The following is a 111,117-nucleotide window of genomic DNA, read 5'->3' as shown; positions in this document are numbered from 1 at the left end:
GTAGTACTCGATACCGGCCGGTGTAATCCCGCTGCTCAAGTCCTGGAAGATCGGGCAGCGGCGGAAGTCCACGTCGAAGCGTTCACGGAAGCGCGCCTTGAAGCGCGTGACCGCGTCCTTTTGCAGCGGGAATTCCCGTGCGGGCAGCAGCTTGACCGAGTCGACCTTATCGATGGAGCGCTGGTTTTCCGGATCGAAGGTACGCAGTGTCTCGATTTCGTCATCGAACAGGTCGATGCGATAGGGCAACTTGCTGCCCATCGGGAACAGGTCGATCAGTGCACCGCGCACCGCGAACTCACCGTGTTCGTACACCGTGTCGACGCAGCGGTAGCCGCTGGCTTCCAGGCGCGTGCGCATTTGCTCGACGTCGAGCTTCTGGCCGATGTCCAGCACCAGGCTGCTGCCCAGCAGGAACTTGGTCGGTGCCAGGCGATGCAGGGCGGTGGTGATCGGCACCACCAGCACGCCGTGGGCCAGTTCCGGCAAGCGGTACAGGCTGGCGATGCGCTGGGAAATGATGTCCTGGTGCGGCGAGAACAGGTCGTAGGGCAGGGTTTCCCAATCGGGAAAATGCAGGACCGGCAAATCGGGGGCGAAGAAGCTCAGCTCCTGCTCCAGCCGTTCGGCACTTTGGCTGTCGGCGGTAAGCAGCAGGGTAAAGCGCTTGGCTGCGCTGGCAGCCTCGGCAATGGCCAGGCTCAGGGCGGCACCGGGCAGGTTGCCCCAGTGCTGTTTGCCTGCCGCAGCAGGGAGAAGCGGTAGACGCAGGACGGGCACGGAAGGTTGAGCTCCAAGCGTTGCGACAAAGTCGGTAATTGTAACGGTGCGAGGCGCCGTCTGTCAGTTGCTGACTGTGCCTAATACGGTTTGTAGGAAATGTAGTGGCTAAGACAAACAATGCCGCGTTTTGACTCAATATGTAGTGCCAAAATGTGCGAGGTTTTCGGAGAGTTACGGACAAGTCGTCCCGTTCGCCCAACTAGTGGCCTTCTGGAACCCGCGTATTTACTGGGCTGTAGCGGGGTGGCTTTTTTTCGCAAGCACTTTTTGTTGCCTGGGGCGCATTGCTCCGGGGACGGTCGGGCGGCATAATGTAGCCCCTTTTTTCTGCCCCTACATGTGGAAGGTTACCGTGACTCAGAAGCCCGACCAGTGTCTTGGTGAATGGATCGACCGTGAAGCGCTCGCAGAAGCGATGATTCCGCTTATCGGCCAGCTGTACCGCAATAACAATGTGGTGAGCTCGATCTATGGCCGCAGCCTGATCAACCAGTCTGTCATCGCGATTCTCAAAGCCCACCGCTTTGCGCGTCACCGTTCTGCCGACGACAGCGAACTCTCCGTCCACGAAACATTCCCGCTGCTCAAGGCCATGAGCGAGCTCAAGCTCGGCGCGGCTTCGGTAGACCTGGGCAAGCTGGCCTACAAATTCCGCAAGGAAGGTGCCGGCCGCAGCGCCGAGCAGTTCGTGCGTGAAGAAATGGCCGAAGTGGTTGGCCAGCAAAACGCCGCAGCCCGCAAAGGCACCGACGTCGTGCTGTACGGTTTCGGTCGTATCGGCCGCCTGCTGGCGCGCATCCTGATCGAAAAAACAGGTGGCGGCGACGGCCTGCGCCTGCGTGCCATCGTGGTGCGCAAAGGCGCCGAGAACGACCTGACCAAGCGTGCCAGCCTGCTGCGCCGCGACTCGGTACACGGTCCGTTCAACGGCACCATCGTCATTGACGAAGAAAACAACACCATCACCGCCAACGGTAACCTGATCCAGGTGATCTACGCGAAGAACCCGTCCGAGGTGGATTACACCCAGTACGGCATCAAGGACGCCCTGCTGGTGGACAACACCGGCGTATGGCGTGACGCCGAAGGCCTGGGCCAGCACTTGGCCTGCCCGGGTGTCGATCGCGTTGTCCTGACCGCTCCGGGCAAGGGCAAGCTGAAGAACATCGTGCACGGCATCAACCACGCCGAAATCACCGCTGACGACAAGATCGTGTCCGCCGCTTCCTGCACCACCAACGCCATCGTGCCGGTGCTGAAGGCTGTGAATGACAAGTTCGGCATCGTCAACGGCCACGTCGAGACCGTTCACTCGTACACCAACGACCAGAACCTGATCGACAACTTCCACAAGGGCGATCGCCGTGGTCGTAGCGCCGCGTTGAACATGGTGATCACCGAGACCGGTGCTGCCACTGCGGCTGCCAAGGCCCTGCCCGAGCTGGCCGGCAAGCTGACCGGTAACGCGATCCGCGTTCCAACGCCTAACGTGTCGATGGCCATTCTCAACCTGAACCTTGAGAAAGCCGCTACCCGTGAAGAGATGAACGAGTACCTGCGCTTCATGGCGTTGCACTCCGACCTGCACAAGCAGATCGACTACGTCAACTCGCAGGAAGTGGTGTCCACTGACTTCGTGGGTTCGCGCCACGCTGGTGTGGTGGACGCCGAGGCGACCATCACCCAGGACAACCGCGTTGTCCTGTACGTGTGGTACGACAACGAGTTCGGCTACAGCTGCCAGGTGGTGCGTGTGATGGAAGACATGGCCGGGGTCAACCCGCCTGCGTTTCCGCGCTAAGCCTTTGCGCTGAATGAGAAAGCCCCGACTGGTTCGGGGCTTTTTTGTGGCTGGGAGTTTTGTGCTGCCTGTTCGCACGTCTATCTTTGTGAACACAGTCAAATGTGGGAGGGGGCTTGCCCCCGATGAGGCCAGAACTGACACCCCGCTAATCCAGCAGTGCCTGCGACAACCCCTTGGGCGCCAACCAGATCCCCAGATAAGCCTTCGCCAATCCATCATCGGGGCTACTGAACGCCACCTCCCCATTGATCTCCAGATTCAACCCACGCCCAGGGCGAAAATCCAGCGCATACCGATCACCCTTCTTGATGTTGCGAAAGCGCGCATGCAACGCGTCCACCTCTGGCTTCAACCGGGCGCTGGCCTGTTGGCGCTCCAGCGTGGCGGTGGCGGCCTTGATCACATCACTGCGGTCAATGTCGCGAAAGTAGTACAGCTCGAGGCGCAGCGGCTTTTGCTGCTCCCAGGCGAGCCTGGCGGTCGTCTGCGGCGGGGCATACAGTGCGGCCGCGTAGACGTCCGCCCAGAGGTAGGTCAGCACGGCCTGTTGTTTCAAGGCCAGCTCATGGGAGACCGCTGGAAAGCCGGCCTGCCTGAGCCGATCGGCCTCATTGGCGTGCACCGGGATCGACAACATCAGTAATAAACACAGCGCAAAATGTCGCATGGTTGCCTGTCCTGATAGAGAGCCTGACAATGTAACCCCATTTTCCTTGCCCTGTAGTAAAGGCAAGACTGGCCTACGACGCGACCAAGGGTTAATGTGCGCGGCGTTGAGCCTTATATAGACTGTGCCCCGGTTCACACACTTGAGCCAAATTGTCCTTCATGACCGCTGAGCGCGGCATGATTTAGCCCGGCGTCCAACCGTACGCCTGGCCTGTTCTGAGGAGTACGCATGGCTGTCTACAACTACGACGTGGTGGTACTGGGTTCCGGCCCGGCTGGAGAAGGTGCGGCGATGAACGCCGCAAAAGCAGGGCGCAAGGTGGCGATGGTCGATAGCCGTCGCCAGGTCGGCGGTAACTGCACCCACCTGGGTACCATCCCGTCCAAGGCCTTGCGTCACTCGGTGCGCCAGATCATGCAATTCAACACCAACCCGATGTTCCGGGCCATTGGTGAGCCGCGCTGGTTCTCGTTCCCGGACGTGCTCAAGAGCGCCGAAAAAGTCATCTCCAAGCAGGTGGCCTCGCGTACCGGCTACTACGCCCGTAACCGCGTCGACCTGTTCTTCGGCACCGGCAGCTTCGCCGACGAGCAAACCATCGAGGTGGTGTGCCCCAACGGCGTGGTCGAGAAGCTGGTGGCCAAGCACATCATCATCGCCACCGGTTCGCGCCCGTATCGCCCGGCGGACATCGATTTCCACCACCCGCGTATCTACGATAGCGACACCATCCTGAGCCTGGGCCACACCCCGCGCAAACTGATCATCTACGGCGCCGGCGTGATCGGCTGTGAATACGCCTCGATCTTCAGCGGCCTGGGCGTACTGGTGGAGCTGGTGGACAACCGCGACCAGTTGCTGAGCTTCCTCGACTCGGAAATCTCCCAGGCGTTGAGCTACCACTTCAGCAACAACAACATCACCGTGCGCCACAACGAAGAGTACGAGCGGGTCGAAGGCCTGGACAACGGGGTGATCCTGCACCTCAAGTCCGGCAAGAAGATCAAGGCCGATGCCTTGCTGTGGTGCAACGGCCGTACTGGCAACACCGACAAGCTCGGCATGGAAAACATCGGGGTCAAGGTCAACGGCCGTGGCCAGATCGAAGTGGACGAGAACTACCGCACCTGCGTAGCCAACGTCTATGGCGCCGGTGACGTGATCGGCTGGCCGAGCCTGGCCAGTGCCGCCCACGACCAGGGTCGCTCGGCTGCTGGCAGCATCGTCGACAACGGCAGCTGGCGTTACGTGAACGACGTGCCGACCGGGATCTACACCATTCCCGAGATCAGCTCGATCGGCAAGAACGAGCACGAGCTGACCAAGGCCAAGGTGCCTTACGAAGTCGGCAAGGCGTTCTTCAAGAGCATGGCGCGTGCGCAGATCGCCGGCGAGCCTCAGGGCATGCTGAAGATCCTGTTCCACCGTGAAACCCTTGAGGTCCTGGGCGTGCATTGCTTCGGCTATCAGGCGTCGGAGATCGTGCACATCGGCCAGGCGATCATGAACCAGCCGGGTGAGCTCAATACCCTCAAGTATTTCGTCAACACCACGTTCAACTACCCGACCATGGCTGAAGCCTATCGGGTAGCGGCCTACGACGGCCTCAACCGGCTTTTTTGAGCGGCTCCGGCCGGTGGCCTGAGCCGGCCGGGGAGACCGATTTCAGTAATTCCCGAGGGTGGCAGTGGCCAAACCGGGAAAGTCTGTAATCAGGCTATCTACGCCGAAGTCGGCGAGCCTGCGCATCAGCGCGGGTTCGTTGACCGTCCACACGGACACGTGCAAACCCTGGCGCTGGGCTTTTTCCAGTCGCTCGGGGGTGCACAACGTCCAGTTCAACGCCAGGTATTCACAGCCGTAGTTCTGCGCGACCTTCAGCGGGTCGAGCCAGGCGTACTCGGCCACCAGTCCACGGGACAGGTCCGGGGTGAGTTCAACCGCTGCCTTGAGCACTTCCCGCGAACTTGAAGTCACGGTGACCTTGTCCATCAGGCCGAAGCGTACGGCCATCTCGCGAATCGCCAGCACGGTGGTTGCCGCGCGGGTGCGTGATGCGCTTTTGACTTCCAACTGCCAGTGATCGAAGTCGCACTGTTCGAACAGCTCTTCCAGGCGTGGGATCGGGCAAGGCTTGACCCAACCCGGGCCGCCCTTGCGCGCGTCCATCTTGACCAGGTCTGCCGCCGAATACTCGACGACTTTGCCGCGCCGGTCAGTGGTGCGTTTGAGCGTCGGGTCATGGATGACCATCAGTTCGCCGTCCATGGACAGGTGCAGGTCCAGTTCGCAGCGGCGCACGCCGTGCTTGAGGCACTCCTGAAAGCTGGTCAGGGTGTTTTCCGGTGCTTCGCCTTTGGCACCGCGGTGGCCGTAGATCAGGGTCACAGTTGCTCCTTTGCGCCAGGGTGTCTGGCGGGGTGAATGCGTAATCAGATGTCTTGGGCTTCGCTTTGCTCGCGCGCCAGGCGGCGTTCCTGGGCTTGTTTCTGCAGGATGTAGCGGGCCAGCAGTTGGCGCTGGGCATCGGTCATGGATTCGAACTCGGTGCCCACGTCAAAGCCGTCGCCTTTCGGGTCGCAATGGGTGACGCGCGCGCGCAGCAGCAAGCCGAGCGCCTGGGGCATCAGCACCAGCTTGATCGCCAGGTGCGTGTTGGGTGCCAGGGGGGTAGGGTGCTGGAAGTCGATGCCGCCTTCGGAAATGATCACCGGCTGCGGGGTGCCGACCTCATCGCGCAGGCTTTGCGCCATGATCTGGCTGAGTACATCCAGGCGTTTGTTCTGGACCTTGAGGAAGGCCGCGAGGGTGCGATCCTTGTCGCTGAGCTGACGCAGCAGGTGCTGGGCCTCGAATTCGCTGAGGTGCAGTTCGCTGAGCAGGTTGAACAGCGGCGAATCATCCAGCAACACTTCCTTGCTCGCCGCTTCGGGGGCAGACAGGCTTTTGATTTGGAGTGCGATCATGTCATCGATACGGTAGTATTCGCGACGCTCTTCTTCATCTAATGTCGACATGGCGAACCCCAAGTAGCGTTAATGGTCTGAGTGTAAAGCTGCTTACCAGACCCCGCCACCGGGACGTCTTCTTTTCCTCCGAACAAGCCCCGACATGTTCAGACCTCTCTTCGTATTTATCGGCACGCGTTATACCCGTGCAAAGCGTCGCAATCATTTTGTGTCGTTCATTTCCCTGACGTCGATGATCGGGCTCGCCTTGGGCGTGGTCGTGATGATCGTGGTGTTGTCGGTGATGAACGGTTTCGATCATGAGATGCGTACCCGCGTGCTGGGCATGGTGCCCCACGCGACCATCGAGGGCGATGCCCCCATCAGCGACTGGCAAGGCCTGGCCGACAAGGTCAAGCAGAACCCCAAGGTACTGGCGGTTGCGCCATTCACCCAGATGCAGGGGCTGCTGACCAACAACGGCAAGGTGCAGAAAATCCTGCTCAATGCCATCGATCCGGCCCAGGAACGCAACGTCTCGATCATCGACAAATTCATGCTGCAAGGCAAAATCGATGACCTGGCGCCCGGCGAGTTCGGCATCGTGATCGGCGACAAGGCCGCGGCCAAGCTCGGCGTGGGCCTTGGCGACAAGCTGACCTTCGTCGCACCGGAAGTCACCGTGACCCCGGCGGGCATGTTTCCACGCATGAAGCGCTTTACGGTGGTGGGCACGTTCCACGTCGGCGCCGGCGAGATCGACGGCTACCTCGGCCTGACCAACCTCACCGACCTGGCCCGCCTGCACCGCTGGCAGCCCGACCAGGTGCAGGGCCTGCGCCTCAAGTTTGCCGACCTGTTCGACGCCCCGCGCGCCGCGTGGGACATCGCCCAGCACCTGGGTGAAAGCCAGTACTACGCCCGCGACTGGACCCGTACCCACGGCAACCTGTACCAGGCCATCCGCATGGAAAAAGCCATGATCGGCCTGCTGTTGCTGCTGATCGTCGCCGTGGCCGCGTTCAACATCATCTCCACGCTGGTGATGGTGGTGAACGACAAGAAGGGTGATATCGCCATCCTGCGGACCTTGGGCGCCACGCCGGGGCAGATCATGGCGATCTTCATGGTGCAGGGCACCGTGATCGGCGTGGTCGGCACCTTGATCGGCACCGCCGTGGGGATTCTGGCTGCGTTGAACGTGAGTGCCGCCATTGCCGGCCTCGAGACCCTGATCGGGCACAAATTCCTCAACGCCGACGTTTACTTCATCGATTACTTGCCGTCCCAGGTTCAGGCCCAGGACGTGTTGATGGTGGGCGGCGCTGCGTTGGTCCTGAGTTTCCTTGCCACCCTGTATCCAGCCTGGCGCGCGGCACGTACCCAGCCAGCACAGGCCCTACGTTATGAGTGAATCGGGCATGAGTGAAAAAGCAATCTTGAGCTGCCGCAACCTGGGCAAATCCTACGAGGAAGGCCCGGAATCGGTGGTGGTGTTGTCCAACCTGCAACTGGAGCTGCATCCGGGCGAGCGCGTGGCGATTGTCGGCAGTTCCGGTTCTGGCAAGAGTACCTTGCTGAATCTGCTGGGCGGTCTGGATACGCCGTCCCAGGGCAGCGTCTGGCTGGCTGGCGAAGAACTGTCGGCGCTGGGTGAAAAGGCCCGTGGCCAGTTGCGCAACCGTTCCCTCGGCTTTGTGTACCAGTTCCACCACCTGCTGCCGGAATTCACCGCCCTGGAAAACGTGTGCATGCCGCTGCTGATCGGCAAGACCGCGATCCCGGAAGCCCGCCAGCGGGCCCAGGCCCTGCTGGAGCGCGTCGGCCTCGGCCATCGCCTGGAGCACAAACCGGCGGAACTGTCCGGCGGCGAGCGCCAGCGTGTGGCCATCGCTCGTGCCCTGGTGAACAACCCGGGGCTGGTGATGCTCGACGAGCCTACCGGCAACCTCGACTCCCACACCGCCCAAGGCATCAAGGACCTGATGCTGGAGCTGAGCACCCAGATGCGCACCGCGTTCCTGGTGGTGACCCATGACATGAGCATGGCCCGCCAGATGGACCGCGTGCTGCATTTGCAGGAAGGTCATCTGGTCGCCATCTGACCTGTTTCAAGCCCGGCGCTCCAGGTGTCGGGCTTTTTCATTTTTCCAACGGTGCCCGCGAATGTTCAGACCGTTATCGATTTTCATCGGCACGCGCTATACCCGCGCCAAGCGCCGCAACCGTTTTGTTTCGTTTATCTCGATGACCTCGATGATCGGCCTCGCCCTGGGCGTGCTGGCGATGATCGTGGTGCTGTCGGTGATGAACGGCTTTCAGCGCGAAATGAGCTCGCGCATCCTCGGCATGGTGCCCCACGCGACCATCGTCGGCGTGAACCCGATCGACGACTGGCAGCCGGTAGCCGCCGCCGCGATGAAGAATCCGCAAGTGACCGCCGCCGTACCTTTCACGCAAATGGACGGCATGTTCTCCTACAAAGGCGCGATGCAGCCGATCGAGATCAGCGGTGTCGACCCGGCCCAGGAAGGCAAGGTGTCGATCGTGGCCCAGCACATCGTGCGGGGCAAACTGGAAGATTTGAAACCCGGCGAGTTCGGCGTGGTGGTCGGTGAGATCACTGCCCGGCGTTTTCGCTTGAACGTGGGCGACAAGCTGACCCTGATCGTGCCGGAAATCAGCACGGCGCCGGGTGGCATCACGCCGCGCATGCAGCGCTTGAACGTGGTCGGCATCTTCAAGGTCGGCGCCGAGCTGGACGGCTCCATGGCCCTGATCCACATGGCCGACGCTGCAGAGATCCAGCACTGGCAGCCGAACCAGGTGCAGAGTGTGCGCCTGGCGGTGAAAGACCTGTATGCAGCGCCCAAGGTCTCGGCGGATATCGCCGCCAGCCTCGGCGCGGCCTACAAGGCTGACGACTGGACCCACACCCAGGGCAGCCTGTTCAGCGCGATGAAAATGGAAAAGACCATGATCGGCCTGTTGCTGCTGATGATCGTTGCCGTGGCCGCGTTCAACATCATCGCCACCCTGATCATGGTGGTGAACGACAAGGGCGCGGACATCGCGATCCTGCGGACCATCGGCGCTACGCCACGCCAGATCATGGCGATTTTCATGGTGCAGGGTACGGTGATCGGTATCGTTGGCACCTTGATCGGCGGCGTACTGGGCGTGATTGCGGCGTTGAACGTGAGTGAGCTGGTGGGCTGGGTCGAGCGGGTGACCGGGCAGCATATCTTCAGTTCGGATGTGTACTTTGTCAGCAACCTGCCGTCGGAGCTGCAAGGTGGGGATGTGCTGCTGATTTGCACGGCCGGGTTTGTGTTGAGCTTTTTGGCCACGCTCTATCCGGCGTATCGGGCGGCGAAGATCGAGCCGGCGCATGCCCTGAGATATTCGTGAGTCTCTAGACCGCTATCGGGGGCAAGCCCCCTCCCACAATTGACCGCATCAGTCCTGAACGGACTCGGTCACTTGTGGGAGGCCCCTGATAGGGCCGGTACGGCGTGCATCAATGTCCCTTGGGTAACTCAATCACAAACCTTGTCCAGTTAGCCTCGGACTCACAAAAAATCCTCCCCCCATGTGCTCGCACAATCGACTGGGTAATTGCCAACCCCAGCCCCGCATGCTCGCTGCTGCCCTCATGCCGCGCGGGATCCGCTCGATAGAAGCGGTCAAACAACTTCGGTAACAACTCCGGTGGGATGCCGTCACCGGTGTTCTCAACCGTCAACCTTACGCCTTCCGTCATCCGTACCCGCACTTCGCCGCCCGCTGGCGTGAACCGCAGCGCGTTATCCAGCAAGTTCGACAAGGCCCGACGCAACATGCCGCGATCACCCATCGTGTGGGCGGTGCCTTCGCGCACTAGGCGGACCTGTGCGTCCTCAGCCAGCAACGCAAAAAACTCCAGCAACGCATCCACTTCATCGGCCAGAGCAAGCGTCTCGCGCTTGGGCACCAGCAAGCCATGATCGGCTTTGGCCAGGTACAACATGTCGTTGACCAACTGCGCCATCCATTGCAGTTCTTCAAGGTTGCTGTGCAGTGCCTCCCGGTAGTCCTCCAGCGGGCGAGGTTGGGTGAGGATCACCTGAGTGTGGGTCAGCAGGTTCGACAGTGGCGTGCGCAATTCATGGGCGATATCGGCGGAAAACGCCGAGAGGCGCTGGAATGCATCGTCCAGGCGGCCGAGCATGGCGTTGAAGGCCTGGGCCAACTCCGCCAGTTCAGCCGGCATCTGTTCGTGGGGCAGGCGCTGGGTCAGGGAGTGGGCTGAGACGCCGGCGGCCACTTCGCCCATGCGCCGCAACGGTCGCAACCCGCTGCGCGCGGCCCACGCACCGAGGAGTGCGGTGGCCAGGGCCGAGAGGCCGACGGTCAGCCAGATCAGGCGCTGCATGCGTTGCAGGAAGTGTTGGTGATGGGTGATGTCGAGCATCAGGCTCAGCTGCGGCGAGTCTGGCCGACCCGCGCTCAACGGGGCGTTAAACACGCGGTACGCGGTACCGGCGTTTTGCAGGCTGTGCAGGCCGGGCGACTCCGGCAGAGCGATGCCGGGCGCGCCATCCAGCCAGCGCTGGCCGCCTGCGGTGATGCGCAGCGTCAGGTCAGGCTGGCGGCTGAGTTCGGCGCGCAGTTGCGCTTCGCGCTGGGCGAACAGTTGTGGCGTATCCACGCCTTGCAAGGTGCTGCGCAGCGCCATCAGTTGGCCGTCGAGTTGCTGCTGGTCCAGCTCAACGAAGTGCGCCTCGCTGGCGCGGTTGAACAGTACGCCGGCCAGCAGCGACACCACCGCGGTGCAGGCGGCGAACAGTAGCGCCAGGCGGCTGGTCAGGGACAGGCGCTGACTCAGCTGCATCGTTCCTCCAGCACGTAACCCATGCCGCGCACGGTGTGAATGAGTTTGTTGGGGAAAGGGTCGTCGACTTTCAGACGCAGCCGGCGGATCGCCACTTCGATGATGTTGGTGTCGCTGTCGAAGTTCATGTCCCAGACCTGGGAGGCGATCAGTGATTTGGGCAGCACTTCACCCTGACGGCGCAAAAATAGTTCCAGCAGGGAGAATTCCTTGGCGGTCAGGTCGATGCGCTGGCCGTCCCGTTCTACGCGGCGGCGGATCAGGTCCAGGCGCAGGTCGGCCAATTGCAGTGCGGTTTCCTGCGGCGTGCTGCTGCCACGGCGCAACAGGCTGCGCACTCGCGCCAGCAGTTCGGAAAAGGCGAACGGCTTGACCAGGTAGTCGTCGGCGCCCAGTTCCAGCCCGTGGACGCGGTCTTCCACCGCATCACGGGCCGTGAGGAACAGCACTGGAGTCTCGAGGCCAGCGCTGCGCACGGCCTGCAGGATCTGCCAGCCATCGCGGCCCGGCAGCATCACGTCGAGGATCAGCAGGTCGTAGTCGCCGGTCAGGGCCAGGTGCTGGCCGCTGGTGCCATCGGCCACCAGCTCGGTGGTAAAGCCCGCCTCGGCCAGGCCTTGGCGCAGGTACTGGCCGGTTTTCGGTTGGTCTTCGACGATCAGCAGTTTCATGGGGCGCTCGGGGTGATGTTGCGTAACGGGCTTTATACCGTGGGTTCAAGGGGGAGGGCGCAACCTGACAAAGTTGTAATCTAGCAGTCAGCTGGCTGGCAGCGGCGTCATCTTAGTGTGCTGTCAGAGCGAATTACAGATTTTTGGAGAGTGGAAATGGCATTGCGTACACCCCTGTTGTTGGCGGGCTGCCTGTTGGTGGCGAGCGTTGGTGCGATGGCGGACGCGACGCATGACTATGCCTTTGGTCACCCGGCGTCGGCGGACAAGGCCACCCGCACCGTGGAAGTAACGCTGCAGGACATTGCCTTTGCGCCGACATCGCTGGACGTCAAGGCCGGTGAGACCGTGCGCTTTGTGCTGGTCAACAAAGGCCGGTTGTTGCACGAATTCAACTTGGGCGATGCGGCGATGCACGCCGAGCACCAGAAGGAAATGCTGCAGATGCAGGCCAGCGGCATGCTCACCGCCACCGGCATGGGCAAGATGGACCACAGCGCCATGGGCCATGGCGCCATGAAACATGATGATCCCAACAGCGTGTTGGTCGAGCCCGGCAAGACGGCTGAATTGACCTGGACTTTCACCAAGACCACCGGCCTGGAGTTTGCCTGCAACCTGCCCGGGCATTACCAGGCAGGCATGGTCGGCACGCTGAACGTCGAGTAGGCAGCAAAGGCGGGGGCAAAGGCTGATAGAATGGCGGCGTTTATTTAGCCAGGTTTCCGCCATGCATCCCGCAGCCGAACATTCGCCGCTGGGCAAGTCCAGTGAATACATCTCCACCTACACCCCTTCGTTGCTGTTCCCGATTCCACGTGCCGCCAAGTGGGCCGAGCTGGGCCTGAGCGCCGAGACCCTGCCGTACAAGGGTGTGGACTTCTGGAACTGCTTCGAACTGTCGTGGTTGCTGCCCTCGGGCAAGCCGGTGGTGGCCATCGGTGAGTTCAGCATTCCGGCCGAGTCGCCGAACATCATCGAATCCAAGTCCTTCAAGCTGTATCTCAACTCGCTGAACCAGACCGCGTTTGCCGACACGTCGAGCCTGGAAGCGACCCTGCGCACCGACCTGAGTGCCGCTGCCGGCAAGCCTGTGGGCGTGCGCATCCGCAGTCTGGCCGACATCGAGGCCGAGGGCGTGATGGCGTTGCCGGGCGTGTGCATCGATGACGTGGATATCAGCGTCAGCAACTACGAGCATCCGCGCCCGGAGCTGTTGCGTTGCGACGACTCGCGCATCCTGGAAGAGAGCGTGCACAGCCACCTGCTCAAATCCAACTGCCCGGTGACCAGCCAGCCGGACTGGGGCAGCGTGGTGGTGGAGTACCGCGGGTCGGCGCTGGAACACGCGAGCCTGCTGGAATACATCGTGAGCTTCCGCCAGCATTCGGACTTTCATGAGCAGTGCGTGGAGCGCATCTTCCTCGACCTGCAGCGCTTGCTGAAACCGGAGAAATTGACGGTGTATGCACGGTATGTACGGCGTGGCGGGTTGGATATCAACCCGTATCGCAGTACTGAGGATATGGCGTTCCAGAACGTGCGCCTGGCCCGCCAATAGTCTTCATACAAACCAATGTGGGAGGGGGCAAGCCCCCTCCCACATTTTGATCTGCGCTTGGCTGACGGGCAGATCAGATCCCGATATTGCCCAGGGTGATCATGATATTGCGCAAGGTCCCGGAAATCACCGGGTGTTCGGCGTCAAACTCGATGGCCGCTTGATTCACATCGTCGGAAATACTGGGCGTCTGGGTGGCCGGTTCCAGTTCAAGTTGCAGTTCGAACTTGGCAATCAAGGCTTCCAGTGCTGAACGTTTTTCTTCCGACAGCGGCGGTTCCTGTTCCAACTGCCCGCGCAGGATCTCGACCTGTTCTTCCAGTTTTTTGCGATCAGGCATGACGTGTTTCCTTTTATCGATAGGCACTGGCATAGACCACGGCGCGCCGTGAAAGGTCTACGGGCTGACCTGTAGATTAATCCACCGGCGCCGACTGTGCATGATCTCGATCAGGGCTTCTCGCCCTTGAGCTGGCGCAGGCGGATATCGGCGAGGCAGGTACCGAGTTCGCCGAGATGGTCGATCACCGAGTGGACGCCCAGGCTGTACAGCGCCACCGTGGCCTTGGCGCGCTTGCGTTCGCGCTCTGGCCCGCTCAGTGCTTGCCATTGTTCGGGTGCCAGGCCGCACAACGAGCCGCATGAGGCCAGGCCGATGGTCCAGAGGCCGGCGTTGAGTCCCGATTGCAGCAGGCGCGGTTCCCCGCTGACCAGCACGCAGCCTTCCAGGCGCTCGATGTTCAGCTCCATCAAGGCTTGCCAGCACGCGTGGGGCGCCGGCCAGCGGATGGAGGAGGGCGATGCAGCCTTCAGCCAGCCCGGCAATACGGCGGCCAGTGGCGTAGTGACTGTGCTGGGGAGTTCTTCCAGCCAGGCGCAGGGCACGCCTTGTTCCTTGAGGCTGCGCAGGATGTTCAGGGCGCCTGGGGTGGCCAGGGCTTCCAAGGATGGCGAATCGGTGCGCGCCCGGGAACCAAAGTCCACCAGGCAGCCACTCAGGCCGAACAGAACGGCCGTCAGGGCGGGAGCGCTGGCGATGGAAAGCTCGGCGTGAGGCATGTCGACATCCCTGAAATAGCTGTGACGCTAGCGAGTCGGGATGACAAACCGATGACACACGGGTGGTGTTGCAGGAAATGTGTTCAAATTCTGCATGACGTTTCCTGGTGACTGCCTAATTGCCAACTTCCGTCATATACTGGCGGCCTTATTCAGGGCATAGCGCCCATGACAGACCATTCAAGGAGCTTAAAGCTATGCGCTGGAGCCAATATTTCGCTCAGTTTTCGGTGTGTGCCGCTGTGATGCTGGCGCCATTCGCCGCGCAGGCCGCGTCGGAAGACGATCCGTGGGAAAGCGTCAACCGCCCGATCTTCACGTTCAACGATACCGTTGATACCTATGCCCTCAAACCACTGGCCCAGGGCTATCAGTTCGTCACGCCGCAGTTCATGCAGGATGGCGTGCACAACTTCTTCCGCAACATCGGCGATGTCGGCAACCTGGCCAACAACGTGCTGCAGCTCAAGCCGCACGCGGCGGGCGTGGACACTGCACGTTTGCTGGTCAACACCACGTTTGGCGTACTCGGCCTGATCGATGTCGGCACCAAAATGGGGCTGCAACGCAGCGACGAAGACTTCGGTCAGACTCTCGGCTACTGGGGCGTGGGCAGCGGTCCCTACGTGATGCTGCCGCTGATGGGCCCGAGCACGCTGCGTGATGCGCCATCCAAATACGTCGACAGCTACACCCAGCCTTATCGCTACATGAACGACATCGGCTGGCGCAACAGCACCTTCGGCCTGAACATTGTCGATACCCGTGCCAGCCTGCTGGACAGCGAAAAGCTCATCACCGGTGACAAATACACCTTCATCCGCAATGCCTACCTGCAGAACCGTGAGTTCCGCGTCAAAGATGGCAAGGTCGTCGACGATTTCTAAGTCGTGACGTCTTGAAATGAAAAAGGCGACCCCAGCGGTCGCCTTTTTTGTGCCCGGATTTGCACGGTTTCAACCTCGCATTAAGTTGTGCTCATCAGTGTTCTTATAACTCCCAGTGATTTGCCTTATAAAGACGGCCGGCGACCATCGGCATGAGCTTGAAACCCCTGCCGGATGGGAGTACCGTCTGCGCCTTAGAAGGGCACCTCTGCTTTACAGTTGTGCGTAGGTCAAAAGCCTGCGTTTTGTAGGACAGAGAGGCTAGAAAGCGAATCCAGTAAGTGAGTACGGCCATTGCCGCACCGCCTACGCCAACCTAATTCTGGCGCCGTTTGCCCACATGCAAAAAACCAGTGCCACGCTGCTGATAATCGATGACGACGAAGTAGTGCGCGAGAGTCTCGCGGCCTATTTGGAAGACAGTGGCTTCAGCGTCCTGCAGGCCAGCAATGGCCAACAGGGTCTCCAGGTATTCGAGCGCGACCAGCCCGACCTTGTGATCTGCGACCTGCGCATGCCCCAGATGGGCGGCCTGGAGCTGATTCGCCAGGTGACCGAGCTCGCCCCGCAGACGCCGGTGATTGTCGTGTCCGGTGCCGGCGTGATGAACGATGCCGTCGAGGCCCTGCGCCTGGGCGCCGCCGACTACCTGATCAAACCCCTGGAAGACCTGGCGGTGCTGGAGCATTCGGTACGCCGTGCGCTGGATCGTGCGCACCTGTTGGTGGAAAACCAGCGCTATCGCGAAAAGCTCGAAACCGCCAACCGCGAACTCGAAGCCAGCCTCAATCTGCTCCAGGAAGACCAGAACGCCGGTCGCCAGGTGCAGATGAACATGCTGCCGGTCAGTCCCTGGACCATTGACGATTTCCAGTTCGCTCACCAGATCATCCCGTCGCTGTACCTGTCGGGTGATTTTGTCGACTATTTCCGTGTGGATGAGCGGCGTGTGGCGTTCTACCTGGCCGATGTCTCCGGCCACGGTGCCTCCTCGGCCTTTGTCACCGTGTTGTTGAAGTTCATGACGACGCGGCTGTTGTTTGAGTCCAAGCGCAATGGCACCTTGCCGGAGTTCACCCCCTCCGAGGTGCTGGGCCACATCAACCGGGGCCTGATCAGCTGCAAGCTGGGCAAGCACGTGACGATGGTCGGCGGCGTGATCGATGAAGAAACCGGTCTTTTGACCTACAGCATTGGCGGTCATTTGCCGATGCCTGTGTTGTATACCCCTGACAGTGTGCGTTACCTGGAAGGCCGTGGTTTGCCGGTGGGCTTGTTCAATGAAGCCACCTACGAAGACCACATCCTGGAACTGCCGCCGACGTTCAGCCTGACGCTGATGTCCGACGGCATCCTGGACCTGCTTCCAGAGCCTACACTCAAGGAGAAAGAAGCCGCCTTGCCCCAAAAGGTCAAGGCAGCGGGCGGCAGCCTGGATGGCCTGCGGCAAGTGTTTGGATTGGCCACGCTGGGGGAGATGCCGGATGATATCGCCCTATTGGTGTTGAGCAGGAATCTTTGATGAGTACCGGAAGAATCCAATTCGCCGAGCAGGACGGGACCTTTGTCCTGAAATTTGTCGGTGAAGTGCGCCTGACCTTGTGTTCGGCGCTGGATGCGACGATTGAGCGGATTTTCACAGCGCTGAACTTCTCGGCGATCGTGATCGATCTGACCGAAACCCGCAGCATCGACAGCACCACCCTTGGCCTGCTGGCCAAGTTGTCCATTCTGTCTCGGCAGAAGATTGGCCTGTTGCCGACCGTCGTCACCACCCACGAAGACATCACCCGGCTGTTGCAGTCCATGGGGTTCGACCAGGTGTTCAACATCGTTGACCGCCCGATCCCGTGCCCGGAATGCCTGACCGACCTGCCGTCCCAGGACCAGTCCGAGGAAGTGGTACGGGTCAAGGTGCTGGAAGCGCACAAGATCCTGATGGGGCTGAACGAATCCAACCGTGAAGCCTTCCACGACCTCGTCAACGCCCTCGAACGCCACTGACCTGCTGGGTTGAAATGCATTCCAGATGTGGGAGGGGGCTTGCCTCCTCCCACATTGAATTGAGATAGGCTTCAGATCGGCTGAGCATAAAAAAGGGCGGTACCCCCTAGGGTACCGCCCTTTTTGCCATCGCCCGCCTTACAGCTTGGCCGACAACAGCGCCTCCAGCTTCTCCTGGTCGCGAGCAAACTGACGAATGCCCTCGGCCAGCTTCTCCGTTGCCATCGCGTCCTCGTTGGACTCCCAGCGGAACTGCGCTTCAGTCAGATGCACACGGGCTTCACCGGCATGCCCCGGCGTCAGCTTGCGCTCCAGCTTGCCCGTGTCCGCCGCCAGCTTCTCCAGCAGGTCGGGGCTGATGGTCAGGCGGTCGCAACCGGCCAGCTCTTCGATCTGGCTGAGGTTGCGGAAGCTCGCACCCATCACCACGGTCTTGTAGCCATTGGCCTTGTAGTAGTTGTAGATGCGCGTCACCGACTGCACGCCAGGATCATCGGCGCCGGTGTAGTCGTTGCCGTTGGCCTTCTTGTACCAGTCGTAAATGCGGCCCACGAACGGCGAAATCAGGAACACGCCTGCCTCGGCACAGGCCACGGCCTGGGCGAAGGAGAACAGCAGGGTCAGGTTGGTCTGGATGCCTTCTTTTTCCAGCTTCTCCGCGGCGCGGATGCCTTCCCAGGTCGCGGCGATCTTGATCAGCACGCGGTCGCGGCCAACGCCGGCTTTTTCGTACAGGTCGATCAGACGGTGCGCACGCTTGAGTACGGCGTCAGTGTCGAACGACAGACGCGCATCCACCTCGGTGGAGATACGCCCCGGTACCACTTTCAGAATCTCTTGGCCCACGGCCACCGCAAAACGGTCGCTGGCCAGGCCCACATCGCCGTTGCAATCCTGTACGCACTCATCCAGCAGCTTGGCATAGCCTGGGATCGACGCGGCCTTGAGCAGCAGGGAAGGGTTGGTGGTGGCGTCTTGCGGCTTGAGCTTGGCGAGGGTAGAAAAATCGCCGGTATCGGCTACAACGGTGGTGAACTGCTTGAGTTGTTCCAGCTTGGAAGTCATGGGCGTGCTCTGTCCTATGGGTCTGATGACATTACCCGAGGGCCGACAGCCACTCAAGGGCGCAAATGCGTTCATCGGCCCGTCGTGGCCACAACAGGCAAACGACAGGCCTGACTGCTAAATAGGAGGGCAAAACGGCCATCAGGTTCAACCCGATCACAAATGCCCAGACTCAACCCGTGGCGAAGCAGCTTGCTCCCGCTGGGCTGTCTGGCAGCCCCAGAAACATCAAGGCGCTCACCGCCCCTCCAGCAGCGCCCCCGCCTGATCCAGCAGCGCCAGGGGATCGCTCGCCTTATGGATATCCACCGACAACAACTGCCGAAATTTCCGCGCCCCTGGAAACCCTGTTCCCAACCCCAGCACATGCCGGGTGATGTGATGCATCGTGCCGCCCCCGGCCAAATGCTCGGCAATGTAAGGTCGCAACTGCGCCAGCGCCTCCGCGCGGCTGATCACCGGCGCCTCGCTGCCAAACAGCTGCTGGTCTACCTGCGCCAACAGATACGGGTTGTGATAAGCCTCACGCCCCAGCATCACCCCGTCGAACGTCTGCAAATGTTCCTGGCACTGCTCCAGCGTCTTGATCCCGCCATTGAGAATAATCTCCAGCTCCGGAAAATCACGCTTCAACTGTGCCGCCACGTCGTAACGCAACGGCGGGATGTCACGGTTCTCCTTGGGCGACAGCCCCTCCAGGATCGCAATCCGCGCATGCACGGTAAAACTGGTGCAACCGGCGTCCTTCACGGTCCCGACGAAATCACACAATTCGGCATAACTGTCCCGCCCGTTGATCCCGATGCGATGCTTGACCGTCACCGGGATCGACACTGCATCGCGCATCGCCTTCACACAATCCGCCACCAGGGCAGGGTGCGCCATCAGGATCGCGCCGATCATGTTGTTCTGCACCCGATCACTCGGACAGCCGACGTTGACGTTCACCTCGTCATACCCCACGGCCTCGGCCATGCGGGCGCAGGCAGCCAGGTCGGCAGGCACGCTACCGCCCAGTTGAAGGGCCAACGGGTGCTCGGCCTCGTTGTGGCGCAGGAAACGCTCATGGTCGCCATGCAGGATCGCACCGGTGGTGACCATCTCGGTGTAGAGCAGGGTGTGCTTGGAGAGCAGGCGCAGGAAGTAGCGGCAGTGGCGGTCGGTCCAATCCATCATAGGTGCAACGCTAAAGCGCCGAGACAGTGCGGGGCTTGATTCTGCTGGGCTAAAGCTCTGTTTATCTAGCATTTTACTCAACGTGTTCTGGGCGAGTTTTAGGGCGTTTTCAGGCGTTTTTTAAGGCTCGGTGGTACGATGTACCACTTCAAAACTGACGCGTACCACTTTCGATATGGCGACTATCAGGGCAAGAAAACTGGCGGATGGGACTGTGAGCTACACGGCTCAAATCCGCATCAAACGCGACGGAGTGCAAGTCTACCAAGAGAGCCAGACCTTCGCCCGGAAACAGGCTGCCCTGGCGTGGACGCGCAAGCGCGAATCGGAGTTGGACGAACCTGGTGCGATCGAGCGGGCCAGCCGGAAGGGCGTCACCGTCAAAGACATGATCGATCAGTACCTGTTGGAAGTGGGAAAGGCCCGGCCGTTGGGCAAAACCAAGAAGGCCACGCTCGAAGCCATCGGCAAGATGGACATCGGCCAACTGAGCGATACCAACGTCACCACCCAATGCCTGGTCGACTTTGCGCTGTTTCGGATGAGCAGCGAGGGCGGCGGTGTCCAGCCGCAAACCGCCGGCAACGACCTGGCGCACCTCGGTGCCGTCCTAGCGATCGCCAAAGACGCATGGGGTTACCAGGTCGACCCGCTCGCCATGGGCGGCGCCCGCCGAGTATTGCGCAAACTGGGCTACAACCTGAAAAGCCGCGAGCGTGACCGCCGGCCGACGTTGGACGAGCTGGCGAAGGTGCTGACGCACTATCAGGCCATGCAGGTGCGGCGCCCGAGCGTCATCAATATGCTCAAGGTCGTGGGCTTTGCCCTGTTCTCCACCCGTCGGCTGGATGAAATTACCCGCATCCGGTGGGCCGACGTCGACGTGCCAGGCCAGCGGGTGCTGGTGCGCGACATGAAAAACCCCGGCCAGAAGATCGGCAACGACGTGTGGTGCTACCTACCGGACGAGGCGTGGCAGATCCTCCAGACCATGCCGAGGGCCGGCGAAGACATCTTCCCCTACAGCCCTGAATCCATCTCCACGTCCTGGGCGAAAGCCTGCAAGTTCTTGACCATCGCGGACCTGCACTTCCACGACCTTCGCCATGAAGGCGTCAGCCGCCTGTTTGAGATGGATTGGGACATCCCGCGAGTGGCGAGTGTGTCCGGCCACCGAGATTGGAATTCTATGCGGCGGTACACCCACCTGCGTGGCAAGGGTGACCGTTATGTGGGTTGGGAATGGCACGAAAAGATACTGAGGGCGCCCGTCCAACTGGGCGCCGCATCAGAGAAGTGGCTCAAACGGCGTGTTTTATCCCGTTGAGCTGGTTGTGTTCCTTCACAGCGGCGGCGCGCTGCAAGTCGAGGTAGGCAGCGAGGTCGGTGAGGTGGATGCCTTTGGCCGATTTCTGGCTCGGTTCCAGGCGTGTAATGGGCAACTTGATCTGACCGCTCATCACCTTGCGCTGGAACATGTCCGGCGTCAGGTGCGTGAAGTAATCTCGGCAAACCAGCTCCAGCGAGATAATCGCCTGGCCGTCGTATTGGGCCATGAGAATGAAGGCTGTGTTCATGGTGATCCCCTCACATCCGTAACGATTGATGAATGAAGGCCGGCAGCGCTTTGTGTTCTGCAGGCTTTGGTCCGTCGCCCTGGATCTCGCAAACAAACCGATGGCGTTTCCGATTGGGCGCAGTCAGCGCCTCAGTCAGACCTGGCAAGACTTCGACGCATTGCTCGTAGGCGTGAGGTCCGCTCCAGCTATCAGCCCTAATCACCTGGCAATCCGTACGGGTCGCATCCGCGCACAGGTAAAGCAAAAGAAATACGGTCATGGTGCGTTCCCTGCGCCGCAGTTCGGGCAGTCGTCGAAACGCTGACGTTCGCTGAGAAAACGCCCGCAGCCTTCGCAGTTAAGCCGGTCGCTGTAGGTGCGGTTGCGCGGGCGCTTGATCGTGGGCAGCTTGAGGCCGACTGAGCGCAGTGCCTGCCTGTGGTCGAGCAGCGCGGCCGGGACCACCGGCCGGGAGCGCTCGACGATGTATCCGCATGGCCAAAGCTCAAAGCCTTGGGCCAGGTAACCAGCGGCATCTGCCGCACCGGGGTGGATGGCGTTATGCAGGTTGGCGGTTGGGCCTTTGCCGCCGCGCCACACCAGATCATTGCCGTCCCACTCGCGTGCGTAGGCGACATATACGCGGCCGTCTTCGTTGCGGTAGGCCTCGGCCTCTGACTTGGTGAGGTACTGGCAGTCAACGCCGACCTCTGCCCGGGTGCGGACGTACTCCACTGGCCAGGGCAGGTCGGTTTCGCGGCATTCGTACTGCTTGACCGCGGGCTCGCGCTTGAATTGCTCAGCCTCGTTGAGGTTCGAGGTGTAGCCGCCACCCTCTCGCCAGAACATGGCTCGGCTGCCGACATTGCTGCGGCTGTCCTGCAAGAAGAAGAGGTCAGACATGATCATTGGCCTCCCATGAGCATGCGCGTCAGTGCATTGGGCTTGCCGTCCGGGGTCAGTTTGTTGAGCGGTTTTGTGATGCTACGACCGTTCGTTGCTCGCACGGTGGCAACGCTGCCATCGATCGCTTCTATGACGCCGGTACGAGCACTGAGCTGGTATTGCTGGCCACCACCGCTCATAGCGACGTAGCAGACCTTGTCGCCGACAGCCATCGGGGTTGTGGTAGCCTCTGCGGTGCCGCCTTGGGGTTGATTCACTTGCATGGTGCTTCTCCTTTGGGTGGTCGGTGTCGAGGGGTTGCAGCCCCTCGGCACCACCTTCTTACTGGCATTCGCCGGTTGGGTTTTGCTTCCGCACCAGGTGCAGCAGCAGGTTTTCAAATTCAACGACTTCATCCGTTGCCGACTGCCATTCCAGGACTGCCTGGATCTGTTCCCGGCTGCACTCAAGCACCAGAATTTCTTTGTCGCTTACCGCACGAACCTCCAGGATCGCGACCAGGCCGGCTGGGTCGTATGCTTCGGCGTGAACGATCTTCCCGGACTCGTTAAACCAGTCCTTCAGCTCTTTCAGGTGCCGAAGGCGGTTGGTTTCGCCCTGTTGGCCGTCGCCGGTGATGACTTGTACGTGCATGGTGCTTCTCCTTTGGGTGGTCGGTGTCGAGGGGTTGCAGCCCCATGTGTGGTTGTCAGGCTTCGTCGGCCATATCCTGCTCAATAATCGCGACGACTTCGGCACGGTCCCTCGCATAAGCGAACGGGAGTTCTCCCCCTGGTCGAGTCACGGGGTAGCGCGACTCAGGCAACCGGCACTCGGCGACGGTGTAACCGTTGTCGGTGATCCAGCAGTTCTGCTGCACTTGCCCGTCTCTGTTTCGTTTTACTGCCCATTTCATGGTCATTCCCTCACTGAGTCACCCCAGTAGCTACGTGCTCTTGAACACCCAGCAGCGCACGGTTAATGGTTTATTGAACAAGGCATTGCCGGCGCTTTGAGAGGCGCGGACCGCGCTGTACGTTGACTTGTTGGTTTCCAGCAGCTTTCTGCTGCGGCTCTCCGTCAGCAGGGAACGCAAGGTCTTGAGGTCGGCCAGGTTCTGGCGATGGATGCTGGCTAGCTCGGCGAACTCGTTGAGGTTGATGGCGATCAACTTGGGGTCGGTGCTGTGATTGACCTGCGGGCCATCGCCCAGGCTTTCGAGGTACTCGTAGACTTCCCAGAATTCGGCCACCAGCGGATGGTCGGCGCTGATCGCGGACTGGCGTTCCAAAGCCATGACCGTCAGGGCCTGGTGAGTTGTGATCCGTTGGTTTTCACTCAGCGGGCAAATCAGGCACAGGCAGTCCACCAGGGCCATGATCTGGCTGTGGTTCTTAATGATCCGTTCGACGCGGATTTCCTTGAGCTTGCGCAGATGTTGTTCGTGCACCAGAACCCGTTCGGCAAATTTCGCCATGATCTGGGCTTCGGCACGCACGGCCATCAGCAGGAAATGGCTGAGCTGCTCCACCGGGATCAGGTTGAGATTGTCTGCCGCTGCACGGCTTTCGGTGGTCACGTCCGGGCGTGCAAAGTGGGTTTTGATAATCCGGGTCAGGATCGCTTCAGAGGCGCTGACGTCGGCGTTTTGGCTGATGGCGATGGTCCCTCGAAACGGCGGTTCGTAGGTCTCGTTGCCGCTGGTTTTCATGCCCTTGGTGCCCAGGGTGCCGCCGCCGAAAAAGTCTTTCAGCTCGTCCCAGTCGAAGCCCTTGGCATGCGCTTTGTCCGGCTCATTACGGTCGCCCTCGATCAGCACTACCGGCATGTTGGACACTTGGCCCATAGCGCGCTGGCGGCCTGCTCGAGTTGATTTAGACGGGTCAAAGCCTTCGTATTCGCGACCCAGCAATTTCCACAGGAACATCAGCAGCGTGGTTTTACCGGCGCCGGCCTCGCCCGTTACTTCCAGAAATGGAAAGGATTTGTACTGCGCGCGGATCTGCTCGGCGAACAGCGAGCCAAACCAAAAGGCCAGAGCGACAATGCCTTTGGCGCCGAAGCACATCCAGAGCATTGGCAGCCAGTCACTGCGGTAATGCTTGGCATCACGCTGAATATGCATTGCGATCGACTTCTGCAGAGTCTTCAGGCGCAGCTTGCCGAACTCGAAAAAGTCTTCCTTGTTGACCTGGCTGACAACCCCATTACGCATGGCGAGGTCGCCGAACACGTAGGCGCCGTGTTCCTTGCTGTAGCCCACGTAGTCGATGGTCTCAACGGTTTTCAGGCCGTAGAGCTGGTCTTTCATGATCTTGTCGAGCTGCTGCCCGCTGCCGGTGAACACCGCCCCTGCGGCCATGCTCAGCAGGCGTTTTTTGAACTCGCTGGCGGCGGCAACCTGCCCACCGGTGAATGTGTTTTTAACGCTGCCACCGTCGTGCGGGAAGTCCACGCGGAAGTAGTACCAGGACTCGTCTGTCACTTCGTTGCGCTGAAAGTACAGGGCCTGTGGGTAGCAGTTGGCGATTTCGACCACGCCGCCGCACTGGCGTAGAGCCTTGTCTCGGCGCTGTTTGTCGTTGAGCAACTGGTCTTCCTGGCGTTCGGAAGTCTCCAGCGCCTGCATGGCTTTGTTAAATTTTTCAAAGTCCATTTTGAACCAGTAAAGCCGGCTCTCGAACCCGAAGAAAAATTCGTGGCGCTCAAAATGGTCGTACATGAGTACGCCTTTTTCTGAGGCGCTTTCAGCCAGGAGCAGGTCGCCGTGATAGCGCGCAGTGTTCAAATCCTTTTCGACCTGTGTAGCGCGCGGCTCATCGCCATCGACAAACTGCCAACGCTGGTGCAGGTCGTTCCAGTCGACCTTGCGGCTGTCAGGTTGGGGGATTTGTGCCGCCTCGCAGACGTAGCCCAGGGCACGTGCCTGACGCACCCAGCGCTTGGTGTACCGGTGAGCGCCTGGCTCGTTGTCCAGAGCCCAGATCAGCTTTGGCAGCTTGCCGCCACGTTGGCGGGCAAGTTCCTTCAGTGATTCTTCGGGATAGGCGCCGGATGACATTGCTGAAACCGCCGCTATGCCGTTGTGCACCAAGGCGATAGCGTCAAAGATGCCCTCAACAATCCACAGCTCCTTGACGTCCAGCAGCTCAACGCACGGCGGGCACCACCAAACGCCACGCGGGCTGTCGCCGGGTTTGAAACGGGCTTTCATCTTTCCGAAGCGGTGCGGACGGTCAATCAACCGCTCCCAGTAACCACCTTTATCAAGTGCGAATCGCACTGTGGCGCTGCCTTCGTTCAGCTCGTTGGAAAAGTACGAGTCCTGGGTGAACCAGCCCTGAATGACGTCGAAGCGGAAGCCCCGGGCAAACTCCAGATAAGCACGAGCGGTGGCGTTCGGGTGTTGCTCAGTGGCCGGGGCGCGGCTGCTCCAGTCGTTGAAAAGGTCCTCGTAGATCTCTTTGACGTGCCAGGTCTGGCCGCACTTGCCACGGCCGCAGCGGATGACCCATGGCGCGTCATGGAAAGCGTACAGCTCTTTTTTATTGCAGGCTGGGCATTTGCCTTCCCGCATGTATTGGCCGGCCTTGTGCTTGAAACCGTAATCGGATTTCAGGCGGTCCAGGATGTCGGCGCGCAACTCGTATTCCATTGTCATTGGGGCTTACTTCACTTCGCCGAGGCTATGTTTAAGGGCGCCTATCAGGCTTTTTCGTGCAGCCATCGCGGGGAAGGCCACCAGCAACGAGCCGTGCCGCAAACCTTCGGGGATCATGCGAAAACGGTCGTCATACCAATGCTCGTTGAACAGCACCGCGTACTGCGCACGCAGGTCTTTGAGCAGTGCCTCGGCCTGGGCGCGGGGCAGTTTTGCGGTGATGGCAATGTCGATTTCCATGGTCCACCTCGGATTGCGGGCAAAGCTCACCCAAACCCATTGGGAACGGGGCAGGGCGGGGGGTTAAAAGGGAGCGTTACTGAGGGTGTGGCTTGTGTACGGTACTGCGCTGATCGAGAAGTTTCTGTGGCAGAAACCGAGCCGACATTGGGAAGGTTTTGCCGGCGAGAACGTCAACCAAGAGGACACGGGTGCTGTCTGAACCACTGGCCCAGTCAATGCCAATCCAGCGGCGTTTCTTGATGACCTGCAGTTCAGTCCATGCGTTGTGTACGAGCTTGGGCGCCATGAACACGGGCACTTCCAATGCAAGGGTCAGGTGGCGAATGCAGCGATCGAACAACAGATCGGAATCCACCAGGTGTTCTGCCTCATGGCGTTGCAGGTAAGCGAAAGCAGCTTGTTGCATGCTGCTGCGGTAGTCATGAGTCTGTTGATCGAGGTTCATCACGCGCGCTCCATTTCCAGTTGGTCCAGCAGATCGGGTTGATCGTTGGCGGTTTTCATTGTCTGGCGGCGAGTGACCACGTCTGCGACTGGTAGCTGTACAGCCGGGTTTGGCATGCCGCTGGGGCTTAGTTCGTGGGTCATTTGAAACTCAGCACGCGCCACGAAGCCGCAAGCCTCGTTGGTGCATTGCAAGTAAGCGATACGTAGGAAAATGTGCTGGCCTTCGCTAGTGCGAATGCGCATGCGGCCGTGGCAATGGGGGCAGACCAGTTTGTAGGTACTCACTAGACAGCTCCCTGGCTGTAAAGCTGGATAGTCGCAAACACCTCGGCGTAACGGGCCGACATGTAAGTAAACAGGGCTGCGACGATTGCGTCGGCTTCACGCTTTTCAATGACCCCATCGTCCAGAGCCGCAGACATGATCTGATCGACCCGGCCGCGCTTGGCCGAGGCCTTGAGCGAGCGGCTATACAATTCCACGTTGTCCAGGTTCTCTGTGAGGCTCAGCGGTACGAACATGCCGCCGTACATTGAGGCAATGTAATCAGCCAGGAACGTTGTGCCGGCGACCTGTTCCAGACGGTGGATGTGTTCGTCGGTCAGCGGGCGACTGCCGGCGTTCTCGTAGGCCTGGTTGTCGAACTTCTTAAGCGGCATACCGAGGTCAGCCGCGGCATACAGCCGACCGCGAGGGTAGGCGCCAATGACGGCCATGACCACGCTCTTTCTGCTGTCTAGAACTGGGCGTTTCATCTTCTGGTTTCCCCTTGGAGCCAGAGGCCCTAGTTTGTAATCACGCCGTCTTTGATACCGAGCAGTACGGCGGCGCGGTGAGCTTCACCGCGCAAGCACTTTTTCTGTCCGTTCAAAACTGCGTAAACCGTCGAAGGGTTGAATTCATGTTCTTCAGCCCAGTCTTTGGCCGATATCCCGAGTCGTGCGAGACGGTCACGGGCCTCTTGGCATGCTTGCTCGATAGGGGATGCGTTCGGCATAGTCTCGTTTCGTGTGGTTTCGTGTGATGACGTGTGAAGTATTTCCCATGTTTGTGGGATCGTCAAGTATTGATGGAGACAAATGTGGGAATTGGTGACCGCCTCAAAGAGGAAAGGGAACGTTTGGGGTTCAGCCAGACTGAATTTTCAGCCGTTGCTGGGGCTTCCAAAAATAGTCAGTACAACTACGAAAAGGGCGATCGGAGCCCGGACGCAAACTACCTAGCTGCGATAGCGGACAAAGGCGTCGATATCCTTTATGTGGTGACTGGAGAGCGCAAACCACAGGCCGCCGATAGCATTCCCGCCGATGTGCTTGAGTTCATTGGGATGTATGAGCAAGTGACTGATGCTGACCGGCAGGTTTTGCTGCGCATGGTTTCAGCGTTCGCCAGTGTCGCGTCTGCTAGCGGGAAAAAGGTCGGCAACTGAATAGACGTTGAATTGGATTTGTCACGCCGACCAAGATGGTCGGCTTTTTCATGGAAGTTAAGGGAGTAGAACAATGGCGTTGAAGCCTTGTAAATCGTGTAAGCACACAGTCGACGCCACCGCAAAGGTCTGCCCAAGCTGCGGCGTAAAAAATCCCGGAGTGACAGTCGCACAGCAGGTGTTTGGGCTTCTGATCCTGCTGGTCATCATCGCTGGCGCTGTCACGATGTGTTCAGGTGGCAATAAGGAAAAAGTCGCTGACAAGACACCGCCTGCGGAGAAGCCTGCTCAAAGCTCCGTTTTGCCCTCCACTTACACCATCACCAAAGACGAGTTTCGCGAGGGACGGCCTCGCAAGGTCGAGGTCATGTTGCCCCGGCGCCTCAATGACACTGAGCTTGCTGACGTAGCAAAAGCCGTTCGCGCTGATACTAAATTCAAGGCTGACAAAAGCTTCATTGGGTTCCGCGTAGAAGGGCAATCTGACGGTGCTTACTGGGCCAACGCCAGTTTCGATCCTGACTATAGATCCTCGCTGATCGGCTTGAGCGCAAATGACTACCAAGCGTTGAAGGCTCTAGATTTGAAGGCCTACCCGAACAGAATCGGTAGTTGGATGCAGGACGGTGCGCTGGGGCATGTGATGGTGCTGTACAAGCAGAACGGCAAGTATCTGCTCGATTCTGTCTTTGCCAGCGGTGGGAAAAATACCGAGCACTATGTCGGCAAGAAACTGCCGGATGGTGGGCTGCGTCTTGACGATCCCGAAAGCGACTTCAACGAGCACTACGTTGTCGATGCCAGTGGCAACTTGCAAGGCTGGGGCGAGAACGGCATGTACATGACGCTGCCCCCATTCAAGCCCGCGCAGTGACGTAACAAAACACATAATTTTTTGATTGCTGTCCGATGACACAGCAAAACGTGATGGAAATTAGCTGTTCCCCGGGAGTCTTTAACGGCGTCATGTAGGCGCCGAGCCCCCGTTGCGTGTGAAAGGAGTATTCGCATGATGGAGAACAGCGGTGTATCGGAAAGCCAAGTGCCAGTTGTAGATTCGAACTGCCTTAGCGATCGGGAAATGATATTGCTAGCGATTTTTAGGCTTATCAGCTCCCAGCAGCAAAGGGATGTGTTGCGACTGTTGGAAGTTTTTATAGAGGTGAGAGGGTAATCAATAGGCCCCGGTCAAGCGCCGGGGCTTGTCAATAAGAACTGCACCTATGAAGCAGGGGGGATATATGGGCATTGAAGTGGATGTATGGGCTGGTGATTTCATGAATCGCAAGCCAAGCAGTGAATTTCTGACGAAGTATATGCTGGCAAATGATCATGTGAAGGTCTTAAACGTCAACTCCCCATGGGGGTCAGGGAAATCGTTTTTCTTGGAACGTTGGCAGGCTGAGCTTAGTAAAGACCATGTGTGTGTGTTGTTCAATGCTTGGGAGACGGATTATTCGGCTGAACCATTGCTAGCGTTAATTACCTGCATAGAGCAGCAGACGAAAGATGATCTTGATGTTACTTCAAGTGAGGCTGGTAGACGAGTCGTTGATCTTAGTGCCAATATCATAAAAAAAGCTGCGCCTTTAATAGCCAAGGGATTGATCAGGAAGTATGTGGGTGTTGATCTTGATGATCTATTTAGTGAAAAAGACAGCGACGGTGCAGTTGAAGCGGCGGGTGATTTGGTTTCATCGTTAATTGACGATCAATCTAAAACAATAATGCATGTTGAGGAGTTCAAGACTGCTCTCATTGAGCGGTTGGGGAGTGCAGCTGATAATCGGGGATTAAAAAAACCTGCATTTATATTTATAGATGAGCTTGATCGCTGCCGCCCCACTTATGCTATTGAGTTGCTAGAACGTATCAAGCATTTTTTTGAGCTCGAAGGATGTCGCTTTATTATTGCGTCCGACTCGAAGCAGCTGGCTCACTCTATTCGTGCAGTATATGGGCAGGGCTTTTCTTCTGAACAGTATTTGAATAGGTTCTTTGACGCTGAATTCTCGCTGAGTAATGGTGATGTTTTTGATTTGGTGCGCAACCATCTCCCAGTAATTGGTTCCGTCTCTGTAGGTATAAACATTACCGGTCAGGTCGTCGAAAATATGTTTGATAGAAAGCCAGTTGCGCATGCTCAAAAAAATACGATTGTTAGTGACCTTGAAGGGTTAACCGAGAATCAAATTATTATTGTAGGTCTTAGCAGGTATTTTAAGGTTGAGTTGCGTGAGTTGACAAATTATATTAAGCAGGTCAAAAGTGCTGCAGATACAATAGGTGGCGAGGTGCAGTTTTTTTGGTTGGCTTATTTGGTATTTTTCAAAGGTTCCAGAGCAGAGGAGTATTCTGATCTCTGGGTTGATGATAAGTGGAAAGCGGCTGTTACAAAGTTTGAGCGTGAGAAATCCAGTCTAGTTACGTTCTCGTTTACTCGGAAATTGTGTTCCCCCGCAGACATAGCGTTATTTTATTTGGAAATGCTCAATTCTAGTCGTGCTGATTTTCAGCGAATGAGTACTGATCTAGGTTCTTGGAAAAATGAAATATTCTACTCGGCAGGAAAAAATTTGGATCGTCTACGTACCTACAAAGATGTCGTTGAGTTAGCCCACCGCTTGAAGTGATGATTGTTGCCAGAAAGTAGCCTGGTATGAAGTCAGGCCGCTTTCAACTGACCCAGAGCCGTATTTAATTTTCCTGCATCTTCTTCCACTCTCGATCCACAGCTCGCTTGGCTGTCTTCTCACTGGCGTACAACCACCTCAACCGCCTCGCCTTCGCCTGATCCCCCGCCGTAATCGTCTTATCCTTCCCGGTTTTCTGGTCGCGGTAGTACGCGATGATCCCTGTGTAATCGCCTCGATTCTCTTCTGCCAGGTCTTCGACATTGTCCTCCGGCAGCTTGCTCTCCAGCTCCAGGCTCACCGTGTACCCGCCACTGTCAGTAAGGCTGTGCTGCACGTTGCCGCCATACCAAATGATCTCGTCGATCTCCGCCTTCACGCCCTGGAGCGTGTACGTCAGTTCGGGGATCAGATCTGGCCGGCCCATGGCAAGGGTGTAACTCAGCGTGGCGCTGCCACGTTGCAGGCGTCGGAATTCCGCCCGGGCAGCGCGCAGTGCGGATTGCTGGTCGCTGTAGGTGTGTCGCAGATCTTTGAGATTGTCGCCGCCGCCGGCGATTGCCTCCTGTTTCTTGGCGCTGTTCACGTCATAGTAATAGGCGCGCACACCGTCGTAGCTGTCGCGGTCGGCTTGCAGGTAGCGGTGCTGGTCGCCGTCGGTGCGGGTGAGGGTGATGTGGGGTAGGTCCATTCCACTGGCCGTCTTTCCGCCACCCGCCGGCAGGCACAGCAGGCAGCCGGCTTTAACGCTAGCCACCGCGTCGAACTCTTCGCCCAGGCGGCTGATCAAGTTTGCGTCGGACTCGTTCGCCTGGTCGAGCTGCAGGATGGGCAAGCCGTCGAGCGCGCCGGAAATGGTGGCGGTGAGCCCGTTGCCGATGGCGATATCGCCCAGGACGTCGCCGAGGGTGGTATTGCTCCAGCTGCGCTCGCGCTTGGTTTTCAGGCCCTTGCGCAGATCTGCCGATCGAGCGCGGATGCTGAGTACGTCCGGTGCGCCGCTGTGTTCGGTTTCGTCGACGGTGTAGGTGCCTTTGTCCACCAGGCCGGTGTCGCTCCAGCCAAGCCACAACCGGACAACCGCGCCCTTCGGCGGAATTGTCAGCAAGCCGTCATGGTCGCTGAGGGTGATGCTGAGTTGGTCGGCCTCGACGCCGCGGTTGTCGGTCAGCTCCAGGCTCATCAGCCGCGGGCTGATTATTTGGGCAATGTCCAGGCCGTCGACGGCGAGCCGGAAGGCCGGCACCGGATAGGACGCGTCCCGTACGTAGCGCTCTGCGGTGTTGCGCAGGTAACCAGTGACCTTGGCAATGATTGGCTCGATCACAGCAGGCCCCGCAGGATATTGACGCCGATGCTGGTACCGGCGCCGAGCAGGTCGATGCGGTCATCGTCCGTACGCTTCAGGCTCAGGGTGAACTCTATGCGCCGCGCCGTACCGTCGGGGAAAAATATGGTCCTGGTTTCGCTGAGGCTTTCGATCACCCACAGTCCGTAGATCCGCCCGGTGCCCTCGACCATGGGCCAGGCCTTGCCGGTGTTTGCCATCAGGCGTAGGGAGTCGAGGCTTAGGGCTGTGCCGGCCAGTTCGGGGAAGAGGATGCCGGGGAGGGTGATGGCGTCTTCGCCACGGCCAACGAATTGCCGCGCGGGCGCTGCACCAATGCGGTTGTTGCTGGCATGGCGCCAATCGGTTTGGCGTTGCAGCTCCTGGTATGCGGCGGTGTGGAGGCTGAACACGAACATGCCGAGGGCCATCATCATGGTGTTTATTCCAGGTCAGAGAGTTTGCTGCGCTGACGCGCCTTCTTTTCGTTTTCGATACGGGCCATCATCGCGCGCACGCTCTTTTCCAGGCTTTGCATGTCGGTGCCGGGCCCTGCGGTGATACTGATTTCGTAGGTGTCGTGGCTGTCGTAAACCGCTGCTGAGGGCGAGCTGCTGATGGGCGGTGCGGTGTCCACAGCAAAAGCTGGCATTGCAGTTGCGCCCAGAGCCAGCGTGCCCGCCGCTGTCATTTGCTTGCCAATGGTGGTCAGGGCGTCCAGCGGGCCTTTCTGTCCACCTTCGAGGCCCTGTGTCAGGCCGGCCATGGTGAATCCGCCCAGCTCTGCGAACACCCGCGATGGGCTGTGGATGCCTAGCTTTTCCTTGAACCAACCAATACTGGCTTCGCCGATCGAACCTATGGCGTCCTTGACGGCACCGAGCCCTGCCGTCAGCCCATTGATCAAGCCGTTGACGATCATGCCGCCGAACTCGGTGAAGCGGCTCGGCAGGTCAACACCCAAATAACTCAGCACACCGGCGAAGGCCTGGTACAGCAGCCCAAGCGGACTAAAGTTGACCAGGGTGGTGATTATGCCGGCTATTCCACCGCTGAACCCCGCCTTGATTTCGGTCCAGGCGTTGGCGAAGTAGTTCTTCACCGCGTCCCAGTTTTTGTAAATCAAGTACGCGCCGCCAGCCAGTGCCGCGACAACGGCAGCAATGACCAGGACAATCGGATTGGCGGAAAGGCCCCACAGCGCAATGCCGACTGCGCGCAGAGCGGTCACTAGCGGGCCGATCAGAATGCCGCCCAGCGTTCGCAGCACCGTGCCGAATACTTTGAAGATACCGATGATGCCCGGGAGTTTAATGCCGAACATGGCCAGGCCGAACCGCAGGAACAGGAACGGCCCCAGGATGCCGGCGAGCGTGAGGGCCAGCCCGCCGAATACCGCTGATAACAGCGCCACGCTGGCTACGATTTTCAGAAGCGTTGCAGTCAACGTCGGGTTGGCTTTGACCCATGCGTTGACCTTGTCCAGCACCCCGCCGACGGCGTCCATGACGTCGACCATGGTTGCCCGCACAGATTCACCTGCGCCGCTCTTGGTGTTGAACAACTTATTTTGCAGCACCTGCCAGCGGCCTTCTATCGCGTCTGCACGGATGTCCATTTCGCGCTGCATGGAGCCGTTACCGGCGGTGTCGTTGACCAGGTCGAGTTGACGTTTCAGCTCGTCCAGGTTGTTGACCAGCTTGCCCGCGTCTTTACCGAACTCTTTCCCGAAAATCCGCGTAGATACTTCTGTCTGCTGTTCAGGCGACAGTTTTTTGATGCGATCAAGAACACCCATCAGCGTGCCCATGGCGTCCTTGCTCATGCCGCTCTGGACGGCTTTTGAATCAAGTCCAACCATGGACATGCCTTCCTGAAACTTCTTGCCCTGCATGGTGGCGATGGACAGTTCGCGGACCATAGCCCTGGACGCGCTCGCCGCAACTTCGGGGGCTGAGCCAAGCGACAGAAAGGTACTGCCCAACGCTGCTGCCTTGCGGTAGTCGAGCTTGTCGGCCACATCGCTCATGCGGGTCAGGGTTTCGATGATGTCGCCACCCTTGGAGCGGGTGTTGTCGTCCAGGTAGTTGAGCGCATCACCCAGCGCCGAGATGTTCTTGATCGGCACCTTGTACAAGCCGGCGATCCGGCCCATGTCCTCGCCCACCTGCTCCGCCGGCAGGTCGAAGGCCACCGCAGCGGTGGCCGATACCTTCGCCATGGTCAGCAGGTTTTCCTTACCCTGGATACCGGCCCGGGCCTGTGCTTCGACCAGAGCGGCGAACTCGGTGGTTGCGATGGGCATTTCGTTACTGGCCGCTTTGATTGCGTCCGCAAACTCGTAGTAGGTGGCGGTGAGTTTGCCGTTGTCGTCCCGTGCGCCGTCGACCTGTTTGGCGACGCCCATCATGGCGCTTTCAAAGTCGACGTATTCCTTTACCACACCGATGATCGGGCGGCTGGCTGCATATGCCACACCCAGACTGGAACCGCCGGCCACCGCCGCGTTGCCCGCGAACTGCTTGCCCTTATCATATGCGCTACGGGTTTCGGCCATTCGCTTCTGGCGGGCGCTCAGCGCGGTGAGGCGTTTGGTTTGTTCGCTGATACTGGCGTTGGCAGCGCTCATCTGCTCCCGCAGCTGGCGTTCGTGGTTGCCCAGGTTCTTGGTACTGATGCCGGCGTCATAGAGCTTCGACCGAAGGCCTTGCAACTGCACGCTTTGCTGCTGGTGCTGCTGCTTGAGCTTTGTGGCCTCGCGCACCGCCGATTGAAATTCCCGTGTCATCGCCCTGGTCGGCGCGCCGGTAGCGGAAAACTGCTGGCTGAGAGATTTGACCTTTTCGCGAGCGGCGGTAAGCGCAGTACCAGTCTGTTCGGCAGCTGCGCGCTGAGCCCGCCAGGCACCGACGTCTTTCTGCTGGGTGTTGAGTTCCTTCAGGCGGTCGCGAGCGGCCTTGAGTGCACGGGCAGTTTCAAGGCTGCCATTGTTGATTTGCTTCAACGGGCGGGTAGCTTTGTCGATGGCATCAAGCACCACCTGTAGCCGCAGATCATTTGCCATCGGTGGAACTCCGCACCCTGGCACGCTCGCGCCAGTCCGTCAGTTCTTGCAGGCCCAACTGATCCATATCAGCCGGTGCCCAGTGAAAAACCACGGCCAGGTCAGCCATGGCCTCCTCTACGCAGCGAGGGATGCGTCCGTCTTCGTCGATTTCTGTAGCAAAAAACCGGTGATCTTCGTGCTGAGTGCAACCAGGTCGGCTGGATCCATGGACGTGACTTCAATGGTGGTGAGAGTCGGCGAACTGATGCGTGGCAACACCTTGATCAAAGCGTTGACGTCCATCTGTAGTAGCTCCGCCAGGCTCACGCCGCGCAGCTCACCGGAGTTGGGTTTGCGCAGGGTGATGCTGTCAATGCTGGTCGTGCCACGGCGGATCGGCGTGTCGAGGATGACGGTGTTGTCGTCGGCCAGCGGTTGTACGTCTGGTTTTTCGGTCGCTGCGGTTTTCATGGGAAAGCTCCTGTTGATGAAGGTATGCGGTTAACGATCAATGCCGGCGATCAAAGGCCGATGGCGCTGCGCTGTTTCTCCAGCATGTCGACGCCGCCGACCTTTTCGATGAAGTTCAGCAGGTCGATTTCGATGATGTCTTCGTTGTCGACGGTCAGCTTGTAGTAGGTGCAAGTGGTGGTGACGGAGTGCTCGGTGTCTTCACCTGGTGTGGCGTCACCCATTTCAATGGTTTCGTGACGGCCGCGAACGGTCACCTCTACGGCGCTGATTTCACCGGTGTCGTCCTGCTGGAAGGCACCGGCGAAACGCAGGGGAATACCCGCTGCGTTGACCGCGCCGAATTGCTTGAGCACGATCAGGTCCAGGCCGCCCAGCTTCCATTCCAGCTGGATGCCGTCGTCGGACATGCCCAGGTCAGCCTTGACCGGGCCATTCATGCCGGCGGCGCGCCAGGCCTCCATCTTGCGGCCCAAGGCGGGCAGGGTGACGGTCTTGACCTTGCCTGCGTAGCTGCCGCCATCGTTGAACAGGTTCATGTTTTTCAGTTTGTGAGGCATGGCCATGGCGGGGGTCTCCGGGGTTATGGCACGGGGTTAACTCCCCTCACGGGGAGGCCCGGTTTAAGCAGCGATTGCGGCGGCGAACTGCATCAGGTAACGGTCGGTGATTCGCTGACGCAACGTGAGGTCTTCCAGGGGCGGCACCGGGGTGTAGTCGTAGTCGAGGGTCAGCTTGCCGGCCTTGAGGGTGTCCTTATCGTTGATGTCTTCCGGGTACCAGCACTGTCCGCCGATCAGGTAACCCTGGGCAATCAGCTCGCGGAACTTGGCGTTGATCCCATTGATGATGTCTTTGACCAGGGACGCGTGCATGGGCTTGTCCATGGCCCACATGTGCGCCTCGGCCATCGTGTCGGCGATGATCTGCGCGGTACGGGTGTAGTTTTCGAACGCGAACAGCGGATCGTCGCTGCACGTGCGGCTGCCCCAGAAGCGGAAACCGCCCTCGTTGATCAGGGTGGTGACCTCGTTGCTGTTGAGGTAGTTGGCGTCGGTAGCCGGGTTTTGCAGGTCCCAGAACACATCGGCGCTGATGCCTGTCACGCCGTTGACCGCGACGTTGGAGAGTGTCTTGTGCCAGCCGGTTTCCTTGTCGATCTTGGCTCGCAGGCCCAGGGCTCGTGCCACCGCCGATGCGGTAACGGTCGCGCTGGTGACCGTGTCCCAGTTCTGGAACTCTGGCCAGATCACCATGACCTCACGGGCGCCGAAGTTTTCGCGGTAGGCGACCACCTCTTCCTTGGTTTTGCAGTCCCACGCGCTGACATAGGCGAAGCCGCGCAGGTCCTGGGCAATCGATACCAGGGCGGTGGCCACTGGCTGACTGTCGAGGCCTGGCACACCGAGAATGCGCGGCGTCATGCCCACACGGGCCTTGGCTGCGAGCAGGGCTTTCATGCCGGTGTATTTGCCGTCAGCGGTGGTGGTGCCGATCAGGGCGGTGGTGGTAGCAGCTGCGTCTGCGCCTTCCTTCACTCGCACCACGATGGTGTAGGGCTTGGTCTGGTCGGCGATGGCTTGCAGGCTCTTCGCCAGGGTGCCTTTCACGCCGGCTTTGGCGATGGCGGTTTGCACATTGGTCAGCAGGACAGGGGTGTCCAGCGGGAAAGCGAGCGGGTCCGCATCTTCAGCCGTACATACCAGGCCGATGACTGCGGTTGCGATGGTGCGAATAGGGCGGGTGCCGTCGTTGAGTTCGAGAACCCGCACGCCGTGGAGATAGTCTGAACCGGCCATGGGTGGTTGCCTGCGCTGTGATGGAATGACAGTGCACAGGCTGCCGCGCGCGCGCCGGATGGGCGAGCGGTGGCACTTGTAGGGGATGGGGTTACAGGTGGCAGATGGTCAGGCGGGATTGATCTTGTAGCGTTTGCCGCCACCTATCCGGACACCGGCCCAAAACAGCCAGGCTCGCCAGCGTGCAATTCCCTCGGCACGCAGGCCACGGTACAGCACCGCGTCGGCCTGTTTACGAGTGAGAGGGCCGGTGGTGTAGAGCCAGTCGTGCACGGTGGCGGCGTAGTTGCCGTAACCGGCGAGCAGTGCGTACAGCACGAACAGGAAAATGTTGTGCAGGAACCGGATGCTGGCGAAGTCGGTTCTGAAGCCGGCAGGGACAGTGATCAGTCCGTGGTCATCGTCCTGGAGCGACAGCTCCGCCAGCAGGGTGCGGTCCCACTTGCCGTCCTGCTCGGTCTTGAGGGTGTTCAGGAATTTGCTCACGCCGGCCACCACGCGTCGTCGGTGTAGTTTTCCGGGATCTCCGGCATATCCTTCAGTGTTCGACCCGCGTAGATCAGGTCCGATTTCCGCAGCGCGGCGGTTCGTCCGAACTCCACAACTGTCTGCGCGTCCATCGGTACCAGGGTGTTTTCAGCACAGATCCAGGCGAAGTCCTGGTCCGGGTTCGACCAGCGCAGGTTGCCGGGTTGAGCGCCGCCGACCACTGCCATGAATGCCATCTGGGCCGCGCCTGCAATGTTTTCCCGGTCAGTAGTTTTTGACTGATACAACACGTCGTCAAAGGTCACGCCAGCGTCAATTCGGCGATCTCGCTCGATATCAACCTGGGCTGCGCTGATGACCACCGGACGTTCAGGGGCTAAAACTAAGTAAGGCAATCCATTTTCGTCGTGTTCACGAATCGTCCCGGGAGCTGGGTTACCTATGGTTGCAAGGTAAAGTTCTTCAGTAATTGGAACAGCATCCCCCGGAATATCGGTGTGAGCTCCTACCAGGTAAGTTGTAAGCGTGGTTTTGCTGTATAGGCGTTTCATCTTAAATCCTCTCCAAGGCGCTTGATTCGATAGGTGCTGGGTTTCGACTAGACGCCGAGCGCCCACCAGCTCACCCCTGCCACAGTGAAACCCGATCCGGTGCCGACGTTCATACCTACAGTTATGGTGGAAAGGTTGGTGCGATGGGCTGTTGCACTCAGGTTGCCGGATCCGGTTACCGCGTTAGGTGACTGGGGAGTAGCAAATGCAGCAAAAAAGGTACTTGGGAACGCCATAGGCAAAGGAACGGCAACGATGGCGTCATCACCGACATTCGCCCACCCCCACTGAACGATCAGTCCACCCAGCCAAGTCGGGAACATGACGTATCCATTTGCCGCCAGAGAAATTGAGAAGCCAGTCCGCAACTTTTTCGGGGTCACGAATGTGGCATCGTCGGTCCCTGCGTTTACTTGGACTTGAGTGGCAACTCTGGCAATTCCAGAAATAAGTTCAGTAGCCTGGACGATCAGTGCTGCAAGAGCGGTCGAGAACTTTTTGGGAGTAATGAAGGCAGTGTCATCGCTACCACTGTTGGTCTGAGTTTGCGTTGCAACCTTGGCCCATCCAAATGATGTTTCGGTCGCTTGGGTAACACGCGCGACAATTGCTTGCCAAACCCGCAAGGCCGTCATCGGCTTGGTGTTGTCCTGGTCTGACTGTGCTTCAGCTTCCGCCTGTGTAGCGAGTTCAATGCCATAGCCCGCCAAATTGGTTGGGTTGGTCGCAGCAACGACGCGTCCGTATTTGTCGACAGTTACGCTTTTGAAAGTGCCGGCAGTGACGCCGGTGCGCCCTGCAACCATTTCAAATGTAAGTGCGGTTGTGCCCAGAACAATCGGTGCGTCTGTCACTAATTGCCAGACGCTGTCACCGCTGACCGTGCCTTTTTCTACACTGACCAGTAGACCGGGTGTCACCTCGCCGCTGGCATCAGCATCCTGCGCGCGCCTCCAAATCCCCGCCGCAGGCACAACGTAAATCCCGTTGTCTTTGGCCTGCGCCTGATCCTTCACCAGAACGCGGGCGCCAGCTGTCAGCAGTTCTCCGTCGATGGTCTGAATGCCGCTCAGGACGATGTTCGCCGTCGTAGCCACCAGTACGGAGTGCTTGAAGTCCAGCTTCGCCAGAGCGTCGATGACAGATGTATCAACGTATTCGCGAGTCGCTAAAACAACGCTCGGGTCAATCTTCAGTTCGATGTTGCTCGTGCTGCTGACGATTAGGTTGATTCGGATCACCTGCGTCCGACCGGAACCCTGGGCGAGTAGCGGCTTGTACGTCGGCGCACAGTTGGCGACCGCGACCATATCGCCATCGGTGTCGTAGAGCGCAAGCTCGCGTACCCACCAACCGCCGACACTTTCCGGGATTATCTGTTCGGCGATGATCACGCTGGCGTTTGCCGGATCGACTTTCACCTGATTCAGCGGCGCACGCCGCAGCTCGTTGATCAGCTTGGTTTGGGTGCGACTGGGGATAGGGTCGGTGCCATTGGCATCCCCCACAGCCATCTGCGCAAAGGTCCAGGCCGTTCCCAGGGCTGCGGCGTTCGCTTGCTTGGCTTCGCCAACAGCGGTGAGGATCGCGTAGAACTTGGTGTTTTGGTCGGTCATGGGTAGATGTCCATCGTGTCGATATGGTGTTCGCGGCCACTGAGGCGGTACACGCCGCTAACGTCGATATCGCTCTGGGTCGGTGGGTAAACGCTCAGTTCGTCGCCTTCGGACACACAGGCCCCGACGTACACCGTGCCGGTGCTTTCGAGGCTGATGGCAAGGCCGATCAGTGGGCGGGTGAGCGGCTTGGCGTCATCGATCAGCCAGGTCAGCTCCAGGTACATTTCTTCGGTGATGCCGGTGTCCAGCACGCCTACCTTCAATGCAAAGGTGCCGGGCACGCCTTCCGGTACGGTCTGCCACCACTCCACCACCTCGATCAGGTAGCCCAGGGGCTCAACCACACGGCGCAGGGCGCCGATCGTGCCTTTGTGCGCGTGGATGTAGCGGGATGACCGAATGGCGGCGCGCTTAGTGGCTTCGCTCCAGTTGCTGTCCCAGCGGTCGACGGAGAAGGCCCAGGCCAGGTAGGGCAGTGCCACCACCGGGCAGGTGTTCGGGTTGCAGAGCGTTCTCAGCGGGATCGGTACGCGCTGAATGTGCGCGAGGGCCTGAGCAGCCTGGCGCTCAAGTGACGTGGAGTTGTTCGGCAGTAGCTGCTGGGCGCCCATTATTCAACGCCCCGCGTGATGGCCACACCGGTGCAGTAGGGCGCCTGTTCTTTGGTGGCGACGATATCGACCCAGTCTTCCAGCTCAACTTTACGAACCCCCTCGACGAACAACGCAGCGTGCAGCGCTGATTCCGACACCTCCATTGCGAGGCGTCGACGTTGGTGGACGTATGCCAGCAGGCGCTGTTCGGCTGCCGCAAGGATTGGCTCTGACTCGGGGCCGCTGGTCAGCAGGTACAGCTTGGCTTTAACCGCGTAACGGATGATCTCCGCGCCCTGGACTGTGAGGCGGTCGGCAACGGGCCGGCGGTCATCGTCGCTCAGGTGTTTTTTGACGACGTTGACCAGGTCGCCAGACGCGCTGCCGTCGCCTAGCAGCGCCTGCACGGTAACAACCGCCACAGCCGGTGATGGGCTTTCGGCCGTGGCATCGGCAACACGGCCGTCAGCGCCTCGAGCGTGGAATATGTAGCTCTGGCGCGGGCCGGCGGTGCTCAAGCCCTCCCAGGCCATTTGCGCCCGTTCGCGCAAGCTGTCGTCGCTTTCCATAATCCGCGCGAGGGGCGGGACCGCCATGGGTTTGGCTTCCTGAACCACCAGGCGCTGTACGTTGAAATTGCCAGCCAGTTGATCCAGATCGGGGCCTTTGGCAAAGGCCAGCAGGTTCGCCATGGACGCCTCATTCACCCGCTGACGCCAGATGGTTTCGCGGTAGGCGTTCTCCTGCAGCAGCTTTGCCAGGGGTTCCGATTCCATGTCGAGGCGCGCTGCAATCTGCTCCTGTTCCTCGATCGGCCACAGGCTGATCATGTAGGCCTTGCGCTCGGCCAGGATCAATTCGAAGTCGATCTGCTCGACGATCTGCGGCGCCGGGAGCTGGCTGAGGTCAATCGCGGCAAAGGAATTCATACGCTTCCCCCCAGTTGCAGTGGCAGGCTCAGGCTAAAGGGTTCATTGGTGTCGACGACGGAGCCCTCCAGATCGAGCACGGACTGCCCTTGCAGGTTCGCGCCGAGGAACTGCACGCGACTGAGGCTGATACGGGTCTCCCAACGCATCAACGCCATGACTGTGCCAGCGTAAACGCGTAGGCGCGTGGCGTCGTTGAAGGGATGGTCCACCAGCTCGGGCAGCAGGCTGCCGTATTCGCGGCGCATGATTCGGGTACCGATGCGGGTGGTGAGGATGTCTTCGATGCTTTGGCCGATGTGGCCTAGATCGGTGATGGCGGCGCCAGTTTCTCGGTTCATGTTGGCACAGGCCTCCCGGACTGATCGTCGCCTTGCTTTACGCCAGAGGTCAGGTGATTGACCAGGCTGACACCCGCCGCGACCACGTCTTCTGAAACGTCTACTCGGCCAACTACGTTCTGATTGCCTGTTTGGTTGTAATCGCCCTGGTGATTAATCGGCCCGATGATGTTGATTCCGCCCTTGCTGACCAGGCTGGTGGTGCCGCTTTCGGGCAGGGTGGCGTTCAGGTGATGGGCGACGCTGTCGTACTCGATCACCGCGCCGTCGGCGTAGGTTCGGCGGTGGAGGCCGGCACGGTTGCCGTTCGCAGGGATGTGGTCGCTGAACAGGCCGGTTACGACGACGCCATTGGCGATCTGGCCGGATGGGCTGAGCAGGATTACTTGTTCACCCACGGTGGGCGGGTCCCACTCCTGATCTGCCCCAGCGCGCAGTGCGAGCCATGGCAGCCAAGCGGTGTCCAATGCACCGGTTTTAACCTGCACGCGCGGGGGCTCCATCTGTACGGCGGCGATGACGCCGAAGCGGATGAGGTTTTCGAGCATGCGGGAGAGGGCGGCGAAGTCGTTCATGGCACAGATGGTGGCGCCACGCGCGTGGTAGTACAGCTTTGTGGCGTTGTAAATCTCATCAGTACAAGCCGGTGCATTTTTTATGGAGTTGTTGCAGCGGTTTATGCACTATGCGCTGTTATGGGCGTTTGATAAAAAATGGAGCATTGTCATGGAAATTAACCCGGTCTTGGTTGGAACGTACGTCACCATTGCGCGGGATGTAGTAGTGACAGTTGCGGCAGTTATCACTGCAAGTATCGCAATCTACGGTTTGAGAATTTGGAAACGAGATTTGGTTGGGAAGGAGTCCTACGAAGCTGCGAAAACGCTCGTTTTTCATAGTCATGCGACTGTGAGAGCGCTTTTAAAACTGCGGCTCCCTATAGGCGATCATGAGCGTATGATGCTTACGAAAGAGCAAATTGAACACACGACTGAAAGTGAGAGGTGGCGTCTTACAGAGGCCGCAGCTTACCGTGTTAAGCTAAAAGATTTTATGGAGGTATATAGCGGGTTCAGAGAAGCACTGTTGAATATGCGAGTGATAGCAGGAAGCCAGGTTTTTCTTGCATTCCAGCCTTTTCAAAAAGCTATCCGAAGTACTTTAGATAAACTTTATGCGTACCTGGTATTGCTTGAAGATTTTAGTGTTTCATATATTGGGGAGCCTGATGATGTGAAAGTTACTAGTAAGTTTGTCTGTTCATTCGATGGTAGTGTGGATGAGCTTCAACTGTCCGTCGAAGACACAAGAGAGAGTGGGGAAATATTTTTGCTGCCTTATTTGCATAGAAAGTCAATTTCTAAGTAGTTAAGTGAGCAAGTAAACCATCACGAATTAGATCAAGGTCAGTGTTTGTAAAGCCTAGTACCTCTCGCTGATCGTATTTGACCTTTGGAGCGTTACGTTCTGCGCGATCCATCAACCCGTATTGGTGGACTCGCGCGATCCGCGCAACCCTTCCGGTGAATCCAACGCTGATGGCGTTACCATCGCCCGTAGCCTTCAGATACACCCCCTTCCTTAGCTTTTGGAACATCGCCAGTTTTCTGCGAATCCTGCCTTGTTTACCTCGCAAGTCCCGCTTCTTCCTTGGTGCGAACTTGCTCCCGTCCGGGTTCTCCTGAGCCATCACGCGCTTTTGCTGACTGCGCCGCAGCTCTTGCCCAATGCTCCGAGCCAATTTGCCGCGCTCCCCTGGCTCCAGCCGATCCAGCAGCACCGCCGCCCAGGTTTCCAGCGCTTCCAGGTTATTCGCCACCAGACACTCTCCACTCACTGGTGTTGCCCTGGGCTCCAGGCTTCCAGTTCGGATCGAGGTAGCCCGCCACGTACTGCGGTTCGTTCGGATGCTTCACGGTGGTGTTGCCTTGGTCATCCTCTCCGACCACAACCCGTTCCGTCAGCGGCAGGGTAATGCTGAGGTCCACCTTGTTCTTGTCCAGGATGTCGGCTTCGAACTGGATGCCGTCTTTGACCTTGTCGAAGTTTTCCAGCAGCTCGGACTGGTTGACGCTCAGCCAACCTAGAATCGGCAGGATCACGCTGTCGGGATGGCCGGCGAACTCGGTAAGGATGATCTGCAGATCAAAGCTGTATTCGAACGACAGGGTTTGGGCAGCAGTGCAGCGGACCTTGCCGTTATCGATGAAAATCAGCAGACGGTCGGGGTTGTGCTTGAACTCGGCGACGGTGGCCAGGAGGTGGGCGCGCAGGCTTTCCGGCTTATTCATGGGTTGGCCTGCTGGTGTTTGTAGACCATGTCGACTTGCGCCGCGCAGTCAGCCCAAGCGGCTTCGGCGCGGTCTTCGTCGGTCAGGAGGTCACCGTTATTGAGCGGGCTTGTCGCCGGCAGGTGGCACGGCACTACGGCCGGACAGCCAGTCACGATAAGCTGCGGCGCCGGTGAGGGCGGGGCGCTCGCGCAGCCGGCGAGCAGCGTCAGGCAAAGGATGATCAGCCCATTTCCGAAGGTCGTCATTTTCACGTTTCAGCTCCTCTATTGTTCGCTCGCGTTTGGCCAGGCTTTGGCGCAACTGATCCTGTTGGGCGCGCAGGGTGCTCTGTGCATTGCGTTCCTGTTTCAGGCTGTCGGCGAGGGTATTGGCGGTTTTCAGGTTGCGATCGGCGTCATCGCGGGCGGTCTTGGCCGCATCTCGCGCCCGTTCGGTTTTGCCTTCAGCGACGTCGATGCGTGTTTCTTGGACCCAGATCAGCAGCACCAGGGCGCCGAGCAACGCGAGGCCATACAGGGCCTGGCGCAACGTGCTCACGCGCGGTACCAGCCGAGCTTGTTCATGTCGGCGGTATCGAGCTGTTTGATCGGGCCGCGCACGATTACGGCCCGTGCGCCGTTCATGATCTGGATGGCTTCGGCCAACAACTCCATATCGCTTTGTTCGGTCGACTCCGGTACCACCAGCAGGTCACCGTCACTTACCTGCAGCTTTTGCAGCGCTTTGAAGTCGATCATGCCGCCACTCCTTTGCCACACTCGCAGGCCGCGTGCCGCTCGTAGGCGCGCTGGAGCTTGGTGTCGTAGAGGTTCCGCAGATAATCCGGCCCGTTGTAGAGCCTGGCGAACTCGGCCCATTTGCGGCCCTTCAGCGCCTTGTGCAGCACCGGGTCGGTTTCGATGAAGCGGGTGAAGGCGTCGAGCTGCTGCGATTCGCCGGCAGTCATTGCCGCGACGAAGGCCTGCACGCTGGCGTAGCCGAGGCGCTTCCAATGAAAGCCCATGATCTGGAACGCTCCCCAGGAAGCCGACTCCAGTGCGGCTGTGTCGTCGATCAGGCGGGCCATGGCCAGGCGCTGGTGTTCGGAGGTACCGCCGATGTATCCGCCGGGCTTCGGGTTGACCAGTGCAGGGTTGGCGGTGGCGAGCTGGTCCGCGTGACGCTTGAGTTCGGCCGCGTCATCGCCGGCATGTCGTGCCGTGGCGAGCTGGCGGTACATGATGTGCCGTTCGAACAGGATCACCGGCTTGCCGTTGTCGAGAAAGCCCTTGCCCTTCGATTCCACTTCATTGACCGCATAGATGCTCGCCAACGGAACGTCGAGGCGTTCGGCAGCGGCCACCAGGTCATTGTTGCGCAGCAGCTGCGTGCAGTCGCCACCGGCCAGGCTGGTTTGGGTCTTTTCGCCGGCGGCGCCATCGACGACCAGGCCGACTTTCAGCTGGTAAGCGAGAACAGCCAATTCAGTGTCGTCGCCGAACACACCATCAGGGTAGAGGTTGGCACCGTGCTTGTTGAGGTTCTTTTGCAGCATCAGCACTGCTTGCGAGCGGTCGCCGTGGCGAAGGGTGGTGGTCATGCGCTGGGCCTCAACAGGGCGGCGACGTTGCCGCGTGAACGGAAAATCAGGATGCAGAGCAACACGATGGCAGCGGCCTGCCCGAGGCTGGCGGGCTGGCGCTCCAGCAGAATCTCCAGACCGCAGATGCACAACGTGGCGCCAAACAGGCTTGCCAACAGCGAGATGCTGCGCCGGTACCGCGCATCGCCTCGGGTGTAGCAGGCCAGGCGCAGGGCACTCAGCAGGTAAGCGATCGCCGTAATCAACTGCACGGCCAGTTCGATGTTCGGCATATCAGGTGCCCCCTCTGATGCGACGCCATATGTCCCAAATGTCCGCTTTCTCCACCCACACCATCAGCTTGATGCTGATCGGGATGACCACCAGGGCACACACAAATGCACTGCCGCCGCTGGTGATAAACGGAATTGCCTGTAAAGCCATAGGCGCGAACAGATAGCCCACGCCGGCCGACAGGAACAGTGAGCCCAGCCGCTGCCAGACTTTAAGGTCGCGCTTGGTACTGGTAACCAGCCAGGCGCCGAGGATGGCGCCGAATAGCGCCCCGTCGTCGATAACGGGCGTTACGGTGGACAGGCCCAAACCAATGAGCAGGCCAGTCACAACGCTGGAAGTCGGATCAGCCATGGTGTGGTTTTCCTTGGATGCAGGGGGTCAGTTCCATAGCTGCACCATCTGCCGCTGGGGAGCGCTGGTTTGGGCTTCGGGCATGTTGACGACAAGGCCTTGCGGCAGGATCGGACCGTGCTCGGCCAAGCCGGGGTTGGCTTCCAGCACGGCCTCGGTGACGCCGGCGGTGCGGCCGTAGAACCGCCAGCAGAGGGCGTCGACGGTGTCGTTTTGATTGGTGCGGATGGCTACGGGCATCAGATCAGCTCCACTGTGGTGCGGCTGATCCCTAGGAAGTCGCGGACGGCCCAGCGCAGGTCGCGGCGGTAGTCGTCGATGGTTGGGGTGGTTTCTTCGGCTTTGTCGCTGCCGGTGTTGGTCGCGCTGTAGTCGCGGTACCGCTCGCAGACTTCGGCGCCGGTACCGGCCTCGATCGCGCGTCGGTACAGGTGTTCCTGGACCGATACGTCGTTGACCTTGTCGTCTGGCACGTCGGCCAACCTGGCATAACCAGCTGCCAGTTGCGTGGCCTTCCAAGACTTCAGCTCTCGGTTGAGGTTGATGGCTGCTGAGATAACGGCAGTCTCAAGGCGAGCCGGAGTGACGCTGTTATCGATGCGCAGGGTGGCGCGCAGCTGCTCAAGGTCGATCGAGGGCCAGAATGGGTCGGTGTTGATATGGCCGCCGGTGACTGGGCCGCTGGCTACAAATGCGCTCATGGAACGGCACTCAAAAATAGATCGCCGGTGGTCGGGACTTCACGTTCAGGAGGAGCGGCCTGGCCGATCCGCCCCGAGCCGGCGGGGTGCGTGGGGACGCTCGGTTAACTGCCTGTGGCAGTGTGTTTTTTGAGGAGGCGCTCGACGCGCTCCAGATCCTTTTTGCCGCCGCAGTTGCTGTGCAGGTCGATGGCTTTGCTCAGGTGAGCCTTTGCCACCACCAGAAAACCAACATCGGTTGTCGTGAGGTCTTCATTCGGGACTTTGGCAGCGTTTTCCTTACCGATTGCCAGGTGCAGCTTGGCGCGGGCTTGGTCGGGCATGTCCTGCTCGGCGGTGATGCGCTGGGCTTGCTCAAGAATCCACAGCGGGAAACTGTCTCCAGCCTTTTGTGCTTTAAGGGCCGCTTCGGCGATTTCCTCGGCGATCAAGGTGCCGGTGGTGCGCTCAAAGCGGTCCGGCATTTTCAGGCCGTGTTTGATGACGTATTCGGCGATCTGCAGAGCACCGGGGTAGCCGCCAGCGTCAATGCACCAGAGCATGATCGTGGTGAGAACCTCGTCCTGAGCACCGTTGCCGGCGTCCAACACGCCCTGCACATAGGGTTCGTACTCAGGGATCAGTAGCGCCTTGAGTTCAGCTTTGCCCTGGTTGGACTGCACCTGCTTCAGACGCGCGCGGTGCTGAGCCAGCTGGGCAAGTTGGTGCTCGTAGGCGGTTGCGCCTTCCATTGAAGTGGCCGGCGCAGTTGCAGCGGACTCAATGGCTGCGCGTTTGCGCAGCTGATTGCGTTGGGCAGGTGTCTGGTGCATGGCGCGCCTCTTAGGCCTCGGTCGGGGCTGGGTAGTTGACGGCCGTGATGTCTTCGACCAGGGCGACCAGGCCGAAGTCTTCGATCACATAGGCTTCGTTCGAAGACTGATAGTCAGCGATTCGATCCAGCTCAGGTTCGTCTTTCAGATGACGACGGCGGGCACCGTTCTGGTAGTAAATCGAAAGGTTGCTGAGGGTGGTGACCAGCACGGTGTTATCCGGGAAAAACGGGGCGTCGACGACCGGCAGGCCACCCAAGCGGGCGCGGCTGACAATCTCTTGAGCGGCGTTTTCTTCCTGGTTGGAGTCAGCCCCCTTTTCCACGGCTGCCAGCAGTTTGCTGTGCATCAGGTTGCGGGAAACCAAGACGCGCAGATCCGGGCGGGTGCGGTGCCATGGGTCGAGCATCTGGATCGCGTCGAACACCAGGCCGTCGAGGTTGGCGTAATCACCCTCGAATACAGTGTCTACTCCCGCAACCTTGATGACTTTGCGGGGGCCAATGGTGGCAGCGTCCAACACGCGGTCGTCGGCGCTGAGGCGAATTTTTTGCAGCCAGCCTATGTTGACGTCTTGCAACAAAGGGTTGGCGGCACGGTTGGTGGTTGCTGCGGCGCTGGTACCGTTGAAGCCGATCATGATGCGGTCCAGGGCCTGGCGCAGGATGATCGCGTTGCTCAGCTTGACTTGGAAGTCGGGGAACTTGGCCCAGGCATCCAGCAGGGCATAGGGGAACGCGCTGTCGAAGTTCGTTTGCTTGCAGACGTAGCTGTCTTTGCTCAGCGTGCTACGGCTCAACGGGCTGCGACGGGTGCCGCCGGAGGTATCAGTGCGGCTTGCAACCGGGCCATTTACGCCCAGCAGCAGGGCCTCGCCGGACTGCTCGTCGACGCCAATGATGTTGATCTGCTTCAGGAAACCATCGGATTCCTGCACCGCAACTTCCAGTTTTTGCTGGATGCTGGGGTCGACGCTGAATTTTTCGTGGGCACTGGCTACGCCATTGAGCAGGGCGATCTGAACGGCCAGGGCGGCGAAGGCGAAGCGTGTTTCTTTACGCATGGGGGGGTTCTCCGGTGAATAGGCTTGTCGGTGTTGGGCCGTGGGTTCAGTAAGCAGTCAGTACGGTGCCTGCACCGCCAGTGCTGTGTGGGCGCTGTGGCTGGCTGAGGTCAGCGGTTTGCCCGAGCTTGGTTTTGAGCTCTTTCAGCTCGGTATCCAGGCTGGTGAACTGCTTTTTCAGATCTACCAAGGCCTTGCTTGAAGCGTCGGCTTGCTCAGCCTGCTGGGTGGCGAGGGTTACCAGGCTTTCCAGCGCTTCACCGATGTCGGAGAAAGTGTTGGCGTCCTTGCCATCCTTGTCCTTGCTCAGTTTGATGAACTCACCGAGCTTGGCCTTGATTGCTGCAAAAGCACTCGGCTGGTCGGTGACTTCTTCGAATTCGAGTAAGGCTTCCTCGGCAGCGCTGAACAGGTTGTCTTTGTCCTGTTTGCGTCCGGCCAAGGTGCCATGTGTAGCGCTGAAGCTCAGGGCTTCGGTGCCCAGGCTGGCTGGGGTGTCAGTGATGGCGAGGCCGACCAGATAGGCCTTGCCGCTATCGGCAAACTTGGGTTGGATCTCGACCGAGGTGTAGACCTTCTGGCCGGCCTTGTTCAAGGCCAGCAATGCGTCGTTGGGTTCGAGCTGGGCGAACAACGCCAATTTCTTGATTCCGGCAATCTCGACTTCTTCAGCCTTGAGCGCCACTACGTCGCCATAAGCACCGAACTCGCCACCGGGCCAGTAACCCTTGATGTGTTCGCAGTTGATGCGAGCGCCATAGGTGTTCTGGCTGTACTGCGAGGCCATGTCGTCAATCCAGCTCCGCTCGATGATGCGGCCATCGGTGGTCGCGCCTTCGACGGCAATGCGGGTCCACTTGGAGCGGAATTTCTGTTTGGTGCTGCTGGCCATGGGGAGTCCTCAGTGCGGTGGCGGCGAACTGCCGTTGCGATGTGGGCATGGTCGGTAGCTGCGGCCTCGCGGGCAACGAGCCGGACTTGTAGCGCGACGCCTTACAGTGAGCGGGGCGGGTGTACCACGCGCGCGGGAGGCAGCATCTGCGCCATGAATGCTCTCGCCGAAATCCCCATCCGTGATAACCGTCGCCAGGCCAAATTTTTGTACTGGACGGGTTGGCGCATCACCGAAATTGCCGAGTACCTGGACGAAAAAGAGAAGACCGTCCACAGCTGGAAAACCCGTGACGAATGGGACCGGGCGGATAACGTCGAGCGCATCGGCGGGGCGCTGGAGGCCCGGCTGGTGCAGTTAATCCTGAAGGAAGGCAAGACCGGCGGCGACTTTAAGGAAATTGATCTGCTCCACCGGCAGTTGGAGCGCCAGGCCCGTATTCAGCGGTTCCAGGGCGGCGGCACCGAGTCTGAGCTAAACCCGAAGCTGAATGACCGCAACAGCGGGCCAAAGAAAAAACCGAGCCGCAATGAGTTCAGCGAAGAGCATATCGAGCTGCTCACCCAGGCTTTTGTCGATGGGTGCTTCGGTTATCAGCTGGATTGGTACAAAGCTGGCAATCAGCGCACCAGGGCCATCCTGAAGAGCCGGCAGATCGGCGCGACTTTCTACTTCGCTCGGGAGGCGTTGATTGATGCCCTGACCACCGGCCGTAACCAGATTTTCCTGTCGGCGTCGAAGAATCAGGCTCACATTTTCAAGTCGTATATTCAGTCCTTTGCCAGGGAAGTCGTCGGCGTTGAGCTGACTGGCGATCCCATTACGCTGGCGAACGGCGCAGAGCTGCACTTCCTGGGCACCAACGCCCGAACCGCCCAGGGCTACCACGGCAATTTCTACTTCGATGAATTCTTCTGGACGTTCAAGTTCAAGGAACTGAACAAGGTCGCCTCGGGCATGGCGATGCAGAAACAGTACCGCCGCACTTACTTCAGCACCCCGTCGAGCATGGCCCACGAGGCCTACACGTTCTGGACGGGGGAGCGCTTCAACAAGGGCAAGCCTGCCGCCAACCGTATTTCCGTGGATGTGTCCCACGATGCCCTGCAACAGGGGCGGTTGTGCGAGGACAAGGTGTGGCGGCAGATCGTCACGATTCTGGACGCCGAGCAGCGCGGCTGTGACTTGTTCGACCTTGAAGAGCTGCGCCAGGAGTACGACGCCGAGGCCTTCCAGAACCTGCTGATGTGCCAGTTTGTGGACGACGGGGCGAGTATCTTTCCGCTGGCAATGTTGCAGTCGTGCATGGTGGACAGTTGGGTCAACTGGGCCGAGGACTACAAACCATTGGCGCCGCGCCCGTTGGCTGACCGCCAAGTGTGGTTGGGCTATGACCCGGCCGAAACGGGCGACAGCTCTGGTCTGGTGGTCGTAGCGCCGCCGATGGTGCCGGGCGGTAAGTTCCGGGTGATTGAGCGCCACCAGTTCCGTGGCATGGACTTCGCGGCGCAGGCCGAATCCATCCGCATGGTGACCCAGCGATATTGGGTGACCTATATCGGCATCGACGTAACAGGTATGGGCTCGGGCGTGGCGCAGCTGGTGCGGCAGTTCTTCCCCGGACTGACAACCTTCAGCTATTCGCCAGAGGTGAAGTCGCGTTTGGTCATGAAGGCCTATGACGTGATCAACAAGGGCCGACTGGAGTTCGACGCCGGCTGGACGGACTTCGCGCAATCACTGATGGCTATCCGCAAAACGATCACCGCCAGCGGCCGGCAGTTCACCTATACGGCTGGGCGTAGCGAATCAACCGGCCATGCCGACCTGGCCTGGGCTCTTTTCCATGCACTACACCACGAACCGCTCGAAGGGCAGACGGCTGCCAATACCGGGCGGATGGAGCTTTTTTGATGAGTACAGATAATGAGGTGGCGGTTGCCACTGAGCAGGCGGTGAGTGATCACAAGTCGGTGGCATTCACGTTCGGTGAGCCGGAGTCGGTGTTGTCGGCCAGGGAGATATTCGATTCGTTGGAGTGCTGGTTTAACGGGCGCTGGTATGAGCCGCCATTGTCACTGGACGGACTTGCCCGGTCGGTTAAAGCGAGCGTTCACCTCGACTCTGGGCTGCGCTTCAAGCGTAACCAACTGACCCGAACGTTCATCCCGCACAAGCTGCTGACCCGCGAGGCGTTTGACCAATACGCTCAGGACTACCTGGCATTGGGCAATGCGTACGTGGAGGCGCGGCGGTCACTACTGGGCTCGACTGTGGCGCTAAAGCCGCCGTTGGCGAAGTACATGCGAGTGGGGAAGGACGAACGCTTTTTCCAGGTGCAGGGCTGGAAGAATGAGCATGAATTTGACCAGGGCAGCGTCTTTCACTTACGTGAGCTGGATCTGCATCAGGAAATTTACGGGTTGCCGGAGTGGCTCTGTGCTCTGCAATCGGCGCTGTTGAATCAATCGGCGACGTTGTTTCGCCGCAAGTACTACGAGAACGGCAGTCATGCGGGTTTCATCTTGTACATGACGGACGCGGCGCAGAACGAATCTGACATCAATGACTTGCGCACCGCTTTGAAAAATTCCAAGGGGCCGGGCAACTTCCGCAACCTGTTTGTGTACGCGCCGAACGGGAAGAAAGAAGGCATACAGCTGATACCGGTCAGCGAGGTTTCGGCCAAGGACGAATTCAACTCGATCAAGGACCAGACTCAGGGCGATGTGCTCGCGGCTTTGCGGGTTTATCCCCAACTGATGGGCATCGTGCCGAAAAACGCCGGGGGCTTTGGCTCCCCGAAGGAGGCAGGGGAGGTATGGGCCACCCTGGAGCTTGAGCCGATTCAGGCACGCCTTGCCCTTCTCAATGATTGGGTCGGCGAGGAAGTCGTGCGCTTCAAGCCCTTTGAACTTGGAGCGGGGGAGAAATAGTACCCCCGCGCAGTAAACGAGGCGACGAGCAGGTGCGCTAACACCCGCTTGACGCTGAGTCACTCGAAAGTGCCGAGTTCTCCAGATTTCACTACAGGGCGACCCCTGTATGCTTTTCGAGTTGTTGCTTGATCAACCCCTTCGCTAATTGGCCCAGCAGTTCGAAGGTCAAACCTCCTGCCTTCAATGCCCCTTCTTTCGTCATTTTCCAGATTTTTTCGTCCCTTACCGAGTCTGCAAAATCGTGTCCGGCAGGTGTGAGCCCCTGAAAAATGTAAAGCCACCCAGCATTACCAGGCATGTCAAATAGCCTGCTTTGCATGGCGAGTTTGAGGTGATACTCGACCTGGTCAGGTGTGAAACCTTCAATCACCATTTGATGGTTAAAGTCCTCGTATTCGACCAGATGATTTGGTCCCTGATGGTCCTCCTCGACCTTTAGCACCACAAGTCTCATCAAATCCATGTCTCTTCGCATTTGTCTCTCCTCGCGTTGTGTCTGTCTTAGCCAAGCATCAAACGTCCCTGATACTACAACGCCACTAGTGCTGCTGCTTAGATCTCCGGTGGAGATCAGTTTCTATGGCACTTGCTGAATTAAACAGGCGTCCTTATTCCTCACATTGCCCAAGGCTGTACTGACCTTGAACCATTCAAAGGCCTCGGGCGGCTCGCCCTGGTGCAACACCATCTGCTCAGCACGCTCTTTTGGCGTTGCTGGGTTCAGCCATTCACTGGCAAGGTACGGAGTAAGTACCACGGGCCTTCTGTCGTGGATGTCCACCATACCGCCGGCGCTGTCTGCGGTGATGATCACAAAGCCGTCATGCTCGCCCGGGCCTTCATCAGCGTCTGGTAGCTGGCCAATGGCTGCGCACAAGATCGGTGCCCCGTCCCGCCTGCGGATGAGATAAGGCTGTTTCTTCGGTCCGCCTTCATCCACCCATTCGAACCAGTTGTCGATAGGCGTGATCGCACGGTGTGGCCAGATCGCCCTAAAGAACGGGCCGTGTGCAACCTTTTCGACGCGCGCATTGATGGGCGCGGCCCGGTCTTTCGCCCAATGTGGGCGCCACCCCCATCGCACAGGATCGGCGTGTAGCAACTCGCCCTGCAGGTGTAGTAACGCCACGTGGGTCGTTGGGGCGACGTTGTATCGCTCGATCGGCTGATCACCCACCGAGTTTGCCAGGGCATTGGGCATGCTCAGTGCCGCAACAAAGTCGTGGATTCCCCGGTACTGCGACAGTCTTCCGCACATGGCAAACCCTCTTTCCGTTTGACCTTAGACAATCGTGGTCGGCCGAGGTCTCATTTCATTGACGATGCGCCGCAGCTCGTCCGCCTCCCGCCTGCTCACATTGGACAACGTGGTCAGGTCCGCGATTTGCTTACGCATTGTTGCGGCTTCGGCCCCGCGTTCCCGCAGATACCCCGCAAACTCTGTGTTCTTCGCCTGGGTTTCCAGCAGCATTTCACTGATACCGAAAACGTCTGCCCGCGCTTTTCGTAATTGCAGGTTGAGTTCCTGGATCTCGTTCTCTAGCAGACGGCAATGCTGTCGGTACATCTGCAGTGGGGTGGGGAGGCCAAGCCATCCGAGGGTGTCTTCATCGTTGTTCATGGTTACGAATCCAATACTGTATGCACATACAGTAAATGACGTTTAGCCATGACGCGATTTGAGGCGACGAGCTGTAAGAGGGAAGGCGGAGATTGGGCCGGAAAAGTCAGCTGGCATAGATGAAAGTTTGCCCTTCAGCAGCATGAAAAAACCCACTCCAACATAGCATTTGCTGGCTGTCACGGCAAGCGTAGGGGGCTGCGTGGGCCAATAAACACTGGGCTTTCAGCATGTTTCCGCCTACCGAGCAGTCGCAGCCAGGACAGGCCCAGGCTCACCGCTGCAAGCCGGGGGAGTTGGCGTGCTACATAGGGTTACTGACGTGCCACAAGTGGGGCAGTGGCGTGCTTCAGCACTCGGCGCGCGCCGTCGTCCCCCCACCTCGCCTGCGGGCTAAATGGGCCGTTTTTTCTGCACCCCTGCAGATGCCTCGGTGCGGTCCTGGCAGGGCGCTTGGTTGGCCTTTTGAGAAGGTTGAATCCCTGCGGAACCCTGCAAAGGTATAAGTATGGCGGGATGGTGCTGGGGCTGGTTGTGGTGTTTTTAGGAAAGGCGTCGGAAAAAAGTAATTAGGAAATGTGGTGATTAAAAAGTGCCTGGAGGCCCCTGTTTCATTGGGTTTCGTTAATTACTTGGAAAAGTTATTTTCAGTAATCTCTCAGGTAATTTTATCGTAACCTATTGATTTATAAGGATTAGATAAGTTTCAGATATTACTTTTAAGAAGAGTAATTACATAACCTATTTGTTACTTAGATATTACCTTTCCGTTTTCGCCTCAAAGCCTTGGAGCGTAAGGGCTGTAGCCAGTACGGCGTCACGAATTACCTGTATTACCTTTTTCCGGTGCCTCACCCAGAAAATGCCACTGCTTATCGCGCAGTGCGTGCGCTCACCTCGCGACGCACTCATCACGATGATGTACGGACGCTCTCGCGCACATGGCTGCGACCACGGGGGCGTGCTTATCGAGAGTGCAGGATTGGAGCCACAGACATCGCTGCTTGCTTAAGAATGTCGCTGCTGGCCGTGGGCGAGACACCGGTGGGATGACCGGTGATAAACGTGGCGTAAAAAGGCTCCCGCACCTGGTCGAGATGTGGTCGCCATTTTGTATGAGCGGTACACGGATGATGTATCGCTACACCTCTGCTTTTAGTCGCTTAAGATAATCCACTTTAGATTCAAGAAGGATTTTCTGAATTTTTGCTTCAAGATGACGATATCCATTTCCTGTGATCATCCCCACACGCTGGTAGTGGATAGCGATTTCTTTTTCGAGATACACAGCAAAAGCTTCTTCCGAATCTTTGATTGTTGCCCATAACTTTTCTATATTGGTTTCATCAATACGCCATTCAATTTCCCATTTTTCCACTAACCCCCGCCACAAGTCACCTATCTTGAAATATAGTGTCCCTGAATTTTGTAAGGCTTGAACCGAACTCCCGAACGCGGCGCGTGAAGCGCCTGGCCTAAGCTTTTGCTCGATAATCTCATGCGTGGCAGTTGCAAAGGTCATTGCGCTTTCAAACCAGCGACGCAGTTGATCGACAGTGACCAATTTAAAATTTGCTTCATGAGCGGCGATGTGGCGGGCTGAAAATATATCTTGGATATCACAGATTAGCTGGTTCGCATCGTTAACAATTAATTCACCATACTCTACTTCATATTTATCTGAAGCATCCATAATTGCCTCTTCAGGGGGTTCTATAAACTCCCGAACTGTCGATAAGCTATCCTTAAAGTTTCGATAGCCGGTGTCGCCTTCAAATAACGTATTAAAGTGTTTTATTATTTGGTCGGCGCTGCTGACCCCAACATTATGGCTAACCAAATCTCCAAAGGTTATTTCCTTGCGGCTCAGTGCCTTAGTAAGTTCAAAATCAAATGTAAGGTCTCTGAAATTTTTTGCTCTTTCCAAGTAGGGACTATCGTCTCCGTCGATCAGGATCTTAAAGCACGCTCGAGAAAACGCTTCAATGCAGGAAGCGATAGCTACAACATGAAGAGACATTTGATATGGTTCAGGAGATTTGAGCGAGGAGAAGCCGCTGTGAAGCGTAGCTAGCTCTATCCAACCGGCATATTCCCAGTTTTCAGCCCGAGATTTTTTTTCTGCAATAAAATTTAGTTGGTTTTTCTTGGACATGTTTTTCTCACCCCCCCGGTCATGCTGATTAAAATTTCTAAAAACGCTTCGATCAAACGGATCAGCTATCTCAACTATATGTATAGAACAGTTGTGGCTCTTGCTGGGGCAGCGAGCTGCTCTTTTTGGAAAAATCAAGCATGGCAGTTGGCTATACCTGGAATCGTTAATCCATAACAGCGATGCTTTCGATACTTGAATGTATTATCAGCAAAAAACAGAAATTCTAATCTTCAGTTATCAGCGGAAGCCCGTCGATAAACTTAAACTTACGTCTTACGGCTGCATGAAAAATCTGCGACATTTATAAAAGTTAATTTATCCAAATCGATAGGCTGGCGAATTCGCCGATGTACCGTTTGATATTTGCATGCGCTATAGCCATTCCGACGCTTGTTAGCGTAAAAAATCTCATATTTGAAGTTGACCATGCGTCAAAAACGGAGTCCATATATGGTCTGATCAAAATGCATGTCTCACGTATTTCAGGAGGAGTCATTTTTTCTATGTTAAATAAAGCTGTTATTTTTTCGCGGTCTTCTGTGCTTATACTATGTTCTTCGAATTTTTTTTCCAGTGCTGCGAGGTTGTTGGCTCGAACCTGGATCTTAGACGGGTTATTTATGCATATCATGAAAAAGTTATCGTCTAACCCAGTTGAGATTTCTCTGTCTGATATCTCGTTACGATCAAAGCCTTTAAAGAATTGTCCTGCATAATGGAAATCGAGTATGCCTTCAAGCGATGACTCACCCATTTGGATGCTACCACAGCCAGTAAATTCTAAATGTTGGTAGCAAGCATTGTTTTTTATGAGCTTTGATGAAAAAGGCAATACGTTCGCATCAAAATATTCTCCAAGTAGATGGTGATTGCCTATCCCGGAGTTTTGTGTGTATTGGAATAAAAATTTTATAGCTAACACTGCTAGATGTGAATCGGTAAGCTTTGGCGCGGTTGCAAGAGACTCGTTGAGCACTATCTGGAGTATATCTCTCTGTTCCTGCTTGCTTCGATCAACAAGAAGATCGACCAACAGGTCGCCTAGATCTTTATCTCCGGTTCTGGCGTACTCTCGTTGTACTGTAAACAACGCATGCTGAAAGTCTGGATCTTGACCCTTTCCGAAACCGTTCGGATTTTCCTGCTGGAGTTTCTTGAGAAAATCTTCGGTGATTTCTTCCGCTCGAGCTTTAGCCGTCTCCATTGCCGGTCCAGCCAATTGAAAGAAATTTGCTCGAAAAACATCCAGCGCTACATCGCGGACTTCAGAATATGAGAGGCCATTTTGGGTAATGTGGATATCATTTCCTGCTTGAACGGCGACCGCACCGGTTCCGACATTCTGATCTTGGTTTCCGCCAAACATACCTGACCTCATTTGCTGATATTTACGTCACGGCCAGCTTGAATGGCGTTCGAATTCGCCCCCACCTTCTGCGATTGAGTCGCCTCTGCTTTCTTTTCCGCAATGAACGCTGCTAGCAGGCTACCAAACGCAATGATGGCAGCTGTCACGGAGTCAAAGCCAGGCTTCGCGATGGCCCAGGCTACACACCCTAAGAAAGCTGCGAATAGAACCAGTCTGAAAGCGATGCGCATAAAGGAATCCGATTTATCAAATGATTTCTGGATTCTAGAGGTGGTTAGGATAATGGCAAGAAAGTTCTATTGGTGATGGTACAAAATTGGTACGGGGAAAAAAATATTGCTCTACAGGCCTTTATATTTAAGGGGTGGCTGTAAAGTAGGTCCAATCCATCATCGGCGCGACGCTGAAGCGGCGGGAAAGCGAAGCAGGTGAAGCTGTCGTCAGGGGCATTGGTCGATCTGAAAGGGCAGGGCGGAGGCCGCGAGTTTATCAGGAATCGCGTTGCCGCAATCGCCCTCCGTCTTAAGGGGCGGGCCGATGGCGGCGGCGTTGATGAGGGCTGTGAGCGTGCCTGCATTCAGTGCGATAATGTCGTAATGCCACTATTGTGTTTTTCGAGCGCGGTGATGAAAACGACATTATTTGCAAAATTGTTTATTGTTTTTACTGCAGTCATTCTAAGTGCAGTTATCTATTGGCTGCTTCTCGAATTGGTTTGAGTATTTCAACTGCGAGTGGAGGGCCGGTACTGGCGCACTAAAAAACGGCCAATAACGAATGTACTGCCTAGCAGGATTCCGAGCAGAGCGCCCAGAATGGGGTACTTTTTCAGACTTTTATTATTGACAGCTTTGATGTCATCGAGCGTGTTGAATGCCGTCAAGCCACTGTCAGCGGGCAGTGAGGGCAAGTTCAAGGAAATCGCTTCGGTATTGGCCGAATCCAGTGCCGTTTCAAGCTGCTTTTTCGCCTGCTCAGGCGTGGTTGCGCTCGCGGAGGCGATGTAAAGAACGGGCTCGTTACCGCTCCTGGGTGCGGTTTCTTTCAGGGCGATGGCCTTGGCCGCCATGATACCCATCGCGGTGTAGAACACGTCGTTCTGGATTGAACTGTACAGCCGGGTCTCCAGCGACTGGGCGCCATCAGTCGAAGTGCCACCCTTATCGTTGACGTGTTTATATAGGCTATAAAGGGATGACTTGGTGATGTAGGTACTGGCCGTCCATTGTTCCGGTGCAGTGGCGTAGAGGGAAAGCGACACAACAACACCCGCCAGAGTTGTTGCTATCAGCGTTGTCTTGTTTGACCATAAGTCCAGCAAGAGGGGAATAAGGTCTATTTCATCATCAGGTTGACGGGTGTCTGAATTCGTTGAACGGCTCACGAAAAAATTCCTTTCTAATACGTTCACGGATTGTAGAGAAAAAAATTCTCAGTGCCACGAATTGTTCCCTGATAACTAAGATGTGAATAGTTCCTGTTTGGAGATTGCAAGGTCGGCAGTCCAACCTTGCAACTCCAGTGTCAGGCTGACCTGATGATCAGTGTCCGCCTTTCATGCGCCTGGCAATCAAGTAGATGCCCAAGCCGATCAGTGCCGTCGCGGCGCCTATGTACCCGGTGCTCGTCCACCCATACCCCGCCGTAATCGCCATACCACCCAGCCACGGCCCCAGCGCGTTCGCCAGGTTGAACGCCGCATGGTTCGACGCCGCCGCCAGACTTGGCGCTTCGTGGGCAATGTCCATCAAGCGGATTTGCAGTGGCGCGGCCATGGCGATCATGGTGCCGACCAGGCCGATGCCCAGCAGTACGCTCCACAGTGAGCTGGCGGCGAAGGTGAAGAAAATCAGCACGGCCATCGACCACACCATGATCCAGCCCACCGCGCGGAACTGCAGGCGGTCGAACAGCTTGCCGCCCGCGATGTTGCCGATGATTCCCCCTACGCCAAACGCGGCGAGACCGAACGGAATCCATTGCGGCGACACCTTGGTCACTTCGAGCATGGTCGGCGCCAGGTAGCTGAACACGCAGAACATCCCGGCGAAGCCGATGGCGCCAATAGCCAGGGCCATCCACACCTGGGGTTTGGTGAAAGCGCGCAGTTCCTTGCGCGGGTCGCTGCGTTGTTCGTCGGGGCGGTGGGGCACGAACTGCCAGACCAGTGCGAGGGTGCACAGCGCGATAACACTGACCAATGCAAAGGCCGAGCGCCAGCCCAAGTGCTGGCCCAGGTAGGTGGCGATGGGGTTGCCCAGCAGCATCGCCAGCGTCAGCCCCATCATCACGCGGGCGACGGCGCCGGCGCGTTTGTCGGTGGGCACCATGCTCGAGGCCACCACGGCGGCGATGCCGAAGTAGGCGCCATGGGGCAGGCCGCTGATAAAGCGGAAGGCCACCAGCGAGCCGAACGTCGGGGTGAAGGCCGTGGCGAAGTTGCCCAAGGCATACAGGCCCATCAGCAGCAACAGCATATGTTTGCGCAGCAGCTTGGCGCCGAGGATCGCCAACAGGGGCGCGCCGACCATGACGCCCAAGGCGTAGGCGCTGATGGCGTGGCCGACCTGGGGCTCGCTCAAGCCCAGGTTCTGGGCGATGTCGGGCATGAGGCCCATGATGGCGAATTCGCCGGTACCGATAGCGAAAGCGCCCACGGCCATGGCAGCTTCCATTTTGGCGGCGCTGCGCGCGGGCAGCACGTGCCCGGGGGTTTGGTGGATAGACATGGATCGCTCTATTTGAAGGGGTTGCACACAAGACAGCCATCGATGCTACGCAAGCAGCGACGAAGGTGTCTAGAACAGCCTTTTGCGTGAGAGTTCCGGGCCTGTGACCCCAGGTCGCGCCTGCCAGGCTTGACAGGCGCGGATCAAAACCCTCGATTTAGTGCTGTCAATTGGCCAAACGGCGCATAAACGCTGTTTGCCGTGATATTCTGCGCGCCGTCTTGGGCTAGTCTCTCTTGGGTACGTACATCCGTATACGTCCCAGCGATTGGCTGTCGCCCAGGTAGCTGAAGCCAATAATGATAAGAAGTCAGCGCAGAAGGGACATAAAAGTGAGGTCGACACGTCGGCCTTGTGTGCCCACCCTGCGGCTCTCTCGTGAATGTGCAAACCCCGTAATGCGTTGCCTGGCGCAGTGCGATGGCGGGTTGCCCATGATCAGGGGCGGTGGGGCGGATGGCGTTTTATCATAGGTGCTACTGATGTTTAAAAAAGTAAACACTGCCTTGCTGGGGCTGGCTTTGTCGCTGGGGATCAGCTCCGTTCACGCGGAAGAGGCAAAGAAGGTCGATGTGCTGCTGATCGGCGGCGGCATCATGAGTGCCACCCTGGGTGTCTGGCTCAATGAGTTGGAGCCGGGCTGGTCGATGGAGATGGTCGAGCGCCTCGATGGCGTCGCCGAAGAAAGCTCCAACGGCTGGAACAACGCCGGTACCGGTCACTCCGCCCTGGCTGAGCTGAACTACACCCCGGAAGACAAGAACGGCAACGTTGAGATCCCGAAAGCGGTCGAGATCAACGAAGCGTTCCAGATCTCCCGTCAGTTCTGGGCCTGGCAGGTCCAGCAGGGCGTGTTGAAGAACCCGCGTTCGTTCATCAACACCACTCCGCACATGAGCTTTGTGTGGGGCGATGACAACATCAAGTTCCTGAAAAAACGCTACGAAGCCCTGCAAGCGAGCCCACTGTTCGCCGGCATGCAGTACTCCGAAGACCCGGCGCAGATTGCCAAGTGGGTTCCGCTGATGATGGAAGGGCGTGACCCGAACCAGAAAATCGCGGCCACCTGGAGCCCGCTGGGTACCGACATGAACTTCGGCGAGATCACCCGCCAGTTCGTCGCTCACCTGCAGACCACCCCTAAGTTCGACTTGAAACTGTCGAGCGAAGTGCAGGACATCACCAAGAACGCCGACGGTTCGTGGCGTGTGAGCTACAAAAACCTGAAAGACGGCACCAAGACTGAAACCGACGCCAAGTTCGTGTTCATCGGCGCAGGCGGCGGTGCCCTGCACCTGCTGCAAAAGTCGGGCATTCCTGAAGCCAAGGAATACGCTGGCTTCCCGGTAGGTGGCTCGTTCCTGGTGACCGACAACCCAACCGTGGCCGAGCAGCACCTGGCCAAGGCCTACGGCAAGGCTTCGGTTGGCGCGCCACCGATGTCGGTTCCGCACCTGGACACCCGCGTGCTGGATGGCAAGCGTGTGATTCTGTTTGGCCCATTCGCCACCTTCTCGACCAAGTTCCTGAAAGAAGGCTCGTACCTGGACCTGCTGACCAGCACCACCACCCACAACATCTGGCCCATGACCAAAGTCGGTATTCGTGAATACCCACTGGTCGAGTACCTCGCCGGCCAACTGATGCTGTCGGATGACGACCGCTTCAAGGCACTGCAAGAGTACTTCCCGAACGCCAAGCAATCCGACTGGCGCCTGTGGCAAGCCGGTCAGCGCGTGCAGATCATCAAGCGTGACGAAGAGCAGGGCGGCGTCCTGAAACTCGGTACCGAAGTGGTCAGCTCCGCCGACAACACCATCGCAGGCCTGTTGGGTGCATCGCCAGGCGCGTCCACCGCGGCCCCGATCATGCTGACCGTGCTGCAGAAAGTGTTCAAGGACAAGGTCGCGACTCCTGAGTGGCAAGCCAAGCTGCACCAGATCGTACCGAGCTACGGCACCAAGCTGAATGACAGCCCTGAAGCAGTTGCCAAGGAATGGGCCTACACGGCCGGTATCCTGCAATTGCCGACCCCGCCTGTGATTCCGGCCAAGACTGCTCCAGCAGCAACCGAGGCTGCCAAGCCTGCGGCTGAGCCGAGCAAGCCGGCGTCCGACCTGGCGCTGTAAGCAACACCCGATAAAAAGCCCGCTGAACCGGTGACGGTCAGCGGGCTTTTTTGTGTGTGGGTTCAGCCTAACTCGGCTTCTGGGTGCCTAGAAGTCGAACCTCCCGCAACAGCGCAGCGCCGAGTTGATCGGTGCCGAGTTCCTTATAGCCCACCGCCTTTATCTCACCGTTCTGCTCTGCCTGGATGAGGATCACCGGGGTTTCCTTGCCGCTGGCTTCGTCGACATGCATGGCGTACTGGGGAATATCCAGTTTGATTGGCGTACCCGCCGGCTTGCCTTTCACATCGATCAGAAATGCCGCGCACCCACTGTCGACATCTGCGGTGGTAGCAGATCGACCGCTGACAAAGCAGGTTTCCGGCAGGTCGGGCCAGGCGATGGTATCGGCCAGGGCGAGGGTAGGCGCCATGGCCAGGGCTGCCAGTAAAAGCGTGCGCACGTTGGTCATTCTCTCGATCAAGGTTAGAGGCGGTTTTTACCAAAGCCTGCCCGTTGCTGCAACGCCGCGGTTGCGCACCAGCACATGGGTATCCAGCTCGATCATGCGGCTTTCGACCCTCGTGCTCCTTGGCGGATACGTGAATCGGAATAAGTGAAACCTAGTCCGATTCACGCCACACGCACGCCCGAAAGCACTACAACTTATGACCGTCTGCTGGCGTTATTGCACCACGCGATAGCAGGGAACATACGCCGCGCCGCCCGGCAACTTCATGCGGTGCTGGGCCACGAACGCCTTCAATAGCTCATCCAGCGGCTTCATGATGGCCGGGTCGCCGTTGATCTCGTAAGGGCCGTTCTGCTCGATCAGGCGGATGCCCTTGTCCTTGACGTTGCCCGCGACAATGCCCGAGAACGCGCGGCGCAGGTTCGCCGCCAGTTCATGGGGTGGCAATGCGTGGCTCAATTGCAGGCTGGCCATGTTGGCGTGGGTGGGGTCGAACGGGCGCTGGAAGCCCTCGTCGATCTTCAGCAGCCAGTTGAAGTGGAAGGCGTCATTGCGCTCGCGACGGAACTGCTTCACCGCCTTGAGGCCTGCGGTCATCTGCCGGGCCACTTCAGCGGGGTCGTCGATGATGATCTGGTAGTGCGCCTGCGCCGCTTCGCCCAGGGTGGCGCCAACAAAAGCGTGCAATTGTTGCAGGTACGGCGCCGCATGCTCCGGGCCGGTGAGAATGACCGGGAAGGGCAGGCCTTGGTTGTCCGGGTGCATCAGGATGCCCAGCAGGTACAGGAACTCTTCGGCCGTACCGGCGCCGCCGGGGAAGATGATGATGCCGTGGCCCACGCGCACGAAGGCTTCCAGGCGTTTCTCGATGTCCGGCAAAATCACCAGTTCGTTGACGATCGGGTTCGGCGCTTCCGCCGCGATGATGCCCGGTTCGGTCAGCCCCAAGTAGCGCCCCCCGGTAATGCGTTGCTTGGCGTGGGAAATAGTCGCGCCTTTCATCGGCCCTTTCATCACGCCAGGGCCGCAGCCGGTGCACACATCAAGGCTGCGCAGGCCCAGTTCGTGGCCGACTTTCTTGGTGTATTTGTATTCTTCGGTATTGATCGAGTGGCCGCCCCAGCACACCACGATCTTCGGTTCCACACCGGGGCGCAGCGTGCGCGCGTTGCGCAGCAGGTGGAACACGTAGTCGGTGATGCCCTGGGAGTTGCTCAGGTCGATGCGCTGGCTGTCCAGCTCATTTTCGGTGTAGACGATATCGCGCAGGGCGCTGAAGAGCATTTCACGGGTGCTGGCGATCATTTCGCCATCGACGAACGCGTCGGCGGGTGCATTCAGCAGTTCCAGGCGCACGCCGCGATCCTGCTGGTGGATACGCACTTCAAAGTCTTTGTAGGCGTCGAGGATGGTCTTGGCATTGTCGATGTGGGCGCCGGTGTTGAGGATAGCCAGGGCGCACTGGCGGAACAGGGTGTAGGTGCTGCCGGTACCGGCTTCGCTCAGCTGTTGCACTTCACGTTGAGACAGGGTTTCGAGGCTGCCCTTGGGGCTGACGGAGGCATTGATGACTTGACGTTGGGGCATTCTGATTCCTTGAAAGCGCAGCCATCGCACCTGTGGCAGGCCGCGATGGCTTGAGAATGGTGGGCGCCGATTAGGTCGCACGAGCCGATTGTTTACCTCAGGCACAGGGCTGAGTGCAAACACCGTCCGCCACCATCATGCCGCAGAAACGGCTCGATCAGCTTCCAGTTTTTGCACAAAACCCGACGCAGGGTCGCCAAGGGCCTCGTGGATGCGGATTGGACTTTGTTAACAGAAGATTTGCGACTATCGTGACGCTTCGGTTTTTCGGACGTCATAGACCGGTACGATTGAAGTTGAATGGCCACCACTGGCCGTCGACCCCTTGGAAGAGGCAGAAATTTTATGATCATCAAACCGCGGGTTCGTGGCTTTATCTGTGTGACCGCTCACCCTGTTGGCTGTGAAGCGAATGTCAAAGAGCAGATCGATTACGTGACCCAACACGGCGCCATCGAAGGCGGCCCCAAGAAGGTGCTGGTCCTGGGCGCCTCCACTGGCTACGGCCTGGCCGCGCGCATCAGTGCTGCGTTTGGCTGCGGCGCCGACACCCTGGGCGTGTTTTTTGAGAAAGAAGGCGAAGAAGGCAAGCTGAGCTCCGCCGGCTGGTACAACAGCGCTGCGTTCGAGAAGTTTGCCGTCGAGAAAGGCCTGTACGCCAAGAGCATCAATGGCGACGCGTTCTCCGACGAGATCAAGCGCCTGACCATCGAAACCATCAAGAAAGACCTGGGCAAGATCGACCTGGTGGTCTACAGCCTGGCCGCGCCACGCCGTACCGACCCGCAAGGCGTGGTGCACAACTCCACCCTCAAGCCGATCGGCAAGGCCGTGACCCTGCGCGGTATCAACACCGACAAAGGCGTTGTGGTCGACACCACCCTGGAGCCAGCCACCCAGGAAGAAATCGACGGCACCGTCAAAGTGATGGGTGGCGAAGACTGGCAGCTGTGGATCGACGCCCTGCGTGACGCCGACGTCCTGGCCGAAGGCGCCAAGACCACCGCGTTCACCTACCTCGGCGAGAAGCTGACCCAGGATATCTACTGGAACGGCTCCATCGGCGAAGCCAAGAAAGACCTGGACAAGAAAGTCCTGACCCTGCGCGACAACCTGGCAGCGCTCAAGGGCGACGCCCGTGTGTCGGTGCTCAAGGCCGTGGTAACCCAGGCCAGCTCGGCGATTCCGATCATGCCGCTGTACCTGTCGCTGCTGTTCAAAGTGATGAAAGAGCAGGGCACCCACGAAGGCTGCATCGAGCAGGTCTACGGCCTGTTCAAGGACAGCCTGTACGGCAGCGAGCCGAAACTCGACGCCGACGGCCGCCTGCGTGCCGACCTGGCTGAGTTGGAGCCGAAAGTACAGGACGCCGTGGCTGCACTGTGGAACCAAGTGACCGACGACAACGTCAACGAGATCAGCGATTTCGCCGGCTACAAGGCTGAATTCCTGCGCTTGTTCGGTTTTGAGATCGATGGCGTGGACTACGACGCTGACGTCAATCCGACCGTGAAGATCAACGGTCTCGTCTCGGCATAAGTGACGGCGTAGACAGCAGCCTCGATAACCCTGTTATGAGGCTGTTGTTTTGCAAGCGCACAGAACGTCAGCCTGGGCGAAAGGCTGATGCCAGCCGCTCTTGGGCATGGGTGAAACCAGAGCGCTTGATACCGACCACGTCTCGCTCCCAAAGCGGATTCAGTGGCACGTGATAGCCGCTGTCCTTGGCCGTCTTTATCAGTTCCGCCATTTCCTTGCCATCGTTGATGATGCTGATTTCGTCGAAGCGTCCCAGCTTGGTCGGCAGGAAAAACGTGGCCGGGTAGTTAGCGGCGACTTCCGCTGCCGGGCTGCCAGAATCCGCATTATGGTGGACCACCCGCTCTCCATTGCCGACCAACCTGTGATTGATCAGCGCTATCATTTGCCTTATTCGCGGCGTGGCGTTGCCCAGGTCGGGATCTTCCTTATGATAGAAATGCGCGGCGCTTTCATAGTCTGCGCGTAACGCTTGCGGCACCTGAAACGCCTTGGCGTCTGGTTGATGCTGCCTGTAGCGATCAATTCGTCCCTTGAACACACTGTGCGCAATATCGGGCACCGGGATCACATCCTGGGGGCCGAAGTCACTCAGGTGCGGCGCCACCATGTGCAGGTCATAGTCGGCCGTCAGTGCCTTGCCATCGGCCTTTTTTGCGAGCACTTCAAGGGGCTTGCCCTCGTGGGTAATGAGGTAGTTGTGTTCCAAAGGTGACGAGCGCTGGCCTTCGAATGCATACAGCTGCTGACTGGGCCCCTCCGCGCTGAAACGCAACGTCCCTTCGTGCTCGTTCGATGCCAGTTGAGTGATGTGGCCGAGTTTCATCAACTCGCCAAGTCGGCCGGGCGAAAGCTTCAAGGGAATTGCGACGGCATGCCCGTCGCTGATGCATTCCTGGATTTGCTCATTGGCGCGGCTGACTTTGGCAGGTGCATCGCGCTTGAATTTTTCGAGCTTGCTGAAGGCCTGGTCCGTGCAGATCAAGCCGGCTTGTGGTCCCCAATTGGCGCTTTTCCCCTTGATATGAAAGTCCTTGGTGGGATGGCCGGCCTCTATCAGCCCTGTTGCGACGGTTTCCACGGGACGTACGCCAATGATGGAGTTGGTCGCCAGCGCAATTTTATACAAGGGAATGAGGTGGCTCGACACTATTCCGGTTTTGTCGCGTGCGCGCTCAAATGCGACGTTTATCGAGTTCGTTGTCTCTTGAGCGTTGTCAGTCGGCTGGAGGGGTTGAGCGTGTTGCAAGGTGTCCAGGCTGAGCGCGGAAGGTGAGATAGCAGGGGGCATTACGCCTTTCATTGAAGATCTCCACGTCATGTTTCATAGGCACGTTGGATGATCCCTTCCACACCAGACATTCCCTCTATTAGCGAGGGCACGTTAAAGAAGTCTTCTACTGTATGGAAGAATAAATATGCCGAGCTGTTTTAAGCACAGCCGGAAAAAGAGCGCGGAATGCAGGGATATGCAGCAGCGCAGCTCTTTTTGCCGCCCACGCCCCGTGAAATTATCAGAACGGTCCTACGCATGTTTACGTGCGGCGTTGTTCCGCTGGCATGCGAGACTGGCGCATCACACACAGGGGGGAGGGGCGTATGACCATTCGTGCAGTCGTTTTTGATTTCGGCGGTGTCCTGTTCGACTGGAACCCGCAACACCTCTATCGCAAGCTGATTGCCGATGACGCCGAGCGGCAATGGTTCCTCGACAACATCTGCACCCAAGCCTGGAACACCGAGCAGGATGCCGGCCGTTCGTTGGCCGACGGTACTCACATGCTCGTCGAGCAATACCCCCATCATGAAAGCCTGATCCGCGCCTACTACGACCGTTGGCACGAGATGTTGCGTGGCGCGTTGCCGGAGGGCGTGGCGATCCTCAGGGGGCTGCACCAGGCCGGGATGCCGCTGTTCGGGCTCACCAACTGGTCCGCCGAGACGTTTCCCTATGCGCGCGCCAACTATCCTTTCCTGCAGTGCTTGCGCGACATCGTGGTGTCGGGGGAGCTGGGCCTGATCAAGCCCGATGCAGCCATCTACCACGCCAGCCTCAACCAGGTGCGGGCACATCTGCCGGCCATTCAGGCGGAGGAAGTGGTGTTCATCGATGACGTCAAAGGCAATGTCGACGCGGCCATGGCGCTCGGCTGGCAGGGAATTCACCATGTGACTGCCGAGGGTACCGCCGCGCAATTGCGTGACTTGGGCGTGAGCTTCTAGCGCGCCCATTTCTCCATGACGAACTCCACAAAGGCCCGCAGTTTCGGCAGGCGGTGGCGGTCCTGGCCGTAGAGCAGGTGCATGGGGCGGCTCGGCAGTTGATAGCTGCCCAGCAACGCCACCAGGTTGCCGGTTTGCAACTCCGGTTGCACCAGGGCATCGGGCAGCATGACGATGCCCATGCCTTGCACCGCTGCCTGGCGCAAAGCCTGGGAGCTGTTGATGGTCAGTGAGCCGGACACCGGGATCTCCACTTCGCCTTCCGAGCCGGTCATGCGCCATAGCTTGTCGGCGTTGCGCCAGTCGTCGGTGGAGGGGTAGGCGAAGGCCAGGCAGTCGTGGTGCTGCAGGTCTTGCGGCGTCTGCGGGGTGCCGCGTCGTGCCAGGTATCCAGGTGAGGCGCAGAGGGTGATGGTGTAGTCCTGCAGCGGTCGGGCGATCAGGCTGGAGGGCTCCAGTTCGCCCAGGCGGATGGCTGCGTCGAAGCCGCTGTCCACCAGGTCCATGCGCTGGTTGCTGAGCACCACGTACAGCTTGATCTGCGGGTAGCGTTGGGAGAATTCGCTCAGGGCCGGCGCCAGGCGTTCGGTGCCGAATGCCGGAGGAGCGGTGATGCGCAGGGTGCCTCGGGGGATGTCGCTGTTGGCCTGTTCGGCGAGCTGTTCGGAGTCCGCCACCAGCCCCAGGACTTCCAGGCAACGCTGGTAATACTGCCCGCCGAATTCCGTGAGGCTCTGCTTGCGCGTGGTGCGTTTGAGCAGGCTGACACCCAGGCGTTGCTCCAGCGCCCGCAAGTGGTTGCCGACCATGGTGGTGGACACTCCACAGGCCTGTGCGGCGGCAGTCATGCTGCCGGTCTCCACCACTTTTACGTAAACCGACATCGCCTGGAACAGATCCATTATCAAGCTCTGATTAAAAGTCATTGCAGGAATGTGCAGTTTATCCAGCATAAGTGGCTAACGATACTGTCGCCTTCGCAACGACCTTCTGGAGCTGACACCATGACCGCCGCCTGCCTGATGACCACTTACCAACCCTTGGCCCTGAGTTTTACCCGTGGCCTGGGCACACGCTTGTGGGACCAGCAGGGCCGCGAATACCTGGATGCGGTGGCCGGCGTAGCGGTGACCAATGTTGGGCATTCCCATCCCAAATTGGTCGCGGCCATCAGCGAGCAAGCGGGCCTGCTGCTGCACACCTCGAACCTCTACAGCATCGATTGGCAGCAACAGCTGGCCCGGCGTTTGACGCAGCTGTCCGGCCTGGACCAGGTGTTTTTCAACAACTCCGGCGCGGAGGCCAATGAAACCGCGCTCAAGCTTGCGCGCCTGCATGGCTGGAAAAAAGGCATCGAAGCGCCACTGGTGGTGGTGATGGAGAACGCGTTTCACGGTCGCACCCTGGGCACCATGGCGGCTAGCGACGGGCCATCGGTGCGCCTGGGGTTTCAGCGCCTGCCGGGGGATTTTCTCAAGGTGGGGTTTGGTGACATGGCGGCGCTCGAGGCGATCACCCGGACTTACGGCACGCGCATCGCCGCCGTCCTGCTGGAGCCCGTCCAGGGTGAAGGCGGCGTATTGCCGGCGCCGGCCGGCTACCTGAACGCCGTGCGTGAACACTGTACCCGCCAGGGCTGGCTGATGATGCTCGATGAGATCCAGACCGGTATCGGCCGCACCGGCAACTGGTTTGCCTTCCAGCATGAAGGCATCGTGCCGGACGTGATGACGTTGGCCAAAGGCCTCGGCAACGGCGTGCCCATCGGCGCCTGTGTCGCTCGCGGCGCTGTGGCCCGCTTGTTCACACCGGGCAGCCATGGCAGTACATTTGGCGGCAACCCGCTGGCCTGCCGGGTGGGCTGTACGGTGCTGGACATCATTGAGGAACAGGGTTTGCTGCAGAACGCCGCGCAACAGGGGGAGCGCTTGTTGGCACGGCTGCGGGTCGAGCTGGGTGAACACCCGCAGGTGCTCGCGATTCGTGGGCAGGGGCTGATGATCGGTATCGAACTCGCCAGCCCCTATCGCGACCTGGCCCAACGCGCGGCCCAAGAGCATGGATTATTGATCAACGTCACGCGCGGCAAGATCATCCGCTTGCTACCGCCGCTGACCCTGGACGCCAAGGAAGGCGAAATGATCGTGCGGGCCATCACCCGGCTACTGGATTGAAATCCGATCAACCGGTGGGGGATAGCGGCCACAACCGAATCCCCTGTGGGCGCCGGGCTTGCCCGCAGGAGATACCCCTACGCTTCAGCCGTCGTCGCCATTGAGCCATTCCTGGTTCAGGGTCTCCTTGTCCCCCAGGTAGTCCAGCAACCACGCCATGGCGGGCGACAGCCTGTCCTGGGCCCAGGCCACGCAGGATGGGCTGGCCGGGAATGGCCGGCTCAATTGCAGGGCCACCAGTTCGCCGCGTTCGATCCACGGCAGCACCTGATGGGCCGGCGCCATGCCTACACACAGGCCGTCGCGCAGGCAGTCGATGGCCGACGACCAATTCGGTACCACCAGCCGTCGCTGGTTATCCAGGGTCCAGGTGTCACGCTTGGGCAGGTTGCGCGAGGTGTCGGTCATGCACAGCGAGGCAAAGGGGCGCAGTTGATCATCGCTGAGCAAGCCTTGTATGTGCGCCAACGGATGCCGCGCACTCACCACGCACAGCCAGTTCAGCAGGCCCATGTCGCGGAAGGTAAAGCGGCTGGCCACGGGTACGGCGCTGGTGGCGCCGATCACGATGTCAGTGCGCTCATCCGCCAGCGCGTCCCACACGCCGTTGTACACCTCGTATTCCAGCAGCAATTCCACCTCGGGGAACTGTCGATAGAAATCCAGCACCAATTGCCGGCAGCGCTGAGGCTTGACGATGGAATCCACGGCCACCTTCAACTGGCCGCTCCAACCATTGGCCACTTGCTGGCACAGGCGTCGGGTGCCGAGCATTTTTTTCATCACGCCGCGGGCTTCGTCAATAAACAACCGGCCTGCCGGCGTCAGTTCCACATCACGATGGCGTCGCACAAACAACGGCACCGCCAGCCACTCTTCGAGCTGGCGCACGGTATAGCTGATGGCCGACGGCACGCGGTGCAGTTCCTGGGCGGCGGCACTGAAGCTGCCATGCCGCGCCACGGCATCAACCACATCCAGTGAATATTCGGACCACATGGCATAGCCTTCAAAATAATTGATTGGAGAGTCCAATTATTATCGCTTCACAGTAAATCTGTCAGCTTCATAATGGGCGCCAGTCAGCAAATAGTTTGATGGCAGGACCGATAAGGCTTCAATGAAAAATTCTTTTGGTTTCACTGGGTATCTGGCCGGACTGAGCATGCTCGGTTATTTGGCCATGGACATGTACTTGCCGGCGTTCGGCGCCATGGGCGAGCAATTGCAGATTGGCGCGGGCGCGGTGGGGGCGAGCTTGAGTATTTTCCTCGCCGGATTCGCCGTGGGGCAGCTGTTGTGGGGCCCGCTGTCCGACCGCCTGGGGCGCAAGCCGGTACTGCTCGCAGGCTTGGGGCTGTTCGTATTGGGCTGTGCCGGCATGTTCTGGGTCGAGACGGCCGCACAGTTGCTGGCGTTGCGCTTCATGCAGGCGATTGGCGTGTGTGCCGCCGCAGTCAGCTGGCAGGCATTGGTCATCGACCGTTACCCGGCCGACAAGGCACATCGCGTGTTCGCCAGCATCATGCCGCTGATGTCGCTGTCGCCGGCGCTGGCTCCGCTGTTGGGGGCAGTGGTGTTGAACCACCTGGGTTGGCAGGCGATCTTCGGCGTGCTGTTGGCGGTGTCGCTGTTGCTGTTGCTACCGACATGCTTCCTGCGCAGCCCGCCGAAACGTCATACGGAAAAGGGTGAAGTCTCGCGCCTCGGTTATGGACAGTTGCTCGCCTCTCGCGTGTTCAGTGGCAACGTGATGATCTTTGCCGCCTGCTCGGCCAGTTTCTTTGCCTGGCTGACGGCGTCGCCGTTCATCCTCGGTGACATGGGCTACAGCCCGAATGACATTGGCCTGAGCTACGTAGTGCCGACCCTGGCGTTTCTGGTGGGTGGCTACAGTTGCCGCAGCGCGCTGCAACGCTTTCAGGGCAAGACGCTGTTGCCATGGTTGCTGTTGGCATACTGCATCAGCATGGTCGCCTTGTACCTGGTCGCGACCCTGACCGTGCCCACCCTCACCACCTTGCTGATCCCGTTCTGCCTGATGGCGCTGGTCAACGGTGCCAGCTACCCCATCGTAGTGGCGAATGCGCTGATGCCTTTTGCGGAAAATTCCGGCAAGGCGGCAGCGCTGCAAAATACCCTGCAATTGGGTTTGTGCTTTCTCAGCAGCCTGTTGGTGTCATCGATGATCGACCAGCCGCTGCTGATCACCGTGGTCGTGATGCTGGCGACGGCGCCGCTGGCGGTATTGGGTTACTGGCTGGCGCGGCCGAAAGCCACCCGCTCGGAACTGGCAGCGAATTTGAAGTGACGACGCGGTCGAATGTGGGCGCGGGCAAGCCCGCTCCCACTGTTTGATTGAGTTTCTTCAGGTATTAGAAGGTGATTTCCATATTCACCGTCGGTGTGGAGGTACGGCTACCCCGGCCGCCATCCACACCGAATTTGTTGTGCCAATACTCGTAGCCCACCCCCAGGTACAGGTTTGGCTTCACATTTTTACCCGGCCGCACGGCCACCATCAGCGCGGTACGCATCAGCGCTTCCGGCGCGGTGTCGCGGCCATGGTAATCCTCGCCCTTTTCACCGACGTAATTGATGAAGCCCTGGAATTTCGCCGCGTGGCTGGCGATCTCGAACGGGCGCATCCAGGTCAGGTTGAGCATATAGGTGTCGTCGAACGTATGGTTCGACTCCTTCGCGCCGGGGATGCCGGTGTGGTTCTTTTCCTTGTAGTACATCAGGCTCAGGTCCAGCACGCCGACGGTGTTGAACTTCAAGGTCGGGCCGATCACCAACGCGCGTTTTTTTGCCGAGGCGAAGTTGTTGTTGCGGTTGGCGTCGAAGCCCAGGGTCAGCGCGTAGTCCTTCACCAGGCCAGTGCCCAGCGGCACATCGAAAACCCGTGACGCATACAGCTGGTGGCGATATACCGCGTACACCTCGCTGCCGCCATGGTCCGTACCCTTGCGTGGGTCACGGCTGTCGGACAGGAACACATCCAGGTTGAGGAAATTGCTGCCGTATTGGTAGCCGCTGGCGTGGGTAAAACTGTAGATGCGCTTGCTAAATTCGTCGGGGTTATTCGGATTGGTGAACTGCTGACCGTAGCGAAATCCCACGCTGTTGTTCATCCATTCCACCGCTACGGCCTCCCCGCCGCCGAGGAGGGCGAGTGCAACGGTAGTCCCCTGCAATACCTTTTTCATTGTTGTAAGTCCTTTGGCGTTCTGGCTCATCACGGCCGGATTGTTTTTGTAACGCCAGTGGAGGGTATCTTGTTCAAATGATTGTATACAACTCTATGGACATCCAGTCATAACATTGCATACAGTGGCCCCACAACAAAAACAGAGAACCCCTCACCATGACTATCCCGAAGGCGTCACCGCAGCGGCCAGAAGATGAGAATCTCGGCGTCGCCGCCAACATGGCTTACGGCCTGCAGCATGTGCTCACCATGTACGGCGGCATCGTCGCGGTGCCATTGATCGTCGGCCAGGCGGCCGGTTTGTCGCCGGCGGACATCGGCCTGTTGATCGCTGCGTCGCTGTTTGCCGGCGGCCTGGCCACGTTGTTGCAGACCCTGGGCCTGCCGTTCTTTGGCTGCCAGTTGCCGCTGGTGCAAGGCGTGTCGTTCGCCGGTGTGGCAACCATGGTGGCGATTGTCGGCAGTGACGGCGCCGGCGGGGTGCCGGCGATCCTCGGGGCGGTGATGGCCGCATCGTTGATCGGGTTACTGATAACCCCGGTTTTTTCGCGGATCACCAAGTTTTTCCCGCCGTTGGTGACGGGTATCGTGATCACCACCATCGGCTTGACCCTGATGCCCGTCGCGGCGCGCTGGGCCATGGGCGGCAACAGCCGGGCGGCGGATTTCGGTAGCATGCCCAATATCGGCCTGGCGGCATTGACCCTGGTGTTGGTGCTGTTGCTGAGCAAGATCGGCAGCGCCACTATCTCGCGCCTGTCGATCCTGCTGGCGATGGTGATCGGCACCGTGATTGCGGTGTTTCTCGGCATGGCGGACTTCTCGAACGTGACCCAGGGGCCAATGTTCGGATTTCCCACGCCCTTCCATTTCGGCATGCCAACCTTTCATATCGCCGCGATCATCTCCATGTGCATCGTGGTGATGGTGACCCTGGTGGAAACCTCGGCGGACATCCTCGCGGTCGGTGAGATCATTGACACCAAGGTTGATTCCAAACGCCTCGGCAACGGCCTGCGCGCCGATATGTTGTCGAGCATGTTCGCACCGATCTTCGGCTCGTTTACCCAGAGCGCCTTCGCCCAGAACGTCGGGCTGGTGGCGGTAACCGGGGTCAAGAGCCGCTTCGTGGTGGCCACCGGCGGCTTGTTCCTGGTGATCCTCGGCCTGTTGCCGTTCATGGGGCGGGTGATTGCGGCGGTGCCGACGTCGGTATTGGGCGGTGCGGGGATCGTGCTGTTCGGCACGGTGGCGGCCAGCGGTATTCGCACCTTGTCGAAGGTGGATTACCGCAACAACATGAACTTGATCATCGTGGCGACTTCCATCGGTTTCGGCATGATTCCCATTGCAGCGCCGAGCTTCTACGATCAATTCCCGAGCTGGTTCGCGACCATTTTCCACTCGGGCATCAGTTCGTCGGCGATCATGGCCATCCTGTTGAACCTGGCGTTCAACCATTTCACTGCCGGCAACTCGGACCAGCAATCGGTGTTCGTGGCGGGGACTGAGCGCAGCTTGTGCTTCCGGGACGTGTCGGAACTGCGAGACGGGGATTACTTCCGCGGCGGCAAGCTGTTCGACGCCGAGGGCAAGGAGATTCCAGTGGTGGCGGATACGCCAAAGAAGGCATCCAAACCGCAGACCACTGAGGTCTGAAAAGTGTGGGAGCGGGCGCGCTCCCACCTTTCGTTTTCTCTTACTGGGCGTCGAAGGCCTGGCCGTTGATGCCGGTGCTGTCCGGGCCCATCAGGTACAGGTACACCGGCATGATCTCTTCGGGTGTCGGGTTGTCCGCCGGGTTTTCCCCTGGATACGCCTGCGCACGCATGCTGGTGCGGGTGGCACCAGGGTTGATGCTGTTGGCGCGTACTGGCGCGACCGTGTCCAGTTCGTCGGCCAGGGTTTGCATCAGGCCTTCGGTGGCAAACTTCGACACACCATAAGCCCCCCAATAAGCCCGGCCTTTGCGGCCAACGCTGCTGGAGGTGAACACCACCGATGCATCCTGGGACAGCTTGAGCAGCGGCAGCAGGGTGCTGGTCAGCATGAACATCGCGTTGACGTTGATGTGCATCACGCGCATGAAGTTCTCGCCCGACAGCTGCTCGATCGGCGTGCGCGGGCCGATGATCGAGGCGTTGTGCAGCAGGCCGTCGAGGCGGCCGAACTCTTTTTCGATCATTGCCGCCAGTTCATCGTACTGATGGGGCAGGGCAGTCTCCAAATTGAACGGAATCACCACCGGCTGAGGCTGGCCGGCCGCTTCGATCTCGTCGTAGACCTGCGCCAGGTTGGCTTCGGTCTTGCCCAGCAAGAGCACGGTGGCACCATGGGCGGCGTAGGTTTTCGCCGCGGCCGCGCCAATCCCGCGCCCGGCACCGGTGACCAGGATTACCCGGCCTTTGAGCAGTTCTGGACGTGCAGAGTAATCAAACATAATTAGCCTCGACAAAATTCAGCAGCTTATAGACCCCAAGCTCGAATGCAGCATAGATCCCCTGTGGGAGGGTGCTTGCCCCCGATGAGGGCCTATCAGTGATAGAGGTGCAGACTGACCCACTGCAATCGGGGGCAAACCCTCCCGCAGTGGATCTTTATGGGTCAGCGAAAAGGGCGAACACTCAGCAACTGCACAGTGCGTTATCCAGCACCTTGCGCAGCTCCAGCGGGTGGTCCACCACCACGTCGGCGCCCCAATGGCGCGGGTTGTCGTCCGGGTGGATGTAGCCGTAGGTGACCGCTGCGGTGCGCGTGCCGGCATCACGACCGGACTCGATGTCGCGCAGGTCATCGCCCACGAACAGCACGCTGGCCGGGTCCAGGTCGAGCATCTTGCAGGCCAGGATCATCGGCTCCGGGTCTGGCTTGCTGTTCTTCACGTGGTCCGGGCAGATCAGCAGCGCCGAGCGCTCGGCCAGGCCCAGTTGCTGCATGATCGGCTCGGCAAAACGCAGCGGCTTGTTGGTGACCACACCCCAGACCAGCTTGGCTTTCTCGATGTCTTCCAGCAGCTCGGCCATGCCGTCGAACAGCTTGCTGTGCACCGCGCAACCCTTGACATAACGCTCCAGAAACTCCAGGCGCAGCGCTTCAAAGCCTGGGGATTCCGGGTCCATCGAGAAGGTCACCGCAACCATCGCCCGCGCACCGCCGGAGATTTCATCGCGGATATGCTGGTCGTTGATCGGCGCCAGGCCACGGTCGGCGCGCATGGCCTGGCAGATGGCGATAAAGTCCGGCGCGGTGTCCAGCAGGGTACCGTCCATATCGAAGAGAACCGCTCGCAACTTCACAGGCTCACTCCTCGCGCAGGGTCTGGATCATGTAGTTGACGTCAACGTCATTGGCCAGCTTGTAGTGCTTGGTCAGCGGGTTGTAGGTCAGGCCGATGATGTCCTTGACGGTCAGGCCGGCCTGGCGGCTCCAGGCACCCAGTTCGGATGGACGGATGAATTTCTTGAAGTCATGGGTGCCGCGCGGCAGCAGCTTCATGATGTATTCAGCGCCGATGATCGCGAACAGGTACGCCTTGGGGTTGCGGTTGATGGTGGAGAAAAACACCTGGCCGCCGGGCTTGACCATGCGGAAGCAGGCGCGGATCACCGAGGACGGGTCCGGCACGTGTTCCAGCATCTCCAGGCAGGTGACCACATCGAACTGCTCGGGCATTTCCTCGGCCAGGTCCTCGGCGGTGATCTGGCGGTATTCGACGTTCACGCCGGATTCCAGCTGGTGCAGTTGGGCCACGGCCAGCGGCGCCTCGCCCATGTCGATGCCCATCACCGTGGCGCCGCGCTGGGCCATGGCTTCGCTGAGGATGCCGCCGCCGCAACCGACGTCCAGCACCTTCTTGCCGGCCAGGTTGACGCGTTCGTCAATCCAGTTGACCCGCAGCGGGTTGATGTCGTGCAGGGGTTTGAATTCGCTCTCGCGGTCCCACCAGCGGTGAGCCAGGGCTTCGAATTTGGCGATTTCGGCGTGGTCGACGTTGCTCATGGTGAATCCTCTAAACCTGATAAATCGTTTGGTCAGTCCTGAACCCAGGGGTTCAAAACCTTCGTTATTCGTTGTGCCCGCTGATGCGTTTACCCCAGGCGATGGCCGTGGCGGTCAGTTGGTGTTCATCCATGCGGGTCAATTGCCGGTCGTCGAGCAACTGCTTGCCGGCGACCCAAAGGTGTTTCACGCAATCGCGTCCGGTGGCATATATAAGCTGTGAGACCGGATCGTAGATCGGTTGTTGCGCCAGCCCCGACAGGTCGAACGCGACCATGTCCGCCGCCTTGCCCACTTCCAGCGAACCAATCTCGCTGTCCAGGCCCATGGCGCGGGCACCGTTGAGGGTAGCCATGCGCAAGGCGCGGTGAGCGTCCAGGGCGGTGGCCGAACCGGCGACGGCCTTGGCCAGCATCGCAGCGGTGCGGGTTTCACCCAGCAGGTCCAGGTCGTTATTGCTGGCGGCGCCGTCGGTGCCGATGGCGACGTTGACCCCAGCCTGCCACAGACGCTCCACCGGGCAGAAGCCGCTGGCCAGTTTAAGGTTCGATTCCGGGCAATGGATGATGCTGGTGTTGCTTTCTACCAGCAAAGCCAGATCGTCTTCGCTGATTTGAGTCATGTGCACGGCCTGGAAGCGTGGGCCCAGCAGGCCGAGGCGACCCAGGCGCGCCAGTGGTCGCTCGCCGGTCTGCTCGACGGCTTGCTGCACTTCGGAGGCGGTTTCGTGCACGTGCATCTGGATAGAGGCATCCAGCTCCTCGGCCATGACCCGGATCTTCTCCAGGTTTTCATCGCACACGGTGTAGGGCGCGTGGGGGCCGAAGACGATGTTGATGCGGGGATGATGCTTGAGGTCGCCGAACAGTTCGACGCCCTGGCGGATCGCCTCGTCGGCGCTGCTGGCGCCAGGGATCGGGAAATCGAGGATGGGAATTGCGATCTGCGCGCGCATGCCGCTGTTGTGCACGCAGTCGCTGGCGACCTTGGGGTAAAAGTACATGTCGGAGAAGCAAGTGATGCCGCCCTTGAGCTGTTCCGCGATGGCGAGGTCGGTGCCATCCCGCACGAAGGCTTCATCGACCCACTTGGCTTCGGCGGGCCAGATGTGTTTTTCCAGCCAGGTCATCAGGGGCAGGTCATCGGCCAGGCCGCGAAACAGGCTCATTGCTGCATGCCCGTGGGCGTTGATCAGGCCGGGGCTGAGCAGCATGCCCGGCAGCTCGCGCACGTCGCTGGCCGCCAGTTTCAGGGCGGTCGCGCGTGGGCCGATAAAAGCGATGCGCCCGTCGCGGATGCCCAGGGCATGCTCTTTGAGCACCACGCCGGCAGGTTCGACGGGTACCAGCCAGGTCGGCAGTAGCAGTAAGTCGAGCGGGGCGGCAGTGGCGGTCATCGCGGGCTTCTTCCCAGGCAGCTATAAAAGAAGGGCCAAGTATACCCGAGCGTCCTGACGGGCGGATCGCTATAATCGGCGGCTTTGTTCATGAGTGCGGAGTTAGGGATGCGCGATCGACTGTTGGCTGCGGAGAAAGTGAAGGCCATCGATTGGCGCGACGGCGCGCTGCACCTGCTCGATCAGCGTGCCCTGCCGTCCCGGGAAAGCTGGGTGGTTTGCGCAACGGTCGACGACGTGGCGGCGGCGATTCGTTCGATGACCGTGCGCGGGGCGTCTGCGATCGGTATCTGCGCGGCCTACGGCTTGGTGCTCGCTGCCCGTGCGCGACTTGCCGAGGGCGGTGACTGGCAGGCCGCGTGGGAAGAAGACTACGCACTTTTAGCTGATTCCCGGCCAACGGCGTCGAACCTGTTCTGGGCGCTCAAGCGCATGCGTGATCGGCTGGACCGTCTCCGGAAACACGCCGACCCGCTGGCGGTGCTGGAGGCCGAAGCGATTGCGATCCATGAAAGTGATCGAGAAGCCAATATCACCATGGCCCAACTGGGGGTGGAGTTGATCCGCAAGCAACAGGGCAATGCCCAGGCGATCCTCACGCATGGCAATGCCGGCGCGCTGGCTACGGGGGGCGTGGGAACGGCCCTTGGCGTGATTCGCGCAGCGTTCCTGGAGGGTATGGTCGAACAGGTCTATGCCAATGAAACCCGGCCGTGGCTGCAAGGCTCGCGGCTGACGGCCTGGGAACTGGCGGGCGAGGGCATCCCGGTGACGGTGAATGCCGACTCGGCGGGCGCCCATATCCTCAAGACCAAAGGCGTGACCTGGGTGGTCGTCGGCGCCGATTGCATCGCGGCCAATGGCGATGTGATCAGCAAGATCGGCACCTATCAGCTGGCGGTGTGCGCGATGCATCACGGGGTGCGCTTCATGGTCGTCGCGCCGAGTTCGACCATCGACCTGATGATGGCGACGGGCGAAGATGTCGCGCTGGAAGAGCGGGATGCCGACGAGTTGCTGGAGGTGGCCGGCCAGCGTTTCGCCGCCGATGTGAAGGCGTACAACCCGGTGTTCGACGTGACGCCGGCCGACCTGATCGATGTGATCGTGACCGAAAAAGGCATCGTTGAGCGGCCGGATATGGCCAAGTTGGCCAGGTTGATGTGCCGTAAGCGGCTGCATTGAGGGCTTGGACGCCTGTGAGATTGCGATCGGGGGCAAGCCCCCTCCCACACTGGAATTGTGAATACAGTCAAAACGTGGGAGGGGGCTTGCCCCGATCGGCCTTCAAAGTCAATAAAACCCTCGGATCCAACCTCGAAAAACAGCGTCAAATCCTCTCTAAGCCTCTCTCGTCCCCCTCAAGCCTGTCACCCGTCAACTTACTATGCTCCATGCGCATCAGGGGGATAGGTGCGTGGCGGCGATTGTGATAACATCCGGCGGTTTCCAGGGCCGCCCCGAGGGGTTGCCCATAACGTGCAGATCCGTGTCATAACTCGTTGATTTGTCGTAAGTCGTTGTCAGGCACTTTGCCGGCAGCGGCGAGCTTCGTTCGTCCCATATGGATGTGACGAGGTTTCACCCGAAAAAGGAATCAGGCTTCTCATGGGCGAACTGGCCAAAGAAATCCTCCCGGTCAATATCGAAGACGAGCTGAAACAGTCCTACCTCGACTACGCGATGAGCGTAATTGTCGGTCGGGCACTGCCTGATGCGCGCGATGGCTTGAAGCCCGTGCACCGGCGTGTGCTGTTCGCGATGAGCGAGCTGGGTAACGACTGGAACAAGCCGTACAAGAAATCTGCCCGTGTTGTCGGTGACGTGATCGGTAAGTATCACCCTCACGGCGACACTGCGGTGTACGACACCATCGTTCGGATGGCCCAGCCGTTTTCCCTGCGCTACCTGCTGGTAGACGGCCAGGGCAACTTCGGTTCGGTCGACGGCGACAACGCCGCGGCGATGCGATACACCGAAGTGCGCATGACCAAGCTGGCGCACGAGCTGCTGGCCGACCTGCATAAAGAAACCGTGGACTGGGTGCCGAACTACGACGGCACCGAGATGATCCCGGCGGTCATGCCGACCAGGATTCCGAACCTGTTGGTCAACGGCTCCAGCGGTATCGCCGTGGGCATGGCCACCAACATTCCGCCACACAACCTCGGTGAAGTCATCGACGGTTGCCTGGCCCTCATCGACAATCCTGAACTGACTGTCGATGAGCTGATGCAGTACATCCCCGGCCCGGACTTCCCGACCGCCGCGATCATCAACGGTCGCGCCGGCATCATCGAAGCCTACCGCACCGGTCGTGGCCGCATTTACATGCGCGCCCGCTCGATGATCGAAGACATCGACAAGGTCGGTGGCCGCCAGCAGATCGTCATCACCGAACTCCCCTACCAGCTGAACAAAGCGCGCCTGATCGAGAAGATCGCCGAGCTGGTCAAAGAGAAGAAGCTCGAAGGCATCACCGAGCTGCGCGACGAGTCTGACAAAGACGGTATGCGCGTGGTGATCGAGCTGCGTCGTGGCGAAGTGCCTGAGGTGATCCTCAACAACCTCTACGCCCAGACCCAGCTGCAAAGCGTGTTTGGTATCAACGTGGTTGCCCTGATCGATGGCCGCCCGCGCATCCTGAACCTCAAGGATCTGCTGGAAGCCTTCGTCCGTCACCGTCGTGAAGTGGTTACCCGCCGCACCGTGTTCGAACTGCGCAAGGCCCGCGAACGCGGCCACATCCTGGAAGGCCAGGCGGTTGCGCTGTCGAACATCGACCCGGTGATCGCCCTGATCAAAGCCTCGCCAACCCCGTCGGAAGCCAAGGAGGCGCTGATCAGCACGCCTTGGGAGTCCAGCGCCGTGGTGGCGATGGTTGAACGTGCCGGCGCCGACTCGTGCCGTCCAGAGACCCTGGACCCGCAATACGGCCTGCGCGAAGGCAAGTATTTCCTGTCGCCGGAGCAAGCCCAGGCCATCCTGGAACTGCGCCTGCACCGCCTGACCGGCCTGGAGCACGAAAAGCTGCTGGCCGAGTACCAGGAGATTCTCAACCAGATCGGCGAGTTGATCCGCATCCTCAGCAGCGCCGTGCGCCTGATGGAAGTGATCCGCGAAGAACTGGAAGTGATCCGCGCCGAATACGGCGACGTGCGCCGCACCGAGATTCTCGATGCACGCCTCGACCTGACCCTGGGTGACATGATCCCGGAAGAAGAGCGCGTCGTGACCATCTCCCATGGCGGCTATGCCAAGACCCAGCCGCTGGCTGCGTACCAGGCCCAGCGTCGTGGCGGTAAAGGTAAATCGGCTACCGGCGTGAAGGATGAGGACTACATTGCTCACCTGCTGGTCGCCAACAGCCACACCACGCTGCTGCTGTTCTCCAGCAAGGGCAAGGTGTACTGGCTCAAGACCTACGAAATTCCGGAAGCGTCCCGTGCCGCCCGTGGTCGTCCGCTGGTCAACCTGCTGCCGCTGGACAGTGATGAATACATCACCACCATGCTGCCGGTCGAGGAATACACCGAAGGTCACTTCATCTTCATGGCCACCGCCAAAGGCACCGTCAAGAAGACCCCGCTGGAATCCTTCAGCCGCCAGCGCAGCGTGGGCCTGATCGCCCTGGAACTGGACGAAGGCGACGTGCTGATCTCCGCCGCCATCACCGATGGCGAGCGTGAAGTCATGCTGTTCTCCGACGGTGGCAAGGTGACGCGCTTCAAGGAATCCGACGTGCGCGCCATGGGCCGTACTGCCCGTGGTGTTCGCGGCATGCGCCTGCCAGAAGGGCAGAAGCTGATTTCGATGCTGATCCCGGAAGAAGGCAGCCAGATCCTCACCGCTTCGGCGCGTGGTTACGGCAAACGTACCGCCATCAGCGAGTTCCCGGAGTACAAGCGTGGCGGCCAGGGCGTGATCGCCATGGTCAGCAACGACCGCAATGGCCGTCTGGTCGGCGCGGTGCAGGTGCTCGACGGCGAGGAGATCATGCTGATTTCCGACCAGGGCACCCTTGTACGTACCCGTGTGGATGAAGTGTCGAGCCTGGGCCGTAACACCCAGGGCGTGACCTTGATCAAGCTGGCCAGTGACGAAACGCTGGTGGGCCTGGAGCGTGTGCAGGAACCATCGGAAGTCGAAGGCGAAGAGCTGGAAGGCGAGGCGTTTGACGGTGAGGTGATCGCAGCAGGCGATGACCACGTCGACGAGCCAACCCTCGATGCTGCCGCAGACGAAGAAGAACCGCAGGAATAAGCGGACACACAGGGGGCGGATGAAGATTCGCCCCCTTGTTGTTTGTCCCTTCTGAAAGTATCGAAACACCTGTTTATTGCACCACCCCACCAGATCTAGAGTGAGATTGGATGTGAGCAAGAGAGCCTATAACTTCTGTGCCGGTCCCGCGGCGCTTCCTGAAGCAGTCCTGCAGCGTGCGCAGGGTGAACTCCTCGACTGGCATGGAAAAGGCCTCTCCGTGATGGAAATGAGCCATCGCAGCGATGAGTTCGTGTCCATTGCCGACAAGGCCGAGCAGGATCTGCGCGACTTGCTGGACATCCCCTCCAACTACAAAGTGCTGTTCCTGCAAGGTGGCGCCAGCCAGCAGTTCGCCCAACTGCCGCTGAACCTGTTGCCGGAGAATGGCACCGCCGATTACATCGACACCGGCATCTGGGGCCAGAAGGCCATCGAAGAAGCTTCCCGTTACGGCAACATCAACGTGGCCGGTACCGCCAAGCCCTACGACTACTTCGCCATCCCGGGTCAGAACGAGTGGAAGCTGTCGAAGGACGCTGCCTACGTTCACTACGTGGCCAACGAAACCATCGGCGGCCTGGAATTCGACTGGGTACCGGAAGTGGGCGATGTCCCGCTGGTTTGCGACATGTCCTCGGACATCCTCTCGCGCCCGATCGACGTGTCCAGGTACGGCATGATCTACGCCGGCGCGCAGAAGAACATCGGCCCGAGCGGCATCCTGGTCAACATCATCCGCGAAGACCTGCTGGGCCGCGCCCGTTCGCTGTGCCCGACCATGCTCAACTACAAGGTCGCGGCCGATAACGGCTCGATGTACAACACCCCGCCGGCGTTCGCCTGGTACCTGTCCGGCCTGGTCTTCGAGTGGCTGAAAGAGCAGGGCGGCGTGGCAGCGATGGGCAAGCTGAATGAAGAGAAGAAGCGCACCCTGTACGACTTCATCGACGCCAGCGGCCTGTACAGCAACCCGATCAACCTCACCGACCGTTCGTGGATGAACGTGCCGTTCCGCCTGGCTGATGATCGTCTGGACAAGCCATTCCTGGCCGGTGCCGAAGAGCGTGGCCTGCTGAACCTCAAGGGCCACCGTTCGGTCGGCGGCATGCGCGCCTCCATCTACAACGCTGTGGACATCAACGCGATCAACGCGCTGGTGGCCTACATGGCAGCGTTTGAAAAGGAACACGGCTAATGTCTGAGCAAGAACTCAAGGCCCTGCGTGTACGCATTGACAGCCTGGACGAAAAAGTCCTGGAGCTGATCAGCGAGCGTGCGCGGTGTGCCCAGGAAGTGGCCCGGGTGAAGATGGCGTCCCTGGCGGAAGGCGAGGTGCCGGTGTTCTACCGCCCAGAGCGTGAAGCCCAGGTGCTCAAGCGTGTGATGGAGCGCAACAAGGGCCCATTGGGCAACGAAGAGATGGCGCGGTTGTTCCGCGAAATCATGTCCTCGTGCCTGGCCCTCGAGCAGCCGCTGAAAGTGGCGTACCTCGGCCCTGAAGGCACCTTCACCCAGGCCGCGGCCATGAAGCACTTTGGTCACGCTGTGATCAGCAAGCCGATGGCGGCCATCGACGAAGTGTTCCGCGAAGTGGCGGCCGGTGCGGTGAACTTTGGCGTGGTGCCGGTGGAAAACTCCACCGAAGGTGCGGTCAACCACACCCTGGACAGCTTCCTGGAACACGACATGGTGATCTGCGGCGAAGTCGAGCTGCGTATCCACCACCACCTGCTGGTGGGCGAGAACACCAAGACCGACAGCATCAGCCGTATTTATTCCCACGCCCAGTCCCTGGCCCAGTGCCGCAAGTGGCTGGACGCCCACTACCCGAATGTCGAGCGCGTGGCGGTGTCCAGCAACGCCGAGGCGGCCAAGCGGGTCAAGGGTGAGTGGAACTCGGCGGCCATCGCCGGGGACATGTCGGCAAGCCTGTACGGCCTGACGCGCCTGGCCGAGAAAATCGAGGACCGCCCGGACAACTCCACGCGCTTCCTGATGATCGGCAACCAGGAAGTACCGCCGACCGGCGACGACAAGACCTCGATCATCGTCTCCATGAGCAACAAGCCCGGCGCGCTGCATGAGCTGCTGGTGCCGTTCCACGACAACGGGATTGACCTGACGCGCATCGAGACCCGTCCTTCGCGCAGCGGTAAATGGACCTACGTGTTCTTTATCGATTTCGTCGGCCATCACCGCGACCCGCTGGTCAAGGGCGTGTTGGAGCAGATCAGTCAGGAAGCCGTGGCACTCAAGGTGCTGGGCTCCTACCCGAAAGCGGTTTTGTGAGGCGTTAACATGAGTGGCAACTTCCTCGCCCTGGCGCAGCCGGGCGTACAACAACTGTCGCCTTACGTCCCGGGCAAGCCTGTGGATGAGTTGGCGCGTGAGTTGAACCTGGACCCGGCGAAGATCGTCAAGCTGGCCAGCAACGAGAACCCGCTGGGCCCGAGCCCGAAGGTGCTGGCGGCGATTCGTGATGAGCTGGCCGAGCTGACCCGTTATCCCGATGGCAATGGTTTTGCGCTCAAATCCTTGCTGGCGCAGCAATGCCGCGTCGAGATGAACCAGGTCACCCTGGGCAACGGCTCCAACGACATTCTTGAGCTGGTGGGGCGTGCCTACCTGGCGCCGGGCTTGAACGCGGTGTTCAGCGAGCATGCGTTTGCGGTCTACCCCATCGTCACTCAGGTGGTGGGTGCCGATGCGCGCGTCATTCCGGCCAAGGCCTGGGGTCACGACCTGCCGGCCATGCTGGCCGCCATCGATGCGCACACGCGTGTGGTGTTTATCGCCAACCCGAACAACCCCACCGGTACCTGGTTCGATGCCCAGGCGTTGAATGACTTCCTGCAGGACGTACCCGAGCACGTGCTGGTCGTGCTCGACGAGGCCTACATCGAGTACGCCGAAGGCAGCGACCTGCCGGACGGCCTGGACTTCCTCGCGGCCTACCCGAACCTGCTGGTGTCGCGCACCTTCTCCAAGGCGTATGGACTGGCGTCGCTGCGGGTAGGCTACGGCCTGTCCACTGCCGTCGTCGCGGATGTACTGAACCGCGTGCGCCAACCCTTCAACGTCAACAGCCTCGCCCTGGCGGCGGCGTGTGCGGCGGTACAGGACGCCGACTACCTCGCCGAGAGCCGTCGGATCAACGAAAGCGGCATGCAGCAGCTGCAAGAGGGCTTCCGCGCGTTGGGCCTGGACTGGATTCCTTCCAAGGGCAACTTCATGTGCGTCGACCTTGGCCAAGTGGCAGCGCCGGTGTTTCAGGGCCTGCTGAGCGAGGGTGTGATCGTGCGCCCGGTGGCCAACTACGGCATGCCTAATCACTTGCGCATCACCATCGGTCTGCCGGCTGAAAACGCCCGCTTCCTGGAGGCGTTGGCCAAGGTTCTGGCTCGTGGTTGATGTCACTGCATTGCAACCTGCTGTGCCTATGATCGGTCGCCTGGTGGTGGTCGGCCTGGGGTTGATCGGCGGCTCCTTCGCCAAGGGCCTGCGTGAAAGCGGGCTCTGTGGTGAAGTGGTCGGCGTGGACCTGGATCCGCAGTCGCGCCAGCTGGCCGTTGAGCTGGGCGTCGTCGATCGTTGCGAGGCAGACCTGGCGCTCGCGTGCCAGGGCGCCGATGTGATCCAGCTCGCCGTGCCGATCCTGGCCATGGAGAAGTTGCTGGCGTTGCTGGCCGGGATGGATCTGGGTCGGGCAATCCTCACGGATGTCGGCAGTGCCAAGGGCAATGTGGTGCGCGCCGCGCAACTGGCTTTCGGCGGCATGCCGGCGCGTTTCGTGCCGGGGCACCCGATTGCCGGTTCCGAGCAGAGCGGCGTGGAAGCGTCCAATGCGCAACTGTTCCGTCGCCATAAAGTGATTTTGACGCCGCTGGAGCAGACCGACCCGGCCGCGCTGGCGGTGGTGGATCGCCTCTGGCGCGAGTTGGGCGCGGATGTCGAGCACATGCAGGTCGAGCGCCACGACGAAGTGTTGGCGGCGACCAGTCATTTGCCGCATTTGCTGGCCTTTGGCTTGGTGGATTCCTTGGCCAAGCGCAACGAGAATCTCGATATTTTCCGCTACGCCGCCGGTGGCTTCCGTGATTTCACGCGGATTGCCGGCAGCGACCCGGTGATGTGGCACGACATCTTCCTCGCCAATCGCGAGGCGGTGTTGCGCACCCTGGACACTTTTCGCAGCGACCTCGACGCCCTGCGCGATGCGGTGGACGCCGGGGATGGTCATCAATTGCTGGGCGTGTTCACCCGTGCGCGGGTGGCGCGTGAACATTTCAGCAAGATCCTGGCGCGCCGGGCCTACATGGAAACCGCTGTGGATGCCGATGAGTTGACCTTTCTCGCCAGCCCGGGCGGCCGCTTGAGCGGCAGCCTGCGGATGCCCGGCGACAAGTCGATCTCCCATCGCTCGATCATGCTGGGGTCGTTGGCCGAGGGCGTGACCGAGATCGAAGGGTTTCTCGAAGGCGAGGATGCGCTGGCGACCTTGCAGGCGTTTCGCGACATGGGCGTGGTGATCGAAGGCCCGCATCACGGGCGCGTGACCATTCACGGTGTCGGGCTGCACGGCTTGAAGGCCGCGCCGGGGCCGATTTACCTTGGTAACTCCGGTACCTCCATGCGCCTGTTGTCCGGGTTGCTGGCGGCGCAGCGCTTTGACAGCGTATTGACCGGCGATGCGTCGCTGTCCAAGCGTCCGATGAGCCGCGTGGCCAAGCCCTTGCGGGAGATGGGTGCGGTGATCGAAACCGGCGCCGAGGGGCGTCCGCCGCTGACCATTCGAGGCGGCCAGGCATTGAAAGGCCTTGCTTACGCGATGCCGATGGCGAGTGCCCAGGTCAAATCCTGCCTGCTGCTGGCTGGATTGTACGCTGAGGGCAAAACCTCGGTGACCGAGCCTGCGCCAACCCGCGACCATACCGAGCGCATGTTGCGTGGGTTTGGCTATCCAGTGGCGGTGGAGGGCGCGACAGCGTCGGTGGAGTCCGGTCATGCGCTGACGGCGACCCACATTGAAGTGCCGGGGGATATTTCTTCCTCGGCGTTTTTCCTGGTGGCCGCTTCGATCGCCGAGGGCTCCGAACTGCTGCTCGAGCATGTCGGGATCAACCCGACGCGCACCGGGGTGATCGATATCCTGCGGCTGATGGGCGCCGATATCACCCTGGAAAACCCGCGTGAAGTGGGCGGTGAGCCGGTCGCTGACCTGCGCGTGCGTGCTGCGGTGTTGAAGGGTATCGAGATCCCTGAAGCGCTGGTGCCGTTGGCGATCGACGAGTTTCCGGTGCTGTTCGTTGCGGCGGCCTGTGCCGAGGGGCGAACCGTCCTGCGGGGGGCCGAAGAGCTGCGCGTGAAAGAGTCCGACCGGATCCAGGTCATGGCCGACGGTCTGCTGGCCCTGGGCGTGAAGTGTGAACCGACCCCCGATGGGATTATCATTGACGGCGGGCCGATGGGAGGTGGCGACGTCCATGCCCATGGCGATCATCGGATTGCCATGGCGTTCAGCGTGGCTTCCCTACGGGCGGCGGCGCCGATTCGTATCCGTGACTGCGCCAATGTAGCTACGTCTTTTCCGAACTTTCTTACACTGTGTGCCCAAGTCGGCATCCGTGTTGCCCAAGAGGCTCAATTGTGAATATCAAAGCACCGGTGATTACCATCGACGGGCCAAGCGGCTCGGGCAAAGGCACGATCGCCGGCATCCTGGCCAAGCGCCTGGGCTGGTGTCTGCTGGACTCCGGCGCGCTGTACCGCCTGCTGGCGTTTGCCGCACGCAACCACGGCGTCGACCTGACCAACGAAGAATCCCTGAAGCTGCTGGCGGCGCATCTGGATGTGCAGTTCGTCGGCGCGACGGAAGGTCATCCCCAGCGCATCATCCTTGAAGGCGATGACGTGACCGATGACTTGCGCAACGAACAAGTCGGGTCCTGGGCATCCCAGGTTGCCGCGCTGCCGGCGGTGCGTGACGCATTGCTGCTGCGCCAGCGGGCTTTCCAGGAGCCGCCGGGCCTGGTGGCTGACGGCCGCGACATGGGAACCGTAGTGTTTCCCGAGGCGCCGCTGAAGATTTTCCTGACCGCCAGCGCCGAGGAGCGTGCTCGCCGCCGTTACTTGCAGTTGAAGGGCAAAGTGGATGGTGTTAGTCTGTCGAGTCTGCTAGATGAGATCCGTGCACGCGATGAGCGTGATACCCAGCGCGCAGTAGCCCCGCTCAAGCCGGCGGCTGATGCCATACAGCTGGATTCCACGGAGTTGTCCATCGAGCAGGTGCTGGAACGCATCTTGAGCGAAATCGCCATCCGCGATATCGCCGGATGATCAAGAAGGCCGCAGGGGACCAGTCATAGTCCTGCGGTGGCTTCTTTTAACTGAAATTGACCCACACCGTCTGGGGTGTGGAGATGGGCGTATTCTTCGCCCTTATCAACAGGAATTAAAATGAGCGAAAGCTTTGCGGAACTCTTTGAAGAAAGCCTAAAAACCCTGAACCTTCAGGCAGGCTCCATCATCACCGGTGTTATCGTTGATATCGATTACCAAGCTCGCTGGGTAACCGTTCACGCTGGTCTGAAGTCTGAAGCTCTGATCCCGCTGGAACAGTTCTACAACGATGCTGGTGACCTGACTATCAATGTCGGTGACGAAGTTCACGTTGCTCTGGACTCGGTTGAAGACGGTTTCGGTGAAACCAAGCTGTCCCGTGAAAAAGCCAAGCGCGCTGAATGCTGGATTGTTCTCGAAGCAGCCTTCGCAGCTGAAGAAGTGGTCAAGGGCGTTATCAACGGTAAGGTTAAAGGCGGCTTCACTGTCGACGTTAACGGCATCCGTGCGTTCCTGCCAGGTTCTTTGGTCGACGTTCGTCCTGTGCGCGACACCACGCACCTGGAAGGCAAAGAACTCGAATTCAAGGTCATCAAACTCGACCAGAAGCGCAACAACGTTGTCGTTTCCCGTCGCAGCGTCCTGGAAGCAGAGAACTCCGCCGAGCGTGAAGCTCTGCTGGAATCCCTGCAGGAAGGCCAACAAGTCAAAGGTATCGTCAAGAACCTCACCGATTACGGCGCATTCGTCGATCTGGGTGGCGTCGATGGCCTGCTGCACATTACCGACATGGCTTGGAAGCGTATCAAGCATCCTTCCGAAATCGTCAACGTTGGCGACGAGATCGATGTCAAGGTTCTGAAATACGATCGCGAGCGCAACCGTGTTTCCCTGGGCCTGAAGCAACTGGGTGAAGATCCATGGGTTGCTATCAAAGCCCGTTACCCAGAAAGCACTCGCGTAACCGCGCGTGTTACCAACCTGACCGACTACGGCTGCTTCGCTGAGCTGGAAGAGGGCGTGGAAGGCCTGGTACACGTTTCCGAAATGGACTGGACCAACAAAAACATCCACCCTTCGAAAGTCGTACAAGTCGGCGACGAAGTGGAAGTTATGGTTCTGGACATCGACGAAGAGCGTCGTCGTATCTCCCTGGGCATCAAGCAGTGCAAATCTAACCCATGGGAAGATTTCTCTGGCCAGTTCAACAAGGGCGATAAAATCTCCGGCACCATCAAGTCGATCACCGATTTCGGTATCTTCATTGGTCTGGACGGCGGCATCGACGGCCTGGTTCACCTGTCCGACATCTCCTGGAACGAAGTGGGCGAAGAAGCTGTTCGTCGTTTCAAGAAGGGCGACGAGCTGGACACCGTTATCCTGTCGGTTGACCCAGAGCGCGAGCGTATCTCCCTGGGTATCAAGCAACTGGAAAGCGACCCGTTCTCTGAATACGTTCAGGACAACGACAAAGGCGCAATCGTTAAGGGCATCGTGAAAGAAGTTGACGCTAAAGGCGCCATCATCACTCTGGCCGACGATATCGAAGCGACTCTGAAAGCCTCCGAGATCAGCCGTGACCGCGTTGAAGACGCGCGCAACGTTCTGAAAGAAGGCGAAGAAGTAGAAGCCAAGATCATCAGCGTTGACCGCAAGAGCCGCGTAATCCAGCTCTCCATCAAGTCGAAAGACGATGCTGAAGAGAAAGAAGCAATCCAGAGCCTGCGCGACAAGCCAGCGACCTCTGACATTGCTGCTGGTCCTACCACTCTGGGCGACCTGCTGCGTGCACAAATGGAAAAACAGAACTAAGTTCTGTCAGACCATAGAAAAAGGGCGACTTCGGTCGCCCTTTTTTGTGCCTGAAATTCGTTGAATCAACCCCTCAGAACCATCGTGGCCCTTGAAGGGTCAGAACTGACTATAGTCTTTAGAAAAATGGTTCTCGTGTTGTTGCTTCAATAAGGATCTGAATGAACAGGCTGATCGTAATGCTCGTAGTGGTGATGCTCGCAGGTTGTAGCACCACCAGCGCCAAGACCCATGCTCGACGCGGCGTCAGCGGCATCGAGATCGATTGTTCGGGCCTGGGCAATCACTGGGACAAGTGTGAGAGCCGCGCCGCCCGTGAATGCAAGATGCAGGGCTACAAGGTGATCACCCGGTCCAGCGATGCCAAGGACGAAGAGGGCGATTACCTCTTCGGCTGGAACCCCGCCGGCGCCGTAACCCGCACGATGTTGGTGATCTGTAATTGAGGCGGCAAACGCCCTATAGCAGTTCGCCATTTATCCTGCGGATAAGTTACCGACTGGGCTGTTCAAATACATCAAGTCATGCTAAAACCTTCGAAGCGCTTTTCCTAGCTGCTTGAAAAAGAAGGGAAAAATATGACGAAGTCGGAGTTGATCGAACGAATTGTCACCCATCAAGGGCTGCTTTCATCCAAGGATGTAGAGCTGGCCATCAAGACCATGCTCGAACAAATGTCCCAATGCCTGGCCACCGGAGATCGCATTGAGATCCGCGGGTTCGGCAGCTTCTCCCTCCACTACCGCGCACCCCGCGTGGGCCGTAACCCGAAGACCGGGCAATCGGTGAGCCTCGATGGCAAATTCGTCCCTCATTTCAAGCCGGGGAAGGAATTGCGGGATCGGGTGAATGAGGATGAAGAAGAGGGGCTTTGATTCAATTTCGCCTCGGAGAAGATCATGCTTAGATTCAAGCGCGTTTTATTGGCAGTGTTCGTCCTGTTATTGGCTCTGGTTGTAGTGGCCTTTGTGCTGGAGAACCAACAAGCCGCGTCATTATCTTTTCTCGGCTGGACCACGGCTGAGTTTCCAGTATCAGTGTTCGTGACACTGGCGTTGATCGCTGGTTTGGCTGTCGGGCCTGCATTGAGCCTGTTGCTCGGGCGTAATCGTTCGGGTTTGAAGAGCTAGCCGTTGCCAAGCGCTGCCAGCGCTCCCCCGTCTTGCCTGGGGGATTCAGATATCAGTCGCCCTGTGGCAGGTGGCTGGACGTCACGTATCCGTGATCGCTTTTGACTTTGAGGGTGCAGGGCTTAAAATAGTGATCAATTTCAACCCCTTCATCTTTAACTGCACCACACATAGCTGATTTTTCAGCCTGCATGCCAGCCAGCTTCGACGTTTTCCTTGAGCCTCTCGACCTCCGAGCCAATGCCGGGGGCGAGTAGGTTATGTTGGTCAGCAGGTTTTGAGGTGAGTGGCCGGCTAAAAGCTTGTCGTGCTGTGCGGGTTGCTCTAGGACCTATTATGTTTAGCGGAAAAACGCTTCTTATCACTGGCGGTACCGGCTCTTTCGGTAATGCGGTTCTTAAACGCTTCCTCGACAGTGATATTGCTGAAATTCGCATCTTCAGTCGAGATGAGAAGAAGCAAGATGATATGCGCAAGCGTTACGCCAACCCCAAGCTGAAATTCTATATTGGCGATGTTCGCGACTATCAAAGTGTCCTTAACGCCACCCGCGGTGTTGACTATATTTTTCACGCCGCAGCGCTCAAGCAGGTTCCTTCCTGTGAGTTTCACCCGATGGAAGCGGTCAAGACCAATATCATCGGCACTGAGAATGTGCTCGAAGCCGCCATTCAGAACACCGTTAAGCGTGTGGTATGCCTGAGCACCGACAAGGCGGTCTACCCTATCAATGCCATGGGCATATCCAAGGCGATGATGGAAAAGGTGATGGTTGCCAAGTCCCGCAATGTGGATGACGAAAAAACCGTCATCTGCGGTACTCGCTACGGTAACGTCATGGCTTCCCGTGGTTCTGTGATTCCTTTGTTTATCGAGCAGATTCGAGCGGATCAGGCATTGACCCTGACCGACCCGAACATGACGCGTTTCATGATGACACTCGCGGATGCCGTGGACCTGGTGTTGTATGCCTTCGAGCACGGTCGCAATGGCGATCTCTTCGTGCAAAAAGCGCCGGCGGCTACAGTCGAGATCCTCGCCAAGGCACTCACCGCGATGGTTGGCAAGCCTGAGCATCCGATACAAGTCATCGGCACTCGACACGGTGAGAAGCTGTTTGAAGCACTCCTCAGTCGTGAAGAGATGGCGTGCGCCGAAGACAAGGGTGACTACTACCGTGTGCCTCCAGATTTGCGCGACCTGAACTACTCCAAGTTCGTGGAGCTGGGCGAAGAAAAAATCTCTCGAACTGAAGACTACAACTCCCATAACACCGAAAGGTTGGATGTGGCTGGCATGCAGCGTCTCTTGCTCAAGCTCGATTTCATGCAGGCTATCCAGCGTGGCGAACATGCTACGCCGGAGGAGTGAGTCATGAAGGTATTGATCACCGGGGCCAACGGTTTTGTTGGCAAAAACCTGATTGCGCACTTGAGTGAGCGAAAGGATATACAGGTTGTGCCCTTTACCCGGGAAAACAGCCTCGCCCAATTGCCTTCGATGGTGGCCGATACTGACTTTGTTTTTCACTTGGCCGGGGTCAATCGACCGCAGTCTCAGGACGAATTCAAGGTGGGCAACACGGACCTGACATCCGCGCTTTGTGACGCGATCAAGGCGAGTGGCAAGCCCATACCCGTCTTATATACCTCCTCGATTCAGGCCGAACGCGACAATCCCTACGGGGTCAGCAAGCGGGCTGCCGAGCAGCTATTGGAAGACTTGCACCTTAGCCACGGCTCCACGGTTCATGTACTGCGCTTGCCGAATGTGTTCGGTAAGTGGGCACGGCCCGATTACAACTCCGCTGTGGCGACTTTTTGCCACAACATCACGCGGGGATTACCGATTCAGGTTAATGATCGGCAAGCTGAAGTCAGCCTGGTCTACATCGATGATGTCATCGAATCTTTCATTGTGGCGATGGATGCCGGAGTGTCCATCGACGCGGTCAATGAAGTTCGACCCGTGTACCGCGTGACGGTGGGGGAGTTGGCGGATCAATTGCACGCATTCCACGAGAGTCGCGCCACGCTGATCAGCGAGCCGGTAGGTACTGGACTGGTGCGTGCGCTGTATTCGACTTACGTGAGTTACTTGCCTGTCGAGCAGTTCACCTATGAGGTCCCGAAGTACGGCGACCCGCGCGGCGTATTTGTCGAAATGCTGAAGACCAAGGACAGTGGGCAGTTTTCTTATTTCACTGCTCATCCTGGAATTACGCGCGGTGGACATTACCATCACAGTAAAACCGAGAAGTTCCTGGTCATCAAAGGCAATGCCTGCTTCCGCTTCCGCCATATTGTGTCGGGTGAGTTCTACGAGTTGTTCACCCAGGGCGAGCAACCACGCATTGTAGAAACAGTGCCAGGCTGGACCCACGATATTACGAACGTCGGTGATGATGAGATGATCGTTATGCTGTGGGCCAACGAAATTTTTGATCGTGAACGTCCGGATACTTTTGCATTACCGGTTGGGACTCACGCCTGAGCCTGATGCAAACCGGGGCAAGTCCCTACGCTTATGATTCTGGAAAGAGTGTTGAAATGAAAAAGTTGAAAGTGGTCACCGTCGTAGGCACTCGTCCGGAAATTATCCGTTTGTCACGGGTCATGGCAGCGCTGGACAAGCACTGTGAGCATGTCCTGGTGCATACCGGGCAGAATTACGATTACGAGCTGAACGAGATCTTCTTTCTGGATCTTGGCATCCGCAAGCCCGATCATTTCCTCAATGCAGCAGGTGCCAGCGGGGCGCAAACCATCGGTAATGTGATCATTGCTGTGGACCGCGTACTTGAAGAAGAAAAGCCAGAGGCATTGCTGGTATTGGGTGATACCAACAGTTGCATGGCAGTCATTCCGGCCAAGCGTCGCAAGATCCCTACTTTTCATATGGAGGCTGGTAACCGCTGCTTCGATATGCGCGTGCCGGAAGAGATCAATCGCCGCATTGTCGACCATACGGCAGACATCAACCTCACCTACAGCACGATCGCGCGTGATTACCTGTTGCGTGAAGGCTTGCCGCCGGACATGGTCATCAAGACCGGTAGCCCGATGTTTGAGGTGCTCAATTACTACCGTGATGGGATTGAAGCTTCAGACGTACTGGCGCGTCTCGGTCTGGAAGCGGGCAAGTTCTTTGTCGTCAGCGCCCACCGTGAAGAGAATATCGACTCCGACAAGAACTTCCTCAAACTCGTCGACGTATTGAATACCGTTGCTGCCCATTACGATCTCCCGGTAATCGTGACAACGCATCCGCGCACCCAGAAGCGTGTAGATGCCATGGGAGTGACGTTTCACAAAAATGTGCAGTTGCTCAAGCCCCTGGGTTTCAAGGATTACAACAAGCTTCAGTTGACGTCCAAGGCAGTGCTGTCCGATAGCGGGACAATCAATGAAGAGTCGTCCATCCTTAATTTCCCAGCGCTGAACCTGCGTGAAGCGCACGAGCGTCCGGAAGGTATGGAAGAGGCGGCAGTGATGATGGTCGGCCTGGAAGTCGAACGTGCCATGCAAGGCCTTGAGCTGCTGGAAAGCCAGGCGGTCGGTGAAGAACGTACACTGCGGCTGGTGACGGATTACAGCATGCCGAACGTGGCCGAGAAGGTTGTGAGGATCATCCACAGCTATCGCGATTACGTCATGCGCACTGTATGGAAGCAATACTGATTGAATAGCATCGCCCAGGAAAAACCGCTCAAGATTCTGGTAGTTACCCAGTATTTTTGGCCAGAGAACATGCGAATCAACAACATGGTCGAAGGCTTTGTTGCCAAAGGCCACGAAGTGACTGTGTTGACAGGATTGCCCAACTACCCGGAAGGGCAGGTGTATGCAGACTTTTTGCAGGATCCAGCACGTTTTTCACACTATCAGGGCGCGAACGTCATCCGCGTTCCGATGTTGGCAAGGGGCAAGCGCAGCATCACGCTGGCCTTGAATTACCTTTCATTTTTTACCAGCGCATCGACGATTGGCAGCTACAAGTTACGTGGTCAGTCGTTCGATTCGATCTTTGTCTACGCCGTATCCCCGATCATGGCCGCGATCCCTGCGATCGTGATTGGCCGTCTAAAGAAGGCGCCGGTGTTTGTCTGGGTCCTTGATTTGTGGCCTGAAACACTGAGTGCGGTTGGTATTGTCAAACATCCGAAACTGCTTGGGCTCGTAGGCAAGATGGTGTCCTGGATCTACAACCGGACCGACTATCTGCTGCTGCAATCGCGCTCTTTTGACGAGAATGTCAGAAAGTACTGCACCCGATCCATATCGAGCGACCGGCTGGTGTACTTCCCCAGTTGGGCTGAAGATGACTTTTCCGGTGATGTGAGGGTCGCTTCTGACCTGCTCCAGCGTGACGATTCAGTCTTTACTATAGTCTTCGCCGGCAATCTCGGAGAGGCTCAGGATTTCCCAGCGATCCTGCAAGCAGCCAAGGCCCTGGAGCCAGACTTGCCAGTGCGCTGGGTGATCGTCGGCGATGGTCGGGCCAGTGATTGGTTGAAGGCGCACGTAACGGAGCATCAGTTGGACAATGTCCTTTTGTTGGGACGGCATCCTTTGGAAAAAATGCCGGCACTCTTCGCCGTTGCTGACGCCTTACTGGTTTCGCTCAAAACCAATGAAGTATTCGAAAAGACCATTCCGGGTAAGGTTCAGGCTTATCTGGCATCGGGCAAGCCGATTATCGCGATGATTGATGGTGAAGCAGCCAGGGTTGTCGTTGAGTCGGGTGCCGGCATGGCGTGTGGCTCTGGCGATGCATCGGGGCTGGCAGACATCGTGCGTACCATGGGCGGTTTGTCGGCGCCAGAACTCGAAAAAATGGGCCGCTCGGGCCGCGACTATTATCTTGAGCATTTTTCCAAAGTGACCTTGTTTGATCGCCTTGAGGCGCTATTCAGAAAGGCCACCCTGAGGCGCAGAGATCGTCGATGAAAAAAGTATTATTGACCGGCGCTTCAGGCTTTGTCGGTCGGGCTGTGCTGGAGAAGCTGCGACAGGATTCTCAGTTTGAATCCGTGATCGCAGTGCGTAAGGCTTGGCTTGACGTGCCAGAAAAAGTAAAGCTGGTTCAGGTCAATTCAATCGACGCGTTGACCGACTGGAACGAGGCTGTCGCCGGATGTGCGGTCGTCATTCACTGCGCAGCCCGTGTGCACGTGATGAGTGATACCAGCGCAGACCCATTGGCCGAATTTCGCAAAGTCAATGTTGAAGGTACGTTGCAGCTCGCCAGGCAGGCCGCTGAGGCGGGGGTAAAACGGTTCGTATTCGTCAGCTCCATCAAGGTCAATGGCGAGGGTACAGCCCTGGGCGCGCCCTACACGGCAGATGCAGAGCCAGCCCCGGCAGATCCCTATGGCGTTTCCAAAATGGAAGCCGAGCAGGCTCTGCGGCTGTTAGCTGCTCAAACCGGCATGGAAGTTGTCATTATTCGGCCAACGCTGGTCTATGGGCCAGGCGTGAAAGCCAATTTTCTCAGCATGATGCGCTGGTTGAACAAAGGCGTTCCTTTGCCTTTTGGAGCGATCAACAACCAACGCAGTCTGGTGGCTTTGGATAACCTCGTGGACCTCATTGTCACCTGTGTGGAGCATCCGTCGGCTGCCAATGAAACCTTCCTGGTGAGTGACGGAGAGGATCTTTCGACGACCCAATTGTTGCGTAGAATGGCGGTCGCTCTGGATGTCCCCGCGCGGTTGATACCGGTGCCTGCATGGGTACTCCAGTCCGGCGCATCACTGCTGGGACGCAAGGCGCTGTCCCAGCGTCTGTGTGGTTCATTGCAGGTCGATATCGGCAAAACCCAACGACTGCTTGGCTGGGTTGCGCCCGTTAGCGTTGATCAAGCCTTGTCGAACACCGCCCAGCATTTTTTGCGGCCTTGACGTGACGATGGGTCCAGAAGACCCGTCAGCGGCTGTACGAATTCTATCTATTGAATTGGCAAGACGCTGCTCGGAGCGCGGTTTGCACGAATTCTGTTTTAGGAACTAAATCTCTAATGGCCATCTTTGTGGTGCTCACCGCGGTGCTGATTGCATCGTTCTTACTGACATGGGTGCTACGGCGCTATGCACTGTCGCGTAGCCTGATGGATATACCCAATGGCCGTAGCTCGCACTCGGTGCCCACGCCAAGGGGAGGGGGCGTCTCCGTAGTGCTCGCCTATCTCGCGGCATTGGCGCTGCTGGCATCCGCCGGGATGATGCAGTGGTCTGATGCCGTGCCGTTGCTCGGTAGTGGCGCATTGATTGCCCTGATCGGTTTTCTGGACGACCACGGCCATGTGGCCGCGCGTTGGCGGCTTTTGGCGCACTTTTCTTCTGCGGGATGGGCGCTTTTCTGGATGGGTGGATTGCCGACCATTGAATTGATGGGGTTTGATCTGGACCTTGGCTGGCTTGGGCACTTATTGGCCGCCGTGTACTTGGTCTGGGTACTCAATCTCTACAACTTCATGGACGGCATAGATGGAATCGCCAGTGTTGAGGCAGTCAGTGTATGCCTGGGGGCTAGCCTGGTGTATTGGCTCACTGGCCACGACCAGATCATCTTGCCGCCAGTCGTCCTGGCGGTTGCCGTAATCGGTTTCCTATACTGGAATTTCCCGCCAGCGCGCATCTTCATGGGCGACGCCGGCAGCGGCTTTATCGGCATCGTGATGGGCGTGCTTTCCTTGCAGGCCGCCTGGGCCGCCAGCGAGTTGCTCTGGGTGTGGTTGATCTTGCTAGGCGTCTTCATCGTCGATGCGACTTTCACCCTGGGGCGGCGACTGCTTCGAGGAGATAAAATCTACGAAGCACACCGCAGCCATGCCTATCAGTACGCGGCTAGAAAGGCCGGACGTCATTTGCCGGTTACGCTGGCTGTGACGGCAATCAATCTGTTTTGGCTACTTCCAATCAGTATTTTTGTAGGATTGGGCTTCGATGGTCTAACCGCCCTGATTGTGGCCTATGCTCCGTTGGTACTATTGGCTATTAAGTTTCATGCGGGTGAGTTGGAAAAAGCGGGATAATGAATTGAGATTGTTTGGACATCTCGCTGCACATACAGGTAGGTACCGTTTTTTGCTGGCGGTACAAAGGACTGAGGTATAAAAAGGGTTTATGGTTAATTTACGCACCCGTTTGGTGGGCTTGCCGCGTAGGCAAAAACGCTTTCTGCAAGTCGCTACCGATATCGTGTTGGTCTGGGCTGCCCTCTGGTTGGCGTTTGTTGTGCGGCTGGGATTTGACGACCTCAACAATCCTTTCGTTGTCCACCTGTGGCTGTTCCTCAGTGCCCCTGTGATTGCTATTCCCCTCTTTATCCATTTCGGCATGTATCGAGCTGTAATGCGTTATTTTGGCAATGACGCGCTCATCGCCATCATCAAAGCGGTCAGCCTTTCTGCGTTGTTGCTGGCATTGGTGGTCTATCTGTACAGCAACCATCAGACAGTGGTCCCCCGATCAATCGTATTCAATTATTGGTGGCTAAGCATGGTCATCATTGGGGGGCTGCGCTTAGCAATGCGCCAATACTTTCTGGGAGACTGGTTCGCAGCTGCACAGCATGTACCCTTTACTAACCGTGATGATGGACTGCCCAAGGTGGTCATATACGGTGCAGGGGCAGCGGGGAATCAACTGGTGGCAGCACTGCGCCTTGGCAAGCTGATGCGTCCAGTGGCATTTATTGATGACGATAGTAGTATCACAGACCGCGTTATTTCAGGCCTGTTGGTCTACAAGCCAAAGCACATTCAACGCATGATCAACGAAACCGGCGCTGAAGAGCTGTTATTGGCGATTCCTTCATCAACGCGTGCTCGGCGTAGAGAAATACTGGGGTATCTTGAGGAGTACCCGTTGCACGTACGCAGTGTTCCCGGCTTCATGGACCTGGCTAGCGGTCGGGTCAAAGTCGACGATATCCAAGAGGTAGATATTGCTGACCTGCTGGGAAGGGATCCTGTTCCAGCCCAAAGTGAACTTCTCGAACGATGCATCAAGAATCGCGTAGTGCTAGTTACCGGCGCCGGCGGTTCGATTGGTTCGGAGCTCTGCCGCCAAATATTGACACTCGGTCCTACGCACTTATTGTTATTTGACCATGGCGAATACAACCTCTATTGCATCCTGTCTGAACTTGAGCAACGCGTTCAAGCTGAGGTCTTGAGCGTTAAGCTACTTCCCATTCTCGGGTCGGTTAGACATCCTGGGCGACTACTGGAGATTATGAAGACCTGGTCCGTTGATACGGTCTATCACGCTGCTGCCTACAAGCATGTACCCATGGTGGAGCACAACATTGCCGAAGGCATTCTCAACAACGTGATGGGTACTCTTAATACAGCGCAGGCAGCCCTGCAGGCAGGAGTCGAAAATTTCGTTCTTATTTCGACGGACAAAGCGGTAAGACCAACCAATGTTATGGGTAGCACGAAGCGTCTGGCGGAATTAGTACTGCAGGGCTTGAGTAGGGAGTTAGCGCCAGTTCTCTTCGGCGATGCATCGAACGTTTCGCGTGTAAATAAAACCCGCTTCACGATGGTTCGGTTTGGCAACGTCCTGGGCTCTTCAGGATCGGTTATTCCGTTATTTCACAAGCAGATCCAGGCTGGCGGCCCGCTTACGGTAACTCACCCGAATATCACACGCTACTTTATGACAATTCCTGAAGCGGCCCAATTAGTTATCCAAGCAGGGTCGATGGGGCAGGGCGGTGATGTCTTCGTACTTGACATGGGGGAGCCAGTAAAGATCGTGGAATTGGCCGAGAAGATGATTCATCTTTCAGGTTTGAGTATCCGTTCTGAAAAAAATCCTCATGGCGATATTCTGATTAATTTTAGCGGCCTCCGCCCAGGGGAAAAATTGTACGAAGAATTACTAATTGGTGACAACGTGGCCGCCACTAGACACCCAATGATAATGAGTGCCAGTGAAGAGTTTCTACCATGGGAGAGCTTAAAGAGTAGATTGCAGAGCTTATTGGCCGCAGTTGATGAAGGGGATTTCCCTCTAGTTAGGCAGCTGCTTAAAGGGACAGTAAGTGGTTATAATCCCGAGGGTGAAATCGTTGATTGGATGCACATTCAAAGACATCGCGAAGTATAAATGCTTGTTTCAACTGTAGGTAGGGCTAAAGTATAAAGTCGCAATTAACCCTTTAGAATATGGTTTTGTAAGGAACCATAGCCTCCTGTGCTGAGTATAAAGACACTACGAAAGATATCGCGGCAATTATAAGGTGTGTGAGGAATAGAAGTCTGTAACCTTTGATATTTGAGTAGTAAAAGGTTGAGAGTGCGGAGGCGAAGAGCACTGAAGCAATATTGAATACGCGTGTCCATAGTGCAAAGTTGTTAGGGAATAACAATATCAGTGTCGCTGACAGCATTAGCGATGTGGTCGCCAGATTTAGTATAAGTTTATTTTCAGTATTTGTGGGGCCGGTTACGGCTGGTTTTTCTTTACGCTCTAGCCAGCCTAGACTTACGGCGCAACATACGATATAAGCGCCAAATAGATAGGTTTTAAGGCTGAGGGAGTAGTCCCACACTGCATACTCCATCAGCTTTGACGCAAAGCGTGAGGGAAGTATCGACGACAGCAAACTGTAGGGGTCAGAGCCTAGATGTATCGAGGCGAGAAGCAGGCACGCGACAAGTATCCATAGGGAGATGTGTCTATAAGTGTTACGAACTAGGAAAGAGCAGAAGAACATTAGGGCGTAGAGCAGGGCGGAAATTTGAAAGCAGGCACTCAGTGCAAAAAATACATACATTAACTTTTTATTAGAAAGCCTTAGGTATGCCCACATTGCTATGAAGAACAAGCCGACGGCGATCGATTGTCTCACTGTGGAAAAATGCATATAAATAAAGTTATACGAAACGTATATCGTAAAAATGAAAATCCGATTACCTGGAAAGTAACTTGAAAGCAGGTAGGTGCACAGTGCACAGAACAAAGACGCAGTCAAGAAAACGAGTTCAATACCTCCGCCACAATATTTGATAGCATAGTTTAGGAAGAAAAATCCAAATTCGAAAGCTAGTTTGTAGTTGTTAGTTTGGAAGGAAGTAAAGAAGTCTTGCTCGACTGAAATGGAATCAAAGTAATCAGCGTACTGCGGCCAGTCCATACCCGTCTCAAACCTAATGCCTCCGAGAACACCGATAAAGATGTATAAGAGAAATGTCAGAGGCAGGTCGTTGCGAAGCGAAAACAGGCGCAATACGGCAATATAAATGATGATCAGATAGCCGAGCAAGTAGAAAGTCAATTTATAGTTTCCACAGTTTTTTGTTTAGTCTGAAACTGGACAGATATACAAATAGCCGAGAAATGTTCATAAATCGGTTTGGGCCGACAGCAAATAAAACTACTTTTAGAAGCTTGTTAATCGCTTGTAGTTTTCCTGAATGAGCCTTGGCATCTTCAAAGCCGGCTGGTTTGAAGTGTCCAGTACCTCTCAAAAGGTAGTTTTTCTTAGCAAACTGATAAACCGGACCGGTTGCGTCAAATGGATCGTGGTTGTTTGGGAAACTCTCAATGACACTAGCATAAGCACGTCTCAATGTAGGCGATATATAGTTGCCATCGCTCATGTAATCAAAGGCGTAGGGGGTGCTGGCCGGAATGAAGGAGAAATGCGTAAGTCGCTCTTTATAATAGAGGCTGACCTCTAACAAATCTTGCCTTTTTTTATCTCTGTCCGCAAAAGTTCGCTTGCTCAATAGTTCAGGGTTTTTTTCATCGAATGAACTGAAGTGGAAAAATATAAGCGGGAAATTGCCATTGACTGTATATCCACCTTGTCCATCGGATGATAAGGCACGCTCGTGGCTGTTCCAAAAAGCAACATTATAACCCAAGTTAAAAGATACGTGGAGCGTCGGAAAGAAGCAGGGTGCAATGCTTACCCATTTTTGGTCCGTTGAGAGCCCAAACTGAGTTTCAAAATAACAATGCTCAAGACAGCGTTCGTTCCACCATTGTAAAAATCGAACTGCTTCCGAAGTGCTCGAAACCGCATAGAAACCTAGGTTAAAGGAACCAAATCGTAGCATTCCAATGTCGCCATCGACGTGGGGGGTTATGTAGTGTGGAGTTAAAATGATGTCGTGACTATCCAATTCTCCCCATAAACCATCCAGAGTGCTGAATAAGCAAGTGTCGGGATCCAGAAAGACAACTTTGTCAAAATTTTCCAACAGGCTCAGGCTTATCCACGGCTTGAGGCTAGTGCTAAACTCGACAATGTCGTACTTAAAGGCATAATGCTGGATATTCTCTAAGCCGATTTCTTCAACCCAGTAGAAGTCGGCAAGTCCGGTAGGAAGATCTATCTCCACCTTACGATCAAATAGATAGATTTTTAATTTTGGTTGGCCAAACTTTATTAATGACTCTGCTAGAACCAATGCTTTGGACAAGTAGGCCAAATTGCAAACGGTAAAAATAGCGGAATGTTCGCTGGCCGTACCTTGTAAATCAGTCACGTTTAAATATCCCTAGTGTGTTAATCATTCTAACGGCGATCTGAGTGGCGCAATAAATCACCAGCAGCCTACCAATATTAGCTGCAAAACTGAACTGAGAGGTTTTCAGGGCTGAGAATATGAGTTTCAGGTTGGATGACACTGTGTCTTTTATTCTGGACCAAGAATAGGCACGCATTGAGTAGGTGCGCCCTGCTATATGATAACGTCTGTCGGCCTGTTCGGTCACGTGGTCGAAGCCTGGCGTATCACCACAGGCACCAATGCGGAAGCCGTGATTTAGGGAGTCAAGGCAAAGCTTGTAATCCACACCGTCGACAAAATATGTGCAGTCGAGCCAACCGAGGGCTTTGAGTTTTTCGAGAAAGTAAAGACTTCCGCTGTTAATCAAAAGAGGTACTTCTCGAACAAGTGCGGATCCTTCGGATTTAAAAGCGATTGCACTAAAATTCTCGTAGTTGATTATATTGCTTAGGTAGTTTTGCTCTATGTACAATAGCGTTTCGCTGTTAAATCCGGTGTCTTGATCGAAAAACAATAATGCCTTATGTCCATCATGATAGGCATTGGCCGCGACGGCTGAAATACCCACCGCCAGACCCAGATTCTTCCCGCAAGTGGAGTAATGTATCTTCGGATGATGTTTGGAGCATTCTCGTACGTTTGCGAAATCAGGAGAGTTGTCGAAAATATACACGTCAAACCCTTCGAGCGACAACAGTTCAAACCTGCGTATCAGCTCTATTCCTGCATGATATACGACGATACCCACTGCAATATTGCGAGTCATTCCAAACCTTTGATGTGAGAGATCTGGCAGGGTTTTTCCAATCTCATAGCTTGATCCATTCACTGTTTTCTTCATTCCAGGTTTTTATCGCTTTTGCGGGGCATCCCACGGCAATGACGTTGCTTGGAACATCTTTGCTAACGACGCTGTTGGCGCCGATGATAGCGCCGCTACCGATTACCGTGTTTGGGAGTACTACCACATTGTCCCCGATCCATACGTTGTCGCCAATGGTAACAGGACCGCTACTGGCAAGCTTTCGATCAATCGGGCGCTCGCTAGGGCTAGACTGATTTTCGCCAAAGTAAACACCGTGCGCATGATCGGTAATATGAATTTTACTACCTAAGAGAACATTATTCCCGATGGAGACCTTGTTGCAGCTTGCGATATGCAAATGATCGCTGGCAGAAAAATTTTCACCAATTTCGATAAAGGGCTCATAAACAAAGCTGTTGTACTGAGGGATAGCGTGTAACCATAGCCCGTCAGCGGCCCTGAAATTATTACCGAGTTTAATGTGTGCCATACCGAAAACCTTAGGCGCTCGCCCTAGGTAGGCTCGCCGTCCCGGGCTTGGAAAGGTTCGGAGGTAAATGACGGCTCTCCAAACCAATAAAAAGCGTCCCCATATCATCGGGATGATAAAGAGATGATGTTGTTTCAATTTTCTAAAATAAAATCGCACTTTTGTACTCTCGATTAATACTGACGGTAACTCAACTTATCAATGATCATGCTCGATTGAATGTCTGCGAAAAATCAGTAGATACATCTTGAGTGTTGCATTAAGAAAAAACTGAGGAATAAGAGAAATCAATATGACGATCCCCCAAGGGTAATCGATTGATAGCTTTAATGCATGCTTGAATTGCCGGCAAACTGAATAGCTCAATAGCCCGCGAGCACGCAGGGAAAGCAATCCCTTGACGGAAAAGGCGCCGGAAACTTTTCCGAAACTTTTACATGCTAAAAGCTTGCTATTAAGTTGATATCGAGGTGACAACGAGAAAATAAAGTTCACCCACTTCTCTACGCCTATCTCAAATATTTTTGGTGTGTGAGCCCAGCTTTTCTTAAGAAGACCTTTACTTTCTAACGATTGAATGGAAATGCCTTGTTCCCATCGAATCAAAGAATCCGCTTGAGCTGCGCGCTCTAATATAACGCCAGTCTGCATGAAGTATGAGCCTATGTAGCGAGAGAAGTCTGCGCTTGTTATAAGCGTCTTACTGTAGATAAGGCAACTCATACAGCTCATTATTCCACCAAGCTCTGTTAGTAGTAGATCAGGATTGTCATAATCAGTGCTTGGAGTCTGATTTTTTTTTATAAGATTAACTATTATTGCATCGTAGGTTTGTTCGCGGCTTTCTAAATTCAGAATTGATTCAATACCATGTTCAGGGATTTGTGACGTATCACCCAGCAGCCAAACATATTGAGTGTCGGGTGCTTTTAATGCTTTTTCAAAATTTTCGTCAGGACTAACAGTTGTATTATTGTTCAAACAATTGATGAGGCCGTACGTCGATTTCCATTTGTCCACCACATCTTGAGTATTATCGGTGGAAGCATTGTTTGATATAAAAATTTGTACATTGTGTCGCTGTGCCATAGGCACATGCACAGCAAGTGAGCGATCAAGAAAATCGGCTCGATTATAAGACGGAATTACAATGGAGAGATAGGGGTTGTAGGCCGGCTTCATTAGTGAGATCTCTTGAATTTTTTAAATATCCAGAATACCCAGGGAGTAACTAGGCATAGCGCTGTAAAGAATCCAAGAAATAAATAGTCGAAAGGGAGATATGTAGCAATTGCTAAGGTGGTGGCTGCAACGTACAGACCCTGAATCACGGACGTTGGGACCAGTGGCTCGCGTTTATGTGCTCTCATATAGACAGCCATTGAGTTAATCCACAATTGGATTAGCCATCCCAATGCCACCAGTGCTAGTGATGCTGGAGATAGCAAACGATTTGCTATAGGAGTGTAGCCCTTGAGGAGTTCGATGGCCGCGAATAGAGCCAGCATGCCGGAAGTGTATGTCAACGTTGCTAGAATTACGGAGTGCCTGAACGTATTGTTGAGGTTTGCGTAATCTTGTTGCGCTACGTACATATTCATTTTCGGAGTCTTTATTGCCACCCAAATATTTGAGATGCTAAAGAGCGCCATGCAGACTGCCATTGATAATCCGACTTGTCCTGCTTCTACGGCTCCGTAGAAGTGGAATGCTATAGGAGTGAAAATGGATAGGATAAAATAGCCACTAATCCAGCTGATGGCATACCTCCACATGAGAGGAAAAACTTCCTGCGCCCAAGGGTAAGAATTTTTTATTCCCATATGATAGAGTTGTCTAAGCATTTTTTCGTAGCGGCATCCAATTATAATCATGCCTATTACAGCCCCGGACATCAGGGCGATAGCCAAAGCGTAGAGTTCTACACCAAGATATAGCAGCAATGCAGTTGCGCTGAATACGCTGACGCTAATGTAGAAACGGATTTTTTGAACATCCCCTACGCTGTCACATCCCTCGATAAATGATAGCAGCATGCTGTTTATAAAAACCAAAACCGAGGCGACGCCATATATTAACCATGGCCACTGCCATTCAATATTTGATCCCTTGCTATTTAGAAAGTAATATCCTGCGCCAAGGACCAATGGGAAGACACCAATTGCCATTATGGTGGACCATTTAAGGGCAAACTTTCCGAGTGTTGCCAAACGTGCTAAGTTTTTTTCATCGCCTTCGAGTGTTCTATCTTTTTTGAATTTTAGGTTTGAAAATTCATGAGAAGAAAACAGTAGCAGTATGGAAGAAAATCCCATGTCTGCGAAAACGGCTAACGCCGCTAAGCTGATAAATGTATACCAGTATCCTTGCGCTTCTGCAGACAAATAAAGAGGAACTAATAACAATAACAGTGGCCCAGAAAAAAGTCTCCATAACTGATTAATCGCGGAATGGCGGACGTCGTAGCTTATCAGGTTTTTGAGTTGTATTATTTTCACGAGTGAAAGCGCATATTTTTAGCTCACAAGGAAGTTTATGCCGTGTCATCCAAAATGCAGGTGTTGTCCTATTATTTTCTCCGAAAGGACGCGCTGCAGATGCTTAGATGATTTTCAAGGTTGCCGTTTTATAGCAAGTTCTTTGGCCACCTCTATGATCAGACTTTCTTGGCCAGCAACAGCCTTGCGTTCACCCAGCCGAAAAAATATATCCCTAGGATCCACACCAAATTCTTCAGCTGCTCGCGTAACAGGTTTAACAAAGCCTGAGAAGACACCGGCAAGACCGCTAACGATAGAAGTTGGAGAAATTGTAGGCGCAATAAAATTCAGCTCTTTCTCCGCCAGGATGGCCGCGTCCAGAATCTTAAATAAGTTAATTCCGGTTTCATACCCTAATTTATGAAGCACACCAACTAATACCTCGAGTTGTGTATTACCTGCACCTGCACCGAATCCACGTATTGTACCGTCTAAAATGGTTGCACCCTCATTTGCCGCTGTGACTGAGTTGATCACGGCCATTCCAAGGTTATTGTGGCCGTGAAACCCTACGGGAATGGAAAGGCCATTTACCAAAGTACTGATGCGTGCTTTCACATCATCGACTAGCTGTGCTCCTGCAGAATCCATGATTACGATAGCTTGTGCTCCGTAGGACTCCATTTTCCTAGCCTCTTCGAGGAGTACTTCGGGCCTCGCCATATGGGTCATCATAAGTATGCCCCATGCCTCTTTGCCCGTTTCGCGAACATAACCAATGTGGCGTTGTGTCACGTCTGCCTCGGTGCAATGAGCGGCGATTCTAAATACGTCAACGCCCAATTCTACTGCTTTGCTAAGGTCTTTCTTGATGGTGCAGAATCCCGGGATGACGTGAATTGCCAATCGAGTATTAATAAGGTTAGCGCGCGCGACTCTGAATATCTCTTGGTCGCTCAGACGGCTTTCTCCGACGAGCATCGACGACCCACCGAGGCCGTTACCGTGGCCCACCTCAACAATCGGTACATTTGCGGCCTCTGCTGCCTTGCAGTAAGCCACGAACGCTTCCGGCCCCAATTTGTGCCCTACGGCGTGGTTGCCATCACGTAATGTCGGGTCGGTAATGAGAATGTGCTTAGGCATGTTGACGTTCCTTGACTTGTTCGGATGTCGCGATCATTTCCGCGACCGCAATAGCTGCGCAATTAATGATGTCTAAATTGCCCGCATACTGTGGCAAGTAATCTCCGTTGCCTACCACTTTGATAGTAGTCATTACTCGGTCCCCTTCAACTGTCGGAGGAACGATCAATGCGTATCCAGGAACATATTCCTTTAGTTTTGCGACCATCTGTTCCACAGAATCACGGATAGCAGGGATATCAGGATTGGTGATTTTGGCGTAGATAGTGGTCTGCATATCGATCGGTGGGTCAGCTGGATTCAGAATGAGAATGGCCTTGGTGCGTTGCGCTCCTGAAAATCGCATCAACGCATCCTCGGTGGTTTCAATATACTCATCAAGATTTGCCCGTGTTGCCGGTCCTGCGCTTAGAGATGCGATGCTGGAGACTACTTCGATATATTCTATGTCGGCGTGCACTGCGGAAATTGCATTGGCAATAGGGATAGAAGATTGCCCGCCGCAAGTAATCATATTGATATTTTTAGCACCATTATCAACACAGCTTTTTGCATTCAGCGCAGGAATACAAAACTCACCCAATTTTGCGGGTGTCATATCAATTACATATTTACCAAGTTTTCTGAGGATTTCCCAGTGATGCATATGAGCATGAGCTGATGTAGCATCAAAGACAATATCACATATATCAGGATCAGCTGATATTGCACCGATTCCTTGATCTGAAACGTTTATTCCTAGTGCTTTCGCCTGCTGAATTCCAACAGACTTTAGATTGCGGCCGGAAAATAGAGTGCATGACAAATGCTCCGAGCGCATGATTTTAATTAAGAGGTCAGATCCTATGTTTCCCGAGCCGATAATAGCTACTCGATATTTATGAGGAGGTTTCATCTGCCTGTCCTGTTGATTTGGCTGCATAATCCAGTTGAACTCCAAGGATCGCGGCTGACTCGTTTAAAATAGTATCTAATGAAGAGTGTTGAGGCTTGTATCCAAACTCGGCAGCTTTATGATAGTTCGAGTAATAATTAAGTTTGGTGCCTGTTGCATTCACTGAAACAGTTTGGTCACGTGTAACTGAATACAGGAGTCCGAGTTTTTCGGACATCTCTTTAAGGATTTCGTATTTGCTAGTTGGACGAACGCTATAACAGTCAACCGCGGTATTCATTTTGGGAGATTTTATTATGCAGTCAACCAAGTTGTAGAAGTCTTGCGGATGGATGAAATCACGATTCATATCTTGCGGTAATGTGTGCAAGACTTTGCCATCCCTGATCGAACGTACCACATCTGTAATAAAGAAACGGGCGTCAATATCTTGAGTCTGACTGAAGTAGTTAAAAACCCGGATGTCGACGATCGCCAGTGGCGCTGCAGCTCTATGACAAACTTCTGCATAGATTTTAGCAACTGAGTAATAGTCTTGATCGGTTATAAGATTTATCGGGATCGTAGCATTCGACTGGTTGGTTGCGGGGCTGTCGAATGCGCCGCCATAGACAGCGCCACTGGACAAAAACAAATATTTCCGATTCGGATATTTGTGCAGGTTTTTTAGTACCAGTTGATCATATTGCTGTGTAACTTCTAATATGCTCGCGCCCATGGATTTCGCTTTGGCAGGGTTTCCAACGCCGACAAAGTTTATTACGACATCATGATCTGTTTGCCCATAATTCTCATATGGAGCTACCTCTATAGAGGTTAGTCCTGTTTCTGATAGCCAGTCCTTTAGGTAAGTTAGATTGCGCCCAAATAATATAAGCTGATATTCATTTTTTGCCTTTGCAGAAAGAATAAAGTCTTTGGCTATCTGGCTGCTGGCGCCTAATACTGCAATTTTTTTCATATTGTAATTTCGGCAGCAGTCTGCAAAGTTAATTCTATGGCATGTCGTTTGTTTTTCATGACTAGCTCAAAAGCCCAAAGCTTTCGACTTATCATGCATCCCATGAAGCATGGCACTCTCCAGTTGATCGCGCGGGATCAGCGGCGAGAGGTCTTCCAATGGTGGGGATACCAGAGAGCCATCCTCCTTCACGATCACCGAGAGCTTCGGTGAGAAAAGTTGTTCAGGGTGCATAAATA

Annotated in this window: 118 protein-coding genes and 1 pseudogene (2 of these 119 only partly in view); 42 read left to right on the top strand and 77 right to left on the bottom strand. The window is 57.5% G+C overall.

The window, feature by feature from the left end:
* On the bottom strand, positions 1-780 hold the 5' end (the start) of the coding sequence (mfd, locus tag CQ041_RS09130; protein ID WP_105522459.1) for a transcription-repair coupling factor. 2,670 nt of this gene lie to the left of the window's left edge; 780 of the gene's 3,450 nt are visible here — the first part of the coding sequence; its start codon is at positions 778-780; the stop codon falls past the left edge of the window.
* 340 nt (positions 781-1,120) lie between these two features.
* On the opposite strand from mfd, the gene CQ041_RS09125 reads away from it, so the two are divergent.
* A complete protein-coding gene (locus CQ041_RS09125; RefSeq protein WP_105522458.1) occupies positions 1,121-2,584 on the top strand; it encodes a glyceraldehyde-3-phosphate dehydrogenase in 1,464 nt (487 codons plus the stop codon).
* 148 nt (positions 2,585-2,732) lie between these two features.
* Here the strand turns inward: CQ041_RS09125 and CQ041_RS09120 are convergent, their stop codons facing one another.
* Positions 2,733-3,254 (bottom strand): chalcone isomerase family protein, encoded by a 522-nt coding sequence (locus tag CQ041_RS09120; RefSeq protein WP_105522457.1) that lies wholly within the window; start codon positions 3,252-3,254, stop codon positions 2,733-2,735.
* Between the two features lie 231 nt (positions 3,255-3,485).
* Between CQ041_RS09120 and sthA the strand changes: the two genes are divergently transcribed.
* Positions 3,486-4,880 carry a Si-specific NAD(P)(+) transhydrogenase gene (gene sthA / locus CQ041_RS09115; RefSeq protein ID WP_105522456.1) on the top strand — a complete coding sequence of 465 codons (1,395 nt, stop codon included), beginning with the start codon at positions 3,486-3,488 and terminating at the stop codon, positions 4,878-4,880.
* A 42-nt stretch (positions 4,881-4,922) separates the two neighbouring features.
* On the opposite strand, the gene CQ041_RS09110 is transcribed toward sthA, so the two are convergent.
* Positions 4,923-5,645 (bottom strand): glycerophosphodiester phosphodiesterase family protein, encoded by a 723-nt coding sequence (locus CQ041_RS09110; protein ID WP_105522455.1) that lies wholly within the window; start codon positions 5,643-5,645, stop codon positions 4,923-4,925.
* Positions 5,646-5,689: 44 nt separating this feature from the next.
* The gene (locus CQ041_RS09105; RefSeq protein WP_105522454.1) at positions 5,690-6,274 is read right to left on the bottom strand and encodes a PilZ domain-containing protein; all 585 of its coding nucleotides are present in this window, start codon (positions 6,272-6,274) and stop codon (positions 5,690-5,692) included.
* A 94-nt stretch (positions 6,275-6,368) separates the two neighbouring features.
* Here CQ041_RS09105 and CQ041_RS09100 point away from each other — a divergent pair, with 94 nt between their 5' ends.
* From CQ041_RS09100 to CQ041_RS09090, 3 genes are all read left to right on the top strand, one after another.
* Positions 6,369-7,619, top strand: a complete 1,251-nt coding sequence (locus CQ041_RS09100) for a lipoprotein-releasing ABC transporter permease subunit (protein WP_105522453.1) — start codon at positions 6,369-6,371, stop codon at positions 7,617-7,619.
* A 7-nt stretch (positions 7,620-7,626) separates the two neighbouring features.
* Positions 7,627-8,310 carry a lipoprotein-releasing ABC transporter ATP-binding protein LolD gene (gene lolD / locus CQ041_RS09095; protein WP_003218941.1) on the top strand — a complete coding sequence of 228 codons (684 nt, stop codon included), beginning with the start codon at positions 7,627-7,629 and terminating at the stop codon, positions 8,308-8,310.
* A gap of 61 nt (positions 8,311-8,371) precedes the next feature.
* Positions 8,372-9,616 (top strand): lipoprotein-releasing ABC transporter permease subunit, encoded by a 1,245-nt coding sequence (locus CQ041_RS09090; RefSeq protein WP_105522452.1) that lies wholly within the window; start codon positions 8,372-8,374, stop codon positions 9,614-9,616.
* Positions 9,617-9,725: 109 nt separating this feature from the next.
* Here the strand turns inward: CQ041_RS09090 and CQ041_RS09085 are convergent, their stop codons facing one another.
* Both CQ041_RS09085 and CQ041_RS09080 read right to left on the bottom strand, forming a co-directional pair.
* Positions 9,726-11,078 (bottom strand): heavy metal sensor histidine kinase, encoded by a 1,353-nt coding sequence (locus CQ041_RS09085; protein ID WP_371923006.1) that lies wholly within the window; start codon positions 11,076-11,078, stop codon positions 9,726-9,728.
* Positions 11,069-11,749 (bottom strand): heavy metal response regulator transcription factor, encoded by a 681-nt coding sequence (locus CQ041_RS09080; protein WP_105522451.1) that lies wholly within the window; start codon positions 11,747-11,749, stop codon positions 11,069-11,071. The genes CQ041_RS09085 and CQ041_RS09080 overlap by 10 nt, the downstream gene beginning before the upstream one ends.
* Positions 11,750-11,905: 156 nt before the next feature.
* Here CQ041_RS09080 and CQ041_RS09075 point away from each other — a divergent pair, with 156 nt between their 5' ends.
* Both CQ041_RS09075 and queF read left to right on the top strand, forming a co-directional pair.
* On the top strand, positions 11,906-12,418 hold the full coding sequence (locus CQ041_RS09075; protein WP_105522450.1) for a plastocyanin/azurin family copper-binding protein: 513 nt from the start codon (positions 11,906-11,908) through the stop codon (positions 12,416-12,418).
* A gap of 61 nt (positions 12,419-12,479) precedes the next feature.
* On the top strand, positions 12,480-13,310 hold the full coding sequence (gene queF, locus CQ041_RS09070) for an NADPH-dependent 7-cyano-7-deazaguanine reductase QueF (RefSeq protein ID WP_105522449.1): 831 nt from the start codon (positions 12,480-12,482) through the stop codon (positions 13,308-13,310).
* A gap of 73 nt (positions 13,311-13,383) precedes the next feature.
* Here queF and CQ041_RS09065 read toward each other — a convergent pair whose 3' ends face one another.
* Together CQ041_RS09065 and CQ041_RS09060 are read right to left on the bottom strand one after the other, a co-directional pair.
* Positions 13,384-13,650: a DUF4404 family protein gene (locus tag CQ041_RS09065; protein WP_105522448.1), complete on the bottom strand. Its 267-nt coding sequence runs from the start codon at positions 13,648-13,650 to the stop codon at positions 13,384-13,386.
* 110 nt (positions 13,651-13,760) lie between these two features.
* Positions 13,761-14,369, bottom strand: a complete 609-nt coding sequence (locus CQ041_RS09060; protein ID WP_105522447.1) for a phosphatase — start codon at positions 14,367-14,369, stop codon at positions 13,761-13,763.
* Positions 14,370-14,566: 197 nt separating this feature from the next.
* On the opposite strand from CQ041_RS09060, the gene CQ041_RS09055 reads away from it, so the two are divergent.
* The 3 genes from CQ041_RS09055 (at position 14,567) to rssC (ending at position 17,260) form a co-directional block, all read left to right on the top strand.
* A complete protein-coding gene (locus CQ041_RS09055; RefSeq protein WP_105522446.1) occupies positions 14,567-15,256 on the top strand; it encodes a VacJ family lipoprotein in 690 nt (229 codons plus the stop codon).
* 340 nt (positions 15,257-15,596) lie between these two features.
* Positions 15,597-16,778 carry a two-component system response regulator RssB gene (gene rssB / locus CQ041_RS09045; RefSeq protein ID WP_105522444.1) on the top strand — a complete coding sequence of 394 codons (1,182 nt, stop codon included), beginning with the start codon at positions 15,597-15,599 and terminating at the stop codon, positions 16,776-16,778.
* Positions 16,778-17,260, top strand: coding sequence for an anti-sigma factor antagonist RssC (gene rssC / locus CQ041_RS09040; RefSeq protein ID WP_105522443.1), 483 nt, complete (start codon positions 16,778-16,780; stop codon positions 17,258-17,260). Before rssB ends, rssC begins: the two co-directional genes overlap by 1 nt.
* A 138-nt stretch (positions 17,261-17,398) precedes the next feature.
* Here the strand turns inward: rssC and tal are convergent, their stop codons facing one another.
* Positions 17,399-18,325: a transaldolase gene (gene tal, locus CQ041_RS09035; protein ID WP_105522442.1), complete on the bottom strand. Its 927-nt coding sequence runs from the start codon at positions 18,323-18,325 to the stop codon at positions 17,399-17,401.
* A 237-nt stretch (positions 18,326-18,562) separates the two neighbouring features.
* A complete protein-coding gene (gene dusA, locus CQ041_RS09030; protein ID WP_105522441.1) occupies positions 18,563-19,573 on the bottom strand; it encodes a tRNA dihydrouridine(20/20a) synthase DusA in 1,011 nt (336 codons plus the stop codon).
* Positions 19,574-19,676: 103 nt separating this feature from the next.
* On the opposite strand from dusA, the gene CQ041_RS09025 reads away from it, so the two are divergent.
* Positions 19,677-20,828: a site-specific integrase gene (locus CQ041_RS09025; RefSeq protein ID WP_105522440.1), complete on the top strand. Its 1,152-nt coding sequence runs from the start codon at positions 19,677-19,679 to the stop codon at positions 20,826-20,828.
* On the opposite strand, the gene CQ041_RS09020 is transcribed toward CQ041_RS09025, so the two are convergent.
* The 12 genes from CQ041_RS09020 to CQ041_RS08965 form a co-directional block, all read right to left on the bottom strand.
* Positions 20,803-21,078, bottom strand: coding sequence for a pyocin activator PrtN family protein (locus tag CQ041_RS09020; RefSeq protein ID WP_105522439.1), 276 nt, complete (start codon positions 21,076-21,078; stop codon positions 20,803-20,805). The two genes, CQ041_RS09025 and CQ041_RS09020, sit on opposite strands and share 26 nt — an antisense overlap.
* Before the next feature lie 10 nt (positions 21,079-21,088).
* Positions 21,089-21,340: a hypothetical protein gene (locus tag CQ041_RS09015; RefSeq protein ID WP_105522438.1), complete on the bottom strand. Its 252-nt coding sequence runs from the start codon at positions 21,338-21,340 to the stop codon at positions 21,089-21,091.
* Complete coding sequence (locus CQ041_RS09010) at positions 21,337-21,963, bottom strand: hypothetical protein (RefSeq protein ID WP_105522590.1); 627 nt, start codon at positions 21,961-21,963, stop codon at positions 21,337-21,339. The genes CQ041_RS09015 and CQ041_RS09010 overlap by 4 nt, the downstream gene beginning before the upstream one ends.
* Positions 21,964-21,965: 2 nt before the next feature.
* Positions 21,966-22,229 (bottom strand): hypothetical protein, encoded by a 264-nt coding sequence (locus tag CQ041_RS09005; RefSeq protein ID WP_105522437.1) that lies wholly within the window; start codon positions 22,227-22,229, stop codon positions 21,966-21,968.
* A 58-nt stretch (positions 22,230-22,287) separates the two neighbouring features.
* Entirely contained in the window at positions 22,288-22,599 is a 312-nt protein-coding gene (locus tag CQ041_RS09000) for a hypothetical protein (RefSeq protein WP_105522436.1), read from the bottom strand.
* Between the two features lie 55 nt (positions 22,600-22,654).
* Positions 22,655-22,861 carry a hypothetical protein gene (locus tag CQ041_RS08995; protein WP_105522589.1) on the bottom strand — a complete coding sequence of 69 codons (207 nt, stop codon included), beginning with the start codon at positions 22,859-22,861 and terminating at the stop codon, positions 22,655-22,657.
* 30 nt (positions 22,862-22,891) lie between these two features.
* Positions 22,892-25,606 (bottom strand): toprim domain-containing protein, encoded by a 2,715-nt coding sequence (locus tag CQ041_RS08990; RefSeq protein WP_177429374.1) that lies wholly within the window; start codon positions 25,604-25,606, stop codon positions 22,892-22,894.
* Between the two features lie 6 nt (positions 25,607-25,612).
* Positions 25,613-25,846 carry a hypothetical protein gene (locus CQ041_RS08985; RefSeq protein WP_105522435.1) on the bottom strand — a complete coding sequence of 78 codons (234 nt, stop codon included), beginning with the start codon at positions 25,844-25,846 and terminating at the stop codon, positions 25,613-25,615.
* A gap of 76 nt (positions 25,847-25,922) precedes the next feature.
* Positions 25,923-26,294 carry a hypothetical protein gene (locus tag CQ041_RS08980; protein WP_105522434.1) on the bottom strand — a complete coding sequence of 124 codons (372 nt, stop codon included), beginning with the start codon at positions 26,292-26,294 and terminating at the stop codon, positions 25,923-25,925.
* Positions 26,294-26,581 carry an ogr/Delta-like zinc finger family protein gene (locus CQ041_RS08975; RefSeq protein ID WP_105522433.1) on the bottom strand — a complete coding sequence of 96 codons (288 nt, stop codon included), beginning with the start codon at positions 26,579-26,581 and terminating at the stop codon, positions 26,294-26,296. Before CQ041_RS08975 ends, CQ041_RS08980 begins: the two co-directional genes overlap by 1 nt.
* Positions 26,581-27,051: a YmfL family putative regulatory protein gene (locus CQ041_RS08970; protein WP_105522432.1), complete on the bottom strand. Its 471-nt coding sequence runs from the start codon at positions 27,049-27,051 to the stop codon at positions 26,581-26,583. The genes CQ041_RS08975 and CQ041_RS08970 overlap by 1 nt, the downstream gene beginning before the upstream one ends.
* A 29-nt stretch (positions 27,052-27,080) precedes the next feature.
* On the bottom strand, positions 27,081-27,293 hold the full coding sequence (locus CQ041_RS08965; protein WP_078049807.1) for a DNA-binding protein: 213 nt from the start codon (positions 27,291-27,293) through the stop codon (positions 27,081-27,083).
* A gap of 84 nt (positions 27,294-27,377) precedes the next feature.
* Between CQ041_RS08965 and CQ041_RS08960 the strand changes: the two genes are divergently transcribed.
* From CQ041_RS08960 to CQ041_RS08950, 3 genes are all read left to right on the top strand, one after another.
* Positions 27,378-27,725 (top strand): helix-turn-helix domain-containing protein, encoded by a 348-nt coding sequence (locus CQ041_RS08960; RefSeq protein ID WP_105522431.1) that lies wholly within the window; start codon positions 27,378-27,380, stop codon positions 27,723-27,725.
* A gap of 73 nt (positions 27,726-27,798) precedes the next feature.
* Complete coding sequence (locus CQ041_RS08955) at positions 27,799-28,599, top strand: zinc ribbon domain-containing protein (protein ID WP_105522430.1); 801 nt, start codon at positions 27,799-27,801, stop codon at positions 28,597-28,599.
* A gap of 367 nt (positions 28,600-28,966) precedes the next feature.
* Positions 28,967-30,358, top strand: a complete 1,392-nt coding sequence (locus tag CQ041_RS08950; RefSeq protein WP_177429373.1) for a P-loop NTPase fold protein — start codon at positions 28,967-28,969, stop codon at positions 30,356-30,358.
* Between the two features lie 64 nt (positions 30,359-30,422).
* Here CQ041_RS08950 and CQ041_RS08945 read toward each other — a convergent pair whose 3' ends face one another.
* From CQ041_RS08945 to CQ041_RS08880, 14 genes are all read right to left on the bottom strand, one after another.
* Positions 30,423-31,685, bottom strand: a complete 1,263-nt coding sequence (locus CQ041_RS08945; protein WP_105522428.1) for a phage late control D family protein — start codon at positions 31,683-31,685, stop codon at positions 30,423-30,425.
* A complete protein-coding gene (locus CQ041_RS08940; RefSeq protein WP_046035128.1) occupies positions 31,682-32,122 on the bottom strand; it encodes a phage tail protein in 441 nt (146 codons plus the stop codon). The genes CQ041_RS08945 and CQ041_RS08940 overlap by 4 nt, the downstream gene beginning before the upstream one ends.
* Before the next feature lie 5 nt (positions 32,123-32,127).
* Entirely contained in the window at positions 32,128-34,749 is a 2,622-nt protein-coding gene (locus tag CQ041_RS08935; protein WP_105522427.1) for a phage tail tape measure protein, read from the bottom strand.
* On the bottom strand, positions 34,739-34,858 hold the full coding sequence (locus CQ041_RS08930; protein ID WP_105522426.1) for a GpE family phage tail protein: 120 nt from the start codon (positions 34,856-34,858) through the stop codon (positions 34,739-34,741). The genes CQ041_RS08935 and CQ041_RS08930 overlap by 11 nt, the downstream gene beginning before the upstream one ends.
* 8 nt (positions 34,859-34,866) lie before the next feature.
* Entirely contained in the window at positions 34,867-35,202 is a 336-nt protein-coding gene (locus CQ041_RS08925; RefSeq protein ID WP_105522425.1) for a phage tail assembly protein, read from the bottom strand.
* 50 nt (positions 35,203-35,252) lie between these two features.
* The gene (locus tag CQ041_RS08920; RefSeq protein ID WP_105522424.1) at positions 35,253-35,768 is read right to left on the bottom strand and encodes a phage major tail tube protein; all 516 of its coding nucleotides are present in this window, start codon (positions 35,766-35,768) and stop codon (positions 35,253-35,255) included.
* A gap of 57 nt (positions 35,769-35,825) precedes the next feature.
* Positions 35,826-37,001, bottom strand: a complete 1,176-nt coding sequence (locus CQ041_RS08915; protein WP_105522423.1) for a phage tail sheath protein — start codon at positions 36,999-37,001, stop codon at positions 35,826-35,828.
* Between the two features lie 108 nt (positions 37,002-37,109).
* Entirely contained in the window at positions 37,110-37,487 is a 378-nt protein-coding gene (locus CQ041_RS08910; protein ID WP_105522587.1) for a DUF1353 domain-containing protein, read from the bottom strand.
* Positions 37,484-38,041 carry a DUF4376 domain-containing protein gene (locus CQ041_RS08905; protein ID WP_105522422.1) on the bottom strand — a complete coding sequence of 186 codons (558 nt, stop codon included), beginning with the start codon at positions 38,039-38,041 and terminating at the stop codon, positions 37,484-37,486. Before CQ041_RS08905 ends, CQ041_RS08910 begins: the two co-directional genes overlap by 4 nt.
* Before the next feature lie 47 nt (positions 38,042-38,088).
* Positions 38,089-39,657: a phage tail protein gene (locus CQ041_RS26535; RefSeq protein WP_105522421.1), complete on the bottom strand. Its 1,569-nt coding sequence runs from the start codon at positions 39,655-39,657 to the stop codon at positions 38,089-38,091.
* A complete protein-coding gene (locus tag CQ041_RS08895) occupies positions 39,654-40,271 on the bottom strand; it encodes a phage tail protein I (protein ID WP_105522420.1) in 618 nt (205 codons plus the stop codon). Before CQ041_RS08895 ends, CQ041_RS26535 begins: the two co-directional genes overlap by 4 nt.
* On the bottom strand, positions 40,271-41,182 hold the full coding sequence (locus tag CQ041_RS08890; RefSeq protein WP_105522419.1) for a baseplate J/gp47 family protein: 912 nt from the start codon (positions 41,180-41,182) through the stop codon (positions 40,271-40,273). Before CQ041_RS08890 ends, CQ041_RS08895 begins: the two co-directional genes overlap by 1 nt.
* A complete protein-coding gene (locus CQ041_RS08885; RefSeq protein ID WP_105522418.1) occupies positions 41,179-41,523 on the bottom strand; it encodes a GPW/gp25 family protein in 345 nt (114 codons plus the stop codon). Before CQ041_RS08885 ends, CQ041_RS08890 begins: the two co-directional genes overlap by 4 nt.
* Positions 41,520-42,098 carry a phage baseplate assembly protein V gene (locus CQ041_RS08880; RefSeq protein ID WP_105522417.1) on the bottom strand — a complete coding sequence of 193 codons (579 nt, stop codon included), beginning with the start codon at positions 42,096-42,098 and terminating at the stop codon, positions 41,520-41,522. Before CQ041_RS08880 ends, CQ041_RS08885 begins: the two co-directional genes overlap by 4 nt.
* Positions 42,099-42,180: 82 nt before the next feature.
* Between CQ041_RS08880 and CQ041_RS08875 the strand changes: the two genes are divergently transcribed.
* Positions 42,181-42,891, top strand: a complete 711-nt coding sequence (locus CQ041_RS08875; RefSeq protein WP_105522416.1) for a hypothetical protein — start codon at positions 42,181-42,183, stop codon at positions 42,889-42,891.
* Here CQ041_RS08875 and CQ041_RS08870 read toward each other — a convergent pair.
* From CQ041_RS08870 to CQ041_RS08815, 13 genes and pseudogenes are all read right to left on the bottom strand, one after another.
* On the bottom strand, positions 42,884-43,342 hold the full coding sequence (locus CQ041_RS08870) for a phage virion morphogenesis protein (protein ID WP_105522415.1): 459 nt from the start codon (positions 43,340-43,342) through the stop codon (positions 42,884-42,886). The genes CQ041_RS08875 and CQ041_RS08870 overlap by 8 nt on opposite strands.
* Positions 43,332-43,814, bottom strand: coding sequence for a phage tail protein (locus tag CQ041_RS08865; RefSeq protein ID WP_105522414.1), 483 nt, complete (start codon positions 43,812-43,814; stop codon positions 43,332-43,334). Before CQ041_RS08865 ends, CQ041_RS08870 begins: the two co-directional genes overlap by 11 nt.
* Positions 43,811-43,990 (bottom strand): annotated as a pseudogene (gene lysC / locus CQ041_RS26455) (Rz1-like lysis system protein LysC); the annotation flags it as partial. The gene CQ041_RS08865 and the pseudogene lysC, both read right to left, overlap by 4 nt.
* A complete protein-coding gene (gene lysB / locus CQ041_RS26530) occupies positions 43,911-44,354 on the bottom strand; it encodes an Rz-like lysis system protein LysB (RefSeq protein ID WP_105522413.1) in 444 nt (147 codons plus the stop codon). The pseudogene lysC and the gene lysB, both read right to left, overlap by 80 nt.
* The gene (locus tag CQ041_RS08855; RefSeq protein WP_105522412.1) at positions 44,351-44,554 is read right to left on the bottom strand and encodes a hypothetical protein; all 204 of its coding nucleotides are present in this window, start codon (positions 44,552-44,554) and stop codon (positions 44,351-44,353) included. The genes lysB and CQ041_RS08855 overlap by 4 nt, the downstream gene beginning before the upstream one ends.
* Positions 44,551-45,396: an N-acetylmuramidase family protein gene (locus CQ041_RS08850; protein ID WP_105522411.1), complete on the bottom strand. Its 846-nt coding sequence runs from the start codon at positions 45,394-45,396 to the stop codon at positions 44,551-44,553. The genes CQ041_RS08855 and CQ041_RS08850 overlap by 4 nt, the downstream gene beginning before the upstream one ends.
* Positions 45,393-45,671 (bottom strand): phage holin family protein, encoded by a 279-nt coding sequence (locus CQ041_RS08845; RefSeq protein WP_105522410.1) that lies wholly within the window; start codon positions 45,669-45,671, stop codon positions 45,393-45,395. The genes CQ041_RS08850 and CQ041_RS08845 overlap by 4 nt, the downstream gene beginning before the upstream one ends.
* 1 nt (position 45,672) lies before the next feature.
* Positions 45,673-46,026 (bottom strand): putative holin, encoded by a 354-nt coding sequence (locus tag CQ041_RS08840; protein ID WP_046035109.1) that lies wholly within the window; start codon positions 46,024-46,026, stop codon positions 45,673-45,675.
* Positions 46,027-46,053: 27 nt separating this feature from the next.
* Positions 46,054-46,266 (bottom strand): tail protein X, encoded by a 213-nt coding sequence (locus CQ041_RS08835; protein ID WP_046035108.1) that lies wholly within the window; start codon positions 46,264-46,266, stop codon positions 46,054-46,056.
* Positions 46,266-46,727, bottom strand: a complete 462-nt coding sequence (locus tag CQ041_RS08830) for a head completion/stabilization protein (protein WP_105522409.1) — start codon at positions 46,725-46,727, stop codon at positions 46,266-46,268. The genes CQ041_RS08835 and CQ041_RS08830 overlap by 1 nt, the downstream gene beginning before the upstream one ends.
* 104 nt (positions 46,728-46,831) lie before the next feature.
* On the bottom strand, positions 46,832-47,539 hold the full coding sequence (gene gpM / locus CQ041_RS08825) for a phage terminase small subunit (RefSeq protein ID WP_105522408.1): 708 nt from the start codon (positions 47,537-47,539) through the stop codon (positions 46,832-46,834).
* Between the two features lie 10 nt (positions 47,540-47,549).
* Positions 47,550-48,602, bottom strand: a complete 1,053-nt coding sequence (locus CQ041_RS08820) for a phage major capsid protein, P2 family (protein WP_105522407.1) — start codon at positions 48,600-48,602, stop codon at positions 47,550-47,552.
* A gap of 46 nt (positions 48,603-48,648) precedes the next feature.
* Positions 48,649-49,494: a GPO family capsid scaffolding protein gene (locus CQ041_RS08815; protein ID WP_105227833.1), complete on the bottom strand. Its 846-nt coding sequence runs from the start codon at positions 49,492-49,494 to the stop codon at positions 48,649-48,651.
* Positions 49,495-49,647: 153 nt separating this feature from the next.
* Here CQ041_RS08815 and CQ041_RS08810 point away from each other — a divergent pair, with 153 nt between their 5' ends.
* Both CQ041_RS08810 and CQ041_RS08805 read left to right on the top strand, forming a co-directional pair.
* Positions 49,648-51,408, top strand: a complete 1,761-nt coding sequence (locus tag CQ041_RS08810; protein ID WP_105522406.1) for a terminase ATPase subunit family protein — start codon at positions 49,648-49,650, stop codon at positions 51,406-51,408.
* Positions 51,408-52,430 (top strand): phage portal protein, encoded by a 1,023-nt coding sequence (locus CQ041_RS08805; protein WP_105522405.1) that lies wholly within the window; start codon positions 51,408-51,410, stop codon positions 52,428-52,430. The genes CQ041_RS08810 and CQ041_RS08805 overlap by 1 nt, the downstream gene beginning before the upstream one ends.
* A 91-nt stretch (positions 52,431-52,521) precedes the next feature.
* On the opposite strand, the gene CQ041_RS08800 is transcribed toward CQ041_RS08805, so the two are convergent.
* From CQ041_RS08800 to CQ041_RS08775, 6 genes are all read right to left on the bottom strand, one after another.
* Complete coding sequence (locus tag CQ041_RS08800) at positions 52,522-52,908, bottom strand: DUF2513 domain-containing protein (RefSeq protein ID WP_105522404.1); 387 nt, start codon at positions 52,906-52,908, stop codon at positions 52,522-52,524.
* Between the two features lie 102 nt (positions 52,909-53,010).
* Positions 53,011-53,691 (bottom strand): SOS response-associated peptidase family protein, encoded by a 681-nt coding sequence (locus CQ041_RS08795; RefSeq protein ID WP_105522403.1) that lies wholly within the window; start codon positions 53,689-53,691, stop codon positions 53,011-53,013.
* Between the two features lie 24 nt (positions 53,692-53,715).
* A complete protein-coding gene (locus CQ041_RS08790) occupies positions 53,716-54,054 on the bottom strand; it encodes a hypothetical protein (RefSeq protein WP_105522402.1) in 339 nt (112 codons plus the stop codon).
* 1,141 nt (positions 54,055-55,195) lie between these two features.
* The gene (locus CQ041_RS08785) at positions 55,196-56,209 is read right to left on the bottom strand and encodes a hypothetical protein (protein ID WP_133250594.1); all 1,014 of its coding nucleotides are present in this window, start codon (positions 56,207-56,209) and stop codon (positions 55,196-55,198) included.
* A gap of 313 nt (positions 56,210-56,522) precedes the next feature.
* Complete coding sequence (locus CQ041_RS08780) at positions 56,523-57,578, bottom strand: LPO_1073/Vpar_1526 family protein (RefSeq protein ID WP_105522400.1); 1,056 nt, start codon at positions 57,576-57,578, stop codon at positions 56,523-56,525.
* 8 nt (positions 57,579-57,586) lie between these two features.
* Positions 57,587-57,811, bottom strand: coding sequence for a hypothetical protein (locus tag CQ041_RS08775; RefSeq protein ID WP_105522399.1), 225 nt, complete (start codon positions 57,809-57,811; stop codon positions 57,587-57,589).
* 198 nt (positions 57,812-58,009) lie between these two features.
* On the opposite strand from CQ041_RS08775, the gene CQ041_RS08770 reads away from it, so the two are divergent.
* A complete protein-coding gene (locus CQ041_RS08770; protein ID WP_122721539.1) occupies positions 58,010-58,300 on the top strand; it encodes a hypothetical protein in 291 nt (96 codons plus the stop codon).
* Positions 58,301-58,305: 5 nt separating this feature from the next.
* On the opposite strand, the gene CQ041_RS08765 is transcribed toward CQ041_RS08770, so the two are convergent.
* The gene (locus CQ041_RS08765) at positions 58,306-58,965 is read right to left on the bottom strand and encodes a Wzz/FepE/Etk N-terminal domain-containing protein (RefSeq protein ID WP_105522397.1); all 660 of its coding nucleotides are present in this window, start codon (positions 58,963-58,965) and stop codon (positions 58,306-58,308) included.
* A 157-nt stretch (positions 58,966-59,122) separates the two neighbouring features.
* Positions 59,123-60,310, bottom strand: coding sequence for an MFS transporter (locus CQ041_RS08760; RefSeq protein ID WP_105522396.1), 1,188 nt, complete (start codon positions 60,308-60,310; stop codon positions 59,123-59,125).
* Positions 60,311-60,792: 482 nt separating this feature from the next.
* On the opposite strand from CQ041_RS08760, the gene mqo reads away from it, so the two are divergent.
* Positions 60,793-62,439 (top strand): malate dehydrogenase (quinone), encoded by a 1,647-nt coding sequence (gene mqo / locus CQ041_RS08755; RefSeq protein ID WP_105522395.1) that lies wholly within the window; start codon positions 60,793-60,795, stop codon positions 62,437-62,439.
* 67 nt (positions 62,440-62,506) lie between these two features.
* Here mqo and CQ041_RS08750 read toward each other — a convergent pair whose 3' ends face one another.
* The gene (locus CQ041_RS08750; RefSeq protein ID WP_177429378.1) at positions 62,507-62,881 is read right to left on the bottom strand and encodes a hypothetical protein; all 375 of its coding nucleotides are present in this window, start codon (positions 62,879-62,881) and stop codon (positions 62,507-62,509) included.
* 222 nt (positions 62,882-63,103) lie between these two features.
* On the bottom strand, positions 63,104-64,477 hold the full coding sequence (gene ppnN, locus CQ041_RS08745; RefSeq protein ID WP_105522394.1) for a nucleotide 5'-monophosphate nucleosidase PpnN: 1,374 nt from the start codon (positions 64,475-64,477) through the stop codon (positions 63,104-63,106).
* 345 nt (positions 64,478-64,822) lie between these two features.
* Here ppnN and fabV point away from each other — a divergent pair, with 345 nt between their 5' ends.
* Complete coding sequence (fabV, locus tag CQ041_RS08740) at positions 64,823-66,016, top strand: enoyl-ACP reductase FabV (RefSeq protein ID WP_105522393.1); 1,194 nt, start codon at positions 64,823-64,825, stop codon at positions 66,014-66,016.
* 67 nt (positions 66,017-66,083) lie between these two features.
* Here fabV and CQ041_RS08735 read toward each other — a convergent pair whose 3' ends face one another.
* Positions 66,084-67,319, bottom strand: coding sequence for an anthrax toxin-like adenylyl cyclase domain-containing protein (locus tag CQ041_RS08735; RefSeq protein ID WP_105522392.1), 1,236 nt, complete (start codon positions 67,317-67,319; stop codon positions 66,084-66,086).
* Between the two features lie 296 nt (positions 67,320-67,615).
* Here CQ041_RS08735 and CQ041_RS08730 point away from each other — a divergent pair, with 296 nt between their 5' ends.
* Positions 67,616-68,239 carry an HAD family phosphatase gene (locus tag CQ041_RS08730; protein WP_105522391.1) on the top strand — a complete coding sequence of 208 codons (624 nt, stop codon included), beginning with the start codon at positions 67,616-67,618 and terminating at the stop codon, positions 68,237-68,239.
* Here CQ041_RS08730 and CQ041_RS08725 read toward each other — a convergent pair.
* Positions 68,236-69,141 (bottom strand): LysR family transcriptional regulator, encoded by a 906-nt coding sequence (locus CQ041_RS08725; protein WP_105522390.1) that lies wholly within the window; start codon positions 69,139-69,141, stop codon positions 68,236-68,238. The two genes, CQ041_RS08730 and CQ041_RS08725, sit on opposite strands and share 4 nt — an antisense overlap.
* A 102-nt stretch (positions 69,142-69,243) precedes the next feature.
* On the opposite strand from CQ041_RS08725, the gene CQ041_RS08720 reads away from it, so the two are divergent.
* On the top strand, positions 69,244-70,413 hold the full coding sequence (locus tag CQ041_RS08720) for an aspartate aminotransferase family protein (RefSeq protein ID WP_105522389.1): 1,170 nt from the start codon (positions 69,244-69,246) through the stop codon (positions 70,411-70,413).
* An 84-nt stretch (positions 70,414-70,497) separates the two neighbouring features.
* Here the strand turns inward: CQ041_RS08720 and punR are convergent, their stop codons facing one another.
* Positions 70,498-71,412 carry a DNA-binding transcriptional activator PunR gene (punR, locus tag CQ041_RS08715; RefSeq protein WP_105522388.1) on the bottom strand — a complete coding sequence of 305 codons (915 nt, stop codon included), beginning with the start codon at positions 71,410-71,412 and terminating at the stop codon, positions 70,498-70,500.
* Between the two features lie 121 nt (positions 71,413-71,533).
* On the opposite strand from punR, the gene punC reads away from it, so the two are divergent.
* Complete coding sequence (gene punC / locus CQ041_RS08710) at positions 71,534-72,724, top strand: purine nucleoside transporter PunC (protein ID WP_105522387.1); 1,191 nt, start codon at positions 71,534-71,536, stop codon at positions 72,722-72,724.
* Positions 72,725-72,788: 64 nt separating this feature from the next.
* On the opposite strand, the gene CQ041_RS08705 is transcribed toward punC, so the two are convergent.
* On the bottom strand, positions 72,789-73,622 hold the full coding sequence (locus CQ041_RS08705) for a nucleoside-binding protein (protein WP_105522386.1): 834 nt from the start codon (positions 73,620-73,622) through the stop codon (positions 72,789-72,791).
* A 158-nt stretch (positions 73,623-73,780) separates the two neighbouring features.
* Here CQ041_RS08705 and CQ041_RS08700 point away from each other — a divergent pair, with 158 nt between their 5' ends.
* Positions 73,781-75,283 (top strand): nucleobase:cation symporter-2 family protein, encoded by a 1,503-nt coding sequence (locus CQ041_RS08700; protein WP_105522385.1) that lies wholly within the window; start codon positions 73,781-73,783, stop codon positions 75,281-75,283.
* 40 nt (positions 75,284-75,323) lie between these two features.
* On the opposite strand, the gene CQ041_RS08695 is transcribed toward CQ041_RS08700, so the two are convergent.
* From CQ041_RS08695 to CQ041_RS08680, 4 genes are all read right to left on the bottom strand, one after another.
* Positions 75,324-76,064, bottom strand: coding sequence for a YciK family oxidoreductase (locus CQ041_RS08695; RefSeq protein ID WP_105522384.1), 741 nt, complete (start codon positions 76,062-76,064; stop codon positions 75,324-75,326).
* A gap of 184 nt (positions 76,065-76,248) precedes the next feature.
* The gene (mupP, locus tag CQ041_RS08690) at positions 76,249-76,920 is read right to left on the bottom strand and encodes an N-acetylmuramic acid 6-phosphate phosphatase MupP (protein WP_105522383.1); all 672 of its coding nucleotides are present in this window, start codon (positions 76,918-76,920) and stop codon (positions 76,249-76,251) included.
* Between the two features lie 4 nt (positions 76,921-76,924).
* Complete coding sequence (gene ubiG / locus CQ041_RS08685) at positions 76,925-77,623, bottom strand: bifunctional 2-polyprenyl-6-hydroxyphenol methylase/3-demethylubiquinol 3-O-methyltransferase UbiG (protein WP_105522382.1); 699 nt, start codon at positions 77,621-77,623, stop codon at positions 76,925-76,927.
* A gap of 64 nt (positions 77,624-77,687) precedes the next feature.
* Positions 77,688-79,019 (bottom strand): TRZ/ATZ family hydrolase, encoded by a 1,332-nt coding sequence (locus tag CQ041_RS08680; RefSeq protein ID WP_105522381.1) that lies wholly within the window; start codon positions 79,017-79,019, stop codon positions 77,688-77,690.
* A 108-nt stretch (positions 79,020-79,127) separates the two neighbouring features.
* Between CQ041_RS08680 and mtnA the strand changes: the two genes are divergently transcribed.
* From mtnA to CQ041_RS08590, 18 genes are all read left to right on the top strand, one after another.
* Entirely contained in the window at positions 79,128-80,204 is a 1,077-nt protein-coding gene (mtnA, locus tag CQ041_RS08675) for an S-methyl-5-thioribose-1-phosphate isomerase (protein WP_105522380.1), read from the top strand.
* A 423-nt stretch (positions 80,205-80,627) separates the two neighbouring features.
* Positions 80,628-83,282 (top strand): DNA gyrase subunit A, encoded by a 2,655-nt coding sequence (gene gyrA / locus CQ041_RS08670; protein WP_033902525.1) that lies wholly within the window; start codon positions 80,628-80,630, stop codon positions 83,280-83,282.
* Positions 83,283-83,394: 112 nt separating this feature from the next.
* Complete coding sequence (gene serC / locus CQ041_RS08665; RefSeq protein WP_033902831.1) at positions 83,395-84,480, top strand: 3-phosphoserine/phosphohydroxythreonine transaminase; 1,086 nt, start codon at positions 83,395-83,397, stop codon at positions 84,478-84,480.
* On the top strand, positions 84,480-85,574 hold the full coding sequence (gene pheA / locus CQ041_RS08660; protein ID WP_033902524.1) for a prephenate dehydratase: 1,095 nt from the start codon (positions 84,480-84,482) through the stop codon (positions 85,572-85,574). Before serC ends, pheA begins: the two co-directional genes overlap by 1 nt.
* A gap of 9 nt (positions 85,575-85,583) precedes the next feature.
* Positions 85,584-86,696 (top strand): histidinol-phosphate transaminase, encoded by a 1,113-nt coding sequence (gene hisC, locus CQ041_RS08655; protein WP_105522379.1) that lies wholly within the window; start codon positions 85,584-85,586, stop codon positions 86,694-86,696.
* Between the two features lie 28 nt (positions 86,697-86,724).
* Positions 86,725-88,935: a bifunctional prephenate dehydrogenase/3-phosphoshikimate 1-carboxyvinyltransferase gene (locus CQ041_RS08650; protein WP_231501238.1), complete on the top strand. Its 2,211-nt coding sequence runs from the start codon at positions 86,725-86,727 to the stop codon at positions 88,933-88,935.
* A complete protein-coding gene (gene cmk / locus CQ041_RS08645) occupies positions 88,932-89,621 on the top strand; it encodes a (d)CMP kinase (protein ID WP_033902521.1) in 690 nt (229 codons plus the stop codon). Before CQ041_RS08650 ends, cmk begins: the two co-directional genes overlap by 4 nt.
* Before the next feature lie 120 nt (positions 89,622-89,741).
* Positions 89,742-91,436: a 30S ribosomal protein S1 gene (rpsA, locus tag CQ041_RS08640; RefSeq protein WP_033902520.1), complete on the top strand. Its 1,695-nt coding sequence runs from the start codon at positions 89,742-89,744 to the stop codon at positions 91,434-91,436.
* 161 nt (positions 91,437-91,597) lie between these two features.
* Positions 91,598-91,882 (top strand): hypothetical protein, encoded by a 285-nt coding sequence (locus CQ041_RS08635; protein ID WP_105522377.1) that lies wholly within the window; start codon positions 91,598-91,600, stop codon positions 91,880-91,882.
* A gap of 132 nt (positions 91,883-92,014) precedes the next feature.
* Complete coding sequence (gene ihfB / locus CQ041_RS08630; protein WP_003369729.1) at positions 92,015-92,311, top strand: integration host factor subunit beta; 297 nt, start codon at positions 92,015-92,017, stop codon at positions 92,309-92,311.
* Positions 92,312-92,335: 24 nt separating this feature from the next.
* Positions 92,336-92,566, top strand: a complete 231-nt coding sequence (locus tag CQ041_RS08625; protein WP_033902518.1) for a lipopolysaccharide assembly protein LapA domain-containing protein — start codon at positions 92,336-92,338, stop codon at positions 92,564-92,566.
* A 336-nt stretch (positions 92,567-92,902) separates the two neighbouring features.
* The gene (locus CQ041_RS08620; protein WP_033902517.1) at positions 92,903-93,937 is read left to right on the top strand and encodes a polysaccharide biosynthesis protein; all 1,035 of its coding nucleotides are present in this window, start codon (positions 92,903-92,905) and stop codon (positions 93,935-93,937) included.
* 3 nt (positions 93,938-93,940) lie between these two features.
* Positions 93,941-95,059 carry a capsular polysaccharide biosynthesis protein CapF gene (locus tag CQ041_RS08615; protein WP_033902516.1) on the top strand — a complete coding sequence of 373 codons (1,119 nt, stop codon included), beginning with the start codon at positions 93,941-93,943 and terminating at the stop codon, positions 95,057-95,059.
* A gap of 56 nt (positions 95,060-95,115) precedes the next feature.
* Positions 95,116-96,246 carry a non-hydrolyzing UDP-N-acetylglucosamine 2-epimerase gene (wecB, locus tag CQ041_RS08610; protein ID WP_105522376.1) on the top strand — a complete coding sequence of 377 codons (1,131 nt, stop codon included), beginning with the start codon at positions 95,116-95,118 and terminating at the stop codon, positions 96,244-96,246.
* Between the two features lie 69 nt (positions 96,247-96,315).
* Positions 96,316-97,515 (top strand): glycosyltransferase family 4 protein, encoded by a 1,200-nt coding sequence (locus tag CQ041_RS08605; RefSeq protein WP_105522585.1) that lies wholly within the window; start codon positions 96,316-96,318, stop codon positions 97,513-97,515.
* Positions 97,512-98,468: an SDR family oxidoreductase gene (locus CQ041_RS08600; RefSeq protein WP_105522375.1), complete on the top strand. Its 957-nt coding sequence runs from the start codon at positions 97,512-97,514 to the stop codon at positions 98,466-98,468. Before CQ041_RS08605 ends, CQ041_RS08600 begins: the two co-directional genes overlap by 4 nt.
* Positions 98,469-98,584: 116 nt before the next feature.
* Positions 98,585-99,601 carry a glycosyltransferase family 4 protein gene (locus CQ041_RS08595; protein ID WP_105522374.1) on the top strand — a complete coding sequence of 339 codons (1,017 nt, stop codon included), beginning with the start codon at positions 98,585-98,587 and terminating at the stop codon, positions 99,599-99,601.
* Between the two features lie 91 nt (positions 99,602-99,692).
* Positions 99,693-101,687, top strand: coding sequence for a nucleoside-diphosphate sugar epimerase/dehydratase (locus CQ041_RS08590; RefSeq protein ID WP_105522373.1), 1,995 nt, complete (start codon positions 99,693-99,695; stop codon positions 101,685-101,687).
* 52 nt (positions 101,688-101,739) lie between these two features.
* Here the strand turns inward: CQ041_RS08590 and CQ041_RS08585 are convergent, their stop codons facing one another.
* The 10 genes from CQ041_RS08585 to CQ041_RS08540 all read right to left on the bottom strand — a co-directional run.
* Positions 101,740-102,858 (bottom strand): EpsG family protein, encoded by a 1,119-nt coding sequence (locus CQ041_RS08585; protein ID WP_105522372.1) that lies wholly within the window; start codon positions 102,856-102,858, stop codon positions 101,740-101,742.
* A gap of 1 nt (position 102,859) precedes the next feature.
* Positions 102,860-104,077 carry a hypothetical protein gene (locus CQ041_RS08580; RefSeq protein ID WP_105522371.1) on the bottom strand — a complete coding sequence of 406 codons (1,218 nt, stop codon included), beginning with the start codon at positions 104,075-104,077 and terminating at the stop codon, positions 102,860-102,862.
* Positions 104,070-104,942, bottom strand: coding sequence for a hypothetical protein (locus tag CQ041_RS08575; RefSeq protein WP_256586764.1), 873 nt, complete (start codon positions 104,940-104,942; stop codon positions 104,070-104,072). The genes CQ041_RS08580 and CQ041_RS08575 overlap by 8 nt, the downstream gene beginning before the upstream one ends.
* The gene (locus CQ041_RS08570) at positions 104,911-105,396 is read right to left on the bottom strand and encodes a DapH/DapD/GlmU-related protein (protein WP_256586763.1); all 486 of its coding nucleotides are present in this window, start codon (positions 105,394-105,396) and stop codon (positions 104,911-104,913) included. The genes CQ041_RS08575 and CQ041_RS08570 overlap by 32 nt, the downstream gene beginning before the upstream one ends.
* A 198-nt stretch (positions 105,397-105,594) precedes the next feature.
* A complete protein-coding gene (locus CQ041_RS08565; RefSeq protein WP_105522368.1) occupies positions 105,595-106,578 on the bottom strand; it encodes a glycosyltransferase in 984 nt (327 codons plus the stop codon).
* Positions 106,578-107,894: a hypothetical protein gene (locus tag CQ041_RS08560; RefSeq protein WP_256586761.1), complete on the bottom strand. Its 1,317-nt coding sequence runs from the start codon at positions 107,892-107,894 to the stop codon at positions 106,578-106,580. The genes CQ041_RS08565 and CQ041_RS08560 overlap by 1 nt, the downstream gene beginning before the upstream one ends.
* Before the next feature lie 114 nt (positions 107,895-108,008).
* A complete protein-coding gene (dmpG, locus tag CQ041_RS08555; protein ID WP_105522367.1) occupies positions 108,009-109,022 on the bottom strand; it encodes a 4-hydroxy-2-oxovalerate aldolase in 1,014 nt (337 codons plus the stop codon).
* Entirely contained in the window at positions 109,015-109,917 is a 903-nt protein-coding gene (locus tag CQ041_RS08550) for an acetaldehyde dehydrogenase (acetylating) (protein ID WP_105522366.1), read from the bottom strand. The genes dmpG and CQ041_RS08550 overlap by 8 nt, the downstream gene beginning before the upstream one ends.
* Entirely contained in the window at positions 109,901-110,878 is a 978-nt protein-coding gene (locus tag CQ041_RS08545) for an NAD(P)-dependent oxidoreductase (RefSeq protein WP_105522365.1), read from the bottom strand. Before CQ041_RS08545 ends, CQ041_RS08550 begins: the two co-directional genes overlap by 17 nt.
* 66 nt (positions 110,879-110,944) lie before the next feature.
* On the bottom strand, positions 110,945-111,117 hold the end of the coding sequence (locus CQ041_RS08540; RefSeq protein ID WP_105522364.1) for a thiamine pyrophosphate-binding protein. The gene runs 1,660 nt beyond the window's last position; 173 of the gene's 1,833 nt are visible here — the last part of the coding sequence; its start codon lies beyond the right edge, outside the window; its stop codon occupies positions 110,945-110,947.

Origin of the sequence: Pseudomonas sp. MYb60 (genome assembly GCF_002979555.1) — a bacterium.
GTDB lineage: Bacteria > Pseudomonadota > Gammaproteobacteria > Pseudomonadales > Pseudomonadaceae > Aquipseudomonas.
The sequence above is the reverse complement of the archived record's forward strand: the minus strand, read 5'-3'. Positions and strand labels throughout refer to the sequence as shown.

What these genes read in the sequence shown, in the direction of transcription:
- CQ041_RS09125 (WP_105522458.1), top strand. Translation starts at nt 1,121, where the DNA reads ATGTGGAAGGTTACCGTGACTCAGAAGCCCGACCAGTGTCTTGGTGAA.
- CQ041_RS09120 (WP_105522457.1), bottom strand. Translation starts at nt 3,254, where the DNA reads ATGCGACATTTTGCGCTGTGTTTATTACTGATGTTGTCGATCCCGGTG.
- sthA (WP_105522456.1), top strand. Translation starts at nt 3,486, where the DNA reads ATGGCTGTCTACAACTACGACGTGGTGGTACTGGGTTCCGGCCCGGCT.
- CQ041_RS09105 (WP_105522454.1), bottom strand. Translation starts at nt 6,274, where the DNA reads ATGTCGACATTAGATGAAGAAGAGCGTCGCGAATACTACCGTATCGAT.
- CQ041_RS09100 (WP_105522453.1), top strand. Translation starts at nt 6,369, where the DNA reads ATGTTCAGACCTCTCTTCGTATTTATCGGCACGCGTTATACCCGTGCA.
- lolD (WP_003218941.1), top strand. Translation starts at nt 7,627, where the DNA reads ATGAGTGAAAAAGCAATCTTGAGCTGCCGCAACCTGGGCAAATCCTAC.
- CQ041_RS09090 (WP_105522452.1), top strand. Translation starts at nt 8,372, where the DNA reads ATGTTCAGACCGTTATCGATTTTCATCGGCACGCGCTATACCCGCGCC.
- CQ041_RS09085 (WP_371923006.1), bottom strand. Translation starts at nt 11,078, where the DNA reads ATGCAGCTGAGTCAGCGCCTGTCCCTGACCAGCCGCCTGGCGCTACTG.
- CQ041_RS09080 (WP_105522451.1), bottom strand. Translation starts at nt 11,749, where the DNA reads ATGAAACTGCTGATCGTCGAAGACCAACCGAAAACCGGCCAGTACCTG.
- CQ041_RS09075 (WP_105522450.1), top strand. Translation starts at nt 11,906, where the DNA reads ATGGCATTGCGTACACCCCTGTTGTTGGCGGGCTGCCTGTTGGTGGCG.
- queF (WP_105522449.1), top strand. Translation starts at nt 12,480, where the DNA reads ATGCATCCCGCAGCCGAACATTCGCCGCTGGGCAAGTCCAGTGAATAC.
- CQ041_RS09065 (WP_105522448.1), bottom strand. Translation starts at nt 13,650, where the DNA reads ATGCCTGATCGCAAAAAACTGGAAGAACAGGTCGAGATCCTGCGCGGG.
- CQ041_RS09060 (WP_105522447.1), bottom strand. Translation starts at nt 14,369, where the DNA reads ATGCCTCACGCCGAGCTTTCCATCGCCAGCGCTCCCGCCCTGACGGCC.
- CQ041_RS09055 (WP_105522446.1), top strand. Translation starts at nt 14,567, where the DNA reads ATGCGCTGGAGCCAATATTTCGCTCAGTTTTCGGTGTGTGCCGCTGTG.
- rssB (WP_105522444.1), top strand. Translation starts at nt 15,597, where the DNA reads ATGCAAAAAACCAGTGCCACGCTGCTGATAATCGATGACGACGAAGTA.
- rssC (WP_105522443.1), top strand. Translation starts at nt 16,778, where the DNA reads ATGAGTACCGGAAGAATCCAATTCGCCGAGCAGGACGGGACCTTTGTC.
- tal (WP_105522442.1), bottom strand. Translation starts at nt 18,325, where the DNA reads ATGACTTCCAAGCTGGAACAACTCAAGCAGTTCACCACCGTTGTAGCC.
- dusA (WP_105522441.1), bottom strand. Translation starts at nt 19,573, where the DNA reads ATGCTAGATAAACAGAGCTTTAGCCCAGCAGAATCAAGCCCCGCACTG.
- CQ041_RS09025 (WP_105522440.1), top strand. Translation starts at nt 19,677, where the DNA reads ATGGCGACTATCAGGGCAAGAAAACTGGCGGATGGGACTGTGAGCTAC.
- CQ041_RS09020 (WP_105522439.1), bottom strand. Translation starts at nt 21,078, where the DNA reads ATGAACACAGCCTTCATTCTCATGGCCCAATACGACGGCCAGGCGATT.
- CQ041_RS09015 (WP_105522438.1), bottom strand. Translation starts at nt 21,340, where the DNA reads ATGACCGTATTTCTTTTGCTTTACCTGTGCGCGGATGCGACCCGTACG.
- CQ041_RS09010 (WP_105522590.1), bottom strand. Translation starts at nt 21,963, where the DNA reads ATGTCTGACCTCTTCTTCTTGCAGGACAGCCGCAGCAATGTCGGCAGC.
- CQ041_RS09005 (WP_105522437.1), bottom strand. Translation starts at nt 22,229, where the DNA reads ATGCAAGTGAATCAACCCCAAGGCGGCACCGCAGAGGCTACCACAACC.
- CQ041_RS09000 (WP_105522436.1), bottom strand. Translation starts at nt 22,599, where the DNA reads ATGCACGTACAAGTCATCACCGGCGACGGCCAACAGGGCGAAACCAAC.
- CQ041_RS08995 (WP_105522589.1), bottom strand. Translation starts at nt 22,861, where the DNA reads ATGAAATGGGCAGTAAAACGAAACAGAGACGGGCAAGTGCAGCAGAAC.
- CQ041_RS08990 (WP_177429374.1), bottom strand. Translation starts at nt 25,606, where the DNA reads ATGACAATGGAATACGAGTTGCGCGCCGACATCCTGGACCGCCTGAAA.
- CQ041_RS08985 (WP_105522435.1), bottom strand. Translation starts at nt 25,846, where the DNA reads ATGGAAATCGACATTGCCATCACCGCAAAACTGCCCCGCGCCCAGGCC.
- CQ041_RS08980 (WP_105522434.1), bottom strand. Translation starts at nt 26,294, where the DNA reads ATGAACCTCGATCAACAGACTCATGACTACCGCAGCAGCATGCAACAA.
- CQ041_RS08970 (WP_105522432.1), bottom strand. Translation starts at nt 27,051, where the DNA reads ATGAAACGCCCAGTTCTAGACAGCAGAAAGAGCGTGGTCATGGCCGTC.
- CQ041_RS08965 (WP_078049807.1), bottom strand. Translation starts at nt 27,293, where the DNA reads ATGCCGAACGCATCCCCTATCGAGCAAGCATGCCAAGAGGCCCGTGAC.
- CQ041_RS08955 (WP_105522430.1), top strand. Translation starts at nt 27,799, where the DNA reads ATGGCGTTGAAGCCTTGTAAATCGTGTAAGCACACAGTCGACGCCACC.
- CQ041_RS08950 (WP_177429373.1), top strand. Translation starts at nt 28,967, where the DNA reads ATGGGCATTGAAGTGGATGTATGGGCTGGTGATTTCATGAATCGCAAG.
- CQ041_RS08940 (WP_046035128.1), bottom strand. Translation starts at nt 32,122, where the DNA reads ATGATGATGGCCCTCGGCATGTTCGTGTTCAGCCTCCACACCGCCGCA.
- CQ041_RS08935 (WP_105522427.1), bottom strand. Translation starts at nt 34,749, where the DNA reads ATGGCAAATGATCTGCGGCTACAGGTGGTGCTTGATGCCATCGACAAA.
- CQ041_RS08930 (WP_105522426.1), bottom strand. Translation starts at nt 34,858, where the DNA reads ATGGCTGACCTGGCCGTGGTTTTTCACTGGGCACCGGCTGATATGGAT.
- CQ041_RS08925 (WP_105522425.1), bottom strand. Translation starts at nt 35,202, where the DNA reads ATGAAAACCGCAGCGACCGAAAAACCAGACGTACAACCGCTGGCCGAC.
- CQ041_RS08920 (WP_105522424.1), bottom strand. Translation starts at nt 35,768, where the DNA reads ATGGCCATGCCTCACAAACTGAAAAACATGAACCTGTTCAACGATGGC.
- CQ041_RS08915 (WP_105522423.1), bottom strand. Translation starts at nt 37,001, where the DNA reads ATGGCCGGTTCAGACTATCTCCACGGCGTGCGGGTTCTCGAACTCAAC.
- CQ041_RS08905 (WP_105522422.1), bottom strand. Translation starts at nt 38,041, where the DNA reads ATGAAACGCCTATACAGCAAAACCACGCTTACAACTTACCTGGTAGGA.
- CQ041_RS26535 (WP_105522421.1), bottom strand. Translation starts at nt 39,657, where the DNA reads ATGACCGACCAAAACACCAAGTTCTACGCGATCCTCACCGCTGTTGGC.
- CQ041_RS08895 (WP_105522420.1), bottom strand. Translation starts at nt 40,271, where the DNA reads ATGGGCGCCCAGCAGCTACTGCCGAACAACTCCACGTCACTTGAGCGC.
- CQ041_RS08890 (WP_105522419.1), bottom strand. Translation starts at nt 41,182, where the DNA reads ATGAATTCCTTTGCCGCGATTGACCTCAGCCAGCTCCCGGCGCCGCAG.
- CQ041_RS08885 (WP_105522418.1), bottom strand. Translation starts at nt 41,523, where the DNA reads ATGAACCGAGAAACTGGCGCCGCCATCACCGATCTAGGCCACATCGGC.
- CQ041_RS08880 (WP_105522417.1), bottom strand. Translation starts at nt 42,098, where the DNA reads ATGAACGACTTCGCCGCCCTCTCCCGCATGCTCGAAAACCTCATCCGC.
- CQ041_RS08875 (WP_105522416.1), top strand. Translation starts at nt 42,181, where the DNA reads ATGGAGTTGTTGCAGCGGTTTATGCACTATGCGCTGTTATGGGCGTTT.
- CQ041_RS08865 (WP_105522414.1), bottom strand. Translation starts at nt 43,814, where the DNA reads ATGAATAAGCCGGAAAGCCTGCGCGCCCACCTCCTGGCCACCGTCGCC.
- CQ041_RS08855 (WP_105522412.1), bottom strand. Translation starts at nt 44,554, where the DNA reads ATGATCGACTTCAAAGCGCTGCAAAAGCTGCAGGTAAGTGACGGTGAC.
- CQ041_RS08850 (WP_105522411.1), bottom strand. Translation starts at nt 45,396, where the DNA reads ATGACCACCACCCTTCGCCACGGCGACCGCTCGCAAGCAGTGCTGATG.
- CQ041_RS08845 (WP_105522410.1), bottom strand. Translation starts at nt 45,671, where the DNA reads ATGCCGAACATCGAACTGGCCGTGCAGTTGATTACGGCGATCGCTTAC.
- CQ041_RS08840 (WP_046035109.1), bottom strand. Translation starts at nt 46,026, where the DNA reads ATGGCTGATCCGACTTCCAGCGTTGTGACTGGCCTGCTCATTGGTTTG.
- CQ041_RS08835 (WP_046035108.1), bottom strand. Translation starts at nt 46,266, where the DNA reads ATGCCCGTAGCCATCCGCACCAATCAAAACGACACCGTCGACGCCCTC.
- CQ041_RS08830 (WP_105522409.1), bottom strand. Translation starts at nt 46,727, where the DNA reads ATGAGCGCATTTGTAGCCAGCGGCCCAGTCACCGGCGGCCATATCAAC.
- gpM (WP_105522408.1), bottom strand. Translation starts at nt 47,539, where the DNA reads ATGCACCAGACACCTGCCCAACGCAATCAGCTGCGCAAACGCGCAGCC.
- CQ041_RS08820 (WP_105522407.1), bottom strand. Translation starts at nt 48,602, where the DNA reads ATGCGTAAAGAAACACGCTTCGCCTTCGCCGCCCTGGCCGTTCAGATC.
- CQ041_RS08815 (WP_105227833.1), bottom strand. Translation starts at nt 49,494, where the DNA reads ATGGCCAGCAGCACCAAACAGAAATTCCGCTCCAAGTGGACCCGCATT.
- CQ041_RS08810 (WP_105522406.1), top strand. Translation starts at nt 49,648, where the DNA reads ATGAATGCTCTCGCCGAAATCCCCATCCGTGATAACCGTCGCCAGGCC.
- CQ041_RS08805 (WP_105522405.1), top strand. Translation starts at nt 51,408, where the DNA reads ATGAGTACAGATAATGAGGTGGCGGTTGCCACTGAGCAGGCGGTGAGT.
- CQ041_RS08800 (WP_105522404.1), bottom strand. Translation starts at nt 52,908, where the DNA reads ATGCGAAGAGACATGGATTTGATGAGACTTGTGGTGCTAAAGGTCGAG.
- CQ041_RS08795 (WP_105522403.1), bottom strand. Translation starts at nt 53,691, where the DNA reads ATGTGCGGAAGACTGTCGCAGTACCGGGGAATCCACGACTTTGTTGCG.
- CQ041_RS08790 (WP_105522402.1), bottom strand. Translation starts at nt 54,054, where the DNA reads ATGAACAACGATGAAGACACCCTCGGATGGCTTGGCCTCCCCACCCCA.
- CQ041_RS08785 (WP_133250594.1), bottom strand. Translation starts at nt 56,209, where the DNA reads ATGTCCAAGAAAAACCAACTAAATTTTATTGCAGAAAAAAAATCTCGG.
- CQ041_RS08780 (WP_105522400.1), bottom strand. Translation starts at nt 57,578, where the DNA reads ATGTTTGGCGGAAACCAAGATCAGAATGTCGGAACCGGTGCGGTCGCC.
- CQ041_RS08775 (WP_105522399.1), bottom strand. Translation starts at nt 57,811, where the DNA reads ATGCGCATCGCTTTCAGACTGGTTCTATTCGCAGCTTTCTTAGGGTGT.
- CQ041_RS08760 (WP_105522396.1), bottom strand. Translation starts at nt 60,310, where the DNA reads ATGTCTATCCACCAAACCCCCGGGCACGTGCTGCCCGCGCGCAGCGCC.
- mqo (WP_105522395.1), top strand. Translation starts at nt 60,793, where the DNA reads ATGTTTAAAAAAGTAAACACTGCCTTGCTGGGGCTGGCTTTGTCGCTG.
- ppnN (WP_105522394.1), bottom strand. Translation starts at nt 64,477, where the DNA reads ATGCCCCAACGTCAAGTCATCAATGCCTCCGTCAGCCCCAAGGGCAGC.
- fabV (WP_105522393.1), top strand. Translation starts at nt 64,823, where the DNA reads ATGATCATCAAACCGCGGGTTCGTGGCTTTATCTGTGTGACCGCTCAC.
- CQ041_RS08735 (WP_105522392.1), bottom strand. Translation starts at nt 67,319, where the DNA reads ATGAAAGGCGTAATGCCCCCTGCTATCTCACCTTCCGCGCTCAGCCTG.
- CQ041_RS08730 (WP_105522391.1), top strand. Translation starts at nt 67,616, where the DNA reads ATGACCATTCGTGCAGTCGTTTTTGATTTCGGCGGTGTCCTGTTCGAC.
- CQ041_RS08725 (WP_105522390.1), bottom strand. Translation starts at nt 69,141, where the DNA reads ATGGATCTGTTCCAGGCGATGTCGGTTTACGTAAAAGTGGTGGAGACC.
- CQ041_RS08720 (WP_105522389.1), top strand. Translation starts at nt 69,244, where the DNA reads ATGACCGCCGCCTGCCTGATGACCACTTACCAACCCTTGGCCCTGAGT.
- punR (WP_105522388.1), bottom strand. Translation starts at nt 71,412, where the DNA reads ATGTGGTCCGAATATTCACTGGATGTGGTTGATGCCGTGGCGCGGCAT.
- punC (WP_105522387.1), top strand. Translation starts at nt 71,534, where the DNA reads ATGAAAAATTCTTTTGGTTTCACTGGGTATCTGGCCGGACTGAGCATG.
- CQ041_RS08705 (WP_105522386.1), bottom strand. Translation starts at nt 73,622, where the DNA reads ATGAAAAAGGTATTGCAGGGGACTACCGTTGCACTCGCCCTCCTCGGC.
- CQ041_RS08700 (WP_105522385.1), top strand. Translation starts at nt 73,781, where the DNA reads ATGACTATCCCGAAGGCGTCACCGCAGCGGCCAGAAGATGAGAATCTC.
- CQ041_RS08695 (WP_105522384.1), bottom strand. Translation starts at nt 76,064, where the DNA reads ATGTTTGATTACTCTGCACGTCCAGAACTGCTCAAAGGCCGGGTAATC.
- ubiG (WP_105522382.1), bottom strand. Translation starts at nt 77,623, where the DNA reads ATGAGCAACGTCGACCACGCCGAAATCGCCAAATTCGAAGCCCTGGCT.
- CQ041_RS08680 (WP_105522381.1), bottom strand. Translation starts at nt 79,019, where the DNA reads ATGACCGCCACTGCCGCCCCGCTCGACTTACTGCTACTGCCGACCTGG.
- mtnA (WP_105522380.1), top strand. Translation starts at nt 79,128, where the DNA reads ATGCGCGATCGACTGTTGGCTGCGGAGAAAGTGAAGGCCATCGATTGG.
- gyrA (WP_033902525.1), top strand. Translation starts at nt 80,628, where the DNA reads ATGGGCGAACTGGCCAAAGAAATCCTCCCGGTCAATATCGAAGACGAG.
- pheA (WP_033902524.1), top strand. Translation starts at nt 84,480, where the DNA reads ATGTCTGAGCAAGAACTCAAGGCCCTGCGTGTACGCATTGACAGCCTG.
- hisC (WP_105522379.1), top strand. Translation starts at nt 85,584, where the DNA reads ATGAGTGGCAACTTCCTCGCCCTGGCGCAGCCGGGCGTACAACAACTG.
- CQ041_RS08650 (WP_231501238.1), top strand. Translation starts at nt 86,725, where the DNA reads ATGATCGGTCGCCTGGTGGTGGTCGGCCTGGGGTTGATCGGCGGCTCC.
- rpsA (WP_033902520.1), top strand. Translation starts at nt 89,742, where the DNA reads ATGAGCGAAAGCTTTGCGGAACTCTTTGAAGAAAGCCTAAAAACCCTG.
- CQ041_RS08635 (WP_105522377.1), top strand. Translation starts at nt 91,598, where the DNA reads ATGAACAGGCTGATCGTAATGCTCGTAGTGGTGATGCTCGCAGGTTGT.
- ihfB (WP_003369729.1), top strand. Translation starts at nt 92,015, where the DNA reads ATGACGAAGTCGGAGTTGATCGAACGAATTGTCACCCATCAAGGGCTG.
- CQ041_RS08625 (WP_033902518.1), top strand. Translation starts at nt 92,336, where the DNA reads ATGCTTAGATTCAAGCGCGTTTTATTGGCAGTGTTCGTCCTGTTATTG.
- CQ041_RS08620 (WP_033902517.1), top strand. Translation starts at nt 92,903, where the DNA reads ATGTTTAGCGGAAAAACGCTTCTTATCACTGGCGGTACCGGCTCTTTC.
- CQ041_RS08615 (WP_033902516.1), top strand. Translation starts at nt 93,941, where the DNA reads ATGAAGGTATTGATCACCGGGGCCAACGGTTTTGTTGGCAAAAACCTG.
- wecB (WP_105522376.1), top strand. Translation starts at nt 95,116, where the DNA reads ATGAAAAAGTTGAAAGTGGTCACCGTCGTAGGCACTCGTCCGGAAATT.
- CQ041_RS08605 (WP_105522585.1), top strand. Translation starts at nt 96,316, where the DNA reads ATGCGAATCAACAACATGGTCGAAGGCTTTGTTGCCAAAGGCCACGAA.
- CQ041_RS08600 (WP_105522375.1), top strand. Translation starts at nt 97,512, where the DNA reads ATGAAAAAAGTATTATTGACCGGCGCTTCAGGCTTTGTCGGTCGGGCT.
- CQ041_RS08595 (WP_105522374.1), top strand. Translation starts at nt 98,585, where the DNA reads ATGGCCATCTTTGTGGTGCTCACCGCGGTGCTGATTGCATCGTTCTTA.
- CQ041_RS08590 (WP_105522373.1), top strand. Translation starts at nt 99,693, where the DNA reads ATGGTTAATTTACGCACCCGTTTGGTGGGCTTGCCGCGTAGGCAAAAA.
- CQ041_RS08575 (WP_256586764.1), bottom strand. Translation starts at nt 104,942, where the DNA reads ATGAAGAAAACAGTGAATGGATCAAGCTATGAGATTGGAAAAACCCTG.
- CQ041_RS08570 (WP_256586763.1), bottom strand. Translation starts at nt 105,396, where the DNA reads ATGGCACACATTAAACTCGGTAATAATTTCAGGGCCGCTGACGGGCTA.
- CQ041_RS08565 (WP_105522368.1), bottom strand. Translation starts at nt 106,578, where the DNA reads ATGAAGCCGGCCTACAACCCCTATCTCTCCATTGTAATTCCGTCTTAT.
- dmpG (WP_105522367.1), bottom strand. Translation starts at nt 109,022, where the DNA reads ATGCCTAAGCACATTCTCATTACCGACCCGACATTACGTGATGGCAAC.
- CQ041_RS08550 (WP_105522366.1), bottom strand. Translation starts at nt 109,917, where the DNA reads ATGAAACCTCCTCATAAATATCGAGTAGCTATTATCGGCTCGGGAAAC.
- CQ041_RS08545 (WP_105522365.1), bottom strand. Translation starts at nt 110,878, where the DNA reads ATGAAAAAAATTGCAGTATTAGGCGCCAGCAGCCAGATAGCCAAAGAC.